106 protein-coding genes, 1 tRNA gene and 1 other annotated feature (1 of these 108 running past the window's edge) are annotated in these 115,343 nt (G+C 53.0%); of the genes, 62 read left to right on the top strand and 45 right to left on the bottom strand.

Going from position 1 to position 115,343, the window contains the following annotated elements:
- Positions 1-108: 108 nt before the first annotated feature.
- A tRNA-Leu gene (locus tag OGV80_RS04485) sits at positions 109-195 on the bottom strand.
- A gap of 222 nt (positions 196-417) precedes the next feature.
- Positions 418-1,449, bottom strand: a complete 1,032-nt coding sequence (gene rsmC, locus OGV80_RS04490) for a 16S rRNA (guanine(1207)-N(2))-methyltransferase RsmC (protein ID WP_286513827.1) — start codon at positions 1,447-1,449, stop codon at positions 418-420.
- A 102-nt stretch (positions 1,450-1,551) separates the two neighbouring features.
- Between rsmC and holD the strand changes: the two genes are divergently transcribed.
- The 8 genes from holD (at position 1,552) to OGV80_RS04530 (ending at position 7,939) form a co-directional block, all read left to right on the top strand.
- The gene (gene holD, locus OGV80_RS04495) at positions 1,552-1,965 is read left to right on the top strand and encodes a DNA polymerase III subunit psi (protein ID WP_047406371.1); all 414 of its coding nucleotides are present in this window, start codon (positions 1,552-1,554) and stop codon (positions 1,963-1,965) included.
- Positions 1,934-2,380, top strand: coding sequence for a ribosomal protein S18-alanine N-acetyltransferase (gene rimI / locus OGV80_RS04500; RefSeq protein ID WP_043018331.1), 447 nt, complete (start codon positions 1,934-1,936; stop codon positions 2,378-2,380). The genes holD and rimI overlap by 32 nt, the downstream gene beginning before the upstream one ends.
- 14 nt (positions 2,381-2,394) lie before the next feature.
- Positions 2,395-3,075: a pyrimidine 5'-nucleotidase gene (yjjG, locus tag OGV80_RS04505; RefSeq protein ID WP_043018332.1), complete on the top strand. Its 681-nt coding sequence runs from the start codon at positions 2,395-2,397 to the stop codon at positions 3,073-3,075.
- Between the two features lie 92 nt (positions 3,076-3,167).
- Positions 3,168-4,757 carry a peptide chain release factor 3 gene (gene prfC, locus OGV80_RS04510; RefSeq protein ID WP_016151601.1) on the top strand — a complete coding sequence of 530 codons (1,590 nt, stop codon included), beginning with the start codon at positions 3,168-3,170 and terminating at the stop codon, positions 4,755-4,757.
- A gap of 307 nt (positions 4,758-5,064) precedes the next feature.
- A complete protein-coding gene (gene osmY, locus OGV80_RS04515; protein WP_043018333.1) occupies positions 5,065-5,682 on the top strand; it encodes a molecular chaperone OsmY in 618 nt (205 codons plus the stop codon).
- A gap of 127 nt (positions 5,683-5,809) precedes the next feature.
- Positions 5,810-5,971: a DUF1328 domain-containing protein gene (locus tag OGV80_RS04520; protein WP_003019081.1), complete on the top strand. Its 162-nt coding sequence runs from the start codon at positions 5,810-5,812 to the stop codon at positions 5,969-5,971.
- Between the two features lie 121 nt (positions 5,972-6,092).
- Complete coding sequence (locus tag OGV80_RS04525) at positions 6,093-7,166, top strand: patatin-like phospholipase family protein (protein WP_043018334.1); 1,074 nt, start codon at positions 6,093-6,095, stop codon at positions 7,164-7,166.
- Positions 7,163-7,939, top strand: coding sequence for a metal-dependent hydrolase (locus OGV80_RS04530; RefSeq protein WP_075145241.1), 777 nt, complete (start codon positions 7,163-7,165; stop codon positions 7,937-7,939). Before OGV80_RS04525 ends, OGV80_RS04530 begins: the two co-directional genes overlap by 4 nt.
- Positions 7,940-8,034: 95 nt before the next feature.
- On the opposite strand, the gene OGV80_RS04535 is transcribed toward OGV80_RS04530, so the two are convergent.
- Complete coding sequence (locus OGV80_RS04535; RefSeq protein WP_075145240.1) at positions 8,035-8,898, bottom strand: YjjW family glycine radical enzyme activase; 864 nt, start codon at positions 8,896-8,898, stop codon at positions 8,035-8,037.
- Positions 8,870-10,420: a YjjI family glycine radical enzyme gene (locus OGV80_RS04540; RefSeq protein WP_047406362.1), complete on the bottom strand. Its 1,551-nt coding sequence runs from the start codon at positions 10,418-10,420 to the stop codon at positions 8,870-8,872. The genes OGV80_RS04535 and OGV80_RS04540 overlap by 29 nt, the downstream gene beginning before the upstream one ends.
- Before the next feature lie 261 nt (positions 10,421-10,681).
- On the opposite strand from OGV80_RS04540, the gene deoC reads away from it, so the two are divergent.
- The 4 genes from deoC (at position 10,682) to deoD (ending at position 15,143) form a co-directional block, all read left to right on the top strand.
- On the top strand, positions 10,682-11,461 hold the full coding sequence (gene deoC, locus OGV80_RS04545; RefSeq protein ID WP_042312514.1) for a deoxyribose-phosphate aldolase: 780 nt from the start codon (positions 10,682-10,684) through the stop codon (positions 11,459-11,461).
- A 168-nt stretch (positions 11,462-11,629) separates the two neighbouring features.
- Positions 11,630-12,952 carry a thymidine phosphorylase gene (gene deoA / locus OGV80_RS04550; RefSeq protein WP_043018339.1) on the top strand — a complete coding sequence of 441 codons (1,323 nt, stop codon included), beginning with the start codon at positions 11,630-11,632 and terminating at the stop codon, positions 12,950-12,952.
- A 52-nt stretch (positions 12,953-13,004) separates the two neighbouring features.
- On the top strand, positions 13,005-14,228 hold the full coding sequence (gene deoB / locus OGV80_RS04555; protein WP_043018340.1) for a phosphopentomutase: 1,224 nt from the start codon (positions 13,005-13,007) through the stop codon (positions 14,226-14,228).
- A gap of 195 nt (positions 14,229-14,423) precedes the next feature.
- Positions 14,424-15,143 carry a purine-nucleoside phosphorylase gene (gene deoD, locus OGV80_RS04560; protein WP_000224864.1) on the top strand — a complete coding sequence of 240 codons (720 nt, stop codon included), beginning with the start codon at positions 14,424-14,426 and terminating at the stop codon, positions 15,141-15,143.
- A gap of 97 nt (positions 15,144-15,240) precedes the next feature.
- Here deoD and lplA read toward each other — a convergent pair whose 3' ends face one another.
- Complete coding sequence (gene lplA, locus OGV80_RS04565) at positions 15,241-16,257, bottom strand: lipoate--protein ligase (protein ID WP_043018341.1); 1,017 nt, start codon at positions 16,255-16,257, stop codon at positions 15,241-15,243.
- A 27-nt stretch (positions 16,258-16,284) separates the two neighbouring features.
- Positions 16,285-16,926: a YtjB family periplasmic protein gene (locus tag OGV80_RS04570; protein ID WP_087052209.1), complete on the bottom strand. Its 642-nt coding sequence runs from the start codon at positions 16,924-16,926 to the stop codon at positions 16,285-16,287.
- Between the two features lie 115 nt (positions 16,927-17,041).
- Here OGV80_RS04570 and serB point away from each other — a divergent pair, with 115 nt between their 5' ends.
- The 3 genes from serB (at position 17,042) to nadR (ending at position 20,777) form a co-directional block, all read left to right on the top strand.
- On the top strand, positions 17,042-18,010 hold the full coding sequence (serB, locus tag OGV80_RS04575) for a phosphoserine phosphatase (RefSeq protein WP_043018343.1): 969 nt from the start codon (positions 17,042-17,044) through the stop codon (positions 18,008-18,010).
- Between the two features lie 11 nt (positions 18,011-18,021).
- On the top strand, positions 18,022-19,404 hold the full coding sequence (radA, locus tag OGV80_RS04580) for a DNA repair protein RadA (protein ID WP_003829944.1): 1,383 nt from the start codon (positions 18,022-18,024) through the stop codon (positions 19,402-19,404).
- Between the two features lie 140 nt (positions 19,405-19,544).
- Positions 19,545-20,777 (top strand): multifunctional transcriptional regulator/nicotinamide-nucleotide adenylyltransferase/ribosylnicotinamide kinase NadR, encoded by a 1,233-nt coding sequence (gene nadR / locus OGV80_RS04585; protein WP_043018345.1) that lies wholly within the window; start codon positions 19,545-19,547, stop codon positions 20,775-20,777.
- Positions 20,778-20,858: 81 nt separating this feature from the next.
- Here the strand turns inward: nadR and ettA are convergent, their stop codons facing one another.
- Positions 20,859-22,526, bottom strand: a complete 1,668-nt coding sequence (gene ettA / locus OGV80_RS04590; RefSeq protein WP_043018346.1) for an energy-dependent translational throttle protein EttA — start codon at positions 22,524-22,526, stop codon at positions 20,859-20,861.
- Between the two features lie 207 nt (positions 22,527-22,733).
- Here ettA and sltY point away from each other — a divergent pair, with 207 nt between their 5' ends.
- Both sltY and trpR read left to right on the top strand, forming a co-directional pair.
- Positions 22,734-24,671 (top strand): murein transglycosylase, encoded by a 1,938-nt coding sequence (gene sltY, locus OGV80_RS04595; protein ID WP_047406357.1) that lies wholly within the window; start codon positions 22,734-22,736, stop codon positions 24,669-24,671.
- 90 nt (positions 24,672-24,761) lie between these two features.
- The gene (gene trpR / locus OGV80_RS04600) at positions 24,762-25,088 is read left to right on the top strand and encodes a trp operon repressor (protein WP_087052207.1); all 327 of its coding nucleotides are present in this window, start codon (positions 24,762-24,764) and stop codon (positions 25,086-25,088) included.
- 100 nt (positions 25,089-25,188) lie between these two features.
- On the opposite strand, the gene yjjX is transcribed toward trpR, so the two are convergent.
- Entirely contained in the window at positions 25,189-25,704 is a 516-nt protein-coding gene (gene yjjX, locus OGV80_RS04605; RefSeq protein ID WP_087052206.1) for an inosine/xanthosine triphosphatase, read from the bottom strand.
- A 71-nt stretch (positions 25,705-25,775) separates the two neighbouring features.
- Here yjjX and gpmB point away from each other — a divergent pair, with 71 nt between their 5' ends.
- Complete coding sequence (gene gpmB, locus OGV80_RS04610) at positions 25,776-26,423, top strand: 2,3-diphosphoglycerate-dependent phosphoglycerate mutase GpmB (protein WP_005123948.1); 648 nt, start codon at positions 25,776-25,778, stop codon at positions 26,421-26,423.
- Here the strand turns inward: gpmB and robA are convergent.
- A complete protein-coding gene (gene robA, locus OGV80_RS04615) occupies positions 26,420-27,289 on the bottom strand; it encodes an MDR efflux pump AcrAB transcriptional activator RobA (RefSeq protein ID WP_043018349.1) in 870 nt (289 codons plus the stop codon). The two genes, gpmB and robA, sit on opposite strands and share 4 nt — an antisense overlap.
- A 211-nt stretch (positions 27,290-27,500) precedes the next feature.
- Between robA and creA the strand changes: the two genes are divergently transcribed.
- Genes creA through creD form a run of 4 tightly spaced genes read left to right on the top strand, consistent with a single transcriptional unit; the run spans position 27,501 to position 31,519 of the window.
- On the top strand, positions 27,501-27,974 hold the full coding sequence (gene creA / locus OGV80_RS04620) for a protein CreA (RefSeq protein ID WP_043018350.1): 474 nt from the start codon (positions 27,501-27,503) through the stop codon (positions 27,972-27,974).
- Between the two features lie 12 nt (positions 27,975-27,986).
- Complete coding sequence (gene creB, locus OGV80_RS04625; protein WP_043018351.1) at positions 27,987-28,676, top strand: two-component system response regulator CreB; 690 nt, start codon at positions 27,987-27,989, stop codon at positions 28,674-28,676.
- Positions 28,676-30,100 carry a two-component system sensor histidine kinase CreC gene (gene creC / locus OGV80_RS04630; RefSeq protein WP_286513837.1) on the top strand — a complete coding sequence of 475 codons (1,425 nt, stop codon included), beginning with the start codon at positions 28,676-28,678 and terminating at the stop codon, positions 30,098-30,100. The genes creB and creC overlap by 1 nt, the downstream gene beginning before the upstream one ends.
- A gap of 57 nt (positions 30,101-30,157) precedes the next feature.
- On the top strand, positions 30,158-31,519 hold the full coding sequence (gene creD / locus OGV80_RS04635; RefSeq protein WP_181634097.1) for a cell envelope integrity protein CreD: 1,362 nt from the start codon (positions 30,158-30,160) through the stop codon (positions 31,517-31,519).
- 61 nt (positions 31,520-31,580) lie between these two features.
- Here creD and arcA read toward each other — a convergent pair whose 3' ends face one another.
- The gene (gene arcA / locus OGV80_RS04640; protein ID WP_001194359.1) at positions 31,581-32,297 is read right to left on the bottom strand and encodes a two-component system response regulator ArcA; all 717 of its coding nucleotides are present in this window, start codon (positions 32,295-32,297) and stop codon (positions 31,581-31,583) included.
- A gap of 95 nt (positions 32,298-32,392) precedes the next feature.
- Here arcA and yjjY point away from each other — a divergent pair, with 95 nt between their 5' ends.
- The 6 genes from yjjY to thrC all read left to right on the top strand — a co-directional run bounded on the left by yjjY (position 32,393) and on the right by thrC (position 38,659).
- On the top strand, positions 32,393-32,533 hold the full coding sequence (gene yjjY, locus OGV80_RS04645; protein ID WP_042998021.1) for a YjjY family protein: 141 nt from the start codon (positions 32,393-32,395) through the stop codon (positions 32,531-32,533).
- A gap of 399 nt (positions 32,534-32,932) precedes the next feature.
- Complete coding sequence (locus OGV80_RS04650) at positions 32,933-33,619, top strand: tRNA/rRNA methyltransferase (protein ID WP_043018354.1); 687 nt, start codon at positions 32,933-32,935, stop codon at positions 33,617-33,619.
- A 206-nt stretch (positions 33,620-33,825) separates the two neighbouring features.
- Positions 33,826-33,952 (top strand) — a sequence feature (Thr leader region).
- Positions 33,831-33,896, top strand: coding sequence for a thr operon leader peptide (gene thrL / locus OGV80_RS04655; RefSeq protein WP_032337689.1), 66 nt, complete (start codon positions 33,831-33,833; stop codon positions 33,894-33,896). (Overlaps the previous feature by 66 nt.)
- Positions 33,953-33,975: 23 nt before the next feature.
- Positions 33,976-36,438 (top strand): bifunctional aspartate kinase/homoserine dehydrogenase I, encoded by a 2,463-nt coding sequence (thrA, locus tag OGV80_RS04660; RefSeq protein ID WP_043018355.1) that lies wholly within the window; start codon positions 33,976-33,978, stop codon positions 36,436-36,438.
- A gap of 1 nt (position 36,439) precedes the next feature.
- Positions 36,440-37,369, top strand: a complete 930-nt coding sequence (gene thrB / locus OGV80_RS04665) for a homoserine kinase (RefSeq protein WP_016155645.1) — start codon at positions 36,440-36,442, stop codon at positions 37,367-37,369.
- A gap of 3 nt (positions 37,370-37,372) precedes the next feature.
- Positions 37,373-38,659 carry a threonine synthase gene (thrC, locus tag OGV80_RS04670; RefSeq protein ID WP_047406341.1) on the top strand — a complete coding sequence of 429 codons (1,287 nt, stop codon included), beginning with the start codon at positions 37,373-37,375 and terminating at the stop codon, positions 38,657-38,659.
- A 53-nt stretch (positions 38,660-38,712) separates the two neighbouring features.
- Here the strand turns inward: thrC and yaaA are convergent, their stop codons facing one another.
- Positions 38,713-39,486 (bottom strand): peroxide stress protein YaaA, encoded by a 774-nt coding sequence (yaaA, locus tag OGV80_RS04675; RefSeq protein ID WP_043018357.1) that lies wholly within the window; start codon positions 39,484-39,486, stop codon positions 38,713-38,715.
- 77 nt (positions 39,487-39,563) lie between these two features.
- On the bottom strand, positions 39,564-40,994 hold the full coding sequence (locus OGV80_RS04680; protein ID WP_193145976.1) for an alanine/glycine:cation symporter family protein: 1,431 nt from the start codon (positions 40,992-40,994) through the stop codon (positions 39,564-39,566).
- Between the two features lie 273 nt (positions 40,995-41,267).
- Here OGV80_RS04680 and tal point away from each other — a divergent pair, with 273 nt between their 5' ends.
- From tal to OGV80_RS04695, 3 genes are all read left to right on the top strand, one after another.
- Positions 41,268-42,221 (top strand): transaldolase, encoded by a 954-nt coding sequence (gene tal, locus OGV80_RS04685; protein WP_016151631.1) that lies wholly within the window; start codon positions 41,268-41,270, stop codon positions 42,219-42,221.
- A gap of 110 nt (positions 42,222-42,331) precedes the next feature.
- A complete protein-coding gene (mog, locus tag OGV80_RS04690; protein WP_043018359.1) occupies positions 42,332-42,919 on the top strand; it encodes a molybdopterin adenylyltransferase in 588 nt (195 codons plus the stop codon).
- Between the two features lie 124 nt (positions 42,920-43,043).
- Entirely contained in the window at positions 43,044-44,351 is a 1,308-nt protein-coding gene (locus tag OGV80_RS04695; RefSeq protein WP_043018360.1) for an MFS transporter, read from the top strand.
- A gap of 34 nt (positions 44,352-44,385) precedes the next feature.
- Here OGV80_RS04695 and satP read toward each other — a convergent pair whose 3' ends face one another.
- The 3 genes from satP to OGV80_RS04710 all read right to left on the bottom strand — a co-directional run bounded on the left by satP (position 44,386) and on the right by OGV80_RS04710 (position 46,253).
- On the bottom strand, positions 44,386-44,952 hold the full coding sequence (satP, locus tag OGV80_RS04700) for an acetate uptake transporter (RefSeq protein WP_006686623.1): 567 nt from the start codon (positions 44,950-44,952) through the stop codon (positions 44,386-44,388).
- A 148-nt stretch (positions 44,953-45,100) separates the two neighbouring features.
- Complete coding sequence (gene msyB, locus OGV80_RS04705) at positions 45,101-45,814, bottom strand: acidic protein MsyB (RefSeq protein WP_043018361.1); 714 nt, start codon at positions 45,812-45,814, stop codon at positions 45,101-45,103.
- A gap of 34 nt (positions 45,815-45,848) precedes the next feature.
- Positions 45,849-46,253, bottom strand: coding sequence for a DUF2541 family protein (locus tag OGV80_RS04710; protein WP_043018362.1), 405 nt, complete (start codon positions 46,251-46,253; stop codon positions 45,849-45,851).
- A 381-nt stretch (positions 46,254-46,634) separates the two neighbouring features.
- Between OGV80_RS04710 and dnaK the strand changes: the two genes are divergently transcribed.
- The 3 genes from dnaK to OGV80_RS04725 all read left to right on the top strand — a co-directional run bounded on the left by dnaK (position 46,635) and on the right by OGV80_RS04725 (position 50,351).
- Positions 46,635-48,557 (top strand): molecular chaperone DnaK, encoded by a 1,923-nt coding sequence (dnaK, locus tag OGV80_RS04715; protein ID WP_003829739.1) that lies wholly within the window; start codon positions 46,635-46,637, stop codon positions 48,555-48,557.
- Positions 48,558-48,642: 85 nt separating this feature from the next.
- Positions 48,643-49,776: a molecular chaperone DnaJ gene (gene dnaJ / locus OGV80_RS04720; protein ID WP_008786151.1), complete on the top strand. Its 1,134-nt coding sequence runs from the start codon at positions 48,643-48,645 to the stop codon at positions 49,774-49,776.
- A 233-nt stretch (positions 49,777-50,009) separates the two neighbouring features.
- On the top strand, positions 50,010-50,351 hold the full coding sequence (locus OGV80_RS04725) for a phage holin family protein (RefSeq protein ID WP_043018363.1): 342 nt from the start codon (positions 50,010-50,012) through the stop codon (positions 50,349-50,351).
- 61 nt (positions 50,352-50,412) lie between these two features.
- Here OGV80_RS04725 and OGV80_RS04730 read toward each other — a convergent pair whose 3' ends face one another.
- A complete protein-coding gene (locus OGV80_RS04730; RefSeq protein ID WP_043018364.1) occupies positions 50,413-50,946 on the bottom strand; it encodes a glycoside hydrolase family 108 protein in 534 nt (177 codons plus the stop codon).
- A 21-nt stretch (positions 50,947-50,967) separates the two neighbouring features.
- Positions 50,968-51,411, bottom strand: coding sequence for a winged helix-turn-helix domain-containing protein (locus OGV80_RS04735; protein WP_043018365.1), 444 nt, complete (start codon positions 51,409-51,411; stop codon positions 50,968-50,970).
- Between the two features lie 379 nt (positions 51,412-51,790).
- Here OGV80_RS04735 and OGV80_RS04740 point away from each other — a divergent pair, with 379 nt between their 5' ends.
- On the top strand, positions 51,791-52,747 hold the full coding sequence (locus OGV80_RS04740; protein ID WP_052128027.1) for a LysR family transcriptional regulator: 957 nt from the start codon (positions 51,791-51,793) through the stop codon (positions 52,745-52,747).
- 58 nt (positions 52,748-52,805) lie between these two features.
- On the opposite strand, the gene OGV80_RS04745 is transcribed toward OGV80_RS04740, so the two are convergent.
- A complete protein-coding gene (locus tag OGV80_RS04745) occupies positions 52,806-53,252 on the bottom strand; it encodes a winged helix-turn-helix domain-containing protein (RefSeq protein WP_353654546.1) in 447 nt (148 codons plus the stop codon).
- Between the two features lie 498 nt (positions 53,253-53,750).
- On the opposite strand from OGV80_RS04745, the gene nhaA reads away from it, so the two are divergent.
- Together nhaA and nhaR are read left to right on the top strand one after the other, a co-directional pair.
- Positions 53,751-54,917 carry a Na+/H+ antiporter NhaA gene (gene nhaA, locus OGV80_RS04750; RefSeq protein WP_220771651.1) on the top strand — a complete coding sequence of 389 codons (1,167 nt, stop codon included), beginning with the start codon at positions 53,751-53,753 and terminating at the stop codon, positions 54,915-54,917.
- 38 nt (positions 54,918-54,955) lie between these two features.
- Positions 54,956-55,849: a transcriptional activator NhaR gene (nhaR, locus tag OGV80_RS04755; protein ID WP_043018367.1), complete on the top strand. Its 894-nt coding sequence runs from the start codon at positions 54,956-54,958 to the stop codon at positions 55,847-55,849.
- A gap of 54 nt (positions 55,850-55,903) precedes the next feature.
- On the opposite strand, the gene OGV80_RS04760 is transcribed toward nhaR, so the two are convergent.
- The 3 genes from OGV80_RS04760 to rpsT form a co-directional block, all read right to left on the bottom strand.
- The gene (locus OGV80_RS04760; RefSeq protein WP_286513854.1) at positions 55,904-57,943 is read right to left on the bottom strand and encodes a glycoside hydrolase family 31 protein; all 2,040 of its coding nucleotides are present in this window, start codon (positions 57,941-57,943) and stop codon (positions 55,904-55,906) included.
- Between the two features lie 35 nt (positions 57,944-57,978).
- Positions 57,979-59,352 carry an MFS transporter gene (locus tag OGV80_RS04765; RefSeq protein WP_100193940.1) on the bottom strand — a complete coding sequence of 458 codons (1,374 nt, stop codon included), beginning with the start codon at positions 59,350-59,352 and terminating at the stop codon, positions 57,979-57,981.
- A 448-nt stretch (positions 59,353-59,800) separates the two neighbouring features.
- A complete protein-coding gene (gene rpsT / locus OGV80_RS04770; RefSeq protein ID WP_003018940.1) occupies positions 59,801-60,064 on the bottom strand; it encodes a 30S ribosomal protein S20 in 264 nt (87 codons plus the stop codon).
- Positions 60,065-60,169: 105 nt separating this feature from the next.
- Here rpsT and OGV80_RS04775 point away from each other — a divergent pair, with 105 nt between their 5' ends.
- From OGV80_RS04775 to OGV80_RS04815, 9 genes are all read left to right on the top strand, one after another.
- Positions 60,170-60,385: a DUF2575 family protein gene (locus OGV80_RS04775; protein ID WP_072033398.1), complete on the top strand. Its 216-nt coding sequence runs from the start codon at positions 60,170-60,172 to the stop codon at positions 60,383-60,385.
- A 7-nt stretch (positions 60,386-60,392) separates the two neighbouring features.
- A complete protein-coding gene (gene ribF, locus OGV80_RS04780) occupies positions 60,393-61,331 on the top strand; it encodes a bifunctional riboflavin kinase/FAD synthetase (RefSeq protein ID WP_003829725.1) in 939 nt (312 codons plus the stop codon).
- Positions 61,332-61,368: 37 nt separating this feature from the next.
- Positions 61,369-64,185 carry an isoleucine--tRNA ligase gene (gene ileS, locus OGV80_RS04785; protein ID WP_043018371.1) on the top strand — a complete coding sequence of 939 codons (2,817 nt, stop codon included), beginning with the start codon at positions 61,369-61,371 and terminating at the stop codon, positions 64,183-64,185.
- Positions 64,185-64,682: a signal peptidase II gene (gene lspA / locus OGV80_RS04790; protein ID WP_003018932.1), complete on the top strand. Its 498-nt coding sequence runs from the start codon at positions 64,185-64,187 to the stop codon at positions 64,680-64,682. The genes ileS and lspA overlap by 1 nt, the downstream gene beginning before the upstream one ends.
- A 117-nt stretch (positions 64,683-64,799) precedes the next feature.
- Entirely contained in the window at positions 64,800-65,249 is a 450-nt protein-coding gene (gene fkpB / locus OGV80_RS04795) for an FKBP-type peptidyl-prolyl cis-trans isomerase (protein WP_003018929.1), read from the top strand.
- Position 65,250: 1 nt separating this feature from the next.
- Positions 65,251-66,201, top strand: a complete 951-nt coding sequence (gene ispH / locus OGV80_RS04800) for a 4-hydroxy-3-methylbut-2-enyl diphosphate reductase (protein ID WP_043018372.1) — start codon at positions 65,251-65,253, stop codon at positions 66,199-66,201.
- A gap of 66 nt (positions 66,202-66,267) precedes the next feature.
- Positions 66,268-67,182 carry a ribonucleoside hydrolase RihC gene (gene rihC / locus OGV80_RS04805; protein ID WP_043018373.1) on the top strand — a complete coding sequence of 305 codons (915 nt, stop codon included), beginning with the start codon at positions 66,268-66,270 and terminating at the stop codon, positions 67,180-67,182.
- Between the two features lie 97 nt (positions 67,183-67,279).
- On the top strand, positions 67,280-67,843 hold the full coding sequence (locus OGV80_RS04810; RefSeq protein WP_286513864.1) for a glucose-6-phosphate isomerase family protein: 564 nt from the start codon (positions 67,280-67,282) through the stop codon (positions 67,841-67,843).
- Positions 67,836-68,618 (top strand): glucose-6-phosphate isomerase family protein, encoded by a 783-nt coding sequence (locus OGV80_RS04815; RefSeq protein WP_286513867.1) that lies wholly within the window; start codon positions 67,836-67,838, stop codon positions 68,616-68,618. Before OGV80_RS04810 ends, OGV80_RS04815 begins: the two co-directional genes overlap by 8 nt.
- Positions 68,619-68,686: 68 nt before the next feature.
- Here the strand turns inward: OGV80_RS04815 and OGV80_RS04820 are convergent, their stop codons facing one another.
- The 5 genes from OGV80_RS04820 to OGV80_RS04840 are packed head-to-tail and all read right to left on the bottom strand — an operon-like array spanning position 68,687 to position 73,000.
- On the bottom strand, positions 68,687-69,505 hold the full coding sequence (locus OGV80_RS04820; protein WP_043018376.1) for a PTS system mannose/fructose/sorbose family transporter subunit IID: 819 nt from the start codon (positions 69,503-69,505) through the stop codon (positions 68,687-68,689).
- Entirely contained in the window at positions 69,505-70,305 is an 801-nt protein-coding gene (locus tag OGV80_RS04825; protein ID WP_286513870.1) for a PTS mannose/fructose/sorbose/N-acetylgalactosamine transporter subunit IIC, read from the bottom strand. Before OGV80_RS04825 ends, OGV80_RS04820 begins: the two co-directional genes overlap by 1 nt.
- Before the next feature lie 10 nt (positions 70,306-70,315).
- A complete protein-coding gene (locus OGV80_RS04830) occupies positions 70,316-70,810 on the bottom strand; it encodes a PTS sugar transporter subunit IIB (protein WP_003837349.1) in 495 nt (164 codons plus the stop codon).
- An 11-nt stretch (positions 70,811-70,821) separates the two neighbouring features.
- Complete coding sequence (locus tag OGV80_RS04835; protein WP_043018379.1) at positions 70,822-71,250, bottom strand: PTS sugar transporter subunit IIA; 429 nt, start codon at positions 71,248-71,250, stop codon at positions 70,822-70,824.
- Positions 71,251-71,254: 4 nt separating this feature from the next.
- Complete coding sequence (locus OGV80_RS04840; protein ID WP_193145986.1) at positions 71,255-73,000, bottom strand: class I mannose-6-phosphate isomerase; 1,746 nt, start codon at positions 72,998-73,000, stop codon at positions 71,255-71,257.
- 188 nt (positions 73,001-73,188) lie between these two features.
- On the opposite strand from OGV80_RS04840, the gene OGV80_RS04845 reads away from it, so the two are divergent.
- The 5 genes from OGV80_RS04845 to caiF all read left to right on the top strand — a co-directional run bounded on the left by OGV80_RS04845 (position 73,189) and on the right by caiF (position 80,669).
- On the top strand, positions 73,189-74,196 hold the full coding sequence (locus tag OGV80_RS04845) for a LacI family DNA-binding transcriptional regulator (protein ID WP_087052195.1): 1,008 nt from the start codon (positions 73,189-73,191) through the stop codon (positions 74,194-74,196).
- Positions 74,197-74,329: 133 nt separating this feature from the next.
- Positions 74,330-75,151 carry a 4-hydroxy-tetrahydrodipicolinate reductase gene (gene dapB / locus OGV80_RS04850; protein WP_043018382.1) on the top strand — a complete coding sequence of 274 codons (822 nt, stop codon included), beginning with the start codon at positions 74,330-74,332 and terminating at the stop codon, positions 75,149-75,151.
- 455 nt (positions 75,152-75,606) lie between these two features.
- Complete coding sequence (carA, locus tag OGV80_RS04855) at positions 75,607-76,755, top strand: glutamine-hydrolyzing carbamoyl-phosphate synthase small subunit (RefSeq protein WP_043018383.1); 1,149 nt, start codon at positions 75,607-75,609, stop codon at positions 76,753-76,755.
- 18 nt (positions 76,756-76,773) lie between these two features.
- Positions 76,774-80,001: a carbamoyl-phosphate synthase large subunit gene (gene carB, locus OGV80_RS04860; RefSeq protein ID WP_047406289.1), complete on the top strand. Its 3,228-nt coding sequence runs from the start codon at positions 76,774-76,776 to the stop codon at positions 79,999-80,001.
- A 272-nt stretch (positions 80,002-80,273) separates the two neighbouring features.
- On the top strand, positions 80,274-80,669 hold the full coding sequence (gene caiF / locus OGV80_RS04865) for a carnitine metabolism transcriptional regulator CaiF (protein ID WP_043018385.1): 396 nt from the start codon (positions 80,274-80,276) through the stop codon (positions 80,667-80,669).
- 76 nt (positions 80,670-80,745) lie between these two features.
- On the opposite strand, the gene caiE is transcribed toward caiF, so the two are convergent.
- The 6 genes from caiE to caiT all read right to left on the bottom strand — a co-directional run bounded on the left by caiE (position 80,746) and on the right by caiT (position 87,889).
- Positions 80,746-81,342, bottom strand: a complete 597-nt coding sequence (gene caiE / locus OGV80_RS04870) for a carnitine operon protein CaiE (RefSeq protein ID WP_047406286.1) — start codon at positions 81,340-81,342, stop codon at positions 80,746-80,748.
- A gap of 55 nt (positions 81,343-81,397) precedes the next feature.
- The gene (caiD, locus tag OGV80_RS04875; RefSeq protein ID WP_043018387.1) at positions 81,398-82,183 is read right to left on the bottom strand and encodes a crotonobetainyl-CoA hydratase; all 786 of its coding nucleotides are present in this window, start codon (positions 82,181-82,183) and stop codon (positions 81,398-81,400) included.
- Between the two features lie 54 nt (positions 82,184-82,237).
- Positions 82,238-83,791, bottom strand: coding sequence for a crotonobetaine/carnitine-CoA ligase (gene caiC, locus OGV80_RS04880; RefSeq protein ID WP_075145221.1), 1,554 nt, complete (start codon positions 83,789-83,791; stop codon positions 82,238-82,240).
- Between the two features lie 62 nt (positions 83,792-83,853).
- Positions 83,854-85,071, bottom strand: a complete 1,218-nt coding sequence (caiB, locus tag OGV80_RS04885) for an L-carnitine CoA-transferase (protein WP_199994977.1) — start codon at positions 85,069-85,071, stop codon at positions 83,854-83,856.
- A 123-nt stretch (positions 85,072-85,194) separates the two neighbouring features.
- Positions 85,195-86,337 carry a crotonobetainyl-CoA dehydrogenase gene (gene caiA / locus OGV80_RS04890; RefSeq protein WP_003018898.1) on the bottom strand — a complete coding sequence of 381 codons (1,143 nt, stop codon included), beginning with the start codon at positions 86,335-86,337 and terminating at the stop codon, positions 85,195-85,197.
- Between the two features lie 34 nt (positions 86,338-86,371).
- Positions 86,372-87,889, bottom strand: a complete 1,518-nt coding sequence (caiT, locus tag OGV80_RS04895) for an L-carnitine/gamma-butyrobetaine antiporter (protein WP_043018390.1) — start codon at positions 87,887-87,889, stop codon at positions 86,372-86,374.
- A 481-nt stretch (positions 87,890-88,370) separates the two neighbouring features.
- On the opposite strand from caiT, the gene OGV80_RS04900 reads away from it, so the two are divergent.
- The 9 genes from OGV80_RS04900 to folA all read left to right on the top strand — a co-directional run bounded on the left by OGV80_RS04900 (position 88,371) and on the right by folA (position 96,700).
- Positions 88,371-89,141, top strand: coding sequence for an electron transfer flavoprotein FixA (locus OGV80_RS04900; RefSeq protein ID WP_043018391.1), 771 nt, complete (start codon positions 88,371-88,373; stop codon positions 89,139-89,141).
- Positions 89,142-89,156: 15 nt separating this feature from the next.
- Positions 89,157-90,098, top strand: coding sequence for an electron transfer flavoprotein subunit alpha/FixB family protein (locus OGV80_RS04905; protein ID WP_043018392.1), 942 nt, complete (start codon positions 89,157-89,159; stop codon positions 90,096-90,098).
- 48 nt (positions 90,099-90,146) lie between these two features.
- Complete coding sequence (locus OGV80_RS04910) at positions 90,147-91,433, top strand: FAD-dependent oxidoreductase (RefSeq protein WP_043018393.1); 1,287 nt, start codon at positions 90,147-90,149, stop codon at positions 91,431-91,433.
- On the top strand, positions 91,430-91,717 hold the full coding sequence (fixX, locus tag OGV80_RS04915) for a ferredoxin-like protein FixX (RefSeq protein WP_047406270.1): 288 nt from the start codon (positions 91,430-91,432) through the stop codon (positions 91,715-91,717). Before OGV80_RS04910 ends, fixX begins: the two co-directional genes overlap by 4 nt.
- Before the next feature lie 147 nt (positions 91,718-91,864).
- Positions 91,865-93,208: an MFS transporter gene (locus OGV80_RS04920; RefSeq protein WP_043018394.1), complete on the top strand. Its 1,344-nt coding sequence runs from the start codon at positions 91,865-91,867 to the stop codon at positions 93,206-93,208.
- A gap of 91 nt (positions 93,209-93,299) precedes the next feature.
- Positions 93,300-93,533 carry a YgdI/YgdR family lipoprotein gene (locus OGV80_RS04925; RefSeq protein WP_003018880.1) on the top strand — a complete coding sequence of 78 codons (234 nt, stop codon included), beginning with the start codon at positions 93,300-93,302 and terminating at the stop codon, positions 93,531-93,533.
- A gap of 103 nt (positions 93,534-93,636) precedes the next feature.
- Positions 93,637-94,167 carry a glutathione-regulated potassium-efflux system oxidoreductase KefF gene (gene kefF / locus OGV80_RS04930; protein WP_043018395.1) on the top strand — a complete coding sequence of 177 codons (531 nt, stop codon included), beginning with the start codon at positions 93,637-93,639 and terminating at the stop codon, positions 94,165-94,167.
- Entirely contained in the window at positions 94,160-96,022 is a 1,863-nt protein-coding gene (kefC, locus tag OGV80_RS04935) for a glutathione-regulated potassium-efflux system protein KefC (protein ID WP_043018396.1), read from the top strand. Before kefF ends, kefC begins: the two co-directional genes overlap by 8 nt.
- A 198-nt stretch (positions 96,023-96,220) precedes the next feature.
- A complete protein-coding gene (gene folA / locus OGV80_RS04940; RefSeq protein ID WP_003018873.1) occupies positions 96,221-96,700 on the top strand; it encodes a type 3 dihydrofolate reductase in 480 nt (159 codons plus the stop codon).
- Between the two features lie 66 nt (positions 96,701-96,766).
- Here the strand turns inward: folA and apaH are convergent, their stop codons facing one another.
- The 6 genes from apaH to lptD are packed head-to-tail and all read right to left on the bottom strand — an operon-like array spanning position 96,767 to position 103,560.
- Entirely contained in the window at positions 96,767-97,615 is an 849-nt protein-coding gene (apaH, locus tag OGV80_RS04945) for a bis(5'-nucleosyl)-tetraphosphatase (symmetrical) ApaH (protein ID WP_043018397.1), read from the bottom strand.
- Between the two features lie 10 nt (positions 97,616-97,625).
- Positions 97,626-98,003: a Co2+/Mg2+ efflux facilitator ApaG/CorD gene (apaG, locus tag OGV80_RS04950; protein ID WP_003018867.1), complete on the bottom strand. Its 378-nt coding sequence runs from the start codon at positions 98,001-98,003 to the stop codon at positions 97,626-97,628.
- Positions 98,004-98,005: 2 nt separating this feature from the next.
- Positions 98,006-98,827: a 16S rRNA (adenine(1518)-N(6)/adenine(1519)-N(6))-dimethyltransferase RsmA gene (gene rsmA / locus OGV80_RS04955; RefSeq protein WP_005124503.1), complete on the bottom strand. Its 822-nt coding sequence runs from the start codon at positions 98,825-98,827 to the stop codon at positions 98,006-98,008.
- A complete protein-coding gene (gene pdxA / locus OGV80_RS04960; RefSeq protein WP_286513881.1) occupies positions 98,820-99,812 on the bottom strand; it encodes a 4-hydroxythreonine-4-phosphate dehydrogenase PdxA in 993 nt (330 codons plus the stop codon). The genes rsmA and pdxA overlap by 8 nt, the downstream gene beginning before the upstream one ends.
- Positions 99,812-101,098, bottom strand: a complete 1,287-nt coding sequence (gene surA, locus OGV80_RS04965; protein WP_003829603.1) for a peptidylprolyl isomerase SurA — start codon at positions 101,096-101,098, stop codon at positions 99,812-99,814. Before surA ends, pdxA begins: the two co-directional genes overlap by 1 nt.
- A 53-nt stretch (positions 101,099-101,151) precedes the next feature.
- Positions 101,152-103,560, bottom strand: coding sequence for an LPS assembly protein LptD (gene lptD, locus OGV80_RS04970; RefSeq protein ID WP_199994981.1), 2,409 nt, complete (start codon positions 103,558-103,560; stop codon positions 101,152-101,154).
- A gap of 379 nt (positions 103,561-103,939) precedes the next feature.
- Between lptD and djlA the strand changes: the two genes are divergently transcribed.
- A complete protein-coding gene (gene djlA, locus OGV80_RS04975) occupies positions 103,940-104,755 on the top strand; it encodes a co-chaperone DjlA (RefSeq protein WP_043018400.1) in 816 nt (271 codons plus the stop codon).
- A gap of 95 nt (positions 104,756-104,850) precedes the next feature.
- On the opposite strand, the gene rluA is transcribed toward djlA, so the two are convergent.
- The 4 genes from rluA to OGV80_RS04995 all read right to left on the bottom strand — a co-directional run bounded on the left by rluA (position 104,851) and on the right by OGV80_RS04995 (position 111,611).
- A complete protein-coding gene (rluA, locus tag OGV80_RS04980; RefSeq protein ID WP_042312382.1) occupies positions 104,851-105,510 on the bottom strand; it encodes a bifunctional tRNA pseudouridine(32) synthase/23S rRNA pseudouridine(746) synthase RluA in 660 nt (219 codons plus the stop codon).
- Between the two features lie 11 nt (positions 105,511-105,521).
- Positions 105,522-108,428 carry an RNA polymerase-associated protein RapA gene (gene rapA / locus OGV80_RS04985; RefSeq protein ID WP_043018402.1) on the bottom strand — a complete coding sequence of 969 codons (2,907 nt, stop codon included), beginning with the start codon at positions 108,426-108,428 and terminating at the stop codon, positions 105,522-105,524.
- 177 nt (positions 108,429-108,605) lie between these two features.
- Positions 108,606-110,957, bottom strand: coding sequence for a DNA polymerase II (gene polB / locus OGV80_RS04990; RefSeq protein WP_286513887.1), 2,352 nt, complete (start codon positions 110,955-110,957; stop codon positions 108,606-108,608).
- Between the two features lie 42 nt (positions 110,958-110,999).
- Positions 111,000-111,611: a YdcF family protein gene (locus tag OGV80_RS04995; protein ID WP_286513890.1), complete on the bottom strand. Its 612-nt coding sequence runs from the start codon at positions 111,609-111,611 to the stop codon at positions 111,000-111,002.
- Between the two features lie 525 nt (positions 111,612-112,136).
- Between OGV80_RS04995 and OGV80_RS05000 the strand changes: the two genes are divergently transcribed.
- The gene (locus OGV80_RS05000; RefSeq protein WP_286513893.1) at positions 112,137-112,520 is read left to right on the top strand and encodes a DUF4751 family protein; all 384 of its coding nucleotides are present in this window, start codon (positions 112,137-112,139) and stop codon (positions 112,518-112,520) included.
- 42 nt (positions 112,521-112,562) lie between these two features.
- Here OGV80_RS05000 and araD read toward each other — a convergent pair whose 3' ends face one another.
- The 3 genes from araD to araB all read right to left on the bottom strand — a co-directional run.
- The gene (gene araD, locus OGV80_RS05005; RefSeq protein WP_181634081.1) at positions 112,563-113,258 is read right to left on the bottom strand and encodes an L-ribulose-5-phosphate 4-epimerase; all 696 of its coding nucleotides are present in this window, start codon (positions 113,256-113,258) and stop codon (positions 112,563-112,565) included.
- A 105-nt stretch (positions 113,259-113,363) separates the two neighbouring features.
- Positions 113,364-114,866 carry an L-arabinose isomerase gene (gene araA / locus OGV80_RS05010; protein ID WP_181634080.1) on the bottom strand — a complete coding sequence of 501 codons (1,503 nt, stop codon included), beginning with the start codon at positions 114,864-114,866 and terminating at the stop codon, positions 113,364-113,366.
- 10 nt (positions 114,867-114,876) lie between these two features.
- Positions 114,877-115,343 carry the final stretch of a ribulokinase gene (araB, locus tag OGV80_RS05015; RefSeq protein WP_286513898.1) on the bottom strand. It continues 1,243 nt past the right edge of the window, so 467 of the gene's 1,710 nt are visible here — the last part of the coding sequence; its start codon lies off the right edge, out of view; the stop codon is at positions 114,877-114,879.

A 115,343-nucleotide genomic window follows, 5' to 3' on the forward strand; every position in this document is an offset into this window, starting at 1 on the left:
GAGGGGGGGGACTCGAACCCCCACATCCTAAGGACACTAACACCTGAAGCTAGCGCGTCTACCAATTCCGCCACCTTCGCCCAGTGCGAGCAATATCAACGTGGATTATGGTGCGAGGGGGGGGACTTGAACCCCCACGTCCGAAAGGACACTAACACCTGAAGCTAGCGCGTCTACCAATTCCGCCACCTTCGCATACCATCGACACTCAAAAAGTATCGTTACCACGGGGGCGAATTCTAGAGATTTTATGCAGGGCGTCAACAGTTAATTATCGAACTTAACGTGATTGCCGAAAAAAAAGGCGTTTCTTCGGGGTTTGGCGTTTTATCCAGGCCGGATAAGCGCTAGCGCTATCCGGCGTTGATCGGTGTCACGTCGGATGGCGGTGTAAACGCCTTATCCGGCCTGGATCGGTCAGGCTTTTTTCGCCTGGCGCGTCATAACGGTGCGATAGACCTTAAAGCGCCCGGTCTGCGCGATAACTTCGTGGAAGCCAAACACTTCATCCAGTACCTTCGGATAAGGCAGGAAGGCGTTCGCCACGATACGCAGCTCACCGCCGCTGTTGAGGTGGCGCACTGCGCCGCGAATCAGCGTCTGCGCGGCATCGAGGCTGGTCTGCATCCCATCGTGGAACGGTGGGTTGGAGATGATCATATCAAAGCGACCCGTCACGTCAGAAAAGACGTTACTGGCGATGACGTCACCTTCAATCCCGTTGGCGGCAAGCGTTGCGCGGCTGGCTTCAACCGCGACGGCGCTAACATCGCACAGGGTTAAGCGCACTTTTGGCGAGTGGCTGGCTAACGCGACGGAGAGTACGCCCGCGCCACAGCCGACATCCAGAACTTTGCCTTTGGTGTGTGGCGTCAGCGTGGAGAGCAGCAGTTGGCTGCCAACATCCAGGCCGTCGCGGCTGAATACGCCCGGCAGCGTTTTGATGGTCAGATTTTCGGTCTGGTATTCATCCCAGTATTTTTCGGCATCAAAGACCGGCTGTTTTTCCAGACGACCATGGTACAGGCCACAGCGACGCGCGCTGTCGACTTTGTTCAGCGGCGCGTATTCGGCCAGCATCTGCTCTGCGCTACGTACGCCGCTGCGGTTCTCACCCACCACAAAAATATCAGTACCTACCGGTAACAGCGAAAGAAGGTTCATCAACTGGAACTGGGCTTCCGGCTTATTCTTCGGCCAGTAGTAGATTAACGTATCGCTATCGCCGACGTCATCGGCCTGCGCGACGAGGCTGAAGCGAACGTTGTCGCCCATCTGGCGGTTAAGCACCTGCCAGTGGTGAAGCTGCTGAGTGTGCGCACGGCTGGCGGCGCTTTCAAAATGGGCAGGCAGGTCATCCTGCAAATCACCGGCAAACAGAATACGGCTTTGTTCGAAATCATCACTGTGGCGCAGCAAGACTTCACTTGCCGGGGTAAAAGCAGACATGGAGTGCTCCTTAAATTGTACAGCGGGGGATTATAGTTGTTTGATGGCGCGGATTCGACAAATTTGCTATATTTGCGCCCCTGATTACAGGAGTGTTTCGCTATGACATCCCGACGAGACTGGCAGTTACAGCAACTGGGCATTACGCAGTGGTCGTTGCGTCGTCCTGGCGCACTGCAGGGCGAGATCGCGATTTCAATTCCTGCGCATGTCCGTTTGGTGATGGTTGCTGCACAGTTACCCGCGCTAACCGAACCGTTGATGAGCGATATTTTACGCGCATTAACCGTCAGCCCGGATCAGGTTTTACAACTGACGCCTGACCGTGTCGCCATGCTGCCGCAGGGCAGCCGCTGTAATAGCTGGCGGCTGGGAACCGATGAGCCGCTGCTGCTGGAGGGCGCTCAGGTCGCGAGTCCTGCGTTTAATGAATTACGGGAAAACCCAGCGGCCCGCGCCGCGTTATGGCAACAAATCTGCGCATATGAACACGATTTCTTCCCTCGAGCCGACTGATTTACCTGCAGCATTTCAGATTGAAAAACGCGCCCACGCTTTTCCGTGGAGTGAAAAAACATTTGCCAGCAACCAGGGCGATCGCTACCTCAATTTTCAGTTGAGGGTTGGCGACGTGATGGCCGCCTTTGCGATTACGCAGGTCGTGCTGGATGAAGCTACGCTGTTCAATATCGCCGTTGATCCTGACTTTCAGCGCCGGGGCCTGGGGCGTGAGCTGCTGGAGCACCTGATCGATGAGCTGGAAAAGCGTGGCATTTTGACCCTGTGGCTTGAGGTGCGCGCCTCAAATGCTGCCGCTATCGCGCTATATGAAAGCCTGGGCTTTAATGAGGCAACGATCCGGCGCAATTACTATCCGACGGCCGATGGTCATGAAGATGCCATTATCATGGCATTACCAATCAGCATGTAAGACAAGGTGTAATGATGAAGAAGTGGGACTGGATTTTCTTTGATGCCGACGAAACGCTGTTTACGTTTGACTCGTTTACCGGCTTACAGCGGATGTTTCTCGACTATAGCATTACTTTTACCGCTGAAGATTTTCAGGACTACCAGGCTGTAAATAAACCGCTGTGGGTGGATTATCAAAACGGCGCGATTACCTCATTACAACTGCAGCATGCCCGTTTCCAGAGCTGGGCTGAACGCCTGAAGGTCGAGCCAGGCCAGCTTAACGACGCATTCATCAATGCGATGGCGGAAATCTGCTCGCCGTTGCCAGGGGCGGTTTCTCTGCTCAATGCGATTCGTGGTAAAGCGAAAATCGGCATCATTACTAACGGCTTTACGGCGTTGCAACAAATCCGCCTTGAGCGGACGGGGCTGCGCGACTATTTCGACCTGCTGGTGATTTCTGAGCAGGTTGGCGTGGCAAAACCCGATCCCCGTATTTTTGACCATGCGCTGGAGCAGGCGGGCAATCCTGACCGTTCCCGTGTGCTGATGGTGGGTGACACCGCAGAGTCCGATATTCTTGGCGGCATTAACGCTGGGCTATCCACCTGCTGGCTAAATACGCACCACCGCGAGCAGCCAGCGGGCATTCAGCCCACCTGGACCGTAGCGTCATTAAGCGAACTGGAGCAACTCCTGTGTAAACACTGATTGCCTCCCCCCCGTTGATGGGTAAAATAGCCGCAATTTTTCGTATTCAACTTGCACGGCCCGTTGCCGTGCTTACCTAAGAAGATTTGACTATGACGTTGTCTCCTTATTTGCAAGAGGTGGCCAAACGCCGCACTTTTGCCATTATTTCTCACCCGGATGCCGGTAAAACGACAATTACTGAAAAGGTACTGTTATTCGGACAGGCGATTCAGACCGCCGGTACGGTAAAAGGCCGTGGCTCCAGCCAGCATGCCAAATCTGACTGGATGGAAATGGAAAAGCAGCGTGGTATCTCGATTACCACCTCCGTAATGCAGTTCCCGTACCATGACTGCCTGGTCAACCTGCTGGATACCCCGGGGCACGAAGACTTCTCCGAAGATACTTACCGTACCCTGACGGCGGTGGACTGCTGCCTGATGGTTATTGACGCCGCAAAAGGCGTTGAGGACAGGACCCGTAAGCTGATGGAAGTTACCCGTCTGCGCGATACGCCAATCCTGACCTTTATGAACAAACTCGACCGTGACATCCGCGATCCGATGGAGCTGCTGGATGAAGTCGAGAACGAACTGAAAATCGGCTGTGCGCCGATCACCTGGCCGATTGGCTGCGGTAAGTTGTTCAAAGGCGTCTATCACTTATATAAAGACGAAACTTACCTGTACCAGACGGGTAAAGGCCATACCATTCAGGAAGTCCGCATTGTTAAAGGTCTGAACAACCCGGAACTTGATGCTGCCGTGGGCGAAGACCTGGCGCAGCAGTTGCGTGACGAACTGGAGCTGGTGCAGGGCGCGTCTAACGAATTCGACCATGAGCTGTTCCTCGCAGGCGAAATCACCCCGGTCTTCTTCGGTACCGCGCTGGGTAACTTCGGCGTTGACCATATGCTGGACGGTTTAGTGGAGTGGGCACCTGCGCCGATGCCGCGTAAAACCGACACCCGCGTCGTTGAGGCTTCCGAAGAGAAGTTCACCGGCTTCGTGTTTAAAATTCAGGCCAACATGGACCCGAAACACCGTGACCGCGTGGCGTTCATGCGCGTGGTGTCCGGTAAGTACGAGAAAGGCATGAAAATGCGCCAGGTGCGCATTGGTAAAGACGTGGTTATCTCCGATGCGCTGACCTTTATGGCCGGTGACCGTTCTCACGTGGAAGAAGCGTATCCGGGCGATATTCTTGGTCTGCACAACCACGGCACTATCCAGATTGGTGATACCTTCACCCAGGGCGAAATGATGAAGTTCACCGGTATTCCGAACTTCGCGCCGGAGCTGTTCCGTCGTATTCGCCTGAAGGATCCGCTGAAGCAGAAACAGCTGCTGAAAGGGCTGGTTCAGCTGTCAGAAGAGGGTGCAGTGCAGGTCTTCCGTCCGATCGCCAATAACGATTTGATCGTGGGCGCTGTCGGTGTGCTGCAGTTCGACGTGGTGGTTTCACGCCTGAAGAGCGAATACAACGTTGAAGCGATTTATGAGTCGGTCAACGTGGCGACTGCGCGCTGGGTAGAGTGTTCTGACGTGAAGAAATTCGAAGAATTCAAGCGTAAAAACGAAATTCAGCTGGCGCTGGATGGCGGCGATAACCTCACCTATATTGCGCCGACCATGGTTAACCTGAATCTCACCCAGGAACGTTACCCTGACGTTCAGTTCCGCAAAACGCGCGAACACTAATCGACCTTCCAGGGCACGGTATCCGCCGTGCCCTGCAACTTTCCCTGTCTTTTAAATCCCTTGCGGAATGTTCTTAAAACCTCTCATTTTTCTTTTGTTTGCCTGTTTTTTAGTCAATCTGGACTGCGATCACGAAATCCTGAACTATATTTAACAATGTGATGACATAAATGTCGGCGTTAAATGCTTTTTAGGCTGCCTGTTGCAGCTTCTATTGCTGATATTTATTCCACTTACAAGATTAGTTGCTGGCTCAAGCCCTATAACGGCAGAGCATAGCTTTTAGCAAACATACAGGAATACATCGATGACAATGACAGGACTTAAGATTTCTAAAACGCTGCTGGCCGTGATGCTGACTTCCGCTGTTGCAACGGGTTCTGCTTTTGCAGAAAACTCCACGACGGATAAAGCGCAATCCGGCGTCGAAAGTGCGGGGCAGAAAGTCGATAGCTCTATGAACAAAGTCGGTAATTTCATGGATGACAGCACCATCACCGCGAAAGTGAAAGCCGCGCTGGTGGACCACGATAGCATTAAGAGCACCGATATTTCCGTCAAAACCGATCAGAAGGTGGTGACGCTAAGCGGGTTTGTTGAAAGCCAGGCACAAGCCGAAGAGGCGGTGAAAGTGGCGAAAGGCGTAGAGGGTGTGACCTCCGTCAGCGACAAATTACACGTGCGTGATAGCAAAGATACTTCTGTAAAAGGCTATGCGGGCGATACGGCAATCACCAGTGAGGTAAAAGCCAAACTGTTGGCCGATGATATTGTCCCTTCCCGCAAAGTGAAGGTTGAAACCACCGATGGCGTGGTACAGCTTTCAGGAACCGTTGAATCACAGGCTCAAAGCGATCGCGCTGAGAGCATCGCCAAAGCAATTGATGGCGTGAAAAGCGTCAAAAACGATCTTAAAACTCACTAATTAGACTTAATTCGTCCTCCTGACGTTTGTCGGGAGGCGTGTTGTGCACCACACTGAAAATATCGCCGATGGGCAGCCTGAGTGCTCATATCAAGCGGTGACATTAACTATGGTAAAGGAGAAGCACATGTTTCGATGGGGCATCATATTTCTGGTTATCGCGTTAATTGCCGCTGCACTGGGTTTTGGTGGACTGGCGGGTACCGCTGCAGGCGCAGCGAAAATTGTTTTTGTGGTGGGGATCATTCTGTTTCTGGTCAGCCTGTTTACCGGGCGTAAACGACCCTAGTAAGTAAACCGTAAAGATATCTTGCTACTCAGCCAGTCCAGCGGACTGGCTTTTACGGTTTTAGCGGCAGGCATTTTGCGTTACTTTGTTCTCCTATTAAAAAAACAACAGGAAGGCAGAGGTGGGGCAGAGAATACCTGTCACGCTCGGTAATATCGCGCCGTTATCGTTACGTCCGTTTCAACCAGGCAGTATGGCGCTGGTGTGCGAAGGCGGGGGACAAAGAGGCATTTTCACCGCTGGCGTACTGGATGAATTCATGCGGGCGCAGTTCAATCCCTTTGATCTCTTCTACGGGACGTCCGCTGGCGCGCAAAACCTTTCAGCTTATCTCTGTAACCAGCCTGGTTACGGTCGTAAAGTCATCATGCGTTACACTACCCGACGTGAGTTTTTTGATCCGGTGCGCTTTGTGCGCGGGGGAAACTTAATCGATCTCGACTGGCTGGTGGATTCGACCGCCTCCCAGATGCCGCTGGCAATGGATAACGCCGAGCGCCTGTTTGCCGCAGGGAAAGCGTTTTATATGTGCGCCTGTCGGGGCGATGACTACACGCCGGGCTATTTTTCGCCGAATCGGCAAAATTGGCTCGATCTTATCCGTGCTTCCAGCGCGATTCCCGGATTCTACCGCACAGGAGTTGCGCTCGATGGCGTGAACTATCTTGATGGTGGCGTCAGCGACGCCATACCGGTGCAAGAGGCGGCGAAGCACGGAGCAAAAACGCTGGTGGTTATCCGCACAGTACCCTCGCAAATGTACTATACGCCACAGTGGTTCAAACGTATGGAACGCTGGCTGGGCGAAAGCAGTCTGCAACCGTTATTGAATCTGGTCCAGCACCATGAAGACAGCTATCGCGCGATCCAAAGTTTTATTGAGAAACCGCCGGGTAAACTGCGCATCTTTGAGATCTATCCACCCAAGCCGCTCCATAGTATGGCGTTGGGAAGCCGTATTCCGGCGCTGCGGGAAGATTACAAGACAGGACGCCTGTGTGGTCGTTACTTCCTGGCGACAGTCGGCAAACTGCTGGCGAAAAATGCACCGCTGCCTCGTCAGACGCCGAAGATTGTGGTGCCGGGGCCGGTGGTGGTTCCTCCCGCGCCGGTGGCCAACGACGCCCACGCGCCTGTGGTAGCCAATGCGCCTCAGGCGAACGACACGACGTTTGATAATGAGGATTTGGCGTGAGTTATCGTTTTATCGATACGCATTGTCATTTTGATTTCCCACCGTTTACCGGCGATGAATCTGCCAGCATTCAGCGCGCGGCTGACGTCGGCGTGCAAAGCATTATCGTTCCGGCTACCCAGGCGGCAAATTTTCCCCGCGTACTGGCGTTAGCGGAACATTATCCTTCATTGTTTGCTGCCCTGGGGCTGCACCCGATTGTCATTGAACAGCATGGTGATGATTGCCTGGAACAGTTGCAGCAGGCGCTGGATAAGCGTCCCAAAAAGCTGGTGGCAGTAGGCGAAATTGGGCTGGATCTGTATCGGGACGATCCGCAATTCGACAAGCAAGAGCGGCTGCTGGAAGCGCAGCTTAAGCTGGCGAAGCGTTACGAATTGCCGGTGATCCTGCATTCGCGGCGCACTCATGACAAGCTGGCGATGCACCTTAAACGCCATGCTTTGCCACGAACAGGCGTGGTGCATGGGTTTTCCGGAAGCGTGCAGCAGGCCGAACGCTTTGTGCAACTGGGGTACAAAATTGGCGTGGGCGGCACCATTACTTATCCGCGGGCCAGTAAAACCCGCGAGGTAATGGCGCAACTGCCGCTGGACTCGCTGCTGCTGGAAACCGACGCGCCGGATATGCCGCTCAACGGCTTTCAGGGACAGCCCAACCGCCCTGAGCAGGTAGTCAGAGTGTTTGACGTCTTATGCGAGCTGCGCCCGGAACCTGCAGATGTGATCGCTGACGCGCTGTATCGCAATACGACCGCGTTGTTTACTGTGTGATTGTTGCGTGCCGGATGCGACGCAAAAGCGTCTTATCCGGCCTACGGACTGACCTCATGTGTAGGCCGGATAAGGCATAGCCGCCATCCGGCATTTCACAGGTACAGCGCTGGGAAGATCATATTATTCACACCGCGTTCGCGTAGCCCTTGCGCCAGTTGCTCGACATCCTCCGGCGTTGCACTCGGCCAGTCTTTCGCTTCGCCATACACCCCGTGCGCATGAAAGGCATTCAGCCGTACCGGTACATCACCTGAACGCTTGATAAACGCCGCCAGCGCATCGATATGCTGCAGATAATCCACCTGACCAGGAATCACCAGCAGGCGCAGCTCCGCCAGTTTTCCCTGCCCGGACAAAAAGGTAATGCTCTGTTTAATCAGCGTGTTATCGCGGCCAGTTAGCTGTCGATGACACACGCTGTCCCAGGCTTTTAAATCAAGCATCACGCCGTCGCACACCGGCAACAATTTTTGCCAGCCGGTTTCGCTTAGCATGCCGTTGCTGTCTACCATGCAGGTCAGGTGTTGCAACAGTGGATCGGTTTTGATCGCGCTAAACAGCGCCACGATAAACGGTAGCTGGGTGGTTGCTTCGCCGCCGCTGACCGTAATTCCTTCAATAAACAGCACTGCCTTGCGAATATGCTCCAGCACCTCATCAACGCTCATGTTCTGCGCCATCGGCGTGGCCTGCTGGGGGCACAGGTGCAGGCAGGTATCGCACTGCTGACACACGTCGGACTGCCACCATACTTTCCCCGCGCTCAGGCTCAGCGCTTCATGCGGGCAATGCAGTACACACTCCCCGCAGTCGTTGCAGCGCCCCATCGTCCACGGGTTGTGGCAATTTTTACAGCGCAGATTACATCCTTGCAGAAACAGAGCCAGGCGACTGCCCGGCCCGTCGACGCAGGAGAAAGGAATCAGCCTACTTACTGAAGCGCATCTGCTGTTCATGGCTAATCACGCGAGGTTGTCGTTCCAGAATGCGCGTATTGCGCGCGGCTTCTTCACCAAGCCAGGTGGTGTTGGTGCGTGAACCTGCGGCACGATATTTTTCCAGATCCGACAGGCGGACCATATAGCCGGTGACGCGGACCAGATCGTTGCCGCTCACGTTGGCGGTAAACTCGCGCATTCCGGCTTTAAACGCCCCGAGGCACAGTTGCACCAGCGCCTGAGGATTACGTTTGATGGTTTCATCCAGCGTGAGAATGTCGCTGATCCCGGCGTGATAAAACGCGTGATGCGGCGCGACGGTTTGCAGATGGGTGATCGGGTCCGGCTCATCGCCGTAGGGCAGACGCGCGCCCGGCGTGGTGCCGATGTCAGAACTGATCCCTGACTGCGCATGCAGCATCGCACGCTGATTCCAGCCATATTTCACCGGGGTGCTTTCGACAAACTCCGCCAGTTGGGCGCTGATACGATAGCCGAGCTGATTGGCGAACGCATCTTTGCCGTAGCGCGCGTTCTCCCCCGCCTTATCGCACAGCAGGTTCACCGCCTCCGCCAGGCCATACATGCCGAACATAGGCACAAAACGTTCGGGATCAATCAACCCTTCCTGCACGAGGAAGCTATTCTCAAAGAAATGTGATTTTTCATAAAGGAATTCACATCGTGAATCAATGATGGCGATTTGCTGTTGGCAATAGTGCGGTAGGGTGCGCGTAAAGAAGTCATCGACAGAGGTACTGCGCTCTGCGATGGCTTTCAGATTAAGCCTGACCAGCGTGCTTCCGCCTCCGGCGAGCGGCAACGAGTTGTAACAGCTGACGACGCCATACTGACCTTTTGTGAAAATTTTATCATTTTCAGGGCCGTTGGAAATGTGCGGCTTACTGCACTCGCAGATATTTTGCGCCACGTTGAGCAGCAGATCGTCAGGGGTAATTTGCGGATCATAAATAAATGTCAGATTAGGTGAAACCTGCTTTAGCTCTGCATCTGCACGTAAAATCGCTCGGGTGACTGGCGTATCGGCGGGGCCGATGTTGGCATGCATAAACGCGTCTGGCAGGGTTCTGTCGAGATAACGCCAGAAACGTTTTATTCGAATATCGATCTCTTCTTGTGTTAGAATTCTAACATATGGTTGCAACAGGGCGTCGAGCTGACCGAGATAGACCGGCATTGAGGTCACTGACGGAACGTGGTGGTACAGGATGGTGAGCAAGGACAACGCATCATCAAGATCGCTGGCACCTTCCAGCTCCAGCCACGATGAACCGTTGGCCAGAAAACGCGCATAGTCGGGTAAGACATAGCGCGGTTTGAACGGGGCGTGACCTTCGTACATATCGCAGATCACCCCGTCATCCAGCGCCTGGCGTGCCTCAGCAGGCAGTTGCGGATAAGGCAGCGCGTTTTCAGCCTCCAGCGCCAGAAAATGGCGTTTCTGCTCAGGGCTGAGCACCGGACTGGTCACGATTTGTTGGCAACGCTGTTGCAGCGCGAGTTCGCTTGAAGTGGGCATCGTTGATTCCTTTTTATCCCGAAGGTGTAACGCCATTGTAGAAAGCAACGCCACCACAACCTTTGATCCGGATGCGCCTGATGCCACCGCATCCCCTCAGGAAAGGTTATTTATTTGAAGTAGATCTCATTAGAGTAATGCAAATCTGTATGTGGTTTTCATTAACTGTGATGTATATCGAAGTGTAATAGCGAGCGGATGTTAGAATACTAACAAACTCGCAAGGTGAAATTTTATACGGCGATGCCGTTGGAGAATGTTATGACCGATTTAACAGCAAGCAGCCTGCGTGCACTGAAACTGATGGACCTGACCACCCTGAATGATGACGACACCAATGAAAAAGTGATCGCGCTGTGTCATCAGGCGAAGACCCCGGTTGGCAACACGGCAGCAATTTGCATCTATCCACGTTTCATTCCTGTTGCGCGTAAGACTCTGAAAGAGCAGGGCACGCCGGACATCCGTATTGCCACCGTCACCAACTTCCCGCACGGCAACGACGACATCGAGATTGCGCTGGCTGAAACCCGCGCGGCGATAGCCTACGGTGCAGATGAAGTTGACGTGGTGTTCCCGTATCGTGCGCTGATCGCGGGTAACGAGCAGGTTGGTTTTGATCTGGTTAAAGCCTGTAAAGACGCGTGCGCGGCGGCAAACGTGCTGCTGAAAGTGATCATCGAAACCGGTGAACTGAAAGAAGAAGCCCTGATTCGCAAAGCGTCTGAAATCTCCATCAAAGCCGGTGCTGATTTCATCAAAACCTCTACCGGTAAAGTGCCGGTCAATGCGACCCCTGAAAGCGCTCGCATCATGATGGAAGTGATCCGCGACATGGGTGTTTCTAAAACCGTAGGTTTCAAACCGGCTGGCGGCGTGCGTACTGCAGAAGATGCACAGCAGTTCCTGGCGATTGCCGACGAACTGTTTGGCGCTGACTGGGCTGATTCTCGTCACTATCGTTTTGGCGCATCCAGCCTGCTGGCGAGCCTGCTGAAAGCGCTGGGTCATGGCGACGGTAAGAGCGCAAGCAGCTACTAAGTTTGAATTGCCCATCGTAGGCCGGATAAGGCGCAGCCGCCATCCGGCATCAGTACGACTGCCGGGTGCGCGTTGCTTACCCGGCCTACAACGGCTTGGATTATTAAGAGTAATCATTCATTGCAGTGGGTTTTCCGCAGCATTTAACCTGATTAATCGGGGGTTACCGTGTTTCTCGCACAAGAAATTATTCGTAAAAAACGTGATGGTCACGCGCTGAGCGATGAAGAAATTCGTTTCTTTATCAATGGTATTCGCGACAACACCATCTCTGAAGGACAAATCGCCGCCCTGGCGATGACCATTTTCTTCCACGATATGACAATGCCTGAGCGAGTTTCGCTGACCATGGCAATGCGTGATTCAGGAACCGTGCTGGACTGGAAAAGCCTGCAGCTGAACGGCCCGATTGTGGATAAACACTCTACCGGCGGCGTAGGTGACGTAACGTCACTGATGTTAGGCCCGATGGTTGCTGCCTGTGGCGGCTATATTCCGATGATCTCCGGGCGTGGCCTGGGGCACACCGGCGGTACGCTCGATAAACTGGAAGCGATTCCTGGGTTTGATATCTTCCCGGACGACGCGCGTTTCCGTGAAATTATTAAAGACGTGGGTGTGGCGATTATTGGGCAAACCAGCTCGCTCGCACCGGCGGATAAACGTTTTTATGCCACCCGCGATATTACCGCGACCGTGGATTCCATCCCGCTGATTACCGGCTCCATCCTGGCGAAAAAGCTGGCGGAAGGGCTGGATGCGTTGGTGATGGATGTGAAAGTAGGCAGCGGCGCCTTTATGCCGACCTACGAGCTTTCTGAAGCCCTTGCCGAAGCGATTGTCGGCGTGGCGAACGGGGCGGGTGTACGTACCACCGCGCTGTTAACCGATATGAACCAGGTACTGGCCTCGAGCGCTGGTAACGCGGTAGAAGTCCGCGAAGCGGTGCAGTTCCTGACCGGTGAATACCGCAATCCACGTCTGTTAGACGTCACCATGGCGCTGTGCGTGGAAATGCTGATCTCCGGCAAACTGGCGAAAGATGACGCCGAAGCCCGTGCGAAATTGCAGGCGGTGTTGGATAACGGTAAAGCGGCAGAGATTTTTGGTCGCATGGTTGCGGCGCAGAAAGGACCGACCGATTTCGTCGAAAATTATGCGAAGTACCTGCCGACGGCAATGCTCAGCAAAGCGGTATATGCTGATACCGAAGGCTTTGTTAGCGCCATGGATACTCGTGCGCTGGGAATGGCGGTCGTTTCCATGGGCGGCGGTCGTCGTCAGGCTTCGGACACCATTGATTACAGCGTTGGCTTTAGCGACATGGCGCGTTTGGGCGACAGCGTAGATGGACAGCGTCCGCTGGCGGTGATCCACGCGAAAGATGAAGCCAGCTGGCAGGAAGCGGCGAAAGCGGTCAAAGCGGCAATCAGCCTTGACGATAAAGCGCCAGAAATTACACCGACAGTCTATCGTCGTATAACCGAATAATTGTATACTGATCTGATCGCTTTTTTGCGGCGCAAAAGGTACGGAGATTAATATGAAACGTGCATTTATTATGGTGCTGGACTCCTTTGGTATTGGTGCGACTGAAGATGCGGATCGCTTTGGCGACGTAGGCTCAGACACTATGGGACACATTGCAGAAGCCTGTGCGAAAGGTGAAGCTGACAATGGTCGCAAAGGCCCACTGACTCTGCCTAACCTGACCCGTCTGGGCCTGGTGAAAGCTCACGAAGGTTCTACCGGTAAAATTGCTGCTGGCATGGACGGTAACGCGGAAGTCATTGGCGCCTATGCATGGGCGCATGAACTCTCTTCCGGGAAAGATACACCGTCTGGTCACTGGGAAATCGCCGGTGTTCCGGTTCTGTTTGACTGGGGTTATTTCTCCGATCATGAAAACAGCTTCCCGCAGGAACTGCTGGATAAGCTGGTAAAACGTGCCAACCTGCCGGGCTACCTCGGCAACTGCCACTCTTCCGGTACCGTGATCCTGGATCAACTGGGTGAAGAGCATATGAAAACCGGCAAGCCGATTTTCTATACCTCCGCTGACTCCGTGTTCCAGATTGCCTGCCACGAAGAGACTTTTGGCCTGGATAAACTCTACGAGCTGTGCGAAATCGCTCGTGAGGAACTGACCGAAGGTGGTTACAACATCGGTCGTGTTATCGCACGTCCGTTTATCGGTGATAAAGCCGGTAACTTCCAGCGTACCGGTAACCGTCACGATCTGGCCGTTGAGCCGCCAGCACCGACCGTGCTGCAGAAACTGGTCGACGAGAAAGACGGTCACGTGGTTTCCGTCGGTAAAATCGCGGATATCTACGCTAACTGCGGCATCACTAAAAAAGTGAAAGCCACCGGTCTGGACGCGCTGTTCGACGCCACCATCAAAGAGATGAAAGAAGCCGGTGATAAGACCATCGTCTTCACCAACTTCGTTGATTTCGACTCTTCATGGGGACATCGTCGCGATATCGCCGGTTACGCAGCGGGTCTGGAACTGTTTGACCGCCGTCTGCCAGAGCTGATGGAGCTGGTAGGTGAAGATGACATTCTGATCCTGACCGCCGACCACGGCTGCGACCCGAGCTGGACCGGCACTGACCACACCCGTGAGCACATTCCGGTACTGGTCTACGGCCCGAAAGTTAAACCTGGCTCTTTAGGTCACCGTGAAACCTTCGCGGATATCGGTCAGACGCTGGCGAGCTACTTTGGTACGTCGCCGATGGACTACGGTAAAAACATGCTGTAATACCCGTTGTCTTTCGCGCTGTAGATGCGTTGACTTCATTCGCTCACCCCGGTCACATAGTGAATCTATGCTCCCGGGGATACACGAATTCGTCGCCTTCCTACAACGCGAAATCCTTAGGGTATTTGGATACGTTTTGTAGGCCTGATAAGGCGTAGTCGCCATCAGGCAATAACAACGAAATAAGGATAAAAAATGGCAACTCCACATATTAATGCAGAAATGGGTGATTTCGCTGACGTCGTATTGATGCCGGGCGACCCGCTGCGTGCAAAGCATATTGCTGAAACTTTCCTCGAAGATGTTCGTGAAGTGAATAACGTGCGCGGCATGTTAGGTTTCACCGGTACTTATAAAGGCCGTAAGATCTCCGTAATGGGTCACGGTATGGGTATCCCGTCCTGCTCCATCTACACCAAAGAGTTGATCACCGATTTCGGCGTGAAGAAAATCATTCGCGTAGGTTCCTGCGGCGCTGTGCGTATGGACGTTAAACTGCGTGACGTGGTTATCGGTATGGGTGCCTGCACCGACTCCAAAGTTAACCGTATCCGTTTTAAAGATCATGACTTCGCCGCTATTGCTGATTTCGACATGGTGCGTAACGCGGTTGATGCGGCAAAAGCGCTGGGCGTAGACGCGCGCGTGGGCAACCTGTTCTCCGCTGACCTGTTCTACTCTCCGGACGGCGAAATGTTCGACGTGATGGAAAAATACGGCGTGCTGGGTGTGGAAATGGAAGCGGCGGGTATCTACGGCGTCGCGGCTGAGTTTGGTGCGAAAGCTCTGACCATCTGCACCGTATCCGACCATATCCGTACTCACGAGCAAACCACTGCGGCTGAACGTCAGACGACCTTCAACGACATGATCAAAATCGCACTGGAATCCGTTCTGCTGGGCGATAAAGAGTAAGCGTTGTTTGCCCGGTGGCTCTGAGCTGACCGGGCTTACCATTCTTCTCGTAGGCCGGATAAGGCGTCGCCGCCATCCGGCATTTTCAGGCCAGTGCTTAACGCACCGCTCCGGCAATCCATGCCGACAGCTCGCGTAACTCTTTTTCTTGCTCCGGGAAATCAACCAGCAGCGCCTCGCACTCCTGTTGCAGCATATCAGCACGGTACAAGCATCCTTGCAGACGACCCGCCAGCGCTTCTAACGGCGCGGGATTGAGGCTGTCGGTAAACACCTGCGTACGGGTGATATGACCTTTTTCGACGTCGAAATGTAGCTCGACGCCGCCCCAGGTGAAACGCTCGTCAAGCAGGTGCGAGAATGCAGGTGCCTGACCAAAATTCCACTCCCAACTGCTCTGGCGGGCAAAGGTGTCGGCAAAGTTCGGCAGATCCGGCGTTTTATCCGGCGAGATAATTTCCGCTTCGACACGTTCGCCGTAGTGGGTAAAAAAGGCTTCCGTAATGGCCTGACAGACCTGTTGATGGGTAATGCCCGGCAACAGCTCCGTTAAATTCGCCACCCGCGAGCGAACCGAGGTGATGCCTTTGGCGGCAAGTTTCTTTTTATCGGGATTGAGATAGTTTGCCAGGCGGCTTAAATCCGCGTTCAACAGCAGCGTGCCGTGGTGGAATCCGCGATCTTTCGTTTCCCGATAAGCAGAGCCGGAAACCTTGCGATCGCCGTCCGGCGTTTTGACCACCAGATCGTTACGCCCGGAGGCGTCGGCCTCTACGCCCAGCGCGTTCAGAGCATTAAGGACAATCGCGGTGGAGATGGTTTTGTCGTACTCTGGCTTACCGGCCATAAAGGTAAAGCAAGTATTGCCTAAGTCATGGAATACCGCGCCGCCGCCGCTACTGCGACGGGCGAGCCGCACGTTGTCTTCCTCCATACGCCGGGTATTACACTCTTTCCACGGGTTTTGCGCCCGGCCAATCACCACCGTATCGGCGTTACGCCATAAGAACAAGACGCGCTGCGTGGCGGGCATCTGGCGAAAAATGCACTCTTCGACCGCGAGGTTAAACCACGGATCGTAAGAGTCTGAGATAAGCAGGCGTAATGTGGTCATGGTTGATTTCCCTTTATTTTACTGTTTTTACTCTTTTTTCTCGTTTTCTTCTTCCTGCACCGGTTTGTTGGCGGTCAGCAGGAAAGGGGATTGCTGCCAGCGGGTACGCTTACCTTGCAATAAGGTACGGGTCAGCACCACGCCGATTGCCAGCGACAGAAGCAGCATCAGGCGTAAGATGTTGGTGGTGTTATCCACCTGCTTGGCTTCGGTCGCGAGCGTGTGGGTATCCAGCGTCAGGCGTAGATAGCCCAGCGGACCATTTTTCCCCTGGATGGGTTCGACAATCTGCTGGTTAAAATATCCCCCGGCTTTTTTGCCGTCGAGCGCCAGCCGGTCACGAACATTGACGCTCTCACCGGTGCGCGTAATCAGGTCTCCCTGTTCGTCGTACACGCCAGCGTCCAGAATACGGCTACTCTCCGTCAGTTGCGTGAGCACCGCCTTAATGCGCTTTTCATCCGGCGTTTCGGTACGCATCAATGGGGCGACGTTTAACGCGACCTGGCGAGCCAGCGTGCGCGCCAGCTCTTCGAGCTGAGGATTACGCTGCTGCTGGTGGCTTTGACTAAACCAGGAAGCCCCCTGCATCAGAGCGACGAGCAGCGCAAGGCAGGACAATACAATCACTGCACGATGAAGTCGGAATTTCAGTTTTGTGCGAGCCATATTCCACCTGCTGAAAATTTGAGACTTAATGTTGCCAGAAGCGCTGGTTACAGGGTAGCCTCATGCGTTATTTTCCCCTGATGATTCCGACCCGAACGATTTTACAGGAGCTTTAATGCCTAACATTACCTGGTGCGATCTACCTGAAGATGTCTCTCTGTGGCCAGGTCTGCCCCTCTCTTTAAGCGGTGATGAAGTGATGCCGCTGGATTACCACGCGGGCCGTAGTGGCTGGCTGCTGTACGGTCGTGGGCTGGATAAGCAACGGTTAACGCAATACCAGAGTAAACTGGGCGCAGCGATGGTGATCGTGGCGGCGTGGTGCGTTGAAGATTATCAGGTGATTCGTCTGGCGGGCTCATTAACGCCACGCGCGGCAAAACTGGCGCATGACGCCAGACTGGATGTTGCACCGCTGGGTAAAATTCCACATCTGCGCACGCCGGGTTTACTGGTGATGGACATGGACTCGACGGCAATCCAGATCGAGTGTATTGATGAAATTGCTAAACTGGCCGGAACCGGCGAAATGGTTGCCGAAGTCACCGAACGCGCGATGCGTGGCGAACTGGACTTTACCGCCAGCCTGCGCAGCCGCGTGGCGACGCTGAAGGGCGCTGATGCCAATATTTTGCACCAGGTGCGCGAAACACTTCCGCTGATGCCTGGCCTGACTCAACTGGTGTTAAAACTGGAAACGCTCGGCTGGAAAGTGGCAATCGCCTCCGGCGGCTTTACCTTCTTTGCCGATTATCTGCGTAACAAACTGCGTCTGACGGCGGCTGTGGCAAACGAGCTGGAGATCATGGACGGTAAATTCACCGGCAATGTGATCGGTGATATCGTCGATGCGCAGTACAAAGCCAATACATTGACCCGACTGGCGCAGGAGTATGAGATCCCGATCGCGCAGACGGTAGCGATCGGCGACGGCGCCAACGACCTGCCGATGATCAAAACGGCCGGATTGGGTATTGCGTATCATGCCAAACCGAAAGTGAATGAAAAGACGGAAATTACTATCCGTCATGCTGACCTGATGGGCGTGTTCTGCATTCTCTCCGGCAGCATGAACCAGAAATAACGAGGTAAAACGTGGCAAAAGCTCCAAAACGCGCCTTTGTTTGTAATGAATGCGGGGCCGATTACCCGCGCTGGCAGGGGCAATGCAGCGCCTGCCAGGCCTGGAACACCATTACCGAGGTACGCCTTGCCGCGTCGCCGACGGTGGCGCGTAACGAGCGGCTCAGTGGCTATGCCGGGAATGCGGGCGTCGCAAAAGTGCAGAAGCTGTCTGACATCAGCCTTGAGGAACTGCCGCGTTTTTCCACCGGATTTAAAGAGTTTGACCGCGTGCTGGGCGGCGGGGTGGTACCCGGCAGCGCCATTCTGATTGGCGGTAACCCCGGCGCGGGGAAATCAACGCTGCTGCTGCAAACGCTGTGCAAGCTTGCTGAGCAGATGAAAACCCTGTACGTCACCGGCGAAGAGTCGCTGCAACAGGTAGCGATGCGCGCGCACCGGCTTGGCCTGCCGACGGCGAATCTGAACATGCTGTCAGAAACCAGTATCGAACAAATTTGCCTGATTGCCGAAGAAGAACAACCGAAACTGATGGTGATCGACTCCATTCAGGTGATGCACATGGCGGATATTCAGTCTTCGCCGGGCAGCGTGGCGCAGGTGCGCGAAACGGCGGCCTACCTGACGCGTTTTGCCAAAACGCGCGGCGTGGCGATTGTGATGGTTGGTCATGTCACCAAAGACGGATCGCTGGCCGGGCCGAAGGTGCTGGAGCACTGTATCGACTGCTCGGTGCTGCTCGACGGTGATGCCGATTCCCGCTTCCGTACACTGCGTAGCCATAAAAACCGCTTTGGCGCGGTGAATGAGCTGGGCGTCTTCGCCATGACGGAACAGGGGTTGCGTGAAGTCAGTAACCCTTCCGCTATCTTCTTAAGCCGTGGCGATGAAGTCACCTCCGGCAGTTCAGTGATGGTGGTCTGGGAAGGCACGCGTCCGCTGCTGGTAGAGATTCAGGCATTGGTCGATCACTCAATGATGGCGAACCCACGTCGCGTGGCGGTCGGTCTGGAACAGAACCGCCTGGCGATTCTGCTGGCGGTGCTGCATCGTCACGGCGGCTTGCAGATGGCGGATCAGGACGTGTTCGTCAACGTGGTCGGCGGCGTAAAAGTCACCGAAACCAGCGCCGACCTGGCGCTGCTGCTGGCAATGGTTTCCAGCCTGCGCGACAGGCCGTTGCCGCAGGACTTAGTGGTCTTTGGCGAAGTAGGACTGGCAGGCGAAATCCGTCCGGTACCCAGCGGCCAGGAGCGTATTTCGGAAGCGGCAAAGCACGGCTTTCGTCGGGCGATAGTTCCCGCCGCCAACGTGCCGAAAAAAGTACCGGAAGGGATGCAGGTCTTTGGCGTTAAAAAGCTTGCGGATGCGTTAAGCGTGTTTGACGACTTATAATCCTCTGTATGCAGTGATGTTGTATAATTTGCCGGATGGCGACGCAATGCGTCTTATCCGGCCTACGGATTGATGTTGTAGGCCTGATAAGCGAAGCGCCATCAGGCAGTGTTACGCGATTTTTCCAGCAGGAGGCTCTTGTGTCATCGTTCGACTATCTCAAAACCGCCATAAAGCAAAAAGGCTGTACCCTGCAACAGGTGGCGGATGCCAGTGGCATGACCAAGGGATACCTAAGCCAACTGCTGAATGCCAAAATCAAAAGCCCCAGTGCGCAAAAGCTGGAGGCATTGCACCGCTTTCTTGGGCTGGAGTTTCCACGCCAGCAGAAAAATATTGGTGTGGTATTCGGTAAGTTTTATCCGCTGCACACCGGTCATATCTATCTTATCCAGCGTGCATGTAGTCAGGTTGATGAACTGCATATCATCATGGGCTATGACGACACGCGCGATCGCAGCCTGTTTGAAGACAGCGCCATGTCGCAACAGCCTACGGTACCCGATCGCCTGCGCTGGCTGCTGCAAACCTTTAAGTATCAGAAAAATATCCGTATTCATGCCTTCAACGAAGAGGGCATGGAGCCGTATCCGCACGGTTGGGACGTGTGGAGCAACGGGATCAAAACGTTTATGCAGGAGAAAGGGATCCAGCCAAACTGGATCTACACTTCTGAAGAATCAGATGCCCCGCAGTATCTGGAACATCTGGGGATCGAAACCGTGCTGGTGGATCCCAAGCGAACGTTTATGAGCATCAGTGGCGGGCAAATTCGTGAGAACCCGTTTCGCTACTGGGAGTATATACCGACCGAAGTGAAGCCGTTTTTCGTACGTACTGTGGCGATCCTCGGCGGGGAGTCGAGCGGCAAATCGACGCTGGTGAACAAGCTCGCCAACATCTTTAACACCACCAGTGCGTGGGAATATGGGCGTGATTACGTTTTCTCCCATTTGGGCGGCGATGAGATGGCGTTGCAGTATTCCGACTACGATAAGATCGCCCTGGGACAAGCGCAATACATTGATTTTGCTGTTAAGTATGCCAATAAAGTGGCGTTCATCGACACCGATTTCGTGACCACTCAGGCCTTCTGTAAAAAGTATGAAGGGCGTGAACACCCGTTTGTGCAGGCGCTGATTGACGAGTATCGCTTTGACCTGGTGATCCTACTGGAAAACAACACCCCGTGGGTGGCGGATGGTTTGCGCAGCCTTGGTAGTTCGGTTGACAGAAAAGCGTTTCAGACGCTGCTGGTTGAGATGCTGCAGGAAAACAATATCAATTTTGTGCACGTTCAGGAGCCGGACTACGACGGTCGATTCCTGCGCTGCGTGGAGTTGGTGAAAGAGCTCATGGGCGAGCAGAGATAGTTTAAATGCCGGATGGCGCTGCGCTTATCCGGCCTACAAGTCGCACTAACCTCGTAGACCGGATACGGCGCTTAACGGTAATTACTTCGAAATACGCTTGTACTTAATACGCTTCGGCTCCAGCGCATCCGCGCCAAGCGTGCGTTTCTTGTACTCTTCGTATTCGGTAAAGTTACCTTCGAAGAACTCAACCTTACCTTCATCCTGGTAATCCAGAATGTGAGTCGCGATACGGTCAAGGAACCAACGGTCGTGCGAGATAACCATCGCGCAGCCCGGGAATTCCAGCAGGGCGTTTTCCAGCGCGCGCAGGGTTTCAATATCCAGGTCGTTGGTTGGTTCATCGAGCAGCAGCATGTTGCCGCCAACCTGCAGCAGCTTCGCCAGATGCAGACGACCACGCTCACCGCCGGACAGCTCGCCGACGCGTTTGCCCTGATCCACACCTTTGAAGTTGAAGCGGCCCACGTAGGCGCGGCTTGGCATTTCGGTATTGCCGATACGCATGATATCCAGCCCGCCGGAAACTTCTTCCCATACGGTTTTGCTGTTGTCCATCGCATCACGGAACTGGTCAACGGAGGCCAGTTTGACGGTTTCACCCAGCGTGATGGTGCCGCTGTCAGGCTGTTCCTGACCGGACATCATACGGAACAGGGTTGATTTACCCGCGCCGTTCGGACCGATGATGCCGACAATGGCGCCTTTCGGTACCGAGAAGCTCAGGTCGTCAATCAGCACACGATCGCCGTAGGATTTACGCAGATTGGTGACTTCAACGACTTTATCGCCCAGACGAGCTCCAGGTGGGATAAACAGTTCGTTGGTTTCGTTACGCTTCTGATATTCGGTGTTGTTCAGCTCTTCAAAGCGCGCCAGACGGGCTTTGCCCTTAGACTGACGGCCTTTAGCGCCCTGACGTACCCACTCCAGCTCTTTCTCAATGGATTTACGGCGAGCCGCTTCCTGAGAGGCTTCCTGGGCCAGACGCTGATCTTTCTGCTCCAGCCAGGAGGAGTAGTTGCCTTCCCACGGAATACCTTCACCACGGTCAAGCTCCAGAATCCAACCCGCTACGTTGTCGAGGAAGTAACGGTCGTGGGTGATCGCCACTACGGTGCCTTCGAAATCGTGCAGGAAGCGTTCCAGCCATGCCACGGATTCCGCATCCAGGTGGTTGGTCGGTTCGTCGAGCAGCAGCATGTCTGGTTTTTCCAGCAGCAGGCGGCACAGCGCGACGCGGCGGCGTTCACCACCGGAGAGATTCTCAATTTTAGCGTCCCAGTCCGGCAGACGCAGGGCGTCGGCGGCACGCTCAAGCTGCACGTTCAGGTTATGACCGTCATGGGCCTGAATAATCTCTTCAAACTTGCCCTGTTGCGCGGCCAGTTTGTCGAAGTCAGCGTCCGGCTCAGCGTACTTCGCGTACACTTCATCCAGGCCTTTCAGCGCGTTAACCACTTCTGCAACCGCTTCTTCAACGGATTCGCGAACGGTATGTTCCGGGTTCAGTTTCGGCTCCTGCGGCAGGTAACCGATTTTAATGCCAGGCTGTGGGCGAGCTTCACCTTCGATATCGGTATCAATGCCGGCCATGATGCGCAGCAGGGTAGATTTACCCGCGCCGTTCAGACCGAGTACACCGATTTTGGCGCCAGGGAAGAAGCTCAGTGAGATGTTTTTAAGAATATGACGTTTCGGCGGAACGACTTTGCCGACACGATGCATGGTATAAACGAATTGAGCCACGTGGACTTCGCCTCTTTTATAGTGATGAATAGAGTTTTCAAAGGCGAAGTGTAGCCTTTTTCATTGCTCAATCCCAGCCAGCAGATCTCACTCGCAACAAAAGTAAAAAAGTGTCCGTGACGTGGCGCATTCTGCAATGTCTGGTTAGCATGAATGAATTAAGCGGCATGATGCTGCACAGACGTAACATGAGAAGAGGAAGAGCTTGTGGACAAAGCCAATCAATTTACCTGGCGCCTGCTGGCGGCCAGCGTATGTCTGCTGACGGTCAGTCAAGTGGCGCGAGCCGATTCCCTGGATGAGCAGCGCAATCGCTATGCGCAAATTAAGCAGGCCTGGGATAACCGACAGATGGATGTAGTCGAGCAGATGATGCCCGGCCTGAAGAGCTATCCTCTGTATCCTTATCTGGAATATCGTCAGATTACGGACGATCTGATGAATCAGCCGACCATTACCGTCACCAATTTTGTGCGCGCCAACCCGACGCTGCCCCCAGCGCGTACTCTGCAATCACGTTTCGTGAATGAACTGGCGCGACGGGAAGACTGGCGTGGACTGCTGGCATTCAGTCCGGAAAAACCGGGTACCACGGAAGCGCAATGTAACTATTACTTTGCGAAATGGAGCACCGGGCAAACCGAAGAAGCCTGGCAGGGCGCGAAAGAACTGTGGTTGACCGGGAAAAGCCAGCCGAACGCTTGTGACAAATTATTCGGCGTATGGCGCGCCTCAGGCACCCAGGATCCGCTGGCGTATCTGGAACGTATTCGTCTGGCGATGAAAGCCGGGAATACCGGACTGGTCACCGCGTTGGCCGGACAGATGCCCGCGCAATATCAAACTATCGCTTCGGCGATCATTGCGCTGGCCAACGATCCAAATTCGGTGATGACCTTTGCTCGCACTACTGGCGCCACGGATTTCACCCGACAGATGGCAGCGGTGGCCTTTGCCAGCGTGGCGCGTCAGGATGTGGAGAATGCCCGCCTGATGATCCCGTCTCTGACACAAGCACAGCAGTTGAATGACGAGCAAACTCAGGAGCTGCGCGACATTGTTGCCTGGCGTTTGATGGGCAACGACGTCACCGACGAGCAGGCCAAATGGCGCGATGACGCCATTATGCGTTCGAATTCCACCTCGCTTGTGGAGCGCCGCGTGCGCATGGCGCTGGGAACTGGCGATCGTCGTGGCCTGAATACCTGGCTGGCGCGTCTGCCAATGGAAGCAAAAGAAAAAGATGAGTGGCGCTACTGGCAGGCGGATCTGCTGCTGGAGCGCGGACGTGAAGCGGAAGCCAAAGAGATCCTGCATCAGCTCATGCAGCAGCGCGGATTCTATCCGATGGTGGCGGCACAGCGTCTGGGCGAAGAGTATGAGTTGAAAGTGGATAAAGCCCCAGCCAACGTTGACTCAGCGTTAACTCAGGGCCCGGAAATGGCGCGCGTACGCGAGCTGATGTACTGGAACATGGATAATACCGCGCGCAGTGAATGGGCGAATCTGGTCACCAGCCGCACTAAGTCTGAGCAGGCTCAACTGGCGCGTTACGCGTTCAATAATCACTGGTGGGATCTGAGCGTGCAGGCGACGATCGCCGGTAAGCTGTGGGATCATCTGGAAGAGCGCTTCCCGCTGGCCTACAAGGATCTGTTTACCCGTTACACCAGCGGCAAGGATATTCAGCCGAGCTATGCGATGGCGATAGCGCGTCAGGAAAGCGCCTGGAACCCGAAAGTGAAATCGCCGGTCGGCGCCAGCGGACTGATGCAGATTATGCCAGGCACGGCGACGCATACGGTGAAAATGTTCTCGATTCCGGGTTACAGCAGCCCGAGCCAGCTACTGGATCCTGATACCAACATCAACATTGGTACCAGCTATTTGCAGTATGTTTACCAGCAATTCGGTAATAACCGCATTTTTGCGTCGGCGGCCTATAACGCCGGACCGGGGCGCGTTCGCACCTGGCTTGGCAATAGCGCGGGCCGGATTGATGCCGTCGCGTTTGTCGAGAGCATTCCATTCTCAGAGACGCGTGGTTACGTGAAGAACGTGTTGGCTTACGATGCGTACTACCGCTATTTCCTCGGTGATAAACCGGAGTTGATGAGCGACGCAGAATGGCAACGTCGTTACTGATCGCGTCGGTTGTGTTATGCTATCGTACTCGTTAAAGAGTACAAAAGGGGGAAGCACGCACGCTTCCCCCCGCAACGATGGCGATAACTTATGACTCAGCAATCACCCTATTCAGCAGAGATGGCAGAACAGCGTCACCAGGAGTGGTTACGTTTTGTCGATCTGCTTAAACACGCCTATGAACAAGATTTACACCTGCCCCTGCTCAATTTGATGTTAACGCCGGATGAGCGCGAAGCGTTGGGCACGCGTGTGCGTATCATTGAAGAGCTGCTGCGTGGCGAGATGAGCCAGCGCGAGCTTAAAAACGAGCTTGGAGCGGGGATCGCCACCATTACGCGGGGGTCGAACAGCCTCAAATCCGCACCGGTGGATCTGCGTCACTGGCTGGAGCTGGTGTTACTCAAAAACGGCTGATTCGTCGTAGGCCGGATAAGGCGAAGCCGCCATCCGGCAACATCGCCGCGAAATGCCTGATGGCGCTGTGCTTATCAGGCCTACAACGTAGCGCAAATCATTACCGATACACCGCGTTATGAAATGGGCTGAGCGCCAGAATCACTGCCTGGTGGTAGACGCTCGAGCGCGTCAGCTTACCCGCGGTAAAGACGCCGATTGCGCCCTCTTTACGGCCAATCTCATCAATACCCGTATAGTCCGACATCACCGGGCCGAGCGCTTCACCCTGGCGGACTCTGTCGAGAATGACAGCTGGCAATGGCAGTGTGGCTGAACGGGCTTCTCCACGCTGGATGCCGTTATCAATCACCACCCAACTGAAGGTGGCGTCATCGTCAATACCCGCTTCAATAGCGACCCAGAAATCAGCCTGCGGGTGCAGGCGGCGCGCGTTATCAACGCGATTTCGTGCGCCAGTGCGCGTTTCCTGGCTTCCGAAAGGTTGTTCCGGCACGCCACTCTCGACGGCGACGGGTTCAATATGGCAGGATCCTTCCCCGAAAATCTCTTCAAATGCCCGCAGAATTGCCTGAATTTTGGCAGGATTGGTGGTCGCAGAGATAACCTTGTGCATAATTAAGCTCAGTTTGAAAATTCATCGCAGAGTCTACTCAAAGTATGACGAGTATATAACGGAAAAAAAGCATGTTACAGGTATACCTTGTTCGCCATGGCGAAACGCAGTGGAACGCCGAGCGACGTATTCAAGGCCAGTCAGACAGCCCACTGACCGCTAAAGGTGAACAGCAAGCCATGCAGGTGGGAGAACGCGCCCGCTCGTTTGGAATTACGCATGTCATCAGTAGCGATTTAGGTCGTACACGACGCACCGCAGAAATCATCGCCCAGGCCTGTGGCTGTGATATCACCTATGATTCTCGTCTGCGTGAGCTGAATATGGGCGTGCTGGAGCAGCGTCATATCGATACGCTGACGCCGGAGGAAGAGGGCTGGCGTCGCCAGTTGGTGAACGGTACGGTGGATGGTCGTATTCCGGAAGGGGAATCGATGCAGGAGCTGAGCGATCGCGTCAACGCGGCGCTGGCATCCTGTCTGGAGCTGCCGCCGGGAAGTCGTCCACTGCTGGTCAGCCACGGTATCGCGCTGGGTTGCCTGGTGAGTACGATTTTGGGGTTACCGGCCTGGGCTGAACGTCGCCTGCGTCTGCGCAACTGTTCTATTTCTCGCGTCGATTACCAGGAAAGCTTATGGCTGGCGCCGGGATGGGTGGTTGAAACGGCAGGGGACATTTCTCATCTGGATGCCCCTGCGTTGGATGAACTGCAGCGCTAGCGGCGAATCGGAATCAGGAATTCGCAGCGCAGGTTGATCGGGCGATCTCCCGCTTTGGCATCTTCTGCCGGGTAGTATCGCTCGATATCTTGCCCTTTACGGCGCGTCAGGTTCAGCATCGGCATGCATGTGCCGTAGACTGTCAGGATAAACTCCTGCACGCCGGTCCCCAGCCCTTCATAGGTAAACATCACGTACTCGCCGCCCTGTAACAGGATAGGCTGCGCCGACGGCACATAGCCATTGGCTTGTTCCGGCGTCAGTGCCGTGGTGTAAAACACTTCCTGCTCGTCATCTTTTTCAATGCTAGGACGCGTTTCGTTCAGCCCGTACAGCACCGGCGGGATTGAAGGGGCATGAGCAAGGAAGTCGCGCCAGAACTGAATACGCATTTCATGCCGGAAATCTGAAATCTGTTCCAGCGAGCAGGAATAGCTTTGCGTGGTGCCAAGCAGTTGCGTATCTTCCAGCGTAACGAACTCGTGCGCAGGCATCGTAAATTCACCCAGTCGCATTGGCGGGCGAATACCGAACGCGCTCCATTCCGGGGAACGGCGATACAGCGCAGGCGTCTGGGAAAACTGTTTCTTGAACGCGCGGGTAAAGGTTTGTTGAGAGTCAAAGCGATATTGCAGCGCAATATCCAAAATTGGGCGCGCAGTCAGGCGCAGCGCCACTGCAGATTTTGATAAACGACGGGCGCGGATGTAGGCGCCAATAGCATGGCCCGTCACGTCCTTAAACATTCTCTGCAGGTGCCACTTGGAATAGCCTGCTTTTGCCGCCACATTGTCAAGCGACAAAGGCTGATCCAGATGACCTTCCAGCCAGATTAATAGGTCGCGAATAATGCCAGCCTGATCCATAAAATATCCTCATCCTTTCAACAACGAGTACCTGACGTCAGGTATGTGGATAATAGCATTTTTTGCTGTTTTAGCATTCAGTGTTTTTTTTGCTCATAAATGCTTTTTTCGGACATACGAAAGCGTGATTATTGTAATCCTGTGATCTGTATACGTTTTATCTTAAAATGTCGAATAATTACACAGAGTAACTTTTAAGAATGGTAACAATATGAAATATAAGAGCTTAATCATTTCCTCAATTCTGCTGATGTTGGCGCAGGTCGCCCACGCGGAGCAGATTGGATCTGTCGATACGGTTTTCAAAATGTTTGGGCCGGATCATAAAATTGTGGTCGAAGCGTTTGACGATCCGGATGTGACCAACGTGACGTGCTACGTGAGCCGGGCGAAGACCGGCGGCATCAAAGGTGGACTGGGGCTGGCGGAAGATACCTCCGATGCCGCCATCTCCTGCCAGCAGGTAGGGCCGGTAGAACTGAGCGACAGAATCAAGAACGGCAAAGCGCAGGGCGAAGTGGTGTTTAAAAAACGTACCTCGCTGGTGTTTAAATCCTTACAGGTCGTGCGTTTTTACGACGCGAAACGTAATGCGCTGGCCTATCTGGCCTATTCAGATAAAGTGGTCGATGGATCGCCCAAAAATGCCATCAGCGCGGTGCCCATCATGCCGTGGCGGCAATAACAAGGAAGCAAAATGCAACAGCCGTTGATCTGGTTAGTTGAGGATGAGCAGGGCATCGCCGATACGCTTATCTACATGCTGTCGCAGGAAGGTTTTAGCGTGGAAGCGTTTGAGCGCGGGTTACCGGTGCTGGAAAAATCTCGCCAGCGCTGTCCTGATGCGATCGTTCTGGATGTCGGTCTACCCGATATCAGCGGCTTTGAACTATGCCGACGTCTGCTGGAGCGTCATCCGGCGTTGCCGATCCTGTTTTTGACCGCGCGCAGCGATGAAGTGGATCGCCTGCTGGGGCTGGAAATCGGCGCGGATGACTATGTTGCCAAGCCTTTCTCTCCGCGCGAGGTGTGCGCCCGCGTGCGTACGCTCCTGCGGCGGGTGCAGAAATTCTCCGCTCCTTCATCAATGACGCGCTGTGGGGAGTTTGAGCTTAATGAACTGGCCGCGCAGATAACCTGGTTTGGCAGGCCGTTAAACCTGACGCGCTATGAGTTTCTGTTGCTGAAAACGCTGCTGATGTCGCCGGGGCGTATTTACTCTCGCCAGCAGTTGATGGATTTAGTCTGGGCCGATGCGCAGGATACCTTCGACAGAACGGTCGATACCCACATCAAAACGCTGCGCGCCAAGCTGCGGGCTATCAACCCCGAGTTTTCCCCTATCAATACGCATCGCGGTATGGGATACAGCCTGAGGAGCGTCTGATGCGCATTGGCATGCGTTTGCTGCTCGGCTATTTTCTGATAGTTGCCGTCGCCGCCTGGTTCGTTTTGTCGATCTTTGTGCAGGAAATTAAGCCAGGTGTTCGCCGGGCGACCGAAGGCACCTTGATTGATACCGCCACGCTGCTGGCCGCGCTGGCTCACGATGACTTGCTCTCTGACTCTCCCGCCAACGGCAAGCTGGCGCAGGCATTTTCGCAGCTGCATAACCGTCCATTCAGCGCCAATATCAGCGGCATTAACAAAGTTCGTAACGAATACCATGTCTACATGACCGACGCGCAGGGCAAGGTATTGTTTGATTCCGCCAACCAGGCCGTCGGTCAGGACTATTCCCGCTGGAACGACGTGTGGTTAACCCTGCGTGGGCAATATGGCGCCCGCAGTACGCCGCAAAACCCGAACGATCCGGAAAGTTCGGTGATGTACGTTGCCGCGCCGATCGTTGACGGCGGGCGTATTATCGGCGTGCTTAGCGTCGGTAAACCGAATGCGGCGATGGCGCCGGTGATTAAACGCAGTGAACGGCGGATGCTGTGGGCCAGCGCCGTATTACTGGGCATTGCCTTAGTGATTGGCGTCGGGATGGTATGGTGGATAAACCGCTCTATTGCCCGGCTGGCGCGCTATGCCGACTCCGTTACTGAGAATCGCCCCGTCCCACTGCCTGATTTAGGCAGCAGCGAGCTACGTAAACTGGCGCAGGCGCTGGAAAGTATGCGTCTGAAGCTTGAGGGCAAAAACTACATTGAGCAATATGTCTACGCGTTAACGCACGAGCTGAAAAGTCCGCTGGCGGCCATCCGTGGCGCAGCTGAAATTTTGCGCGAAGGTCCGCCGCCGAACGTGGTTGCGCGCTTTACCGATAATATTCTGACGCAAAATGCGCGCATGCAGGCGTTGGTCGAAACTCTGCTACGTCAGGCGCGACTGGAGAATCGACAGGACATAACGTTGATGGCGGTGGCAGTAGACGCGCTGTTTGCTCAGCTTAAAGAGGCACGCAGCGTGCAACTGGCGGCAAAAAACATCACGCTGACCATTATACCTTCATCGCTTAGCGTCGCCGCCGACCCTGCGTTACTGGAGCAGGCATTGGGGAATTTGCTCGACAACGCGATCGACTTCACGCCGCAGGACGGGACGATTACGCTGAGTTCGCATCAGCAGGAGGAGCGGGTCACGTTGCAGGTCATCGACAGTGGCAGCGGGATCCCCGACTTTGCGTTACCGCGTATTTTTGAGCGCTTTTACTCGCTGCCCCGTGAGAATGGGCATAAGAGCAGCGGTTTGGGGCTGGCGTTTGTCAGCGAAGTTGCGCGACTTCACGCAGGTACGGTGACATTGTCTAACCGACCGGAAGGGGGCGTACAGGCTCTGTTTACGCTTCACCGTCACTTCACATAACTTCAAATTCTCCGCACATAGCTGTTCTACCTTGCTGATATTGCAAAGGAGAACGCTATGTTTAAATCCCCCCTGTTTTGGAAAATCGTCACCTTAGGTGGCGCAATACTGCTGCTGTTAATTCCGCTGACGATGGTCAGGCAGATAATCGTTGAGCGATCGGATTATCGTGATGACGTCGAAGATGCTATCCGTCAGAGCACCAGCGGGCCGCAAAAGATGGTAGGGCCGCTGATTGCCGTTCCGGTGACAGAACTTTATACCTCGCTGGAGGAGGGCAAAGAGGTCCAGCGTAAACGCAGCTATATCCATTTCTGGCTGCCGGAGTCGTTGGTCGTTGAGGGGAATCAGAACGTAGAAGCGCGTAAAATCGGTATTTATGAAGGCCAGGTCTGGCACAACGATGTTTCGGTGAAGGCCGAGTTTAACGCCGAGCGCTTGAGCGATTTAAACCATCCCAACGTCAGCGTCGGCAAACCGTTTATTGTAGTTGGTGTGGGTGATGCGCGCGGGATTGGCGTGGTAAAAGCGCCACAGGTCAATGGCACGTCGCTGGTCGTTGAGCCGGGGACGGGGTTGGATGGACGTGCGCAGGGAATTCACATTCCGCTACCTGACGCGAGCTGGGCGGAGCAAAATCTGAGCCTGGTGTTGTCGCTCAATTTGAGCGGTACCGGCGATTTCTCCGTCGTACCGGTTGGGCGTAACAGTGAAATGACCTTAACCAGCAACTGGCCGCATCCCAACTTTCTTGGGGACTTTCTTCCGGCTAAGCGCGAAATCAGTGAATCAGGATTCAAGGCCCAGTGGCAAAGCAGCTGGTTTGCCAATAACCTCGGCGAGCGCTTTGATGGCGAAAAAATTGGCTGGGAGGGCATGCCTGCGTTTAGCGTCGCCGTCGCCACGCCAGCAGATCAGTATCAGTTAACGGACAGGGCAACAAAATATGCCATCCTGCTGATTGTGCTGACCTTTATGTCTTTCTTCGTGCTTGAGAGCATGACCAGTCTGCGTCTGCACCCGATGCAGTATCTGCTGGTGGGGTTATCGCTGGTGATGTTTTATCTGCTTCTGCTGGCGCTGTCAGAACACATTGGTTTTACGGCGGCGTGGATAACGGCAAGCCTGGTTGGCGCGTTAATGAACGGGGTGTATCTGCAGGCGATATTGCAGGGCTGGCGGAACAGTATTTTGTTCACCGTGGCGCTGCTGGCGCTGGATGGCGTGATGTGGGTGCTGCTGCGTTCACAGGATAGCTCTTTACTGCTGGGTACCGGCGTGCTGTTGTTTGCGCTGTGTGGGGTGATGTTCCTGACGCGTCATCTTGACTGGCACTCGCTGGCGCAGCCAAAACCAAAACCGTCAGAACTTCCGGCATCTCAGCCTGAGCAGAGTGACGCGTTTCGCTTATGGAAATAGACCCGTAGAGAAATGAAAAACGGCGCATAAAGCGCCGTTTTTTTTACCCATCAGAATTGAATTAATCCTGCAGGTCGCCGCAGAAACGGTAGCCTTCACCGTGAATGGTGGCGATGATTTCTGGCGTATCCGGCGTTGATTCGAAATGTTTACGAATGCGGCGGATCGTCACGTCAACGGTACGGTCATGCGGCTTCAGTTCGCGACCGGTCATTTTTTTCAGCAGTTCTGCGCGAGACTGGATTTTGCCCGGATTCTCACAGAAGTGAAGCATGGCACGGAATTCGCTGCGCGGCAGTTTATACTGCTCGCCGTCAGGACCAATCAGAGAGCGGCTGTTGATGTCCAGCTCCCAGCCATTGAACTTGTAGCTTTCGACGCTACGGCGTTCTTCGCTGACAGTACCAAGGTTCATGGTACGGGACAGCAGGTTACGAGCACGGATAGTCAGTTCGCGCGGGTTAAACGGCTTGGTGATGTAATCGTCTGCGCCGATTTCGAGGCCGAGAATTTTATCGACTTCGTTATCACGGCCCGTCAGGAACATCAGCGCAACGTTAGCTTGTTCGCGGAGTTCGCGCGCTAACAGCAGGCCATTTTTCCCAGGCAGATTGATATCCATAATCACAAGGTTGATGTCATATTCAGAGAGAATCTGATGCATTTCCGCGCCATCTGTCGCTTCGAATACATCATAGCCTTCTGCTTCGAAAATGCTTTTCAACGTGTTGCGTGTTACTAACTCGTCTTCAACGATAAGAATGTGCGGGGTCTGCATGTTTGCTACCTAAATTGCCAACTAAATCGAAACAGGAAGTACAAAAGTCCCTGACCTGCCTGATGCATGCCGTAAATTAACATGATCGGCGTAACATGACTAAAGTACGTAATTGCGTTCTTGATGCACTTTCCATCAACGTCAACAACATCATTAGCTTGGTCGTGGGTAGTTTCCCTCTGGACCCGACAGTGTCAAAAACGGCTGTCATCCTAACCATTTTAACAGCAACATAACAGGCTAAGACATGCCGGACACCCAATAAAACTACGCTTCGTTGACATATATCAAGTTCAATTGTAGCACGTTAACAGTTTGATGAAATCAACGTATCCAAATGTTTGCTTTCATCACAAAATTGCAATATTACAACTAGTTGCACGAGCAAATTAATAAATGTAATGAATCCAACCAGTGCGATCCATTTTAAATTAAATTATCATGGATAAACAGAGGGATATGCAACTTTTGTTAACATAAAAAGCAATAGTACAGCCTGGAAATAGTTTAGCATTTTTTAACGTATGTGAAATGCTTTTTCAGTGATTTCTGTTAAAAATATGTAAATTCGCGCAGCGTAATATGTTGACCTACGTCACATAATCCCTTGCAGACTGGCCAAAAAGAGTATCGAAATGCGTTTAACAATTATTCTGGTTGCCCCCGCCAGAGCGGAAAATATCGGCGCGGCTGCCCGCGCTATGAAGACTATGGGGTTCACCCAATTACGGATCGTTGACAGCGAAGCCCACCTGGAACCCGCTACGCGATGGGTTGCGCATGGTTCGGGCGATATTATTGATAATATTAACGTTTTTCCAACGTTAGCGGAGGCGCTCCACGACGTGGATTTTACCGTCGCGACCACCGCGCGCAGCCGGGCGAAGTTTCATTATTACGCCACGCCGGTCGAACTGGTTCCCCTGTTGCAGGAAAAATCAACGTGGATGGAACACGCCGCACTGGTTTTTGGTCGCGAGGATTCGGGGCTGACCAACGAAGAATTGGCTCTGGCGGATGTGCTCACCGGTGTACCTATGGTGGCTGACTATCCCTCACTCAATTTGGGACAGGCGGTGATGGTGTATTGCTATCAATTAGCAGGTTTAATACAACAACCGGCTAAAAATAGTGAGGTGACGGATGAGCTTCAGCTACAGGCATTGCGTGCGCGCGTTTTACGTTTATTAGCCACGCTGAACGTTTCTGACGACATCAAGCTGACGGACTGGCTGCAACAGCGAATGGGTCTGTTAGGGCAGCGAGACACGGCAATGTTGCACCGTTTTTTACATGATATAGAAAAAAACATCACAAAATAAAATTTCGAGTAGTTTTTGTTATGTGGTTTTTTATTCTGGCTTCAAGTGGGGAAAACATGCTGTTTTGGTTGAAAGTAAAAGGGCAAGCAGTCGCTCGTGAACAAGTTTCGGAATGTGATCAATTTAAAAATTTATTGACTTAGGTCAGCAGATACTTTAACCCTAAAAGAATACAGCACAGACAGATAATAATTACAGAGCACACAACATCATGAAACGCATCAGCATCACTATTACCACAACCATCACCATTACCACAGGTAACGGTGCGGGCTGACGCGTACAGGAAACACAAGAAAAAGCCCGCACCTAAACAGTGCGGGCTTTTTTTTCGACCAAAGGCAATGAGGTAAACCATGCGAGTGTTGAAGTTCGGCGGTACATCAGTGGCAAATGCAGAGCGCTTTCTGCGGGTTGCCGATATTTTGGAAAGCAATGCCAGACAGGGGCAGGTCGCGACCGTACTCTCTGCCCCCGCAAAAATTACCAACCATCTGGTGGCGATGATTGAAAAGACCATCGGTGGTCAGGATGCTTTAGCCAACATCAGCGACGCCGAACGCATTTTCTCTGAACTGCTGGTGGGTCTGGCCGCCGCACAGCCGGGTTTCCCGCTGGCTCCGCTCAAAGCCTTTGTTGAACAAGAATTTGCCCAGATTAAGCACGTCCTGCACGGTATCAGCCTGCTGGGACAGTGCCCGGACAGTATCAATGCCGCGCTTATCTGCCGTGGTGAAAAAATGTCGATCGCCATCATGGCAGGCCTGCTGGAAGCGCGCGGGCACAACGTGACGGTCATTGACCCGGTGGAGAAATTGCTGGCAGTAGGCCATTACCTCGAATCTACCGTTGATATCGCCGAATCCACGCGCCGTATTGCCGCCAGCCGTATTCCTGCTGACCATATGATTCTGATGGCCGGATTTACTGCCGGGAATGAGAAAGGTGAATTAGTGGTGCTGGGGCGTAATGGCTCTGACTACTCTGCCGCCGTACTGGCCGCCTGTTTGCGCGCTGATTGTTGTGAGATCTGGACCGATGTTGACGGCGTATATACCTGCGATCCGCGTCAGGTACCCGACGCCCGGCTGCTGAAGTCGATGTCTTATCAGGAAGCGATGGAGCTTTCTTACTTCGGCGCCAAAGTTCTGCACCCGCGCACCATTACCCCTATTGCTCAGTTCCAGATCCCGTGCCTGATTAAAAATACCGGTAATCCGCAAGCGCCCGGTACGTTGATCGGTGCCAGCAGTGATGACGACGATTTGCCGGTAAAAGGCATTTCTAACCTCAATAATATGGCGATGTTTAGCGTCTCCGGCCCTGGGATGAAAGGCATGGTGGGTATGGCGGCGCGCGTTTTCGCCGCGATGTCGCGTGCGGGCATCTCGGTCGTGCTGATCACCCAATCCTCTTCTGAATACAGCATCAGTTTCTGCGTCCCACAGGGCGACTGCGCGCGTGCGCAGCGCGCCATGCAGGATGAATTCTATCTCGAACTGAAAGAAGGCCTGCTGGAGCCGCTGGCGGTGACTGAGCGACTGGCTATCATCTCCGTCGTTGGCGATGGTATGCGCACGCTGCGCGGCATCTCGGCGAAATTCTTTGCCGCGCTGGCTCGTGCGAACATCAACATCGTGGCGATCGCCCAGGGGTCTTCTGAGCGTTCTATTTCGGTGGTAGTGAACAACGATGACGCGACCACCGGCGTACGCGTTACCCATCAGATGCTGTTCAACACCGACCAGGTGATTGAAGTGTTTGTGATTGGCGTAGGCGGAGTGGGCGGTGCGCTGCTGGAACAGCTTAAACGTCAGCAGACCTGGCTCAAAAAGAAGCATATCGATCTGCGTGTGTGCGGGGTGGCGAATTCGAAGGCTCTGCTGACCAACGTCCACGGTTTGAATCTGGAAAACTGGCAGACGGAGCTGGAAAGCGCGAAAGAGCCATTCAACCTTGGGCGCCTCATTCGTCTGGTGAAAGAATATCATCTGCTCAACCCGGTGATTGTCGACTGTACCTCAAGTCAGGCAGTGGCGGATCAGTATGCTGACTTTCTGCGCGAAGGCTTCCATGTGGTCACGCCGAACAAGAAGGCCAACACGTCGTCGATGGATTACTACCATCAGTTGCGTTTTGCCGCGGCGAAGTCGCGTCGTAAATTCCTGTACGACACCAACGTGGGCGCGGGCTTGCCGGTTATTGAAAACTTGCAAAATCTGCTCAGCGCGGGCGATGAACTGCAACGATTCTCAGGCATTCTTTCCGGTTCGCTGTCGTTTATTTTCGGCAAGCTGGATGAAGGCATGAGCTTCTCCCAGGCCACCACAATGGCGCGTGAACTGGGCTATACCGAACCCGATCCGCGTGACGATCTTTCCGGTACGGACGTGGCGCGTAAGCTGCTGATCCTGGCCCGTGAAACCGGTCGTGAGCTGGAGCTTTCTGACATTGTCATTGAGCCGGTCCTGCCAAAAGAGTTTGATGATTCTGGTGATGTTTCCGCGTTTATGGCGAAATTGTCGCAACTGGACGACGCCTTTGCCGCGCGCGTGGCGAAAGCCCGTGATGAGGGGAAAGTATTGCGCTATGTTGGCAATATTGAAGAGGACGGCGTTTGTCGCGTGAAAATTGATGCAGTGGACGGCAACGATCCGCTGTTCAAAGTGAAAAACGGTGAAAACGCGCTGGCATTCTATAGCCACTACTATCAGCCGTTACCGTTGGTTCTGCGCGGATACGGCGCGGGTAACGATGTGACGGCGGCGGGCGTCTTTGCCGACCTGCTACGCACCCTTTCATGGAAGTTAGGAGTCTGACATGGTGAGAGTTTATGCCCCGGCTTCCAGTGCCAATATGAGCGTCGGGTTTGATGTGCTCGGCGCGGCGGTAACCCCGGTGGACGGTTCGCTGTTGGGAGATGTGGTGTCCGTTGAAGCGGCCGACCATTTCAGCCTGAACAACCTCGGGCGCTTTGCCAACAAACTGCCGCCTGAGCCGCGAGAAAATATTGTCTACCAGTGCTGGGAGCGATTCTGTCAGGAGCTAGGTAAAAGCGTTCCGGTGGCAATGACGCTGGAAAAAAATATGCCAATTGGCTCCGGGTTAGGCTCCAGCGCCTGTTCCGTCGTGGCGGCGTTAGTCGCTATGAACGAACACTGCGGTAAGCCGCTCAACGATACGCGCCTGTTAGCGATAATGGGCGAGCTGGAAGGGCGTATCTCCGGCAGTATTCATTACGATAACGTCGCCCCGTGCTTTTTGGGCGGCATGCAGTTAATGATCGAAGAAAACGGCATTATCAGCCAGCAGGTGCCAGGCTTTGATGAGTGGCTGTGGGTACTGGCGTATCCGGGGATTAAAGTGTCAACGGCAGAAGCACGGGCGATTTTACCTGCGCAGTATCGCCGTCAGGACTGTATCGCCCACGGGCGACATCTGGCTGGATTTATTCATGCCTGCTATTCCCGTCAGCCTGGGCTTGCTGCGAAGCTGATGAAAGATGTCATTGCTGAGCCGTACCGTACCCGCTTGCTGCCAGGCTTTAGCCAGGCGCGTCAGGCGGTAGCGGAAATCGGCGCGCTGGCCAGCGGTATCTCCGGGTCGGGGCCGACGCTGTTTGCCTTGTGCGATAAGCCGGATACAGCGCAGCGCGTAGCAGATTGGCTGGGGAAAAATTATCTGCAAAATCAGGAAGGCTTTGTTCATATTTGCCGGTTGGACACGGCGGGCGCACGGGTACTGGGATAATCAATGAAACTGTATAATCTGAAAGATCACAACGAACAGGTCAGCTTTGCGCAGGCCGTCACGCAAGGGCTTGGCAAGAATCAGGGATTGTTTTTTCCGCACGATTTGCCGGAATTCAATCTGACTGAAGTTGATGAGATGCTGGACCTGGATTTCGTTAGCCGCAGCGCGAAGATCCTTTCCGCATTTATCGGGGATGAGATCCCTCAGGAAATTCTGGAAGAGCGCGTGCGCGCGGCGTTTGCCTTCCCGGCGCCGGTTGCTCAGGTTGCCGCGGATGTCGGCTGTCTGGAACTGTTCCACGGCCCAACGCTTGCATTTAAAGACTTTGGCGGTCGCTTTATGGCGCAGATGCTGACGCATATCAGCGGCGACAAACCGGTCACCATTCTGACGGCGACCTCCGGAGACACTGGGGCGGCGGTCGCACATGCCTTTTATGGCCTGAAAAATGTGCGCGTGGTAATCCTCTACCCCAACGGCAAGATCAGCCCATTACAGGAAAAACTGTTCTGTACGCTGGGCGGCAATATTGAAACCGTAGCAATTGATGGCGATTTTGATGCCTGCCAGGCGCTGGTGAAACAGGCGTTTGATGACGAAGAACTGAAGACGGCTCTGGGGCTGAACTCGGCTAACTCGATCAACATCAGCCGTCTGCTGGCGCAAATCTGTTATTACTTTGAGGCCGTGGCCCAACTGCCGCAAGAGGCGCGTAATCAACTGGTAATCTCCGTTCCCAGCGGTAACTTTGGCGATTTAACCGCCGGGCTGTTGGCGAAATCGCTGGGCTTGCCGGTGAAACGTTTTATTGCGGCGACCAACGTCAACGATACGGTTCCGCGTTTCCTTGCACAAGGTGAGTGGGCACCGAAAGCGACTCAGGCGACGTTGTCGAATGCGATGGATGTCAGCCAGCCGAACAACTGGCCGCGCGTGGAAGAACTGTTCCGCCGTAAAATCTGGCGCCTGAATGAGCTGGGTTATGCTGCCGTTGATGATGCTACGACGCAGGATACGATGCGTGAGCTGCATGAGATGGGGTACACCTCAGAACCGCATGCGGCGGTGGCGTACCGTGCGCTGCGCGACCAGTTGAACCCTGGCGAGTACGGCCTGTTCCTCGGTACTGCGCATCCGGCGAAGTTTAAAGAAAGCGTTGAAGAGATTCTTGACCTGAAGCTGGCTCTGCCAAAAGAGCTGGCGGAGCGCGCGGACCTGCCGCTGCTTTCTCATCACCTGCCTGCTGATTTTGCTGCGCTGCGTAAGCTGATGATGACTCGCGGTTAACGGTGGTGCCCGCTGGCGCTTTGCTTAGCGGGCCCCGCTATCCGGCATGTACGCTACTGCTCGTGGCGTTTAAACACCAGTTCGCCATTCCCTGACGCTTCTTCATCAAAGAAATAACCTTCGCTGTTAAAAGCGGTCAGTTGTTCTGGCTGCGTTAAGCGATTCTCAATAATGTAGCGACTCATCAGGCCGCGCGCTTTTTTGGCATAGAAGCTGATGACTTTGAACTTGCCGTTCTTCTCATCAAGGAAGACCGGTTTGATAAGCTCTGCGTTGAGCTTTTTCGGCTTCACGGATTTAAAATACTCATCCGAGGCGAGGTTAATCACCACGCTGTCGCCTTGCGCTTCAAGTGCTTCATTAAGTTTATCGGTGATGATATCTCCCCAGAACTGGTAGAGATCTTTACCCTTCGCATTGGCCAGGCGAATGCCCATTTCCAGACGGTAAGGCTGCATCAAATCCAGCGGACGCAAAACGCCGTAAAGCCCGGACAACATGCGTAAATGCTGCTGAGCGAAGTCGAAATCCGCCTCACTGAAGGTTTCAGCCTGCAGCCCGGTATACACGTCGCCTTTAAACGCCAGAATGGCCTGGCGCGCGTTTTCCGGCGTGAAGTCAGGCTGCCAGTCATGGAAACGCGTGGCATTCAGATCCGCCAGCTTGTCGCTAATCCCCATCAGCTTGCCAATCTGCGGGGCAGAGAGCTGGCGCGCCACGTGAATCAGCTGCTGGGAGTGATCCAGCAGTTCGGGCAACGTATGACGTGTCGTTGCCAGCGGACTTTGGTAGTCGAGCGTTTTTGCAGGTGAAATCAGAATCAGCATATCCAGTCCTTGCAGGAAATTTACTGCGACTTTAGCAAAAAAAACGACTGAATTGATCGATGGTTGCGATTGCCGCGCTATTCGCGCGGCGTTTCATCCCAGCTTTCGGGCGCAAGCTGTTGTCTGATATCAGGATAACGGCGCGGATCGAATTGCGGGCGCACCCCGAGTTTACGCTGGCGCAGATAGTCGCTGGCGATGGTATGTACAACTGGAGAAAGCAGCAAAATCGCCGTCAGGTTAGTGATGGCCATACAGGCCATAATGATGTCGGCCAATTGCCAGACCAGCGGGACACTGATTAACGTTCCGCCGACCACGGTGCTAACGGTGGCGATCCGTAATAGCCAGATGACGCGCATGTTGTCCATCTTCAGGAAAACCAGGTTATTTTCCGCGTAGATGTAGTTGGCGACGATAGAGCTAAAGGCAAACAGAATCACAATGAAAGCCACAAATCCGGCTCCCCATTCCCCCGTGAGCGTTACCATCGCTTTCTGAAGCAGTTGGATGCCTTCCATTGGCACATAGCTGGTGCCATTGCCTGCCAACAGAACGATCATCGCGCTGGCGGTACAGAGAATCAGCGTATCAACTAATACTCCGATCATTTGCACAATGCCTTGTGCCGCCGGATGCGGGGGCCAGGACGCTGCCGAGGCGGCGGCATTCGGGGTTGATCCCATCCCGGCCTCATTAGAAAACATACCGCGTTGAAAGCCGCTGGCAATGGCCTGGCTTAGCGTATACCCGGCGGCACCGGCCGCGGCCTCCTGCCAGCCGAAAGCGCTTTTTATAATGGTCATGATAATGCCGGGAAGCTGCCCGAAATGCCAAAGGCAGATGATGATACTGCAACCGACCCACAGCAGAGCCATCATCGGAACGAACCATTGCATCAGGCGGGCAACGCCTTTAATGCCGCCGACGATTGCCAGCAATGACACGATTGCCAGGGTGATACCGGAGAAGAGGGGAGGGATATCAAACGCAAAGGTTAGCGCACGAGAGACTGAATTTGCCTGAACGCTGTTAAAAATCAGCCCGTAGGCAATGAGTAAAAAGATGGCAAAAAGCACGCCCATCCAGCGCATGCCCAGCCCACGCGCCATATACCACGCAGGACCGCCGCGAAACTGTCCCTTGTTGTCGCGTTCTTTGTACAGTTGGGCAAGCGAGCACTCGGCAAATGACGTTGCCATGCCAATAACCGCCGAAACCCACATCCAGAAAACGGCTCCCGCGCCGCCGGCGGCAATCGCCAACGCCACGCCTGCCAGATTGCCGCTACCGATTCGTGCGGCAAGACTGGTGCATAAAGCCTGAAAGGAAGTTAAACCGCCCGGCTGCGGGCTGATGCTATTTTTAAGACTTTTGCCAAACTGGCGAATGTAGCGAAACTGAACGAACCCTGTACGCCAGGTGAACCAACATCCTGCGCCAAGCAGGAGGTAGATCATCACCGAACCCCAGAGTATTTCATTAATAAATGAGAAAAAATCAGGCATTAACATCCCTCTTGTTGATGCCGGTTAGCGCGAGGATTTCCGTGTAAGCGCTACCAATAATCGACCAGTATATACCTTGAAAGGTGATTGATTGCGGGAGTTTATCATAACAATCGTTATATCCTTAATTGCGCATCTCGGGCTTTGAGATGCGTAATCAGGGCTGAGCGGCTGGTCGGAGAATCCAGGCGGTTGCGCTGAGAGTGCGTCGTGCTATCATCAGGGAAGATCGGTTACATCCCCCTAACAAGCTGTTTAAAGAGAATCGCTATCATGACGGACAAATTGACCTCCCTTCGTCAGTTCACCACAGTAGTGGCCGACACCGGAGACATCGCGGCAATGAAGCTGTATCAGCCTCAGGATGCCACAACTAACCCTTCTCTCATTCTTAACGCAGCGCAGATCCCGGAATACCGCAAGCTGATTGATGACGCTGTAGCCTGGGCTAAGCAGCAGAGCAACGACCGTGCGCAGCAGGTCGTCGACGCGACCGACAAACTGGCAGTAAATATCGGTCTGGAGATCCTGAAACTGGTCCCGGGTCGTATCTCCACTGAAGTTGACGCTCGTCTGTCCTACGACACCGACGCGTCTATCGCAAAAGCAAAACGCCTGATCAAAATGTACAACGATGCTGGCATCAGCAACGATCGCATTCTGATCAAACTGGCTTCAACCTGGCAGGGCATCCGTGCCGCTGAGCAGTTGGAAAAAGAAGGCATCAACTGTAACCTGACTCTGCTGTTCTCCTTCGCGCAGGCGCGTGCATGTGCAGAAGCTGGCGTATACCTGATTTCTCCGTTCGTTGGCCGTATTCTTGACTGGTACAAAGCCAACACCGACAAAAAAGAGTATGCACCGGCAGAAGATCCGGGTGTGGTTTCCGTAACGGAAATCTACGAGTACTACAAACAACACGGTTACGAAACTGTGGTGATGGGTGCGAGCTTCCGTAACATTGGCGAAATCATTGAGCTGGCAGGCTGCGATCGTCTGACGATTGCACCGGCACTGCTGAAAGAGCTGGCGGAAAGCGAAGGCGCTATCGAACGTAAACTGTCCTTCTCCGGCGAAGTGAAAGCGCGCCCTGCACGCATCACTGAAGCTGAGTTCCTGTGGCAGCACAACCAGGATCCGATGGCTGTAGACAAACTGGCGGACGGTATCCGTAAGTTTGCTGTAGACCAGGGTAAACTGGAAAAAATGATCGGCGATCTGCTGTAATCATTAGCGCGTGGCCCTGATATGGGTCACGCTACCTCTTCTGAAACCTGTCTGTCCTTCCCTTCGCAGTGTATCATTCTGTTTAACGAGACTGTTTAAACGGAATAATCATGAATACTTTACGCATTGGCCTGGTTTCCATTTCTGACCGTGCTTCCAGCGGCGTTTACCAGGATAAAGGTATCCCGGCCCTTGAAGAGTGGCTGGCGTCTGCCCTTACCACCCCTTTTGAGCTGCAAACGCGGTTGATCCCGGATGAACAGGCGATCATCGAACAGACCTTATGCGAGCTGGTGGATGAAATGAGCTGTCATCTGGTACTGACTACCGGCGGAACGGGTCCGGCCCGTCGCGACGTGACGCCTGATGCCACGCTGGCCGTAGCCGACCGCCAGATGCCGGGCTTTGGCGAGCAGATGCGCCAGATAAGCCTGCATTTTGTGCCAACGGCTATTCTCTCCCGCCAGGTTGGCGTGATTCGCAAGCAGGCGCTGATCCTGAATCTGCCTGGACAGCCGAAGTCGATCAAAGAAACGCTGGAAGGTGTGAAAGATGCCGACGGTAAAGTTATCGTACCGGGTATTTTTGCAAGTGTACCGTATTGTATACAGTTGTTGGATGGGCCGTATGTGGAAACCGCACCGGCTGTTGTAGCATCTTTTCGTCCTAAAAGCGCAATTCGCGATACAAATCCCTGAAGGTGGCGCGATCGTGACATAAATGACGATGATAGTGGAGTATTGAATTGTTTACGATATAGTAATTTTTGCTTTACATATATCGACAGACAGATTCAATTACTCCACTGACTCATGGTTTGCTATGTCACAACACACTCGACCGCTGAATCGCCAGGATTATAAAACCCTTACGCTTGCTGCCCTCGGCGGTGCGCTTGAGTTTTATGATTTCATTATCTTCGTCTTCTTTGCCGCTGTTGTTGGCGAACTCTTCTTTCCGGCAGACATCCCTGAATGGCTACGCCAGGTGCAAACCTTCGGCATTTTTGCCGCCGGATATCTGGCGCGTCCGCTGGGTGGCATTATCATGGCGCACTTTGGCGATCTGGTCGGGCGCAAGAAAATGTTTACCCTGAGCATTTTGCTGATGGCGATACCAACGCTGGCGATTGGGCTATTGCCTACTTACGCCTCAATGGGGATCCTCGCGCCGCTGCTGTTACTGCTGATGCGCATTTTGCAAGGCGCTGCCATCGGCGGAGAAGTGCCGGGCGCGTGGGTGTTCGTGGCCGAGCACGTACCGGAGCGCCGCATCGGCATTGCCTGTGGCACGCTAACCGCCGGGCTGACGGTGGGAATTCTGCTGGGGTCGGTAGTTGCGACGCTGGTGAACACCAGCCTGACGCAGCAGGCGGTGCATGACTACGGCTGGCGTATTCCATTCCTGCTGGGGGGCGTGTTTGGGCTGGTGGCAATGTACCTGCGCCGCTGGCTGCAGGAGACGCCTATATTCCTCGAAATGCAGCAACGTAAAGCGCTGGCGCAAGAGCTACCGGTGAAGTCGGTGGTGAGCAAACATAAAAAAGCGGTGGTCATTTCCATGCTGCTGACCTGGCTGTTGTCGGCCGGGATTGTGGTGGTGATCCTGATGTCGCCAGTGTGGTTGCAGAAACAGTATGGCTTTGCGCCAGCGTTGACGTTACAAGCCAACAGTGTCGCGACTATTATGCTGTGCGTGGGTTGTCTGCTGGCCGGGTTTATTGTCGACCGGGTCGGCGCCAGCAAAACCTTTATTGTCGGCAGCCTGCTGTTGGCCTGTTCAAGCTGGTTTTTCTATCACCTGACCGGCAGCCATCCTCAGCACTTGTTCCTGTTGTATGGGCTGGTGGGGTTGTGCGTTGGCGTGGTGGGGGCTGTGCCTTATGTCATGGTTCGAGCGTTTCCGGCGGAAGTCCGCTTTACCGGAATATCCTTCTCTTACAACGTGTCGTACGCCATTTTTGGTGGTCTGACGCCAATCGCCGTGACGATGTTAATGAGCGTGTCGCCAATGGCTCCGGCCTGGTATGTGCTGGCGCTATCGCTGGTGGGGTTAGGTCTGGGAATTTGGCTGCGACAGGATATTTATCATCGCGATTCGAACGTGCAGGCAGAGTTACAGCGCTTGTAAGGAATATCCCCCCGTCAGGGGGGATAACGTCAGATTAGTGCGCTTCACCAATCGGCAGGATGGTACGGCCAAACTGTTCGTTCAGCACTTCACCCATCGCCAGGTAAATGGCGCTTGCGCCACACACTAAGCCAACCCAGCCAGCAACGTGAATGATCGCTTCGTTACCAGCAATGTTGCCAACGGCCAGCAGCGCGAACAGCACCGTCAGGCTCAGGAAGACAAACTGCAACGCACGAGCCGCTTTCAGCGTGCCGAAGAACATGAACAGAGTGAAGACGCCCCACAGACCCAGATACACGCCCAGGAACTGACCATTGGTTGCATCCGCCAGGCCCATTTTCGGCATGATCAGGATCGCAACCAGCGTCAGCCAGAACGAACCGTAGGAGGTAAAGGCGGTTAAACCGAAGGTGTTGCCTTTTTTATATTCCAGCAGACCGGCAAAAATTTGCGCGATACCGCCGTAGAAAATGCCCATCGCCAGAATAATAACGTCAAAGGCGAAGAAACCCGCGTTGTGCAGGTTAAGCAGAATGGTGGTCATGCCAAAGCCCATCAGGCCCAGCGGTGCCGGATTAGCCAACTTAGTGTTGCCCATAATTCCTCAAAATCATCATTGATTGAATGGTGAAATAGTTTCCCCGAATAACGATCGCAGTCTTCGGGGCGCGGCATGATAATCAGGGGAGAGGGCACTGTCTATGATCTAACGAAGGGAAAATGAATTATTTTCCCTGTGATGGGCATCACGCTTGCGCGTGGGCGATCATTCTGCGCAGGCAGGCGATTTGAAGTACCGCCGGAATCGTCACGCGATAGGCGCTGCCGCTCACCGCTTTAACTCCGTTTAATGCGGCGCCGACCGGGCCGCCAAGTCCGGCTCCACGCAGTAATCCGTGTCCGATGACGCTGACGGCGGCGTGTGTTCTTAGGATCTTGCTAAGCTGGCTGGAGAGCAGGTGAGATACACCTGTCGCCAGATGACGATCCTTCATTAATAGTGGCAAAAGTTCTTCCAGTTCAGAGACTTTTGCATCAACGGCCTGTAAAAAGGTCCGCTTGTGTTCCGCATCCATTTTTTGCCAGGCATTACGTAAAAAGTGTTCCAGCAGATATTGTTCAATTTCGAATGTGGACATCTCTTTGTCGGTTTTCAGCTTCAGACGCTTCGAAACATCCAGCAAAATCGCCCGATACAGTTTTCCATGGCCGCGGAGTTTATTGGCAATGCTGTCGCCGCCATAATGCTGAAGCTCGCCGGCAATCAGCTGCCAGTTGCGGCGATGTTGTTCCGGGTGTCCTTCCATCGATTTAAATAAATCGTTGTGGTTTAGTACGCTCGACAGACGGGCTTTCCCTTTTTCATTATGCGTGAGCAGGCGGGTAATATTGGCGAGTTGCTCCTCACTACAATGCTGAAGAAAGTCGAGGTCGTCGTCATTCAAATACGTGACATTCATGTTTTCTATGGCCTCTGAATAAAAGTGTGCGGAATTAGTCGTCGCCGATGATTTTCAGCGTCGCCATATCAGAGGAGTTCACCGTATGGCCGGAGAAGGTGATTTTTTTGACGCAGCGCTTATTGTCGTTGTCACTATTAATGTTGATCCAGTTGGTCGTTTGCCCTTCTTTGATGGAGGAAGGCACATTCAGACTTTGGCTGGACATGCGGGCAGCCTTGAAATAAACAGATGCGCCACTGAGCTGTAAATCACCATGATCGGCCGTGAGTTGAATGCGTTTCACCACGCGACAAACGGGAAGTTTTAGGGTCAGATCGTTGGTTTCGTTACGGGGCATGGCAATCATACCCAAAACTTTATGATCGTTAGCGTGCGCGGCGCTGCTCAGCAGCAGGCCCATAAACAGGCTGGCGGAAAGGGTTAACGAGGATTTCATGGGATTTCTCTTTGACGGCTGCAAAAGTGCGTGACTTCAGACCATCTTACCGCCGTCGGAAAAATGATTCATGCTCGTAATCTTTTCTTTTTATTACAATTTTTATGTGAATGGCTTTATTTATTTAATTGCTGGTGTGAATTAATTCTGGTTGGCAACTATTCATTTTTTATCTTTTAGCCTTTTTTCTGTGATTTTATTGCCACAAGGCTAAAAAAAATTTTCATTCCCCCCTTGATGAAGTGGGTTACGACCCCATCTTGTAGACAACCGCAGTGGTGAGTCTGAAAAAAACGATTCAGGGTAGTTGAAACCGCACGTTTCGCCCTTATTACAGATTCACAACCACATGATGACCGAATTTTTAGTGGAGACGTTTAGATGGGTAAAATTATTGGTATCGACCTGGGTACTACCAACTCTTGTGTAGCGATTATGGATGGCACTACTGCACGTGTGCTGGAGAACGCCGAGGGCGATCGCACCACGCCTTCTATCATTGCTTATACCCAGGATGGTGAAACTCTGGTTGGTCAGCCGGCTAAACGTCAGGCAGTGACAAACCCGCAAAACACCCTGTTTGCGATTAAACGCCTGATTGGCCGCCGCTTCCAGGACGAAGAAGTACAGCGTGATGAAGCCATCATGCCGTACAAAATCATCGGTGCTGACAACGGTGATGCATGGATTGACGTAAAAGGTCAGAAAATGGCACCGCCGCAGATTTCTGCTGAAGTGCTGAAAAAAATGAAGAAAACGGCTGAAGATTACCTGGGTGAACCGGTAACTGAAGCGGTTATCACCGTACCTGCATACTTTAACGATGCTCAGCGTCAGGCAACCAAAGACGCCGGTCGTATCGCAGGTCTGGAAGTCAAACGTATCATCAACGAACCGACAGCAGCCGCGCTGGCTTACGGCCTGGATAAAGAAGTCGGCAACCGTACTATCGCGGTTTATGACCTCGGTGGTGGTACTTTCGATATCTCTATTATCGAAATCGACGAAGTTGACGGCGAAAAAACCTTCGAAGTTCTGGCAACCAACGGTGATACCCACCTGGGCGGTGAAGACTTCGACAGCCGTATGATCAACTACCTGGTTGACGAATTTAAGAAAGATCAGGGTATCGACCTGCGTAACGACCCGCTGGCGATGCAGCGTCTGAAAGAAGCCGCTGAGAAAGCGAAGATCGAACTGTCTTCCGCTCAGCAGACCGACGTGAACCTGCCGTACATCACTGCAGACGCGACCGGTCCGAAACACATGAACATCAAAGTGACCCGTGCGAAACTGGAAAGCCTGGTTGAAGACCTGGTTAACCGTTCTATCGAGCCGCTGAAAGTCGCTCTGCAGGACGCTGGTCTGTCTGTTTCCGACGTTCAGGACGTTATCCTGGTCGGTGGTCAGACTCGTATGCCGATGGTACAGAAGAAAGTTGCTGAGTTCTTCGGTAAAGAGCCGCGTAAAGACGTTAACCCGGACGAAGCAGTGGCAATCGGTGCTGCCGTTCAGGGTGGTGTATTGACCGGTGATGTGAAAGACGTGCTGCTGCTGGACGTTACCCCGCTGTCTCTGGGTATCGAAACCATGGGTGGCGTAATGACTCCACTGATCGCGAAAAACACCACTATCCCGACCAAGCACAGCCAGGTGTTCTCTACCGCTGAAGACAACCAGTCTGCGGTAACCATCCACGTGCTGCAGGGTGAACGTAAACGTGCCGCTGATAACAAAGATCTGGGTCAATTTAACCTGGATGGTATCAGCCCGGCTCCGCGCGGTATGCCGCAGATCGAAGTGACTTTTGACATCGATGCCGACGGTATCCTGCACGTTTCCGCGAAAGACAAAAACAGCGGTAAAGAGCAGAAGATCACCATCAAGGCTTCTTCTGGTCTGAACGAAGAAGAAATTCAGAAAATGGTTCGCGAAGCAGAAGCGAACGCAGAATCTGACCGTAAGTTTGAAGAGCTGGTTCAGACCCGTAACCAGGGTGACCATCTGCTGCACAGCACTCGTAAGCAGGTTGAAGAAGCAGGCGACAAACTGCCGGCTGATGACAAAACTGCCATCGAGTCTGCACTGACCGCGCTGGAAACTTCTCTGAAAGGCGAAGACAAAGCAGATATCGAAGCGAAAATGCAGGCGCTGGCACAGGTTTCCCAGAAACTGATGGAAATCGCTCAGCAGCAGCACGCACAGCAGCAGGCTGGCGCAGCAGGCGCTGATGCTTCTGCAAACAACGCGAAAGATGACGACGTTGTCGACGCCGAGTTTGAAGAAGTGAAAGATAAAAAATAATCGCCCTTTGAACGGGTAATTACTGGCACGGGCGAAGAGGTTTCCTCTCCGCCCGTGCACGCATGTTAGGGGCAGATAAAAAGAGATGGCTAAGCAAGACTATTACGAGATTTTAGGCGTTTCCAAATCAGCGGAAGAGCGTGAAATCAAAAAGGCCTACAAGCGCCTGGCCATGAAATATCACCCGGACCGCAACCAGGGTGATAAAGAGGCCGAAGCCAAGTTTAAAGAGATCAAAGAAGCGTACGAGATCCTGACCGATGCGCAAAAACGTGCGGCTTACGATCAGTACGGCCATGCAGCGTTTGAGCAAGGCGGCATGGGCGGCGGCGGCGGTTTTGGCGGCGGGGCTGACTTCAGCGATATCTTTGGTGACGTGTTTGGCGATATCTTTGGCGGCGGTCGTGGTCGTCAGCGCGCCTCACGTGGTGCTGATTTACGTTACAACATGGATCTCACTCTGGAAGAAGCCGTGCGTGGCGTCACCAAAGAGATCCGTATTCCGACGCTGGAAGAGTGTGATGTCTGCCACGGCAGCGGTGCGAAGGCAGGGACTCAGCCGCAGACCTGTCCAACCTGTCACGGTTCCGGTCAGGTACAGATGCGTCAGGGCTTTTTTGCCGTACAGCAGACCTGTCCACACTGTCAGGGTCGCGGTACGTTGATTAAAGATCCGTGCAACAAATGCCACGGTCATGGTCGCGTTGAGAAAAGCAAAACGCTGTCCGTTAAGATCCCGGCAGGGGTTGATACCGGCGACCGTATTCGTTTAGCGGGTGAAGGTGAAGCCGGTGAACATGGTGCGCCAGCGGGTGATTTGTACGTTCAGGTGCAGGTAAAACAGCACCCAATTTTCGAACGTGAAGGCAATAACCTGTACTGCGAAGTACCGATTAACTTTGCGATGGCAGCGCTGGGCGGCGAAATTGAAGTCCCGACGCTGGACGGTCGCGTGAAGTTAAAAATTCCGGGCGAAACGCAAACTGGCAAACTTTTCCGCATGCGTGGAAAGGGCGTCAAGTCTGTACGCGGTGGCGCTCAGGGCGATCTGCTGTGCCGCGTGGTGGTTGAAACCCCAGTGGGCCTGAACGACAAGCAGAAACAACTGCTCAAAGATCTGCAGGACAGCTTTGGCGGCCCGACCGGCGAGCAAAACAGTCCGCGCTCTAAAAGCTTCTTCGATGGTGTGAAGAAGTTCTTCGACGATCTGACGCGCTAAGCTTCAGTGTTGAACTCCTCTGAACCTGGGCAAATAGCCCAGGTTTTTTTATCCTCAACGTAATGCCTAATTCGCTATCGATTTTCATGCCTTAATGCCGTGCATGAGAAATATCATTTCTCTTCTTTGATACGCTGTGCTGACAGATGATGCACTGTGATTTTTCTCATCTTGTTAATGCGCATAAACTCCAGCTGTAAACACTATTTCACCTATAAACTGGAGCGTTAATCATGGCTATTTCAAATCATTTAGCTACGTCTGAAGTTGTGCTGCTGGAACTGGAAGTGTTATTGACGGTAATTGCAATTGGCGCCTGGGGAGGTGTAGTCAGCTTTCTGCTGAGAAAAGAAAATAGAGAAAAACGAAGTATTTTCGATAAAATCAGGTATTGCTTAACACAGATGGTTATTTCGTGTTTTACCAGCTTCCTGTTGAGTGCTCTGGCGATTGAAAAAGAGCTCAGCTTTAATATGGTGTTATTGGCCGCTGGCCTTGGTGGTGTCTTTGCTGGACCCATTCTGAAGGTTCTTGGAGATAAGATAAAACGTATGCTTGATAATGCGAAAGCTTAAATATTCTTTTATTCTTTAAGCAGGCTCCTCCATGAGCCGGGGGATAACATAATTGAGTATGTTATGAGACTCGATTTTTCATCCAGCCATAAATAAATTCTTCATTTTGTTGGTTTTTCTCGGCGAGACTCAGATACCAGGCCCCCTGGCTACAATTTAGCGCTTTCACCAATACCTCCTCACCTTCTTTGCCACGTACGGTCAGGTAATATTGCAGCGTTGCCATGGTGTATGGGCCGATTTTTCCGTCCACGACAATATCCTGATAGCTTCTCTCTTCTCGGTTGAGAACATTTAACCAGCGCTGTAACCATAAAACAGGATGATGTTGTCCAATGTTGACTGCCGCATCACATAGCTCAAATGCAATAGATTCGGATAGGTTTGCAACATCTTTAAACCCTGGTTTAATCCAGTAATCCTCTTCGAGGATAGCGTAGGCTTCGCTGCGAGTTAAATCTCGCATATCATTCAAGAACCCATGTTTACGGGCGGTTGCCTCAGTAATTCCCCAGTTGGTTGCACCACCTTTGTCTTTCGGGTTATCAACATAACCCCCTTCCAGTATCAAAATGTTCTCCAGAGTCTTATTCATGATGCGTTTTCCCCAATTGGCCTACATATATCTGACAAGTGCGAATGAAATTGTGAGCAATAAAGTGATTAGAAATATTGCCTGTAATGTTTTATTTTTTATTGCTGGTGAGGTATAGCTGGTTGGGGTATCATTGAAAGTGATATTAATATCATCATTAATTTTTAATCCTTGGCGTGGCAACGTCGTGAACAATTCGTCCAAACCAATTTGTTTTAAATCACGACGTAACAGATAAAGCAGTTGGGTCAGGCTGGCGTCACTGATAAATTTCCCTTTTTGCCCCCAGACGGCTTCTGTGACCATCTCGCGCGTAATCAGATCTCGCTTTGCATTGCGAAGCAAAAAGCTTAAGCATTGTGCCCGCATATGCGTCATTTTTATTATCGTTTTATCTTGTAATGATGTGATTTCTCGTAATGACTCATTATAAATAATCGTATCGTTGATTTTATACTGTTTCATTAATTTATTGCGCCTCACTAACATAATAAGAAAATACAGGTTATCAGTATTTAATATGCCGCCTGTAAATCCACTCGTTGGTTAATATCAGACTTTAGGCTAGATTAAGTCCTGAGTGTTGAGAAATCATTTATTGTTAATTTAGATAAACAACAATTGTGATAATGTTTTTATCTTTTTTTATTACGGTTGATGTGCGTTTTTTGTACATGCATTTACGCTATGAATCTTGATGGCGAGTCTGATACTTATAAAGTAGGTAATTACAACAGTATTGTTTATTTATAACTTGTTATCTGGTAATTTTATTGTAATAAATTATCCCCGAAGGTAATCTGTTGCCGCGATAAAATTTTCATATTGATACAGGGATACGTGAATGGTTGTTGGAAAGAAACATTACCAAAATCTTGATTTCAACCTGATTAAAGTATTTGATGCTGTTATCACGGAGGGAAATGCAACCCGGGCAGCCCAAAAATTGGAGGTGACGCCAGCTGCGGTTTCTCATGCTCTTGTCAGGCTGCACACCATCTATGAAGAAGATCTCTTTATCAGAACCCGAGATGGTCTGGTGCCAACTGTGGCAGGAAAAGATTTGCACCAGGTGTTTCGGCAAGTTATTTCTGCTATCGATGCAACCCTCAATAGCCAACATCACGCCAAAGAAGATAATGAGATCATTATTTTAGGGGGTGATATTATTGAGAGTTACTACTTTTCTGTATTTAATGATTGTGATTTATTCAGTAATTATATTATTAACCACTACTCAGCCAGGAAAAATGAAAAAAACGCGTTAAGTACGATGCTGATAAAGGGACGGATCGATATTTCTTTTGGTCTCACAGCCATTGAACATCATTTGGTAGATGTTCATCTTATTGATTATATTGAAGACTATGTGTGCATATGTGGTAGTCATAATTTACTGTATGAGCTAGATGCACTGTCGCTGCATAATTTCTATGCCAGTAAACATGCAATGTATCATACGGATATCTTTACCCCAGCAGCGGCGGACGTGGTTGATTTATATGAGAACACAGTTTTTTGCAAAGGACGCAGGAATGCGGGTTATCATAGTGATTCATTAGTTGGGGTTTTTAATGTTGTGGAACGAAGCGATATGATTGCGCTGGTACCTTTAAATTATGCTTTGTATTTTCGTGATGTCAGAAATTACAAAGTGAAAATTATGCGACCACCCAGTGAGTTTTCATTTAAAAAAATGCCTGTCTATGCCTGCATATCTTTTAAAAGTGAGCGTTATCAAGTAGCAAAAGATTTTATTCTATTACTGCAATCTATTCTTGATAAAAATAAAATGTCATGACATATCCCTATGTCCATTATGAGATGCCTGTTATAGGTTCTAATGATTAACCCAGTGATTAATGAATGAATATGAATGCCAGAACGGAGAAAATAATTAACACAGTAATAAATAGTATGTTTTTACACAACCGCTGATGAAGCCATAATTTTTTCACCGGTTTATTGATAATGATGTCAGCATTAACTTTTACACCTTGCCTAGGGATGGTAGAGAAAAAATCATGCAGACCACATTCTCTGAGATCTCTACGCAATAAATATAGTAGCTGAGTCAGGTTTGCGTCGTTCATAAACTGGCAGCGTTCTCCCCATAGAGCCTGCGCAAGCTGTTTCTTGTGAATAACTTCCTCGTGTGAATTTTGGATCATATATCTTAGACATCTTACCCTCATACTTGTCATTATTAATCTATCTGAGCTTTTCAGATTTTTGATTTCATGAGTTTTATCATCATAAGTACATTGATTGTTGATTGTATATATGGTCATGATTCTATTTACCATTGGTTTCCTGTGGGTTCTGCATCGTAGGCGGAGATTTTGTATTCTTCAATAGATGAGAATTGTCTGCACTATGAATTATTTTAATATAGAGCGTTTAATCACGGTTTATGGCGGGAGTTGAGCGTAGTTAATATTCTGTTTTTAGTGGAAGTTGTAATAAAAAGCAATTGCTGTGCTTTTAGTTGTCGTTATTGATTGTGCCAACTTGCCTATACTCTCTATGGCAAATGACCGATATGAAATATTTTTAATAAATAGTCGATATCAAGAATAGGTTGATGTTCTGTTGAAACGACGCAGAGCTTCACAAACTCATGGCCAAGGCCAGGTGAGATTTGAAGCATGAGCTCGCGCATTGTCCTGCCAGGCACGTTGCCTGAGCAATGAAGATATCATCGTAAAAACCGATCTATTCATCATGAATAATCTAATTTTAACGAGCTTTTTGAGGGTGTAAGATAGTATTTACGAAGTATTCACCCAATAGAGAGAATAAAAGTGAAACATCTGCATCGTTTTTTTAGTAGTGACGCCTCGGGGGGCATCATTCTGATCATCGCTGCCGTGGTCGCTATGCTGATGGCAAATATCGGGGTGACCAGTGGATGGTACCACGCCTTTCTGGAAACGCCCGTTCAACTAAGGGTTGGTGCGCTTGAGATCAACAAAAATATGCTGCTGTGGATTAACGATGCGTTGATGGCAGTGTTTTTCCTGTTGATTGGTCTGGAAGTGAAGCGCGAGTTGATGCAAGGTTCACTGGCCAGCCTGCGTCAGGCGGCGTTTCCGATCATTGCCGCGATCGGGGGCATGATTGTCCCGGCGCTGCTGTATCTGGCATTCAACTATGCCGACCCTGTCACCCGTGAGGGGTGGGCTATCCCGGCGGCAACGGATATCGCTTTTGCATTAGGCGTGCTGGCGCTGTTGGGCAGTCGTGTTCCACTGGCGTTGAAAATTTTCCTGATGGCGCTGGCGATTATCGATGACCTCGGCGCTATCGTCATCATCGCGCTGTTCTATACCAGCGATCTCTCGCTGTTGTCGCTGGGCGTAGCCGCGTGCGCGATCCTCGTTCTGGCGGCATTGAATCTGTGCGGTGTAAGACGCACCGGTATTTATATTCTGGTTGGCGTAGTGTTGTGGACGGCCGTACTGAAGTCAGGCGTGCATGCGACGCTGGCGGGCGTGATCGTCGGCTTCTTCATTCCGTTGAAGGAAAAACACGGGCGTTCACCGGCGAAGCGACTGGAGCATGTTCTGCACCCGTGGGTGGCATACCTGATCCTGCCGCTGTTTGCCTTCGCTAACGCGGGCGTTTCACTGCAGGGCGTTACTGTTGATGGACTGACCTCGGTATTACCGCTGGGGATCATTGCCGGCCTGTTGATCGGCAAACCGCTGGGTATCAGCCTGTTTTGCTGGCTGGCGTTACGCCTTAAGGTGGCGCAATTGCCGGAGGGAACGAACTTCCAGCAAATTATGGCGGTCGGCATTCTGTGCGGCATTGGCTTTACGATGTCAATTTTCATCGCCAGCCTGGCGTTTGGGAACGTCGATCCTGAGCTGATTAACTGGGCGAAACTGGGGATCCTGATCGGTTCCTTGCTGTCGGCGGTAATAGGTTACTGCTGGTTACGCACCCGGTTGAACGCGTCAGCCTGACGGGATAATCCTTTTGTGACAATTTTCAGGGAGTGAGTATGTCTCATATAAACTACAACCACCTGTACTACTTTTGGCATGTCTATAAAGAAGGTTCGGTGGTTGGCGCTGCAGAAGCGCTTTATCTGACGCCGCAGACCATTACCGGACAGATTAAAGCGCTTGAGGAACGTTTGCAGGGAAAGCTGTTCAAGCGCAAGGGGCGTGGGCTGGAGCCAAGCGAGTTAGGCGAATTAGTTTTTCGGTATGCGGATAAGATGTTCACGTTAAGCCAGGAAATGCTGGATATCGTGAACTACCGCAAAGAGTCGAATTTACTGTTCGATGTCGGTGTGGCAGATGCGTTGTCCAAACAGCTGGTCAGCAGCGTGCTGGATGCCGCAGTTGTTGAAGATGAACAAATCCATTTGCGCTGTTTTGAATCAACGCACGAGATGCTGCTTGATCAGCTCAGCCAACATAAGCTGGATATGATCATCTCCGACTGCCCGATCGATTCAACGCAGCAGGAAGGGTTATTCTCTGTGCGGATTGGCGAATGCAGCGTGAGTTTTTGGTGCACCCAGCCGCTGCCTGAGAAACCATTCCCAGCTTGTCTGGAAGAGCGTCGATTGTTAATCCCCGGGCGTCGTTCGATGCTCGGGCGTAAGCTGCTGAACTGGATTAACTCACAAGGACTGAACGTTGAAATCCTCGGCGAGTTTGACGACGCCGCGCTGATGAAAGCGTTTGGCGCAACGCACAACGCTATATTTGTTGCGCCTACGCTCTATTCGCACAATTTCTATGCCGATGATTCTATTGTTGAAATTGGACGCGTAGAGAATGTGATGGAGGAGTATCACGCCATATTTGCGGAAAGAATGATCCAGCATCCGGCGGTGCAGCGTATTTGCAATGCGGACTACTCGGCATTATTTAAGCTGCAGTAAGCCAGAACGTCATAATCCTTCCGGCTGCGGTGGTTGCCCGCAGCCGGAATCAATCTACAGCCTTAACAAACCCCGGTACTGACCATCTTCGCGGATAAATACCGGTATTCTGTTCAGTGGTGCGGCATAGCGCAGCGTTTGCCCTCCAGAATAACTTTCGCCGGTCGCAAGATCCGTCCATGTTTCCCCTTCTGGTAGCCAAACGTCACGCTCGCGCATACCTTCATGCATGACCGGCGCAATCAGCAGGTCGGGGCCAAAACAGTATTGATCGGTAATCTCCCAACTTGTTGTCTGTTCTGGGAATTCAAAAAACAGGGTGCGCATTACCGGCGCATTGCGTTCGTGCGTTTCCGCCATTACCGCTTTGATGTACGGCTTTAACTTTTCACGCAACGTCAGACAGCCGGTCAACACTTCGCACACCTCTTCACCATAGCTCCACACTTCGTTCGCCGCACCGGTCGGACACTGGGCAATACCATCACGGTAAGGATGTTCTGGTAAAATCTGCGGATCGCGGTTGCCGTGCAGGCGCATCACCGGGCTAAAGACGCCCCACTGGAACCAGCGAATCAGCAACTCATGGAATTTGGGGTCGTGAATATTACCGCCATGAAAACCACCGATATCCGTTGTCCACCACGGTATCCCCGCGATCCCCATATTGAGTCCGGCGGCAAACTGATTGCGTAGCGATCGAAACGAAGAGTGAATATCACCGGACCAGACCAGCGCGCCATATTTCTGGCTGCCGGCCCAGGCGCAGCGCAGCAGGTTTATAACCTGGTCTTCGCCATCGGCTTTCATACCATCAAAAAAAGTTTTGGCGTACATTCGTGGGTAGATATTACCCACTTCCAGTACCGGCCCGGCGTAATAGCGATAGTTGTCGTAATCGTAAACGCTGAATTCAGGTTCGGCTTCATCTAGCCAGAAGAGCGTTACGCCTTTATCGTAATAGTTGCGCTTAGCTTTACCCCAGACGTAATCGCGCGCACCAGGATGGGTGGCGTCAAAAAACGTCGTGTTGCCGAGGAAATCCATATTGATCGGCAATCCGCGTTCCGTTTGCACCAGCCAGCCGTTTTCGCGCATCTCCCGATAGCTCTCGGTGCGATTATCCACCGTCGGCCAGACGGAGACCATCAGCTCAATACCCAGTGATTTTAGTTCGGCGATCATGGCGTCGGGATCGGGCCAGTCGCGCGGGTCAAACATCCAGTCACCCTGGTTAGGCCAGTGGAAGAAATCAATAACGATAACCGAGATGGGCAGGTTGCGTTGTTTATATTCGCGGGCGACCGCCAGCAGCTCTTCCTGGGTTCGATAGCGGAGTTTACACTGCCAGAAGCCCATGGCGTAATCCGGCATCATCGGCGGTGTGCCGGTAGCGAGCGCGTAAGCCTGGCTGATTTCCGCAGGGGTATCGCCAGCGGTGATCCAGTAGTCCAGTTGTTCGCTGACCTGAGCTTCCCATTCGGTTACGTTGTGAGCGAACGTTACGCGACCCACTGCCGGGTTGTTCCATAAAAATCCGTAGCCCAGGCTTGAGAGCATAAACGGTACAGAGGCCTGGGAGTTACGCTGTGCCAGTTCCAGAACGCATCCTTTGAGATCCAGATTGGCCTGCTGATACTGGCCCATGCCATAGATTTTTTCCCCTTCGGCGGCTTCGAAGCGGGCTTTAATCGAATATTTTCCTCCCGGAATAGGGCGGAACTCGCGCCCCTCCAGGTTTAGCGCGCTGACGTACTGCCCGTGTGAAGACTCGTCCTCGCCGATTTCACCCCGCAGACGCCAGAACTCCTGTAACAGAGGCTTATGCGGATGGCGGTAAAAGGAGACCTGTCCTTTTTGATTGACGATAGCGGTGATTTTACCGTTGGTCAGCGTCGCCTGGTGGTGCTCATAAACTATGTGGCAGAGGCTTTCTGCGACGGGCTCATTCAATGCCCAGTCTTCATTTCTCATTACCGCGAGATGACGACCGCTGCGTACGCGCAGACTGTTCTCGCCCCAGGGTTCAATCCACAAATAGCGATCGTTTTGCTGCCAGACCAGACGACGCAGATCATGTTGCACAAATGGCATGGTGGTGACTCCCGTATTTCGAGGGTGAAGGTAAGTTATTGGTTGATAGTTTCCAGATCGTGGCGAATCTTCTCTTCCATCGCTTCGTATTTACGGAAGAAAAGCAGGGGGATCGCCGCGAGAGCGAAGAGCAGGGCGGGCGCCCAGATAAAGGCCCAGGTAATTCCCTCCAGACCTGCAGCATTCTGGGCGTGGTTCGGAACATAGCCAAAACTGTTCATGATCCAAGCGGCGAATGCAGTACCCAAACCACTGCCCATCTTGATGCAAAAAGTACTGCCGAAGGCGATAAGAATGCCGGTAGCCTTGATACCCGTCTTCCATGCGCCGAAGTCGACGGCGAAGCCCAGCATGGCAAACGGCATTGAACAGGCGATACCGCTGCCTATATTGCCAAGAACCCAGGCGGCGATGAGGAAAGGAATGTTGTCCGCAGCCAGCCACATCATGACGCCGCCAAGCGTGGCGACCAGCAGACCACCTACCCATATCCAGGTTTTAGCGAGGTATTTGCTAATGAAAGGAATGGCGATGATAAACAGGATCTGAATTGTCGCCAGGCTGTTAATCAGCGGAACCAGATCTTTGCGGTCGAGGTTGTAGGTCAGATAGTAGACAATGGTCGTGGAGCGCTGTTGTAGGGCAATCCAGAAGATCAAATTTGCCAGCACCATTAAGATCCATGGCCAGTTACCTTTCATCGCCGCGAAGCTTTTTTTCATCGGCAATCTGGGTTCTTGCTGAATTTTATCCGCATCCATTTCGCGGATATTTTTAAAGGCGAAAAGCGTTAACGAACAGGATATGACGGCAAACAAAATTGCCGTATAAATAAAACCTGCATGGTCGTTTCCATTACCTAAAAATGCAACCAGGGGCAACGCAGTGGCATTCATTAATAACACCCCAATTTGCCCGCCGGTCATTCTCCAGGAATTTAATACCAGACGCTCCTTAGGGGACAGGGTCATCAAGGGTAATATTGCGCTGAGAGGTGTATTAAGTCCGGTAAATAGAATACTGGCGATCATGTAGGATATTGCTGCATAGATGGCTTTTCCTGTCATACTGATATCAGGAGACCAAAATGACAGCGCGCTAAATACACCAAAAGGCAGCGGTAACCATAAAAACCAGGGGCGGCATTTACCGTAACGCGAACGCGTTTTATCGATGATGATCCCCCAGATGGGGGCGTCTATGCCGTCTACAATACGCGCCAGCAGTAGGATAACCCCGGCTACGGCGAGGCTGATACCCGCAACATCGGTGTAGAAATATAAGATGTAGGTTGAACCGAAACAGTACAGCAGATTACCCGCCACATCCAAAGAGCCGTAGCTAATACGCTGCAGTAAAGATAATGATGCTGACCCGCAAGACTGGGTATCCTCAATAACAGAACTCATAATGATAACTCCGATATTGGTGCGATACGCCCAGAAAAACAGCTTTTACTTTCTAAGCAGTAGGGTGTTTTTTATTTTTTGTTGCCAGGAAACGTTCACCTTTGGATTGAAATAGTGGTTAATTGGTTTTGTGAAAAATAGTTAACCCAGGCATCGCGATCAATTATCAAATCTTACTTCAGGATTGCGTTTATTCGTTTTTGGCTAAGTTATTATGTCATTTGTTATGGTGGTCACAATTTCCCCTACAATGAAATTAAAAAAGTTAAACAGTGAAAGAAAATAACTTTCATGTCTCTGGTGGGACGGCTGGCTGACAGGAGAAACGGGCAGGAGTGGGAATGAACAAGTTCAGCAAATGAGGGGGCTGTCGAAGCGGGCTGCAAACGACAGACATAAAAAAACCCGCTTGCGCGGGTTTTTTCACAAAGCGACAACAAGCAGGCGATTAAGCCAGTTTGTTGATCTGTGCAGTCAGGTTTGCTTTATGACGTGCAGCTTTGTTTTTGTGGATCAGACCTTTAGCAGCCTGACGGTCCACGATTGGTTGCATTTCGTTAAATGCTTTCAGTGCAGTAGCTTTGTCGCCAGCTTCGATAGCTGCGTATACTTTCTTGATGAAAGTACGCATCATAGAGCGACGGCTAGCGTTGTGCTTGCGGGCCTTTTCAGACTGAACGGCGCGCTTCTTAGCTGATTTGATATTAGCCAAGGTCCAACTCCCAAATGTGTTCTATATGGACAATTCAAAGGCCGAGGAATATGCCCTTTTAGCCTTCTTTTGTCAATGGATTTGTGCAAATAAGCGCCGTTTAAATTGCAGCACTCGTTGCGTAGTGATGGCGCAGGATTCTACCAGCTTGCGTGGCGTGAATACAGCTTTTCCACGAGAAAAATTGCATTAGCGTGCCGTAGAAGGTCTGCAATTTGTTTCATAACAATGAAAACAATCCTCTTTCTGTTTCGTAGAAACAATCGCCGGTTAACGTTGACCGCGGTACAGGGTATACTTTCACGATTTTCACTGTTTTGAGCCAGACATGAAGCTGATACGAGGCATACATAATCTCAGTCAGGCCCCGCATGGGTGTGTGCTGACTATTGGTAATTTCGACGGCGTGCACCGTGGCCACCGCGCGTTGCTGCAGGGCTTACGGGAAGAAGGACGCAAACGCAATTTACCGGTGATGGTGATGATTTTCGAGCCGCAGCCGCTTGAGCTGTTTGCGACGGACAAGTCACCTGCGCGCCTCACCCGCCTGCGGGAAAAACTGCGTTATCTGGCAGAGTGCGGCGTTGATTACGTGCTGTGCGTGCGTTTTGACAGGCGCTTTGCGGCATTAACGGCGCAGACCTTCATCAGCGATCTGCTGGTTAAGCGCCTTGGTGTACAATTTCTTGCCGTTGGCGATGATTTCCGCTTTGGCGCTAGCCGTGCGGGCGATTTCTTGTTATTACAGGAAGCGGGCGCTGAGTATGGTTTTGATATCACCAGCACCCAAACCTTCTGTGAAGGCGGTGTGCGCATTAGCAGCACCGCGGTACGTCAGGCGCTGGCAGAAGATAACCTGCAACTGGCCGAAAGCCTGCTTGGGCATCCATTTACTATCTCAGGACGCGTCGTTCACGGTGATGAGTTAGGGCGCACCATTGGTTTTCCGACGGCAAATTTACCGCTTCGTCGCCAGGTTTCTCCGGTGAAAGGGGTTTATGCGGTTGAAGTTATGGGACTGGGTGACAAACCGTTGCCCGGCGTCGCCAATATCGGTACCCGCCCGACGGTAGCAGGGGTACGCCAACAGTTGGAAGTGCATCTATTGGACGTTGTAATGGACCTGTATGGTCGCCATATAGATGTAGTGCTGCGTAAAAAAATACGCAGCGAACAGCGATTTGCCTCGCTGGATGAACTAAAAGCGCAGATTGCGCGTGATGAGTTGACTGCCCGCGAATTTTTTGGGCTTACAAAACCGGCTTAATGCCTATACGAGTTTTAAATACGGAACCGAGAATCTGATGAGTGACTATAAATCAACCCTGAATTTGCCGGAAACAGGGTTCCCGATGCGCGGCGATCTCGCCAAGCGTGAACCGGGAATGCTGGCGCGTTGGACTGATGATGACCTGTACGGCATCATTCGTGCGGCCAAAAAAGGCAAAAAAACCTTCATTCTGCATGATGGCCCTCCTTATGCGAATGGCAGCATTCATATTGGTCACTCGGTTAACAAGATTCTGAAAGACATTATCGTGAAGTCCAAAGGACTCACGGGCTATGACTCGCCCTACGTTCCGGGCTGGGACTGCCACGGTCTGCCAATCGAGCTGAAAGTAGAGCAGGAATACGGCAAGCCGGGCGAGAAGTTCACCGCCGCGGAGTTCCGCGCCAAATGCCGTGAATACGCTGCTACGCAGGTTGACGGTCAGCGTAAAGACTTTATCCGTCTTGGCGTGCTGGGCGACTGGTCACATCCGTACCTGACCATGGACTTCAAAACTGAAGCCAACATCATTCGCGCGCTGGGTAAAATCATCGGCAACGGTCACCTGCACAAAGGTGCGAAGCCGGTGCACTGGTGCGTTGACTGCCGTTCCGCGCTGGCGGAAGCGGAAGTTGAGTATTATGACAAAACCTCCCCGTCCATCGACGTGGCGTTCCACGCTGCCGATCAGGACGCGGTGAAAGCGAAATTTGGTGTTTCTGACGTCAACGGCCCGATCTCGCTGGTTATCTGGACCACCACCCCGTGGACGTTACCCGCGAACCGCGCAATTTCTCTGGCGCCTGATTTTGACTATGCGCTGGTGCAGATTGACGGGCAGGCCGTGATTCTGGCGAAGGATCTGGTTGAAAGCGTCATGCAGCGTATTGGCGCGGCTGAATACACTGTTCTTGGCACGGTGAAAGGCGCTGAACTGGAACTGCTGCGCTTTACCCATCCGTTTATGGGCTTTGACGTGCCGGCAATTCTTGGCGATCACGTTACGCTGGATGCGGGTACCGGTGCGGTCCATACCGCTGGCGGTCACGGTCCGGATGACTACGTCATCAGCCAGAAATACGGTCTGGAAATCGCTAACCCGGTTGGCCCGGACGGCGCATACCTGGCGGGTACCTATCCGGAACTTGACGGTGTGAACGTCTTTAAAGCTAACGACAAAATTGTTGCGCTGCTGAGCGAAAAAGGCGCGCTACTGCACGTTGAGAAGATGCAGCATAGCTATCCGTGCTGCTGGCGCCACAAGTCGCCGATCATCTTCCGCGCGACGCCGCAGTGGTTCGTCAGCATGGATCAGAAAGGTCTGCGTGCGCAGTCGCTGAAAGAGATCAAAGGCGTGCAGTGGATCCCTGACTGGGGTCAGGCGCGTATTGAATCGATGGTTGCCAACCGTCCTGACTGGTGTATCTCCCGTCAGCGTACGTGGGGTGTGCCGATGTCTCTGTTTGTTCACAAAGACACTGAAGAGCTGCATCCGCGCGCTGTCGAACTGATGGAAGAAGTCGCCAAACGCGTTGAAGTTGACGGCATTCAGGCGTGGTGGGATCTCGATCCGAAAGATATCCTCGGCGACGAAGCTGACCAGTATGTCAAAGTCCCGGATACGCTGGACGTGTGGTTCGACTCTGGTTCAACCCACTCATCCGTCGTGGACGTGCGCCCTGAGTTTGCAGGCCATGCGGCCGATATGTATCTGGAAGGCTCTGACCAGCACCGCGGCTGGTTCATGTCCTCTCTGATGATCTCCACCGCCATGAAAGGCAAAGCACCTTATCGCCAGGTACTGACCCACGGTTTCACCGTTGATGGTCAGGGCCGTAAGATGTCCAAGTCTATCGGTAACACCGTTTCTCCGCAGGATGTGATGAACAAACTGGGCGCGGATATTTTGCGTCTGTGGGTCGCTTCAACCGACTATACCGGTGAAATGGCCGTTTCTGACGAAATCCTGAAACGTGCTGCCGACAGCTATCGTCGTATCCGTAACACCGCGCGCTTCCTGCTGGCGAACCTGAACGGGTTCGATCCGGTAAAAGATATGGTGAAACCGGAAGAGATGGTGGTACTGGACAGGTGGGCGGTAGGCTGTGCGCAAGCGGCGCAGGAAGAAATCCTGAAAGCTTACGAAGCCTATGACTTCCACGAAGTGGTACAGCGTCTGATGCGCTTCTGCTCTGTAGAAATGGGTTCGTTCTACCTCGACATCATCAAAGACCGTCAGTACACCGCGAAAGCGGACAGTGTGGCGCGTCGTAGCTGCCAGACTGCGCTGTTCCATATTGCAGAAGCGCTGGTTCGCTGGATGGCGCCGATCATGTCCTTCACCGCCGATGAAATCTGGGGCTACCTGCCGGGCGATCGTGAGAAGTACGTCTTTACCGGGGAATGGTACGAAGGTCTGTTTGGTTTAGGTGAAACCGAAGCGATGAATGACGCCTACTGGGACGAGCTGCTGAAAGTGCGCGGCGAAGTGAACAAGGTCATCGAGCAGGCGCGTGCGGATAAGAAAGTCGGTGGTTCTCTGGAGGCGGCAGTGACCCTGTACGCTGAACCAGAACTGGCGGCGAAACTGACCGCGCTGGGCGAAGAGTTGCGTTTTGTTCTGCTGACCTCCGGTGCGACGGTTGCGGATTATGCAGCGGCTCCTGCTGATGCTCAGCAGAGCGAACTGCTCAAAGGTCTGAAAATCGTTCTCGGCAAAGCCGAAGGTGAGAAATGCCCGCGCTGCTGGCATTACACTACCGACGTCGGCCAGGTGGCGGAACACGCAGAAATCTGCGGACGCTGTGTCAGCAACATCGCCGGTGATGGCGAACAACGTAAGTTTGCCTGATGAGTAAGCCTCTTTGTTCAACAGGACTACGCTGGCTGTGGCTGGTGGTAGTCGTGCTGATTATCGATTTAGGCAGCAAATACCTGATCCTCCAGAACTTTGCTCTGGGGGATACGGTGTCGCTGTTTCCGTCGCTTAATCTGCACTACGCGCGTAACTATGGTGCGGCGTTTAGCTTCTTAGCTGACAGCGGCGGCTGGCAACGTTGGTTCTTTGCCGGTATCGCTATTGGTATCTGCGTTATCCTGATGGTGATGATGTATCGCTCGAAGGCAACGCAGAAGCTAAACAACATCGCGTATGCATTAATCATTGGCGGTGCGCTGGGCAACCTGTTCGACCGCCTGTGGCACGGCTTCGTGGTTGATATGATTGACTTTTACGTCGGCGACTGGCATTTCGCGACATTCAATCTGGCCGATACAGCTATCTGTATCGGGGCGGCATTGATTGTTCTCGAAGGCTTCCTGCCGTCGAAAGAGAAAAAAGCCGCATAAAAAAATGCCGGATGGCGCTATGCTAATCCGGCTTACAATATACTGCGATCCTTGTAGGCCCGGTAAGCGTAGCGCCACCGGGCAAACAGGCGGCAGCAATTTTAAAGAGCAACCTGCATGTCTAAATCAGTACAGAGTAACAGTGCGGTGCTGGTGCACTTCACCCTTAAGCTCGACGATGGCTCCACCGCAGAGTCAACCCGCAATAACGGCAAGCCTGCGCTGTTTCGCCTGGGCGACGGTTCTCTGTCTGAAGGACTGGAACAACACCTGCTGGGGTTAAAAGAAGGTGATAAAACCACTTTTGCTCTGGAACCGGATGCCGCCTTTGGCGTGTCAAGCCCGGACTTAATTCAGTATTTCTCGCGTCGGGAATTTATGGACGCGGGTGAGCCAGAAATTGGCGCTATCATGCTCTTTACCGCAATGGACGGCAGTGAGATGCCTGGCGTGATCCGCGAAATTAACGGTGACTCGATCACGGTTGATTTCAACCATCCGCTGGCCGGGCATACCGTTCATTTTGATATTGAAGTGCTGGAAGTCGAACCGGCACTGGAGGCGTAAAATGCAGATCCTGTTGGCCAACCCGCGCGGTTTTTGCGCTGGTGTAGACCGCGCTATCAGCATTGTGGAAAACGCGCTGGCTATTTACGGCGCGCCGATTTATGTCCGTCATGAAGTGGTGCATAACCGCTATGTGGTGGATAGCCTGCGCGAGCGCGGTGCTATTTTTATCGAGCAAATCAGCGAAGTGCCGGATGGCGCGATCCTGATTTTCTCCGCTCATGGCGTATCTCAGGCGGTACGTAACGAGGCCAAAGGCCGTGACCTCACGGTTTTTGATGCGACCTGCCCGCTGGTAACGAAAGTGCATATGGAAGTTGCCCGCGCCAGCCGTCGCGGTGAAGAGTCGATTCTTATCGGCCACGCTGGTCACCCGGAAGTCGAAGGCACAATGGGCCAGTACAGCAACCCGCAAGGGGGAATGTATCTGGTTGAATCACCGGAAGATGTGCTGAAACTGGACGTCAAAAATGAAGGCAAATTATCCTTCATGACGCAGACCACGCTCTCCGTTGACGACACCTCTGACGTCATTGACGCGCTGCGCCAACGCTTCCCGAAAATTGTCGGGCCGCGCAAAGACGATATCTGTTATGCCACCACCAACCGTCAGGAAGCGGTTCGCGCGCTGGCGGAACAGGCTGATGTTGTGCTGGTGGTCGGCTCGAAAAACTCCTCTAACTCCAACCGTCTGGCTGAACTGGCCCAGCGAATGGGGAAAGCAGCGTATTTGATTGACGATGCGACCGACATCCAGGAAGCGTGGGTGAAAGAAGCTACGTGCGTAGGCGTGACGGCCGGAGCCTCGGCGCCGGATATCCTGGTGCAAAACGTGATTGCTCGCCTGCAAGAGCTTGGCGGTGGAGAAGCTATTCCGCTGGAAGGCCGTGAAGAAAACATTGTTTTCGAAGTACCGAAAGAGCTGCGTGTGGATGTTCGTGAAGTAGAGTAAGTCTTTCCGGTTACGATTATGAGAAGATGCCAGACTTAACGTCTGGCATTTTTTTATGGAGAAACCATGCGCTTACCGATCATTCTTGATACCGATCCCGGCATTGATGATGCCGCCGCTATTGCCGCCGCGCTGTTTGCCCCTGAGCTGGATCTGCAACTAATGACCACGGTAGCAGGCAATGTGTCGGTGGAAAAAACCACCCGTAATGCGTTGCAACTGCTGCACTTCTGGAATGCGGATGTTCCGCTGGCGCAGGGAGCATCGATGCCGCTGGTGCGACCGCTGCGTGATGCCGCTTCCGTACACGGCGAGTCCGGTATGGAAGGGTATGAGTTTGTCGAGCACGATCGCCAGGTGATGGCAAAACCCGCCTTCCAGGCGATTCGCGATGCGCTGATGCATGCCCCGCAGCCCGTGACGCTGGTGGCGATTGGCCCGCTGACCAACATTGCGTTGCTGCTGACCCATTATCCTGAATGCGTATTCAACATTCAGCGTCTGGTGATTATGGGGGGGTCAGCCGGGCGCGGGAACTTCACGCCAAACGCCGAGTTTAATATTGCTATCGATCCCGAGGCTGCCGCGAAAGTTTTCCAGAGCGGGCTGGAGATTGTGATGTGTGGGCTGGATGTCACTAATCAGGCCATGCTCGCCCCAGACTATCTGGCGACGTTGCCTCAGCTTAACCAGACGGGAAAAATGCTGCACGCGCTGTTTAGCCATTACCGTAGCGGCAGCATGAATACGGGGCTGCGAATGCACGACCTGTGCGCTATTGCCTGGCTGGTGCGCCCAGAACTGTTTACCCTGCAGCCGTGCTTCGTGGCGGTTGAAACCCAGGGCGAATATACCTCGGGTACGACGGTGGTGGATATTGAAGGGCGTTTGGGTCATCCGGCAAATGCCCAGGTCGCGCTGGGCCTTGACGTTGAGGGGTTCCAGCAGTGGGTGGCAGAGGTGCTGGCGCTGGCGCCATGAGGCTGTGATCCGGCCCGCAATATGCAAACAGAATTAGCAGGTTAATCGATTAATCTGCTAATCTTACCCTGTTGTTCTCCTCGGGCCGGAGACACATATGAACCTTTCTTTTATCCAGCCACCGCAGGTGGCGTGGGCAAGCGGCGCTTTGGCCGATGGCCCGTTATTGCGCAAATCCACCCGTATTCAGGATCTTACTCACGTTTTTGTCGATGAACGCGCCCGTCAGCAACTGGCTGGCGAGCAGGTCGTGTATGACGTTGAGATGCTGGATACATCTCCCGCAGATGGTGAACTCTACACCGGCGTTACTCATCTTTATCCTGGCCGGGTCGGCTGCGAATATTTTATGACCCGCGGGCATTTCCATGCGCGCCGCGAACAGGGGGAAGTCTATTTTGGCTTGCGTGGCACCGGTTTGCTGCTGTTGCAAACCGAACAGGGCGACGCGAGGCTGGAAAAGGTATTCGCCGGATCCGTCCATATTATCCCTGGCTTTACCGCACATCGGTTAATCAACACCGGGGAGGAGGTGCTGTCGGCGCTCGCCGTATGGCCGGGGATTGCGGGACATGATTATGCGGCGCTTGCCAGGGGCTTCAGAATAAGAGTCTTTGAAGAAAATAAGAGGGTTCAGGCGAAGGAGGTACAGAATGGCTGACTTAGCGCATTCTTACGGCCTCGATATGACGGTTCATCATTGCCCGCTTGGTTTTAGCTATGGGGATGAGGTTACCGGGCCGATGCCGGAAATTCGTCAACTCGATGACATCCGCGCCTCGCTGCGCGATCCATACTGTGAAGGGCCGCAAGAGGTGTATGCCATTGCGATGGATGTGGCGCGAATGCAGGATCGCGAAGAGTTGAAAAAGCGGATGCTGTTGTTTGGCGTGGTGACCTATGCGGCGGGACGGCTGGGGGAGGAGCCGGTGCGTAGTCAGGGACATATTCATCGTATCAGTCAGCACAGCGGCTGGTCCCCGCCGGAGCTTTACGAAATCTGGCAGGGAAAAGCGATAATCTATATGCAGGAGTATGTTGAGGACGACCCGGGCCGCTGTTTCGCTGTGATCGCTGAACCCGGTGAGAAAGTGCTGGTACCACCCGGTTGGGGACATGCGACCATATCCGCAGACCCGAATGTACCGTTAACTTTTGGCGCGTGGTGCGATCGTGAATATGGTTTTGAGTACGAGGCCGTTCGTGCGCATAAAGGGTTGGCGTGGTATCCGTTACTGCAGGGAAACAACGTTATCTGGCAGCATAATCCGCGTTACACTCCTGGACGACTGCAGGCCGTAACGCCCCGACAATATACCGAGCTTTCGATTACTTCCGCACCTGTTTACCAGCAATTCATCGAGGACCCGGCGCGTTTTCGATTTATCTCGCGCCCGGATAAGCACTCTGAGTTGTGGCAAAACTTTCATCCATAAAGAGCCGGGGCATAGCCCCGGTACTGATATTGCCGGATAAGCGGATGCGCCATCCGGCAAATGACAGGCTACCCTGCAAACAGGCCCGTGGCGACGCCGATGGCGGCCAGTATCAACAGTAAAATCATCGCCTTCACTGGCGACACACCACGTTTGGCCATCAGATACCAGGTGCCAAGCACAACAATCAGCGGCAGTAACTGTGGGAAGATACCGTCCAGCATTTGTTGAACGTGGATATTCACTCCATCTTTGGTAATAAATTCCAGCCCGGTACCCAGCTTAACGTAGCTTGCCGCCACGCCTCCCATAACAAACACGCCCAGCAGCGATAACGCTTCACGCAGACGGGCAGACTTGCTACTCACCAGCATTTCCACCGAGCCGGAACCCATCTTGTAGCCTTTCAGGAACAGGAACCACGAACCGGGAATGATGATAGCCAGCCAGGCAACAGTATAAAACAGCGGCCCCAGAATGTTCCCGCCGGCCGCCAGGGCCATACCGATGCTGAGCAAGATAGGGATCAACATGCCAGGGATCATTGAATCGCCGATCCCGGCAATAGGGCCCATCAGACCAACCTTCAGGGTATTGATGGTCTCCCCATCGATCGGCTCACCGTTCGCTTTTTTCTCTTCCAGCCCCAGCACCATGCCATTTACGATCGCGCCTATCTGGGGTTCCGTATTATAGAACGAGGCGTGGCGGCGCAGCATCTCAGTGCGCTGGGCTGCGTCGGGATAGAGCTTTTTCGCCACCGGGAGCATACTCAGGCAAAAGCCAAAAGATTCCAGACGTTCAAAGCTCATCGATGACAAGTTGTGCATCATCCATGCGCGCCAGCAGCGGCGAAGATCTTTACGTGTAAGTGTACGTTCTTCCATCAGAATTCATCCTCATCATCATCGGCTACCGACTTTGCATTCGAGGCCTGCGGCGGTTCCGGTTTGTAGTTGTAATGGATCAACGCCAGCAGCGAACCGACGATCACCAGCGCGACCATGTTGAGTTTTAAAAAGACGATGCAGACAAAACCGACGAGGAAGTAGATCAGCATGGTGTAGTTTTTGATGATCTGCTTGAGCAAAATCGCGATCCCGACGGCGGGTAAAATGCCGCCCAGTACGTTCATCGTCGACAGAACAATTTTCGGTAAACTGTCCATAAAACCGCTGATGTATTGTGCCCCGAAGTAGACTGCAATAAAGGTCGGTACAAAGCGCAGGACAAAGTTTGTCACCTGTGGCCAGATGGCGCTGTTCAGGTAAATGCCGCGTTCGTCGCCCCGTTCAAGCGCCACATCTGCCCGGTGATTCCAGAAGGAGTTCAGTACCATCATCGCGTTAAACAAAATGGTTCCGGCGATACCGATGGTGGCTGCCAGCGCGACCGCGACCTCAGGGCCTTTTCCGGAAAGGATCCCTAAAGCAATTGCCGGATAAGCCACAAAGTTGAGGTCGGCGGGCATCGAACCGCCGGGTGTAACCATCGCGATATACACCGCCTGAACCGCAACGCCAATCATGATCCCGGTTTTAATGTCGCCGAGGATAATCCCGACCAGCATTCCGGAAATCAGCGGGCGGGTGATCAGGTACCAGCCGCCGGTCAGTCCCAGCAGCCAGGGGCTGCTGAGGGCGCCGAGATAGCAAAGTATGCCAATCAACGTAGCTTCGATAATCATCGTGCGCTCCTTATTTCAGCTTCTGACGTGCGTCCTGCCAGCTGTAGCAACTGGCATCAGGAACCAGGCGAAACTCAACCAGGTGCCCATGCTGCGTCAGCCAGTCAAAGGCGGCAATTTCATCCCCGTTGACCGACTGATTCGGGCCGATGGTGGTGGTATCAGCACGGGCACTCATTGGACCCACATTAATCTTGCCGTTGGCATTTTTCAGGCTGATACCGGCTTCTTCAATGCGTTTGAGCGTCACGGGGGATTTGCCAATGACGAAATAACGCTTCTCGCTGGCAATGACTTTCGGCAGTTTTTCAATCGCGGTGGCCGTATCAAACAACCAGACTTTGGTGTCCTGCACTGCGCCTTTCATCACCGAAGAGAGCAGAGGGTCGGCCGCGACGGCGTCGTCTATCGCGACAATTCCGTCACAGGGCAGCTCTTTGGCCCAACGTGTCACGAGCTGCCCATGGATTACGCGGTCATCGATACGTACAAAAGAAATACTCATAGTGGTTTCCTTTAAAAATCGTCGGACTGAACGGATAAAACCGGGGCGGCTTTAATCAGCGTGGGTACCGTCAACGCCAACAGCTCGACGGCTGCGGTGTGAACGTCCGTTAAATGGCGGATCTCCTCGCTTTGTAACAGCATCGGGAAATTAACTCCCGCTACCACGGCAACGGGAGGAACCGTTTGTGCAGAAAACGCATGATGGCAGGCGACATTCCACGGCGTACCGCTTTGCATGTCACACAGCACCAGAACGCCGTCAGCGTCTTTCCCGGCACTTGCGAGGACCTGAGAGAACGTCTGTTTAAACCCTTCGATACCTGCCTGTTCGCTCAGCGTGACGGGATAAACATGTGGTAATTCTCCGTAAACCATACGACCGCTGGCGAGAAGCGCGTCCGCCAGGGGACCATGGGTGGCAACAATAACGTTAATCATGCGCTTATCCTCTGACCCAGGCCTTAATCGTGGCGAGCTGTTGTCCGATGCCTTTGCCAAACGGCGAAATGCGATACTCTCCAACGGCGGCTGGGATGATAAAGGTCTCTGCATAGTTGACGACAAACGGGGCAAACGCGCCGCTCGGGCTTTCGACAACGGCCTGCGCGCCTTCGACCAGGTTCAGGACGTTTACGCCGCCATGGGTATGGTGAGTGACCGGTGCCGTAAACCAGTGGCGACGCGTTTCGATAAATTCGCGTTCGTGCATTCCGGTTCTTTCTTCTCGCCAACCTTCTCCTTCAGCGAGGGGTTCAATACGGTTGACCAGGTTGTCGTGCACCCATTGCGTGTCACGCTGCCAGTCAATAACCTGCTGACCGTGATCCAGATGTACCGGGCGCGGTAAGCCGTCTAACCCTAAGCGACCCCAGTCCCACAGTTTGAAGGTGAAAATATACGGCGTTGCGCTGATCTCCAGCACCATGGTGCCTGCTCCCGAACAGTGAACGGTTCCGGCGGGGATCAGGAAGTGATCGTGTTTATGCGCAGGGATCTGATTCACGAATCGTTCATCATCAAACGTTTTTTCACCACGACCCGCGGCACGCAGATCGTCGAGCATATCCTGCGGCGCGATCCCGGTTTTGGTGCCGAGATACACCATGGCGTCCGGCTCGGCTTCGAGAATGTAATAGCTCTCATCCTGGGTATAGTGCATGCCAAACTGCTGCTGAATGTATTCGGTGAGCGGATGAACCTGAAAGCTCAAATTCTGACCGCCAATGGTGTCAAGAAAGTCAAAACGGATCGGGAATTCCGCGCCAAAGCGCGCATGGACTTTTTCGCCTAACAGGGGGCGGGGACAGGTCAACACCAGATCCTGAGAGGGGATCTCGATCCGCACGTTGCCAAAACGCAGTAACAGGCTGTTTTCCTCGGGCACGCAATCAAAACACCACGCGTAATTGGGGGCTGAGGGATCGAGATCGAAGCGTTGTTTCATCCATTGCCCGCCCCAGACGCCGGGGTCAAAGAAAGGGGCAACGCGAAACGGTTGTTGGGTGGTTTGTTGCAGACCGGCGCGTAGCGCGTCGCCGCTGACCATCGCAGGACTATTTTCTACCGTGGTATCGAGCAAATAATCGGCGCGTTTGAGTAACGGCGTTTTGTGTTTGTCGAAGACCCGCCATTCAATGAAAAAAGCACGTTTGTAACGACGAAGAATATCTTCATCCTGGTTTTCTGCCCCCCAGTTACCCAGCCCGTTATGGCGCATGCGTTGCTGAATTTCCCAGCGCGGAAGGTCAGCATAAACCAGCACGTCACCCGGGTGCGCCAATGCAGCGCCAGAGCCGTATACCACGACCAGTCCTTCACTAACGGCATCAATCTGTTGGCGGAGCTGGCTGAGTTTGTCGCTATCAAAAAATTCATCCAGGTGATGACAGGAAAGCACGCCGAATACGCGATCGTCGGTCAGGTTACGTGCCAGTAAATCATGCAGGGCCTGCTCATCGCGACGAGCGGATTCAATATTCAGTACCAGAGCGGTATCAAACGTCCTGATAAGCTGTTGCTCCAGCTCGTCAAGCCGCACGCCCGGATAGCAATCCACGATCAATACGGTTTTGGCTGCGCCAGAAACCCTGGTGTTAAGCACAGAATGGATTGACGACCAACCCTGCCAGGCGTGGTTGTCATAGCCCTGAACGTTAACCTCAGGGTATTTATTATAGGTTGTACGCATTTTCTTTCTCCGTGTTGGCTTATTTAAGATTAATCGATTAACCTTGTTTTCATAGTGTGGTTAACGCGATTAACCCGCCATAATCAGAATCCAGTGCGGTGAAATACGCGTTAGCGTGATGTGAATCACAGGTAAAAAGACAAGATTTCGGTTATTCGATTAACCTTCGTAATAAATCAGGAGAAGTCATGACAACAGTCACGTTGGCGCAGGTAGCTGAACGCGCGGGAGTCTCCACGGCAACCGTTTCAATGGTGTTGCGTAACCGGGGGCGCATTTCTCAGGCCACGCGTGACCGGGTGCTCAAAGCGCTGGATGATGCTGGGTACGTTTATAACCAAACTGCCGCCAACCTGCGTAACCGGAGCAGTAATCAGGTCGGATTGTTGTTACACGATATCACTAACCCTTTTTACGGTGAGATGACGGCAGGGCTAAGCCACGAGATGGAACGGCATGACCTGCTGTTGTTTCTGGCAAACAGCGAAGAGTCAGGAGAGCGGCAGCAAAAATTTGTTGATTCGCTGATGCGCAATAATGCCTGCGGCATGGTGCTCTGCGCGGCGCGCGAAACGCCGACATCCTTCTTTGAAGCGCTGAAAAGGCGCAATATTCCCGCCATCATGGTGGTCCGTCCCCTTAGCGATCCTGATTTTGATTTTGTGGGCACCGATAACTTTCTCGGTACGCAAATGGCGACCACCCATTTAGTCAAAATGGGGCACAAGAATATTGCGTTTATTGGCGGGAGCCCAAGTTCCGGCAGCCGGGCGCAGCGTATCGGCGGATTCACCAGCACATTGCTGGAGCATGGAATATCGCCGAACCCGCAATGGATAGTGGCGACGCAGGCCAGCCAAATTGACGGCGCAAAAGCGGCGGAGTCTCTTCTTCTGCGTTTCCCGCAAATTACCGCCGCCGTTTGCTATCAGGATATCGTGGCGCTTGGGGTCATGCAGGCATTGCGTAAGATGGGGCGTGAACCAGGACGCGATTTTGCGCTGGTGGGGTTCGATGACATCACCGAAGCGGCGCTGGTACAACCTGCGCTCACCACCGTGTCGGTGGCGGCAAAAGAGATAGGTCGTAAGGCTGGAGAGCTACTTTACAGTCGCATTCAGGGAAATGACGAACCACCGAAACGTATTATTCTGCCGCCTGCGCTGGTGGTCAGAGAATCATGTGGTTTTAGCTGATCGTCATGCCTTTTACTGATATCTCTGCCTGTTTATCATTAAATTCTAATTATCGACGTTTTCGGCTGGCGGCGCAGCGTTGCGCTGGTTAATCTGAAAACGATTTACGTAAAATTAACAAAAGAGAATAGCTATGCATGATGCACAAATCCGCGTTGCCATCGCGGGAGCCGGAGGACGCATGGGGCGTCAGTTGATTCAGGCCACTCTCGGCATGGATGGCGTACAACTCGGCGCGGCGCTGGAGCGCGAAGGTTCTTCCTTACTGGGAAGCGATGCTGGAGAGTTAGCGGGAGCCGGGAAAACGGGCGTTACCGTACAAAGTAGCCTTGAAGCGGTGAAAGATGATTTCGATGTTTTCATCGATTTTACCCGCCCGGAAGGCACGCTGGCGCATCTGGCGTTTTGCCGCCAGCACGGTAAAGGGATGGTGATTGGCACCACCGGCTTTGATGACGCAGGTAAACAGGCTATTCGCGATGCCGCGCAGGAGATTGCTATCGTTTTCGCCGCGAACTTTAGCGTTGGCGTCAATGTCATGCTTAAGCTGCTGGAGAAGGCGGCGAAAGTGATGGGTGATTACACCGATATTGAGATTATTGAAGCCCACCACCGCCATAAAGTGGATGCGCCGTCAGGCACTGCGCTGGCGATGGGCGAGGCGATTGCCGGGGCGCTGGATAAAGATTTAAAAGAGTGCGCGGTCTATTCGCGTGAAGGTTACACCGGCGAGCGCGTACCGGGCACGATCGGTTTTGCCACGGTGCGGGCGGGGGATATCGTCGGTGAGCATACCGCGATGTTTGCCGATATTGGCGAGCGTATAGAGATCACGCATAAAGCGTCCAGCCGTATGACCTTTGCCAATGGCGCAGTGCGATCGGCGATTTGGCTGAAATCAAAGTCAAATGGTCTTTTTGATATGAAAGATGTGCTTGATTTACGCAATTTATAGCTTTTATTACCCTTCGTGATGTGGTTATTGTAATCATAATTACTTGATTACATAGGGCAATATTTTATTGCCCTTTTATTTTTTGCTTTTGAGTGTGTTTTTTCTTTTAATCTAGCATTTGTCTGTATTTTGTTGGGTGATTCTGTTATCTCAATGTAAATTTTGACCAAATGGTCCACTTTTTTCTATCATACTTCATGTTTTTACACTCTTTGCCTGCCGCAAGCGTTTTCCACCCCGAGTTAGCTGATCTTTTTGCCTGTTAAATCGTGTGATTTATCCCAGTGGCGTAAAATAATAATAAAAAATGCCCTTTTGGGTAGACTTTTACGTGGGCTATCTCTAGAATGCCGCCGTTTGCCAGAAATCCATAGGTAAGCAAATTTGCATTGATTCACGAGGTGTTAATGAATTAATATGCAAATAAAGTGAGTGAATATTCTCTGGAGGGTGTTTTGATTAAGTCAGCGCTATTGGTTCTGGAAGACGGAACCCAGTTTCACGGTCGGGCCATAGGGGCAACAGGTTCGGCGGTTGGGGAAGTCGTTTTCAATACTTCAATGACCGGTTATCAAGAAATCCTCACTGATCCTTCCTATTCCCGCCAAATCGTCACTCTTACTTATCCTCATATCGGTAATGTCGGCACCAACGAAGCCGATGCAGAATCTTCTCAGGTACATGCGCAAGGCCTGGTCATCCGCGACCTGCCGCTGATTGCCAGCAACTTCCGCGATACTGAAGACCTCTCTTCTTACCTCAAACGCCATAACATTGTGGCGATTGCCGATATCGATACCCGTAAGCTGACGCGTTTGCTGCGTGAAAAGGGCGCACAAAACGGCTGCATCATCGCGGGCGATAACCCGGATGCGGCGCTGGCACTGGAAAAAGCGAAAGCCTTCCCGGGTCTGAACGGTATGGATCTGGCGAAAGAAGTGACCACCGCGGAGCCTTATAGCTGGACGCAGGGGAGCTGGACGCTGGCCGGTGACCTGCCGGAAGCTAAATCCGCCGATGAACTGCCGTTCCACGTTGTGGCTTACGATTTCGGCGCCAAACGTAACATTCTGCGTATGTTAGCGGACCGCGGCTGCCGCCTGACGGTGGTTCCGGCGAAGACCTCCGCAGAAGACGTGCTGGCGATGAATCCAGACGGCATTTTCCTGTCCAACGGCCCTGGCGACCCGGCGCCGTGCGACTACGCGATTACCGCGATTCAGAAATTCCTCGAAACCGATATTCCGGTATTTGGCATCTGCCTCGGCCATCAGCTGCTGGCGCTGGCGAGCGGTGCGAAGACCATTAAGATGAAGTTTGGCCACCACGGCGGCAACCATCCGGTAAAAGATATTGATAACAACACCGTGATGATCACCGCGCAGAACCACGGTTTTGCGGTCGATGAGGCTTCCATGCCTGCCAACCTGCGCGTGACCCACAAGTCACTGTTCGACGGCACCCTGCAGGGGATTCATCGTACCGACAAACCGGCGTTCAGCTTCCAGGGTCACCCTGAAGCGAGCCCTGGCCCGCACGATGCCGCACCGCTGTTCGATCACTTCATCGAACTTGTAGAGCAATACCGTAAGACCGCTAAATAATCAGGAGCTGAGAAGACAATGCCAAAACGTACAGACATAAAAAGCATCCTGATCCTCGGCGCGGGTCCGATTGTTATCGGTCAGGCGTGTGAGTTTGACTACTCCGGCGCGCAGGCGTGTAAAGCGCTGCGTGAAGAGGGTTACCGCGTTATTCTGGTGAACTCCAACCCGGCAACCATCATGACCGACCCGGAAATGGCCGATGCCACCTACATCGAGCCGATTCACTGGGAAGTGGTGCGTAAAATCATCGAAAAAGAGCGCCCGGACGCGGTGCTGCCAACTATGGGCGGTCAGACGGCGCTTAACTGCGCGCTGGAACTGGAACGTCAGGGCGTACTGGCTGAGTTCGGCGTGACCATGATTGGCGCGACGGCGGATGCCATTGATAAAGCGGAAGACCGTCGTCGCTTCGACATCGCGATGAAAAAAATTGGTCTTGATACCGCGCGTTCAGGCATCGCCCACACCATGGAAGAAGCGCTGGCGGTTGCCGCTGACGTTGGCTTCCCGTGCATTATCCGCCCTAGCTTCACCATGGGCGGCACCGGCGGCGGTATCGCCTACAACCGCGAAGAGTTCGAAGAAATCTGCGAACGTGGTCTGGATCTTTCCCCAACCAACGAGCTGCTGATTGATGAATCGCTGATTGGCTGGAAAGAGTACGAGATGGAAGTGGTGCGTGATAAAAACGACAACTGCATCATCGTCTGCTCCATCGAAAACTTTGACGCAATGGGTATCCATACCGGTGACTCCATCACCGTAGCACCTGCCCAGACGCTGACCGACAAAGAATATCAAATCATGCGTAACGCCTCGATGGCGGTACTGCGTGAAATCGGCGTGGAAACCGGCGGTTCTAACGTCCAGTTTGCGGTAAACCCGAAAAACGGTCGCCTGATTGTCATCGAGATGAACCCGCGTGTATCCCGTTCTTCTGCGCTGGCATCTAAAGCCACCGGTTTCCCGATTGCGAAAGTCGCCGCCAAGCTGGCGGTGGGCTATACCCTCGACGAACTGATGAACGACATCACCGGCGGCCGTACTCCGGCTTCATTTGAGCCGTCCATCGACTACGTTGTGACCAAAATTCCACGCTTCAACTTCGAGAAATTCGTTGGCGCTAACGACCGTCTGACCACGCAGATGAAATCTGTCGGTGAAGTGATGGCGATTGGCCGCACCCAGCAGGAATCGCTGCAGAAAGCGCTGCGCGGTCTGGAAGTGGGCGCGACCGGCTTCGACCCGAAAGTAAGCCTCGACGATCCGGAAGCATTGACCAAAATCCGCCGCGAGCTGAAAGACGCGGGCGCTGAGCGTATCTGGTACATCGCCGATGCCTTCCGTGCGGGCCTGTCCATCGATGGCGTGTTCAACCTGACCAACATCGACCGCTGGTTCCTGGTGCAGATTGAAGAGCTGGTGCGTCTGGAAGAAAAAGTCACCGACCTTGGCATTAACGGCCTCGACGCTGACTTCCTGCGCGTACTGAAGCGTAAAGGCTTCGCTGATGCGCGTCTGGCGAAACTGGCCGGCGTACGCGAAGCGGAAATCCGCAAGCTGCGTGACCAATTTAATCTGCACCCGGTCTACAAGCGTGTGGATACCTGTGCGGCAGAATTTGCCACCGATACCGCCTACATGTACTCCACTTATGAAGATGAGTGTGAAGCGAATCCGTCCGTCGACCGCGACAAGATTATGGTGCTGGGCGGCGGTCCAAACCGTATCGGCCAGGGTATTGAGTTTGACTACTGCTGCGTACACGCCTCGCTGGCGCTGCGTGAAGACGGTTACGAGACCATTATGGTCAACTGTAACCCGGAAACGGTTTCTACCGACTACGACACTTCTGACCGCCTGTACTTCGAGCCGGTCACACTTGAAGACGTACTGGAAATCGTGCGCATCGAGAAGCCAAAAGGCGTCATCGTGCAATACGGCGGCCAGACCCCGCTGAAGCTGGCGCGCGCGCTGGAAGCGGCAGGCGTACCGGTTATCGGCACCAGTCCGGATGCTATCGACCGTGCGGAAGACCGCGAGCGTTTCCAGCAGGCGGTTGACCGTCTGAAGCTGAAACAACCGGCTAACGCTACCGTAACCGCCATTGAGATGGCCGTTGAGAAGGCGAAAGAGATTGGTTACCCGCTGGTGGTGCGCCCGTCCTACGTACTTGGCGGCCGCGCGATGGAAATCGTCTATGACGAAGCCGACCTGCGTCGCTACTTCCAGACTGCGGTCAGCGTTTCTAACGATGCGCCAGTGCTGCTGGACCGTTTCCTTGATGATGCAGTTGAAGTGGACGTGGATGCTATCTGCGACGGCGAAATGGTGCTGATTGGCGGCATCATGGAGCACATCGAACAGGCGGGCGTGCACTCTGGCGACTCCGCATGTTCTCTGCCAGCGTACACCCTGAGCCAGGAAATTCAGGATGTGATGCGCCAGCAGGTGCAGAAACTGGCCTTCGAGCTGCAGGTTCGCGGTCTGATGAACGTCCAGTTTGCCGTGAAGAATAACGAAGTTTATCTGATTGAAGTGAACCCGCGTGCGGCGCGTACCGTTCCGTTCGTCTCCAAGGCAACTGGCGTACCGCTGGCAAAAGTCGCGGCGCGCGTGATGGCCGGGAAAACGCTGGCACAGCAGGGCGTAACTAAAGAAGTTATCCCGCCTTACTACTCGGTGAAAGAAGTGGTGCTGCCGTTCAACAAATTCCCAGGCGTTGACCCGCTGTTAGGGCCAGAAATGCGCTCTACCGGGGAAGTGATGGGCGTGGGCCGCACCTTCGCGGAAGCGTTCGCCAAGGCACAACTGGGCAGTAGCTCCACCATGAAAAAGCAGGGTCGTGCGCTGCTCTCGGTTCGCGAAGGCGATAAAGAGCGCGTGGTTGACCTGGCGGCGAAGCTGCTGAAGTTTGGCTTCGAGCTTGATGCGACGCACGGGACCGCGATTGTGTTGGGCGAAGCGGGTATCAATCCACGTCTGGTGAACAAGGTGCATGAAGGCCGTCCGCACATTCAGGACCGTATCAAGAATGGCGAATATACTTACATCATCAACACCACCGAAGGTCGTCAGGCGATTGAAGACTCCAAGCTGATTCGCCGTAGCGCACTGCAGTATAAGGTGCATTATGACACTACCCTGAACGGTGGTTTCGCGACGGCGATGGCGCTAAATGCTGACGCTACCGAGAAGGTGACCTCGGTTCAGGAAATGCACGCGCAGATCAAAAAGGCATAAAAAAAGGGTCCGGTGATAATTGCGTTAACCGGACCAGCAATATAATTTTGAAAGGGTTTCTGTAAAGAAACCCTTTTTTATCTCGTGTAAGGTCATTCCTGGCCAAATGCGCTTTCATAACCACATTTTCAATGTAATAAGCACGATGTTGCTCACACTAATCAACATTCAAGTCGCATACTATCTTTTATATCCACAATTTTAATATGGCTTAGTTTTTATTAATTTGGACAGGCCGTAGCCAGATTTTTAATTTGTGAAATGGTGTGCTTATGTGTGAAAAATATGTTGAAAGACCGCTTTATTTGTTAATCGCTGACTGGATGATGGCTGAGGATCGTTGGATCACCGCAAAGGAAATTTCCCGCCATTTTGATATTGAACACTGCAAAGCAATTAATACGCTCTCTTATATTCTGTCGGAAGTGGGAGAAATTGTTTGTGAAGTTAAGATGATCCCTAATCAGATTGCGGGCCGTGGTTGCCAGTGCCAGCGTCTGGTGAAAGTCATCAGTATTGATTCTCACCTCTACAGACGATTGAATCACAATTTGCAGGAAAAAAAGGTGAGCATGGCGAAAACGCCGCGCCTGTCAGCGGTTCCTCCAACAGAGCTCAACCGTGAGCAGAAATGGCAGATGATGCTCTCCAAGAGTATGCGTCGCTAATTGTCAGTTTGCCTGATGGCGGCATAAACGGTGATTGACTCACAGGCCGGATAAGCGTGAGCGCATCCGGCATCAATTACTGTGCTGATTTTGGTTTCACGTCTGTCGTGCCTTTCAGGCGCGGCCGGTTTTCTTCGACCCGCGTTAAAGGCTGCGTTTCGTGTAGGCCTGTCTGGCAGCGGATAGCAAGGTCCTGATACTCTTTCGTGTTCAGCCGTTTCCAGTGAAGTTCCTGGTCCGTTACTTCGCGTAGAACGCGAACCGGTGAGCCAACCAGCATCTGCCTTGCCTCCCCCTGAAATCCGGCTTTGACAAAGCTCATGGCGGCGACAATGCTCTCTTCGCCAATCACCGCGCCGTCCATAATGACGCTGTTCATACCGATCAGCGCATCTCTGCCCACCACGCAACCGTGCAGGATCGCGCCATGGCCGATGTGTCCATTTTCATGCACGACGGTATCTGTGTCGCAGTAGCCATGCATGATGCAGCCATCCTGCAGATTAGCGCCTGCCTCCAGGATCAAGCGTCCATAGTCTCCGCGCAATGACGCGTGCGGACCAATATAAACTCCAGCCCCCACAATGACATCGCCAATCAGCACGGCGCTGGGATGGACAAAAGCATCCGGATGTACCACCGGAATCAAACCCTCAAAGGCGTAGTAGCTCATCGTTTTATCTCGGTTTTATGGCCGGATAAGCGAAGCGCTATCCGGCATTGGCACATTAACGACCTTTCCATACCGGATCGCGTTTTTCGGCAAACGCCTGCGGTCCTTCGAGCGCATCTTCCGAGTGCAGCACCGACGGATAGTGCTTTAGCACGCCGCTGCGGATGTAACGGTAGCCTTCTTCCACCGGCATTTCGCTGGTCGCACGGTAAATCTCTTTCAGTGCGGCAATAGCGAGCGGGGCGCTATTTACCAGCTGCTGCGCCAGTTCGCGTGCGCTATCCATCAGTTCGCTCTGGCTGACAACGCGGTTGACGATACCCCAGCGCAGCGCTTCTTCGGCGCTCATTCGCCTGCCGGTCATCACCATTTCGTTGACAATAGCCGGTGGCAACAGTTTAGGCAGACGCAGTACGCCGCCGCTGTCAGGCACGATCCCGAGCTTGGCTTCCGGCAGCGCGAAGCTGGCATTTTCCGCGCAGACGATAAAATCCGCCGCCAGCGCCAGCTCAAAACCACCGCCAAACGCATAACCGTTTACCGCGGCGATGACTGGTTTATCGAGGTCGAAAATTTCGGTTAAACCGGCGAAGCCGCCTGGGCCAAAATCGGCATCCGGCGCTTCACCTTCAGCCGCCGCTTTTAAATCCCAGCCCGCAGAAAAGAATTTCTCACCACCGCCGGTGATAATCGCTACGCGTAATTCCGGGTCGTCACGAAAATTAAGAAAAGCTTCCCCCATGGCAAAGCTGGTTTTCGCGTCGATGGCATTGGCTTTAGGCCGGTCGAGGGTAATTTCCAGGATCGAGCCGTTACGGGTCAGATGTAATGATTCACTCATAGTTCATCTCCAGATAAATAGGTTTCCCGGCAGGAGGAATTCCGGCCGGAAGGCTTATTTCAGATTTTTTTTGATTATTTTTCCTGAACAATTACGCGGCAGGTCGGCTCTTATCTCCATAAAAGAGGGAACCTTGAATTTCGCCATATTGTTTTCACAGAAGCTGAAGAACTCGGCTTCGCTTAATGTTTCACCTTCATTAAGGACGATAAACGCTTTGATGGCTTCATCACGGATCGAGTCTTTAATACCAACCACCACAATGTCCTGAATTTTCGGATGCGCAGAAATAATATTTTCCAGTTCGACGCAGGAGACATTTTCCCCGCCGCGTTTAATCATGTTGCAGCGCCTGTCGACGAAATAAAAAAAGCCGTCTGCATCCTGGTAACCTGAATCTCCGGTATGTAACCAGCCCTCAGGTTCCAGCGCTTTGGCGGTAGCCTCCGGCTGGGCGTAGTACTCTTTGAAGATTGTTTTGCCCGGCACGCCTTTAATGCAGATTTCGCCAATTTCTCCGGCGGGCAGGGGACGGTTGTGATCGTCACGGATTTCGGCTTCATAGCTAAAACCTACGCGACCAATAGAGGGCCAGCGCCGCTTGTCTCCGGGACGGTCGCCAATAATACCGACGATGGTTTCAGTCATGCCGTAGGAGGTCAGCAGCCTGACGCCAAAGCGTTCGGTAAAGGCGTCTTTTTCCTGCGCAGATAAATTGAGATAGAACATGACTTCGCGCAGGTGATGCTGTCTGTCGGTTGGTGCGGCAGGTTGTACCATCAGCGTTCTGATCATCATCGGAATGCATTCGGTGACCGTCGCCTGATATCTACGCACCTGATCCCAGAACGCTCTGGCGCTGTACTTCTCCAACAGCACAAAGGTGCTGCCTGCGGAGAATGCCGCCATAGCCGCCGTACACTGGCAGTCGATATGAAAAGCGGGCATCACCGTCATATAGACGTCATCATCGCGCAGAGCGATTTGCCAGGAAGTGTAGTAGCCTGCAAAACGCAGGTTGTAGTGGGTAATCACCACCCCTTTAGGCCGCGAGGTGGTGCCTGAGGTAAACAGAATTTCCGCCGTATCGTCAGTGGATAACGCGGGCGTATAGCACAGCGTGGTCGACTGGCTGGCCTGCAGTTGGGTAAAGTGGCTCACGCCGTCGTCAACCGGAAGCTGCTCGCCAATCAGACAGATATGATTCAGCGGAGTGGTATTTTCCAGCCGTATCTGGCGGTACATAGGATAAAACTGGGCGCTGGTGACCAGCATGCTCACCTGGCTGTTTTGCAGGATCCAGGCGCTTTCTTCGCCCAGTAAGCGGGCATTAATCGGCACCATAATGGCGCCAATTTTTGCCAGCCCAAACCAGCAAAAGATGAATTCCGGACAGTTATCCAGATGCAATGCGACCTTATCGCCCTTGCGGATCCCTAAGGAATGGAAAAGGTTTGCCGTGCGGTTAATCTCTTCATTGAGCGAGGCATAGCTAAACTGCCGAACGATTCCTTCGCAGGATTCGAAAATTAACGCCGTTTTATTTCCGTACACCCCGGCCAGGTCGTCCCACATCTGACGTAAGTTTTGTCCGCCAACGATATCCATATTGCTTTATCCACTGAAATCAGGCGTGAGCGCCAACCAACGAGCGGGTCAGCGCGTCGCGTTTATTCCTCAACTCTGGCCAGGCCTTTGCCGACCAGCTCATTTATGTCTGCTTCGCTATAACCGATGTTTTTCAGAATGGCGGCGGTATCCATGCCGTGTGATGGCATGCCACGCCAAATTTTCCCCGGGTTGTTTTTAAATTTCGGCATGATGTTCGGCCCTTTGCAGGTGCGACCGTCCATCGTCTGCCACTGAGTAATGGATTCACGGGCAACGTACTGCGGGTTGCCTTCCAGTTCCGGAATGGTCAGCACTTTCGCGCAGGCGATGTTCAGCTCAGCAAAGCGCGCCTGGACTTCGGCGATGGTGTGCGCTGCCAGCCAGACGTCCAGTTTCTCTTCCACGAGCGGGCCGTATGGGCATTCCACACGATGAATAAGCTGGGTGCCTTCCGGGACTTCCGGTGTGCCAAGAATGTGGGCGAGGCCAATATCCTTGAAGCACTCGTTGATTTGCGTGATGCCGACCAGTTCCATGACGATATAGCCATCGGCGCATTTATACAGGCCGCAGCCAGCGTAATACGGGTCTTTGCCTTTGGTCATGCGTGGGCAAATTTCGCCGCCGTTGAAGTAGTCCATCATGAAGTATTGCCCCATGCGCAGCATTACTTCGTACATGGCGATATCAATGCTTTCGCCTTTACCCGTTTCGCGTACTTTGTGCAGGGCCGCCAGCGCAGCCGTCGTTGCGGTCATCCCGGAGAAGTAATCGGCGGTGTACGGGAAGGCGGGCATTGGCTGATCAACGTCGCCGTTTTGAATCAGATAGCCGCTAAACGCCTGCGCGATGGTGTTATACGCCGGAAGATTGGTGTACTCCTCGGTACCATACTGGCCAAAGCCGGAAAGGTGGGCGATAACCAGCTTCGGGTTATGTTCCCACAGCACTTCATCGGTAATACCGCGGCGGGCAAAGGCCGGGCCTTTACTGGCTTCAATGAAAATATCGGTGGTTTCCATGAGCTTCAGAAACGCTTCCCGGCCTTCATCTTTGAAAATATTCAGCGACAGGGCGTGCAGGTTACGGCGTGAGAGCTGCGGATAGTTAGGCTGTACGCGGATAGTATCTGCCCATGCGACGTTTTCAATCCAGATAACCTCAGCGCCCCATTCGGCGAACATTTGTCCGGCGAACGGACCGGCAATTTCGATCCCTGAAAAAACGACGCGTACTCCGGCAAGTGGGCCAAAGGCTGGCATGGGTAAATGATGCATAATTTTTCTCCTGGCATTTATGGGTGTCCATGTAGGCCGGATAAGGCGCTCGCGCCGCCATCCGGCATTGATTGCCTGATGGCGACGCTAAAGCGTCTTATCAGGCCTACAGGTTGCGTCGTTCTAGCGGTATTGCTTGAGTACCGCACGACCCAACGTCAGGATCTGCATTTCGTCAGAACCACCAGAAACACGGTCAACGCGCAGGTCGCGCCAGAAGCGCGTGATGCGATGGTTGCCCGCGATACCTACTCCGCCCAACACCTGCATGGCGGTATCGACCACTTCAAACGCGGCATTGGCGCAGAAGTATTTGCACATTGCCGCGTCGCCTGAAGTAATGGTGCCGTTATCCGCTTTCCATGCGGCTTCCAGCAGCATGTTTTTCATGGAATTCAGTTTGATCGCCATGTGCGCGAACTTCTCCTGAATCAGCTGGAAACGGCCGATAGTTTCGCCAAACTGTACGCGCTGATTGGCGTAGCGCGCCGCATCTTCAAAAGCGCACATTGCCGTACCGTAGTTGGTCAGCGCGACGAGGAAGCGTTCATGGTCAAACTCTTCTTTCACGCGGTTGAAGCCATTACCTTCCCGACCGAACATGTCTTTCTCGTCCAGTTCAACGTCGTCAAAGGTGATTTCACAGCAGCTGTCCATGCGCAGACCGAGTTTCTCCAGCTTGTTGACCTTGATACCCGCTTTGCTCATGTCAACGAACCACTCGGTGTAAACAGGTTTATCCGGCGATGCGCCATCCCTCGCCATCACCACGATGTACGGGGTATAGGCGCTGCTGGTGATAAAGCACTTACTGCCATTAAGATAAACCTTACCATTTTTACGTGTATAAGTGGTTTTCAGGCTACCAACATCCGATCCCGCTCCCGGTTCGGTGATGGCAGAGTTCCACATCTGCTTACCCGTTCCCTGGAACGCCATGATTTTATCGATTTGCTCCTGAGTCCCTTCACGCAGGAACGTGTTAAAACCGCCCGGCAACTGGTACAGCACATAGGTTGGCGCGCCCAGGCGTCCGAGCTCCATCCAGACGGCGGCGACGGTGACAAAACCCGCTTCCAGTCCACCGTGTTCTTCCGGAATCAACAGGCTATCAATGCCCATATCCGCCAGCGCTTTTACAAAACGCTCAGGGTAGACGCTGTCGCGATCGCACTCGGCAAAATAAGCTTCCCAGTTCTCACTGGCCATCAGTTCACGAATACCAGCGACAAACAGTTCCTGCTCGTCATTTAAGTTGAAATCCATCTTTCAGCCTCTTGATCAATTGGGTTAATAAGAATTACTTGTCTTTCCAGTGCACTTTGGCGTCTTTAATAAAGGACAGCGTCACCATGATGTTGACGAAGAACAGCGGACATCCTCCGGCGATAATCGCGGTCTGTATCGGCTTCAGCCCGCCCAGCGCCAACAGAACGATACCGATGATGCCGACCAGAATGGACCAGCCGATACGCACTAACAGCGGCGGTTCTTCGCCGTCGCGAACTTCGCGACAGGTGGACATCGCCAGGGTGTAAGAGCAGGCGTTAATCAGCGTTACGGTGGCAATGAAGCAGAGGATGAAGAAGCCCCACATGGTGGCGGTGCTAAGCGGTAAAGCTGCCCAGGTTTCGATAATGGCGCGCGCCACGCCGTGTTGTTCAATCAGCTGCGGGATGTTGAGAATGTTTTTATCCATCAGCAGCAGCGTGTTGCTGCCAAGGACAGTCCACAGGATCCAGGTCGAAGCAGTCAGGCCCAGTACCATCCCGAAGCACAGTTCACGTACGGTACGACCGCGAGAAATACGCGCCAGGAAGATACTCATCTGGATGGCGTAGATGACCCACCACGCCCAGTAGAAGACGGTCCAGCCCTGCGGGAAACCGCCTTTGCCGATGGCATCGGTGTAGAACAGCATGCGTGGCAGATACATCAGCAGCATGCCGACCGAGTCGGTGAAGTAGTTCATGATGAAGCTGGCGCCGCTGACGATAAACACCCAGCCCAGCATCAGGAAGCTCAGGTAGCTACGCACGTCGCTGGCGATTTTGACTCCCTTTTGCAGCCCACAGGCCACGCAAATAGCGTTCAATATGATCCAGCAGGTAATGATGATGGCGTCGAGTTGCAGCGTATGCGGAATACCGAACAGCCATTGCATACACTCGGTGACCAGCGGCGTCGCCAGACCGAGGCTGGTACCCATCGCAAAGATCAGCGCCACCAGGTAGAAGTTATCGACGATCGTACCGAACAGCCCTTTCGCATGCTTTTCGCCCACCAGCGGCACCAGCGTGGAGCTGGGGCGGATGACGTCCATCTTGCGCACAAAGAAGAAGTAGGCGAAGGCTACGGAGAGGAAGCTATAGGTTGCCCACGGCAGAGGTCCCCAGTGGAACAGGCTGTACGCCAGGCCCAGTTCCTTTGCGCCCGTGGAGTTAGGGGCGAGGGCAAACGGCGGGGTGGAGATGTAGTAGTAGATCTCGATGGAACCCCAGAACAGCACCGCGGCGGATGTACAGGAAGCGAACATCATAAAAATCCAGCTGGCGGTACTAAACTCGGGTTTTTCGTCGCCTAATTTCTTTTTCGAATACGGGCCAAAGACCAACCAGAACCAGCCGAAGAGCATGACGACCATATACCATTCAAATGCCCAACCCCAGACGTTGGTGACATAACTGAATACCGCATTAATAACGACGTTAGCCGCGTCCAGATCTCTTACTGTTAGCCAACAAAGTATTCCGACTATTATTAATGGCGGAAAAAAAACCTTCGGTTCAATTCCCGATTTTCTCTTTTCATTTTTCATAAGTGAATTCCAGTGTGAAAACGAAATTTATTTAGCGTGCCCGTGCATGATCGTTTGTTTATTTATTATTAATGATTTGTTGATAACTTTTTAACCTCTGGGAGCGCCTCAGTGAGTAACTCATAATGGGTATTCATTTCCGGCTATTCCGTTATCACGGTCACACTTTTTTATGCTGGCTATTTTGTTGGTTTTTTCTTGTTTTTTCTTTATTAATTATATAGTTAGTGTTGATTTTTTAACTTTTTTAAGTGACTGGCGTTCAATATTGTTGAACCAGTAAACAATATTGAAAATTTTCGTGTTTGACATGATTCTTTCAATATTGGTGAGGCATGTAACACTATTGAAAGTTACGAATTTCAATGTGTGACATTTTCAATATTGGTGATTAATGTTTTATTTCCGAATTAAAGAGCGTGATATCTGTATTTAACACCGCCGATATAAATACGTTTCCTTCATGATTTCTGGAGATGCAATGAAGATAATTACTTGCTACAAATGCGTACCTGATGAACAGGATATTGTGATTAATAATGCTGATGGTTCTCTCGATTTCAGCAAAGCAGATGGCAAAATCAGCCAATACGATCTGAATGCGATCGAAACGGCCTGTCAGTTGAAACAACTGGCAGGAGAGGCCCAGGTTGTCGCCATGAGCGTTGGCGGCAAAGCGCTGACTAATGCAAAAGGGCGCAAAGATGTGCTCTCCCGTGGCCCGGATGAACTGATTGTTGTTATCGACGATCAATTCGAGCAGGCGCTGCCGCAACAAACGGCCAGCGCGCTGGCTGCCGCGGCGCAAAAGTCAGGTTTCGATCTGCTTATTTGCGGTGACGGTTCTTCCGATCTTTATGCTCAGCAGGTTGGTCTGCTGGTGGGCGAAGCGCTGAACGTTCCGGCGATTAACGGCGTGAGTAAAATCCTCTCGCTTACCGACAGCACGTTGACGGTAGAGCGTGAACTGGAAGATGAAGTTGAAACGCTAAGCATCCCGCTCCCGGCGGTGATCGCAGTTTCTACGGATATCAACACCCCACAAATCCCTTCTATGAAAGCCATCCTTGGCGCAGCGAAAAAACCGGTTCAGGTCTGGTCGCCTGCAGACATTGGGTTGAACAGCGCGCAGGCGTATTCCGAACAACAGGTTGCTGCGCCGAAGCAGCGCGAGCGTCAGCGCGTTGTCATTGAAGGCGACGGTGAAGAACAGATTGCCGCGTTTGTCGAGAATCTTCGCAAAATCATTTAATTATCAGGGGATGTTATGAACAAATTTTCCAGTATCTGGGTATTCAGCGATACCCCTTCTCGTCTGCCGGAACTGATGAATGGTGCGCAGGCTTTAGGTGAAAAAGTTAACACGTTTGTGCTCAGCGATGAGGACGGCGCGACGGCATGCCATTTAGGCGCGGAACATGTCTGGCTGCTCAGCGGCAAACCCGAAGACCGTATGGTTGAAGACTACGCCGATGTGATGGCCGAGACCATTCGTCAGCACAGCGAGGACGGCGCGGTGCTGCTGCCGAATACGCGTCGGGGCAAGCTGCTAGCGGCAAAGCTGGGCTTTCGCTTGTCGGCTGCGGTCTCAAATGACGCCAGCGCAGTTGCAGTGCAGGACGGAAAAGCGGCGGTCAAACATATGGTCTACGGCGGCCTGGCGATGGGAGCAGAAACAATCGCCTCACCGTTTGCCGTGATCACGCTCAGCAGCGGAACATTTGATGCGCAGCAACCGGATACCGCCCGCAGCGGCGAGGTGCACACCGTGCAGTGGCAGGCTCCGGCCATTGCCGTGACGCGTACAGCCACTCAGGCGCGTCAGAGCAACAGCGTCGATCTCGACAAAGCCCGTCTGGTGGTCAGCGTGGGGCGCGGTATCGGCAGTAAAGAAAATATCTCGCTGGCAGAAGCGCTGTGCCAGACGATTGGCGCTGAGCTGGCATGTTCCCGCCCGGTGGCGGAAAACGAGAAGTGGATGGAGCATGAACGCTACGTCGGCATCTCCAACCTGATGCTTAAGCCTGAACTGTATCTGGCCGTGGGGATCTCCGGGCAGATCCAACATATGGTCGGCGCCAACGGCGCACAGACGATTTTCGCCATCAACAAAGACAAAAATGCACCGATTTTCCAGTATGCAGATTATGGCATCGTTGGCGATGCGCTGAAGATCCTGCCTGCGCTGACGGCTGCCTTAGCGCGTTAAACCATTCGGGCAGGATGCGAAGGTATCCTGCCGCTGACAGGAGTACGTATGTCCGAAGATATCTTTGATGCCATCATCGTGGGTGCAGGTCTGGCGGGTTCGGTTGCGGCGCTGGTGCTGGCTCGGGAAGGCGCACAGGTGCTGGTTATCGAGCGCGGCAATTCTGCTGGCGCGAAGAATGTCACCGGTGGGCGCATGTATGCGCATAGCCTGGAGCGCATCATTCCCGGTTTTGCTGAGCAAGCTCCCATTGAACGCATCATCACCCACGAAAAACTCGCCTTTATGACCGACAAAGGGGCGATGACCATCGATTACTGCAATGGTGAAGAGGCCGCATCGTCGCAGGTTTCTTATTCCGTCTTACGCAGTAAATTTGACGCCTGGCTGATGGAGCAGGCCGAAGAGGCGGGCGCTCAGCTCATCACCGGTATTCGCGTGGATAACGTTGTGCAGCGCGAGGGTAAAGTCGTGGGCGTGGAAGCCGACGGCGATATTCTGGAAGCTAAAGTGGTGATCCTCGCCGACGGGGTGAATTCTCTGCTGGCTGAAAAGCTGGGTATGGCAAAGCGCGTGGAGGCATCGCATGTTGCCGTCGGCGTAAAAGAGCTGATCGAACTGCCAAAATCGGTAATTGAAGATCGTTTCCAGTTACAGGGGAATGAAGGCGCAGCCTGCCTGTTTGCCGGTTCGCCAACCGATGGATTGATGGGCGGTGGCTTTCTTTATACGAATGAAACGACCCTTTCTCTGGGACTGGTCTGCGGCCTTCATCATCTGAAAGACGCGAAAAAATCGGTCCCGCAAATGCTGGAAGATTTCAAACAGCATCCGGCAGTAGCCCCGCTGATCGCCGGTGGCAAGCTGGTGGAATATGCCGCGCATGTTGTTCCGGAAGCCGGTATCAATATGCAGCCAGAACTGGTGGGTGACGGCGTCCTGATTGCCGGTGATGCTGCCGGAATGTGTATGAACCTCGGCTTTACCATCCGCGGTATGGATCTCGCCATATCCGCAGGCGAAGCGGCGGCGAAAACGGTGCTCTCCGCAATGAAGCGCGATGATTTTAGCAAGCAGTCGTTGGGCGAATATCGTCAGCATCTCGACGAGGGTCCGATGCGCGATATGCGCATGTATCAGAAGCTTCCCGCTTTCCTTGATAACCCACGCATGTTTACCGCCTATCCTGAAATGGCGGTCAGTATCGCGCGCGACCTGTTCACCGTGGATGGTTCCGCTCCGGTGCCAATGCGCAAAAAAATCCTGCGCCATGCGAAGAAAGTGGGCTTCATCAACCTGATGAAAGATGGCCTGAAAGGAGTGACCGTATTATGACATCTCCCGTCAATGTGGACGTCAAACTGGGCGTCAATAAGTTCAATGTGGATGAAGACAGCCCGCATATCATTCTCAAAACCGAACCTGATAAACAGGCGCTGGAAGTGCTGATTAAGGCCTGTCCGGCTGGACTGTATAAAAAGCAGGACGACGGCAGTGTGCGTTTTGATTACGCCGGGTGCCTGGAGTGCGGAACGTGCCGCATTCTCGGACTTGATACCGCGCTGGAAAAGTGGGAATACCCGCGCGGAACCTTTGGCGTGGAATTTCGCTACGGCTAATAAGTACGAGGTTGTGCCCCCGTAGGCCGGATAAGATGCGGTAGCATCGCCATCCGGCAATCATGTGGCGCCAATGCCGGATGGCGGCGTAAACGCCTTATCCGGCCTACAGATGACGCTTTGCCCGTGTTGAAACAGGAAGTCGCTATGCAGCAGCCCAGGAACTTTGATGACATCAAATTTACCTCTATTCACCGCCGGATAATGCTGTGGGGAAGCGGTGGGCCGTTTCTGGATGGTTATGTGCTGGTGATGATTGGCGTGGCGCTGGAACAGCTCACGCCAGCATTGAAACTGGACGCACAGTGGATTGGTCTGCTGGGCGCTGGCACGCTCGCCGGTCTGTTTGTGGGGACGTCGCTGTTTGGCTACATTTCCGATAAGGTCGGGCGGCGCAAAATGTTCATCATCGATATTATCGCCATTGGCGTGATATCGGCGGCAACCATGTTTGTCTCCTCGCCCGTTGAGCTGTTGGTGATGCGCGTGCTAATCGGCATTGTGATTGGTGCTGATTACCCGATCGCTACCTCGATGATTACCGAGTTCTCTAATACTCGCCAGCGCGCTTTTTCCATCGGTTTTATCGCTGCGATGTGGTATGTCGGCGCCACCTGTGCCGACCTGGTCGGTTACTGTTTGTATGATGTTGAGGGTGGATGGCGCTGGATGTTGGGCAGCGCGGTGATCCCTTGCATTTTGATCCTGATTGGACGTTTCGATCTTCCTGAATCCCCGCGCTGGCTGCTGCGTAAAGGGCGGGTGAAAGAGTGCGAGGAGATGATGATCAAACTGTTCGGCGAACCGGTGGTGTTCGACGAAGAAGCGCCGCAGGAGACGCGCTTCTTACAGCTGTTTAATCGCCGTCATTTCCCGTTTGTTCTGTTTGTCGCCGTTATCTGGACCTGTCAGGTGATCCCGATGTTCGCCATCTATACCTTCGGTCCGCAGATTGTTGGGCTGCTGGGGCTTGGTGCCGGGAAAAGCGCCGCGTTGGGCAATGTGGTGATAAGCCTGTGCTTTATGCTGGGGTGCATTCCTCCCATGTTCTGGCTCAATAGCGCGGGCCGCCGACCGCTGTTGATTGGCAGCTTTATTATGATGACGCTGGCGCTGGCCGTGCTGGGGTTAATCCCTGATATGGGGGCGTGGCTGGTGGTGCTGGCGTTTGCCGTATACGCGTTTTTCTCGGGGGGACCAGGAAACCTGCAGTGGCTATACCCGAACGAACTGTTTCCTACCGATATTCGCGCGTCTGCCGTCGGGGTGATAATGTCGTTAAGCCGCATCGGCACTATTGTTTCAACCTGGGCCCTGCCGGTATTCATTAGCAAATACGGCATCAGTAATGTCATGCTGATGGGGGCGGGAATTTCGCTGATTGGCCTGCTGGTGTCGATTGCTTTCGCGCCGGAAACGCGGGGGCTGACGCTGGCGCAAACCAGTCAAATGACGATTCGCAGTAAGCCCGTGACCAGGACAGGCTATTAGGAGTGTTCTGTATTTTTCCTGCAACTCAGTCAGTTAGCCTACAGTTAATTGGGTATTTTACTGAAAACAACTGAAAAGCAGGGAGAACACCATGCAAAAACATATCCTGATCACGTCTATTTTTACCGCAGCAGCACTGTTTACCGTAGCCGGTTGTTCCTCAAACCAGGCGGTTAAAACCACCGATGGCAAAACAATCGTCACTGACGGCAAACCGCAAGTCGATGATGATACCGGCCTGGTATCGTACAAAAATGCGCAAACGGGTAAGACGGAGCAGATTAACCGCGACCAGGTTAAAGATATGAGCGAGCTGGACAACTAACTCAGATTTTTCCATTTATCTACTCAATAATATTGACTGTTAGCCTGTGGATTAACTGACTAAACTCACTGTTATTACAATAATGCAGTGAAACAGGCTAATCATGATCCTCATCATTTATGCGCATCCCTATCCGCAGCACTCGCATGCGAATAAGCGGATGCTTGAACAGGCAAGGACGCTGGAGGGCGTGGAGATCCGCTCGCTCTACCAGCTCTACCCCGACTTCAATATCGATATTGCCGCTGAACAGGATGCGCTGTCGCGCGCTGATTTGATAATCTGGCAGCATCCGATGCAGTGGTATAGCACACCTCCGTTACTCAAGCTTTGGATGGATAAGGTCCTTTCGCACGGTTGGGCGTACGGTCACGGTGGAACTGCGCTCCACGGCAAGCATTTGCTATGGGCAGTGACCACCGGCGGCGGTGAAAACCACTTTGATATTGGCTCCCATCCTGGATTTGATGTGCTCTCCCAGCCCTTACAGGCAACGGCGCTTTATTGTGGCCTCAAATGGCTGCCGCCGTTTGCGATGCACTGTACGTTTATCTGCGATGATGAAACCCTGCAGGCGCAGGCGCGTCATTACAAACAACGTCTGCTGGAGTGGCAGGAGGTTCATCATGGATAGCCATACGCTGATACAGGCGCTGATTTATCTCGGCTCGGCGGCACTGATTGTCCCCATCGCCGTGCGGCTGGGGCTGGGGTCGGTGCTGGGGTATCTTATCGCCGGATGTATTATCGGACCCTGGGGTCTGAGGCTGGTGACGGACGCCGAATCAATCCTGCATTTTGCGGAGATCGGCGTGGTGCTGATGCTGTTTGTTATCGGCCTGGAGCTGGATCCGCAACGTTTGTGGAAACTGAGAGCCTCGGTGTTCGGCGGCGGCGCGCTGCAGATGGTGGTTTGCGGTGGTCTGATTGGTTTGTTCTGTATGTTCCTTGGCCTGCGCTGGCAGGTAGCGGAACTGATCGGCATGACGCTGGCGCTTTCCTCCACGGCCATCGCTATGCAGGCGATGAATGAACGTAACCTGATGGTGTCGCAACTGGGGCGTAGCGCATTTGCCGTGCTGCTGTTCCAGGATATCGCCGCTATTCCACTGGTCGCGATGATCCCATTACTGGCGGCGAGCGGCGCATCAACAACGCTTGGGGCGTTTGCATTGTCTGCCCTTAAGGTGGCGGGCGCGCTGGTATTGGTGGTGGTGTTGGGGCGTTATGTGACACGTCCGGCCTTACGTTTTGTCGCCCGCTCGGGCCTGCGGGAAGTGTTCAGTGCCGTTGCGCTGTTCCTCGTGTTTGGCTTCGGTCTGCTGTTGGAAGAGGTTGGACTGTCGATGGCGATGGGGGCATTCCTGGCCGGTGTGCTGCTGGCGAGCTCTGAGTATCGCCACGCGCTGGAAAGCGATATTGAGCCGTTTAAAGGGTTGTTGCTGGGACTGTTCTTTATCGGCGTGGGGATGTCTATCGACTTTGGTACGCTGATTGATAATCCCTTGCGTATTATCATCCTGCTGGTCGGTTTCCTGGTTATCAAAACCGTCATGCTGTGGCTGATAGCGAAACCGTTGCAGGTGCCGAATAAGCAACGTCGCTGGTTTGCCGTATTATTAGGGCAGGGCAGTGAATTTGCCTTCGTGGTGTTTGGCGCGGCGCAAATGGCAAACGTGCTTGACCCTGACTGGGCGAAATCTCTGACGCTGGCGGTGGCGCTGTCGATGGCGGCCACGCCGATTTTACTGGTGATTTTGACGCGTCTGGAAAAATCGGCGACCGGTGAAGAGCGGGAGGCCGATGAAATTGACGAGGAACAGCCGCGGGTGATCATCGCCGGGTTCGGGCGTTTTGGCCAGATAACCGGTCGTCTGTTGCTGTCGAGTGGGGTCAAAATGGTGGTTCTTGACCATGACCCGGACCATATCGAAACGCTGCGTAAATTCGGCATGAAGGTATTCTATGGCGATGCGACCCGGATGGATCTGCTCGAGTCTGCCGGGGCGGCTAAAGCCGAAGTCATTATTAACGCTATTGACGATCCGCAAACCAGCCTGCAACTGACCGAAATGGTGAAGGAGCATTTCCCGCATCTGCAAATTATTGCCCGTGCGCGCGACGTGGATCATTACATCCGGCTGCGCCAGGCGGGCGTGGATATGCCGGAACGTGAAACCTTTGAAGGCGCACTGAAGACCGGACGCCTGGCACTGGAAGGGCTCGGGCTTGGCCGCTATGAAGCGCGAGAGCGGGCCGACGTATTCCGCCGCTTCAATACGCTGATGGTTGAGGAGATGGTGAAAGGGGAAAATGACGCGACTTCCCGCGCGGCGGTTTATAAACGCACCAGCGCAATGCTGAGTGAAATTATTGCGGAAGATCGTCAGCACTTATCGTTGATTCAACGCCATGGCTGGCAAGGCACGGATGAAGGTAAGCATACGGGCGACGTCGCCGATGAGCCGGAAGTGAAACCGTCAGCATAGGGTAAAAAATGTGATGTTCTGCAAACTTTACTGCTAATTGGCTGTTTTTGAACTACTGTAATGCTGGCGTACCACCTTAAATAGGTCGGTTCGCCAGCAGAACGGAAAATTTTCATGCTCATCCTCTTTCCGCCAGTCGACGAAAGATTGCGCTTTCCGTATAGTGGCGACAATTTTTTTGTATCCGGGAAACATTCAATGATCAGTCTGATTGCGGCGTTAGCGGTAGATCGCGTCATCGGTATGGAAAACGCCATGCCGTGGAACCTACCTGCCGATCTCGCCTGGTTTAAACGTAATACCTTAAATAAGCCGGTTGTCATGGGACGCCACACCTGGGAATCCATCGGGCGACCGTTGCCAGGGCGTAAAAATATCGTCATCAGCAGCAAGCCAGGCACCGACGATCGCGTGCAGTGGGTGAAGTCTGTTGATGAAGCGATTGCGGCCTGCGGCGATGAACCTGAAATTATGGTGATTGGCGGTGGACGTGTGTATGAGCAGTTCCTGCCGAAAGCGCAGAAACTGTATCTGACGCACATCGATGCGGAAGTTGAAGGGGATACGCATTTCCCGGACTACGAACCGGATGACTGGGAATCGGTGTTCAGTGAATTCCACGATGCCGACGCGCAAAACTCCCACAGCTACTGCTTCGAGATTCTGGAGCGTCGTTAATTTGGGTGCCTGATGGCAGATTCGTAGGCCGGATAAGGTGCGAGCACCGCATCCGGCAGACGACTATCAGGCGTTGACCGCCTCGCCGGGATCCAGATTCAAATGGCGATTTGATGGCTGCACGAAGTACTGTTTGTCTTCCCAACGCAGACAGGTGAGATCGCCTCCCCAGCAACACCCCGTATCCAGCGCGTAAATACCTTCTGGCGTGCCTTTGCCCTCCAGCGATGCCCAGTGCCCGAAAGCAATGCTATAGGCTTCACTGACAGGGCCTGGAATGGCAAACCACGGCTTCAGCGGGGCTGGCGCATCTTCTGGCGACTCTTTGCTGTACATATCCAACTGACCATTGGGAAAGCAGTAACGCATGCGGGTAAACGCATTGGTAATAAAACGCAGGCGGGCCAGACCGGTCAGTTCCGGGGTCCAGTTGTTTGGCATGTCGCCATACATCGCATCCAGGAAGAAGGGATACGAATCGCTCGACAATACGGCTTCAACATCGCGAGCACAGTCCTTCGCCGTCTGCAGGTCCCACTGTGGGGTAATCCCTGCGTGCGCCATCACCAGTTTCTTCTCTTCATCTACCTGCAACAGCGGCTGGCGGCGGAGCCAGTTAAGCAATGCATCAGCATCCGGTGCTTCAAGCAGCGGCGTAAGCCGATCTTTTGGTTTATTCCGACTGATGCCGGCAAACACGGCCAGCAGGTGTAAATCGTGATTGCCGAGGACTAACCGTACGCTGTCGCCCAGCGATTTAACGTAGCGTAAAACGTCTAACGACCCTGGCCCACGGGCGACCAGATCGCCGGTGAGCCATAAGGTGTCTTGTTCTGGATTAAAGTCTACCTGGTGCAGCAAGGCTACCAGTTCATCGTAACAACCGTGAACGTCGCCAATGAGGTATGTTGCCATAGCTATTGTTTTAATGAATGAGTGTAGGAACGGCGAGTCGGAACACGGGAATGTCGATGGTAAAGGCGATTCCTTGCTCATCAATCATTTCGTAATGACCCTGCATGGTGCCCAGCGGCGTTTCAATCACTGCACCGCTGGTGTACTGGTACTCTTCGCCAGGTTCGATGTGGGGCTGAACGCCAACCACACCTTCGCCCTGAACTTCGGTTTCGCGACCATGACCATTGGTGATCAGCCAATAACGCCCCAACAGCTGCACAGGCGCTCGCCCCAAATTGCGGATAGTCACGGTATAAGCAAAAACGTAACGTTCATCATCAGGTGAGGATTGCGCCTCAATGTAGACGCTTTGTACCTGAATGCACACTCGGGGCGAATTGATCATGTTTAACTCTCCTTCGATGGCGCGTTTTCTGACAGATAGTTAGCCATCCGGCAGTATTGCGCGACAGAGATATTTTCCGCTCGCATCGCCGGATCAATGCCCAGCTCTGTCAGTACTTCAACGCTAAACAGGTTACCGAGGCTGTTACGCACCGTTTTACGGCGCTGATTAAACGCTTCGGTGGTAATACGGCTCAGCACACGGACATCTTTAACCGGGTACGGCATTGTCGCGTGAGGGACCAGACGCACGACGGCGGAATCGACTTTAGGCGCAGGCGTAAATGCAGATGGCGGCACTTCAAGTACCGGGATCACATTGCAGTAATACTGCGCCATGACGCTTAATCGACCATACGCTTTACTGTTTGGCCCTGCAACCAGACGATTGACCACCTCTTTTTGCAACATGAAATGCATGTCGGCAATGGCATCAGTATAGGTAAAAAGATGGAACATCAGCGGCGTGGAGATGTTGTACGGCAGGTTGCCGAATACGCGCAGCGGCTGACCCATCGTTTGTGCCAGTTCGCCAAAGTTCATAGTCATGGCATCTTGCTGATAAATCGTCAGCTTTGGCCCTAAAAACGGGTGTGTTTGCAAGCGCGCGGCGAGATCGCGGTCCAGCTCAATGACCGTGAGCTTGTCCAGACGTTCGCCAACGGGTTCGGTCAATGCTGCCAGGCCCGGGCCGATTTCGACCATAGCCTGACCTTTCTGCGGGTTGATAGCAGAGACAATACTTTCGATCACAAATTGATCGTTGAGGAAGTTTTGCCCGAAACGTTTACGGGCTAAGTGGCCCTGATGGACTCGATTATTCATTAGTATTAACAATCATTTTGATGGCGAGATTAAGCGCCGTAATAAAACTGCCGACATCTGCTTGCCCACGACCCGCAAGTTCAAGTGCAGTGCCGTGATCGACGGATGTGCGAATAAAGGGCAGTCCCAGCGTGATATTCACACCGCGACCAAATCCCTGGTATTTTAGCACGGGGAGACCCTGATCGTGGTACATTGCCAGCACGGCATCCGCGTGGTCGAGATATTTGGGCTGAAACAGCGTATCTGCGGGCAGCGGACCGTTTAATTTCATCCCTTGCGCACGCAGTTCATCGAGTACCGGAATGAGGGTGTCTATCTCTTCCGTTCCCATATGACCGCCTTCACCGGCATGCGGGTTTAGACCGCACACCAGGATATGCGGATCGGCAATGCCGAATTTGGTGCGCAAATCATGATGCAAAATGCCGATCACTTCCTGAAGCAGGGCGGGCGTAATGGCGTCGGCAACGGCTCTGAGCGGCAAATGCGTGGTTGCCAGGGCAACGCGCAGCTCTTCCGTCGCCAGCATCATGACGACTTTCTTTGCCTGTGAGCGCTCTTCAAAAAACTCGGTATGCCCGGTAAACGGGACGCCTGCGTCATTGATTACACCCTTGTGAACCGGACCGGTGATCAGCGCCGCAAACTCACCTTGCAGACAGCCATCGCAGGCGCGAGCCAGCGTATCCACTACATATTGCCCGTTCTCTACCGCCAACTGACCCGCGACAACAGGTGCCCGCAGCGCAATCGGTAACAGCGTCAATGTGCCTGCTGATTGCGGTTTGGCTGGGATATCTGGAGAGTATGGGAGGAGTGAAAGCGGTAAACCGAGCATCGCTGCCCGGTCACTGAGGAGTGCTGCATCCGCACAGACAACGAGTTCTACAGGCCACTCGCGCTGGGCGAGCTGAACCACCAGGTCCGGGCCAATCCCGGCGGGTTCGCCGGGAGTGATAACAACGCGTTGAGTACGAGTCATTAGTTGCTCAGAACTTTAACGTAGGCGCTGGCGCGCTGTTCCTGCATCCAGGTTGCTGCTTCTTCCGAGAATTTACGGTTCATCAGCATACGGTAAGCTCTGTCTTTCTGCGCCGCGTCAGTTTTATCAACGTTACGCGTGTCCAGCAGTTCGATCAAATGCCAACCGAAAGAGGAGTGCACCGGGGCGCTCATCTGGCCTTTATTAAGTTTGGTCAGCGCATCGCGGAAAGCAGGGTCGAAAATGTCCGCTGCAGCCCAGCCCAGATCGCCGCCCTGGTTAGCAGAACCGGGATCCTGAGAAAACTCTTTAGCCGCTGCCGCGAAGGTAGTTTTACCGCTCTTAATATCTGCCGCGATTTGTTCCAGCTTCAGACGCGCCTGTTGATCGGTCATGATCGGCGACGGCTTAAGCAGAATGTGGCGGGCGTGAACTTCAGTCACGGAGATGCTCTGGCTTTGGCCACGCATGTCGTTCACTTTCAGGATGTGGAAGCCGACACCTGAACGAATTGGGCCGATGATATCGCCTTTTTTCGCGGTACTTAACGCCTGGGCGAAGATACCCGGCAGCTCCTGAATACGTCCCCAACCCATCTGGCCGCCTTTCAGCGCCTGTTGGTCGGCTGAATAAGTGATGGCCAGTTTGCCGAAATCGCTACCGTTACGCGCTTCATCAACAACCGAGCGCGCCTGGCTTTCAGCCGCGTTGACCTGGTCGGAAGTTGGGTTTTCCGGTAATGGGATCAGAATGTGGCTCAGGTTCAGCTCGGTGCTGGCATCGTTCTGGTTGCCGACCTGCTGTGCCAGGGCATCCACTTCCTGAGGCAGGATAGTGACGCGACGGCGAACTTCGTTATTACGCACTTCAGAGATGGTCATCTCTTTGCGGATCTGGCTACGATAGGTCGAATAACTTAAGCCATCTTGTGCCAGACGGCTGCGCATCTGATCCAGCGTCATGTTGTTCTGCTTGGCGATATTGGCGATAGCCTGATCCAACTGCTCGTCAGAGATTTTCACACCCATCTTCTGACCCATCTGCAGGAGGATTTGATCCATGATCAAACGTTCCAGGATCTGATGACGCAGCGTGGCATCGTCCGGTAACTGCTGACCAGCCTGACCTGCATTAAGTTTTACTGACTGCATTAAGCCATCGACGTCGCTTTCCAGAACGACGCCGTTATTGACGACGGCTGCGACTTTATCGACTACCTGTGGGGCAGCGAAACTGGTATTCGCGATCATGGCGATACCGAGAAGCAGCGTTTTCCAGTTCTTCATACTTTTTCCATTTCAATTAACCGCAATGCGGATTACGTTGTAAATCAATCAGATCATAAAGAGCTTTGATACGGCAAAATGTTCGAACGCAACATTTGGTTGGTGCCGAGACCGTAGTTGGAGCTCAGGCCGCGCAGTTCGATATTAAAGCCGATCGTGTTGTCATAAACTGCATGTTTCTGAGTGTCATCCCAACCGTTCAGCTTACGTTCGTAGCCGAAGCGAATGGCGTAACAGCAGGAGTTGTACTGTAGGCCCAGCATGGAGTCCGCTTCTTTGTTCACGTTGGTATCGAAGTAGTAAGCTCCGACAATCGACCAGCGATCGGCGATCGGGAAGCTTGCCACTGCGCCCACCTGCGAAATCCCGTTTTTATACTGCTCTGCCGTGGAGTAGTAAGACGGCAGAGTGGCCTGGATATACTCCGAACTGGCGTAACGGTAGTTCAGCTGCAGCATACGGTTTTCGTCGCGACGGTATTCGATACTGCTGCTGCTGGTTGCGACGCTGTCCAGACGCGTGTCGTACTGGATCCCACTGCGTAAACCCCAACGATCGGAGATGCGCCAGTAGGTGTCGCCCGCCCATACCAGTGAACCTGTTTTGTCGTCATTCTCCCATTTAATGTTGTCATCGCCGGTGCGAGACTCGGTGAAATAGTAGATTTGACCCACAGAAATATTAAAACGTTCAACGGCTGCGTCATCATAAACGCGAGATGTGACCCCGGTCGTCACCTGGTTGGCGGAAGCGATACGGTCAAGGCCTCCATAGGTACGATCACGGAACAGGCCGCTATAGTCAGCTTGCAGCAGGGACGAGTCATAGTTAAAAATATTACTTTGATCGCGATACGGGACGTACAGATACTGCGCGCGCGGCTCCAGCGTCTGGGTATAACCCGGCGCCAGCATCTGCATGTCACGCTCGAACACCATTTTGCCGTCAACTTTAAACTGCGGCATTACGCGGTTCACGGACTCTTCCAGAGAATTAGCCGCGTTAAGGGCGTTTAAATTATCGTTGGTAGGACTGTAACGATAATTGTTTCTTGTAAATGATTGATATTCGTTAATGTTACTTTGCTGATAGTGCGTTGCCAGCAGTTTCGCTTCGGTATTGATACTTCCCCAGTTATTCGACAGCGGTAAACTGATAGTTGGTTCAAGGTGTAAACGGGTAGCTTCCGGTCTGTTGTCATTGGTGTTAACAAAATGCACCGCCTGGCCATAAATGCGGGTATCAAACGGACCGACGTCATTGTGGTAATAGTTGACGTCTAACTGCGGCTGCGCAGAGTAGCTGTTACTGTTCTGTGCGTCGAAGACCTGGAACTGCTTGGTCGAAACCGTGGCGTCAAAGTTCTGTACCGCGTAGCCGACGCTGAATTTTTGCGTGGCGTAGCCGTCGGTACTGGAACCGTATTTGTTATCGAAATCATTAAAGTAGCTGGTGTCGCTGACCTTGGTATAGTCGACGTTGAATCGCCACACCTGGTCCATCACCCCAGCGTGTTGCCAGTAAAACAGCCAGCGACGTGAATTGTCATCTTTCGGATGTTCATCCTCGTACACTTTATCGGAGTTCAGATAGTCGAACTCCATCAGGCCAGTACCCGCCTGGGTGAGGTAACGGAATTCGTTCTCCCACATGATCCCGCCACGACGGTGCATATAATGCGGCGTGATGGTGGCGTCCATGTTGGGCGCAATGTTCCAGTAGTACGGCAGGTAGAACTCAAAATAGTTATTGGTAGAGTATTTTGCGTTCGGGATCAGGAAACCGGAACGGCGCTTATCACCAACGGGCAACTGTAAATAAGGACTGTAAAAGATCGGAACCGGACCCAGTTTAAAGCGGGCGTTCCAGATCTCCGCGACCTGTTCTTCACGGTCATGAATGACTTCGCTACCGACAACGCTCCAGGTATCGGAACCTGGCAGACAGGAGGTGAAGCTACCGTTTTCCAGAATGGTATAGCGGTTTTCCCCACGCTGCTTCATCAGGTCGGCTTTTCCGCGCCCCTGACGGCCTACCATCTGGTAATCACCTTCCCAGATGTTGGTATCTTTGGTATTCAGGTTAGACCAACCCTTCGGCCCCTTCAGAATAACCTGATTATCATCATAATGGACATTGCCCAGCGCATCGACGGTACGTACTGGCTCCGGTTGGCCATCGGCTTGCTTCTGATGAAGCTGCACTTCGTCTGCCTGCAGGCGGCTATTACCCTGTGCGATGTCCACGTTGCCGGTAAACACCGCGTCATCCGGGTAATTCCCTTTGGCGTTGTCGGCATTGATGGTGACGGGTAATTCATTGGTCTCGCCCTGTACCAGAGGACGGTCATAGCTTGGCACGCCCAGCATACACTGTGAGGCGAGATCGGCTGCCAGGCCCTGATGGCTATAGAGGGCGCTGGCAATCATGGTGGCCAGAAGAGTGGGAATACGTTTTTTCATACGTTGTATTTATTGTTCCATCATCAGTAGCGTCGCGCGTGACAAACGGTCACAGCCTAACTTATCTCATCTTCACTTCGCTAGTATTAATCCTGCCCATTTTATACCCGCCACCTTTCAAGCTGCATCGTCGTTGTCTTCCTCGTTCACCCCAGTCACTTACATGAGTAAGCTACAGGGGACTCACTACGTTGCCGCCTTGCTGCAACTCGAAATCCAACGGGTATAGCGTTTGTGGTGTTAGGCACGGCATTGAATGACAGGTATGATAATGCAAATTATAGGCGATGTCCCACAATTGACCGCAGCCGCAAATCGGTAAAAGCACCTTATATTGTGGGACATAGCCTGGCTGAGAGCATAAAGGTTTGGGGAGTCTATGCAGTATTGGGGAAAGATAATTGGTGTAGCCGTGGCCTTAATGATGGGCGGCGGCTTCTGGGGTGTGGTTCTGGGCCTGTTAGTTGGCCACATGTTCGACAAAGCCCGCATGCGCAAAATGGCGTGGTTTGCCAACCAACGTGAACGCCAGGCGCTGTTTTTTGCCACCACCTTTGAGGTGATGGGGCATCTGACCAAATCCAAAGGTCGCGTCACGGAAGCCGATATTCATATCGCCAGCCAATTGATGGATCGGATGAATTTGCACGGAGATTCGCGCACCGCCGCGCAACACGCCTTCCGGGTGGGAAAATCAGACAATTACCCATTACGTGAAAAGATGCGTCAGTTTCGCAGCGTCTGTTTTGGTCGATTCGATCTGATCCGCATGTTTCTGGAGATTCAGATCCAGGCGGCATTTGCCGATGGGTCGTTGCATCCTAACGAGCGTGAAGTGCTGTATGTGATTGCTGAAGAGTTGGGGATCTCACGTACCCAATTTGATCAGTTCCTGCGCATGATGCAGGGCGGCGCGCAGTTTGGCGGCGGGTATCAACAGCAGTCCGGTGGCGGCGGTTGGCAGCAAGCGCAACGCGGCCCGACGCTGGAAGATGCCTGTAATGTACTGGGAGTGAAAGCGACCGATGATGCGACCACCATTAAGCGCGCATACCGTAAGCTGATGAGCGAGCACCATCCGGACAAACTGGTTGCGAAAGGCCTGCCGCCAGAAATGATGGAAATGGCGAAGCAAAAAGCGCAGGAAATTCAGAAGGCGTACGAGCTGATTAAGGATCAAAAAGGATTCAAGTGATTGAATTGCCGGATGCGGCTAGCGCCTTATCCGACCTACGTTAATGAATGTAGGCCGGGCAAGCGAAGCGCCCCCGGCATAAATTGGCTCAGAATTTAAAAATCCGCCGGGACTTTAAACGTCATACTGTTGCCGTATTCGGGATGCGTGATGGTTAACATCTCTGCGTGCAGCAGCAGGCGCGGTGCTAACGCCAGGGCTTGTGGCGGGGCGTAGAAGCGGTCGCCCAGGATCGGATGCCCTAATGCCAGCATATGCACACGCAGCTGGTGGGAGCGTCCGGTAATGGGTTTGAGCACAACCCGGGCGGTATTATCCGCCGCGAACTCCACCACCTCATACTCGGTCTGCGCCGATTTTCCGGTCTCATAACACACTTTCTGCTTTGGCCGGTTCGGCCAGTCGCAAATCAGCGGTAAATCAACCAGTCCCTCGGCAGGAGCGGGATGCCCCCACACGCGCGCAACATACTGTTTCTTCGGCTCACGTTCGCGAAACTGGCGCTTTAGTTCGCGCTCTGCCGCTTTCGTTAGCGCCACTACAATCACGCCGCTGGTGGCCATATCCAGACGATGTACGGATTCAGCCTGCGGATAATCGCGCTGAATGCGCGTCATCACGCTGTCTTTGTGCTCATCCAGACGGCCCGGCACGGACAACAAGCCGCTCGGTTTGTTGACCACCATAATGTGCTCATCCTGATACAGGATAACCAGCCAGGGTTCCTGCGGCGGATTATAGTTTTCCATCCCCATGTATGGCTCCGTTACTGATGCGTCACGACGATCAGGCGCAGGGCATCCAGACGCCAGCCTGCCTGATCCAGGCTTTCCATCACCTGTTGACGGTTGCTTTCAATTGCGCTGAGTTCGTCATCACGGATATTCGGGTTAACGGCGCGCAGCGCTTCCAGACGTGAGAGTTCTGCCGTCAGCTTCTCGTCCGCTTCTTTACGCGCCGCGTCGATCAACGCGCGGGCCGATTTTTCCACCTGCGCTTCGCCGAGTTGCAGAATGGCATGAACATCCTGCTGGACGGCGTTGACCAGTTTACTGCCGGTATGGCGGTTAACGGCGCTGAGCTGACGGTTAAAGGTTTCGAATTCAACCTGCGCGGCAAGGTTATTGCCGTTTTTGTCCAGCAGCATACGTACCGGCGTTGGCGGCAGGAAACGGTTTAACTGCAGCTGTTTCGGCGCTTGCGCTTCCACAACGTAGACCAGTTCAACCAGCAGAGTACCGACCGGTAACGCTTTGTTTTTCAACAACGAAATGGTGCTGCTACCGGTGTCGCCGGAGAGGATCAGATCCAGACCATTACGGATCAACGGATGTTCCCAGGTAATAAACTGCGCGTCTTCACGCGACAGAGCGACATCGCGCTCAAACGTAATGGTGCAACCATCTTCCGGCAGCCCAGGGAAATCTGGCACCAGCATATGATCGGACGGTGTGAGCACGATCAAATTGTCGCCACGGTCATCCTGATTAATACCAACGATATCAAACAGGTTCATCGCGAAGGCGATCAGACTGGTATCGTCGTCCTGCTCTTCAATACTTTCAGCAAGCCGCTGAGCTTTTTCGCCGCCGTTCGAATGGATCTCCAGCAGGCGATCGCGCCCTTGCTCCAGCTGTGCTTTCAGCGCGTCATGCTGTTCGCGGCAGGTCTTGATCAGATCGTCAAAGCCATCGGTGTTTTCTGGCTCAGCCAGGTAGCCGATCAGATTGTTATAGACTGTGTCATAGATGGTGCGTCCGGTCGGACAGGTGTGTTCGAACGCATCCAGACCTTCGTGGTACCAGCGCACCAGCACGGATTGCGCGGTTTTTTCCAGGTATGGAACGTGGATCTGGATATCATGCGCCTGACCAATACGGTCCAGACGACCAATACGCTGTTCCAGCAGGTCCGGGTTGAACGGCAGATCAAACATCACCAGATTGCTGGCGAACTGGAAGTTACGCCCCTCGGAGCCGATTTCAGAGCACAGCATCACCTGGGCGCCACTATCTTCTTCGCTAAACCAGGCCGCCGCGCGGTCACGTTCAATGATCGACATCCCTTCATGGAACACGGCGGCGCGGATACCTTCACGCTCGCGCAGTACCTGCTCCAGTTGAAGCGCGGTGGTGGCTTTCGCGCAGATGACCAGTACTTTTTGCGAGCGGTGGCTGGTCAGGTAGCCCATCAGCCATTCCACGCGTGGGTCAAAGTTCCACCAGGTGCCAGTGTCGCCTTCGAACTCCTGATAAATCTGTTCCGGGTAGAGCATGTCGCGCGCCCGGTCTTCCGCACTCTTACGCGCGCCCATAATGCCGGAGACCTTAATCGCCGTCTGGTATTGGGTTGGCAACGGTAATTTGATGGTATGCAGTTCGCGTTTCGGAAAGCCTTTCACACCGTTACGGGTATTACGGAACAGCACGCGGCTGGTACCGTGGCGGTCCATTAGCATCGAAACCAGTTCCTGGCGTGCGCTCTGGGCGTCTTCGCTGTCGCTGTTTGCCGCCTGCAATAACGGCTCAATGTCCTGTTCGCCAATCATGTCGCCTAACATGTTCAGCTCATTGTTGCTCAGCTTGTTGCCAGCCAGCAGCATGGCGACGGCGTCGGCGACCGGACGGTAGTTTTTCTGTTCTTCAACAAACTGGGCGAAATCGTGGAAACGGTTTGGATCCAGCAGGCGCAGGCGTGCAAAGTGGCTTTCCAGGCCCAGCTGTTCAGGCGTTGCGGTCAGCAACAGGATACCCGGCACGCGCTCTGCCAGTTGTTCAACGGCCATATATTCACGGCTGGGCGCGTCTTCGCTCCACACCAGGTGGTGGGCTTCATCGACGATCAGCAGATCCCATTCGGCGTCACACAGGTGCTCCAGACGCTGTTTACTGCGACGGGCAAAGTCCAGCGAACAGATAACCAACTGTTCGGTTTCAAACGGGTTGTAGGCGTCGTGCTGCGCCTCTGCATAACGCTCATCATCGAACAGCGCAAAGCGCAGGTTGAAACGGCGCAGCATTTCGACCAGCCACTGGTGCTGTAGCGTCTCCGGGACGATGATTAGCACGCGTTCTGCAGCGCCGGAAAGTAGCTGTTGATGCAATATCATCCCGGCTTCAATGGTTTTACCTAAACCAACTTCATCAGCCAGCAGAACGCGAGGAGCATGGCGGCGGCCAACATCATGGGCAATGTTGAGCTGGTGGGGGATAAGGCTGGTACGTTGACCACGCAAACCACTCCATGGCATACGGTACTGCTCGCTCTGAAATTTACGCGCGCGATAGCGCAGCGCAAAGCGATCCATACGGTCAATCTGACCGGCAAACAGGCGATCCTGCGGTTTGCTGAATACCAGTTTGCTGTCGAGCAGCACTTCACGCAGCGTTACACCGGTTTCTTCTGTATCAAGGCGGGTTCCGATATAGGCAAGCAGGCCGTTTTCTTCTTTTACTTCATCGACATGCAGTTGCCAGCCTTCATGGCTCGTTATCGTATCACCAGGATTGAACATCACGCGGGTCACGGGGGAATCACTGCGCGCATACAGACGGTTTTCGCCCGTCGATGAGAAAAGTAAAGTGACGGTTCGCGCATCCATGGCGACAACAGTACCAAGTCCCAATTCGCTTTCTGTATCGCTGATCCAGCGTTGACCAAGTGTAAAAGGCATATATGTTCGGCTCTATATCTTTAATTGCAGGCAATACTCGTCATTTTCCGGGCTAATCCCCGTTATTGAGAGCATACGACCCCGCTACCAGGCTAATAAATCAGTGGTAGTGGTGTTAAATGGGTCCAGGAATGGAAAGGGCGCTATGGTACTGGATGGCGGCGGTTTCGTCACGCGTCAAAATAACCCCAGTTGTCCTGTGAGTAGTGTAGCAAAATTATCGTCAATAAAGGGAAGAATTCCCTCGGCGACCGGCTGGATCTGACGGGTCAGATAATGCTCATAATCGAGAGCAGACTGCTGATAATCAACAGGTTCTGGACCATTAATCGTCCAGACATATTTAATCGTACCGCGATTCTGATACTGCGGTGGACGCCCCAGTTTGACATTCTGCTCATCGGCTAGCCGCGCAGCGCGCACGTGTGGCGGAACATTGCGCTGGTATTCGCTCAACGGGCGGCGCAGACGCTTACGGTACACCAGTTGTTCATCCAGTTCACCCGCCATCAGACGGTCGATAGTCTCGCGAACGAACTCCTGATAGGGCTGGTTACGAAAAATTCGCAGGTACAACTCCTGCTGAAACTGCTGGGCCAGCGGTGTCCAGTCGGTTCGTACCGTTTCCAGCCCCTTAAACACCATGCGCTGCTCAGCGCCCGCCTGAATCATCCCGGCGTAGCGTTTTTTGCTGCCGGTATCTGCACCGCGAATGGTTGGCATCAGAAAGCGACAAAAGTGGGTTTCAAATTCCAGTTCCAGCGCGCTGGTCAGGTTTTGTTGCTTTAGCGACTGCGCCCACCAGTCGTTGACATAGCTCACCAGCTCACAGCCAATCCGGGCGGCATCCTTTTCTGAGTGCGCCTTTTTAAGCCAGACAAAGGTCGAGTCGGTATCGCCATAGATAACGTCGTAACCCTGAGCTTCAATCAGCGCTTTGGTCTGGCGCATGATCGCGTGACCGCGCATGGTGATAGACGAGGCCAGCCTCGGGTCGAAAAAACGGCAGGCGGTGGTGCCAAGCACGCCGTAAAATGCGTTCATGATGATTTTCAGCGCCTGCGAGAGCGGTTTATTGCCATGGCGTTTGGCTTCATCGCGCCCATGCCAGATCTGGGTAACGATTTCCGGCAGGCAATGTTTTTCGCGTGAGAACCAGGCGTCAAGGAATCCTTCGGTGCTGTGCTCCGGATCCGGATGCGCCATCCCTTCAATAAGTCCCACCGGATCGATCAAAAATGTACGGATAATTGACGGATACAGACTTTTGTAATCCAGCACCAGTACGGAGTCGTACAAACCCGGGCGTGAGTCCATTACGTAGCCGCCGGGGCTGGCGTGCGCGGGAACCTCCCCCAGATTTGGCGCCACGTAACCCGCCCGATGCATTCGTGGCAGGTAGAGATGGCCGAAGGCGGCAACGGAGCCGCCGTGCCGGTCGACCGGCAGGCCATTGACCGTCGATCGTTCCAGTAGGAATGGCATGATCTCGGTTTTATGAAAAATACGCGTGACCAGTTCACAGTCTTTGAGATTATAGGTAGCGAGCGCGGGCTTATCCTGGGCAAACCGGCGATCGATTTCGTCCATCCTGTCCCAGGGATTATCAATTGACTTCCCTTCGCCCAGCAGCTCCTGCGATACCGTCTCCAGCGAAAATGACGAGAAATTCCAGAATGCGGATTTGAGCGCCTCGATGCCGTCGATAATCAGGCGGCCTTTAGCCTGTGCGAAAAACACGCCGTTTTTGAAGCCATGCTCGCGCCACTCCAGCTCGCTATGATCACGACCAAAACGCAGAGGAATACGGTAACGTTCGGCATGCTTTTGCAGGACGCGTAAATCGAATTGCACGACGTTCCAGCCGATTATCACATCGGGATCGTGACGGGCAATCCAGTCGTTAAGTTTTTCCAGCAACAGCGGGCGGCTTGCGACGTACTCGAGTTCAAAATCCAGCGCTGAGGCGTCGCCGTTTTCCGGGCCGAGCATGTAGACAATACGCTGCCCACAGCCTTCAAGACCGATACAGTAGAGTTCGCCGTGGCGCGTGGTTTCGATATCCAGCGATACCCATTTCAGCGGCGGTCGATAATCCGGGTTCGGCTTCAGCCGGGCATTAACCAGCGTGCCATTATGTCTGTCGCCTTCAACCCAAACAGGGGACGTGATAAAGCGCTCCATCAGATACCGCTCCGGCGGGCGCACGTCAGCCTCATAGACAGTAACCGCGTTTTCGCGCAGCAGTTTTTCCAGGCGCATAAGCTGGCGATGTGAGCGGCAATACAGGCCGGAAACGGACTGGCGGTGGAAGTCTTGCAACTGAAGCGGCGTCAGGCGATAGCCGTTTTCAGTGCGTAATAATGATGTTACGCGAGGAACCTGACTGCCAGGAATAAACGCCACCGACTCCTGAGGCGCGAGCGTGACTTGCAGTGGCCCGTCGTCTGTAGCCAGCCAGAATGAGACCTCAGTTCCCTGCGGGGTGTCCCGCCAGTGCCGGGTTAAAATAAAGCCTGCCTGCGCCACGCTACGTATCCATTAAAAAACCAGGCATTATTATAGCCTGGTTTACATGATTGTACTGTTATTTTGTACAGGTATGAGGCGTATAAGATGGTATCCGCTGTAGTAAACTGATTCCCTAAGTAAAAAGCGCGTTTGCAACCACCAGGATTGATAACGGGTTGAAGGCGTGGGCGATGACCAACTGTTAATTCCGTTATCTCTTGCAATTGTTTGTAATCGCAACATATGCAACGGATCGCTGACTAGCAATGCCGTTTGCCAGTGTTGATGCTTCAGTATTTTTTGCGCATAGCGGATGTTTTCGCGAGTTACCGTAGAACGTTCTTCAAGAAAAATGACGTTTGCAGGGATGCCTTGTGCCATTACATATTGACGGGCTATCGAGGCATCGGAAGTGGAAACCCCAGCGCTGTAACCGCCGGTGAGTACCAGTGCATTAACTAATTTATGTTGGTAAAGCCAGACAGCATGATCCAGTCTTGCCTGAAAGACCAGGGAAGGGCGGTCCCCGTTAACACCAGCACCTGCTACGATTGCGCAATCCGCCTTTCGCGTGTGATCTTCATGGCTGAACTGGTAAATGGAGAATGCGTTGTGAGCTATCACTGCGGTAAACATAGTGAAGGACAACGCGATTATGCGTTGAAATTTCATGGGTAATACCCGCGCACCGTTAAAAAAACGAACACTATTTTACCAGCATAACGGTCAATTGCGTAAAAGCTGTAGTTATATTTTATTTGTGAATATGGTTAATTAAAGTAACGCTGGAAAGTTATTCTATTCACATGATTGAGACGTTTTTTTATGTTATTGTGATTCGGTTATGTATTTTTCATAAGTTGGAAGTCCGTATCAGGATTTTTGTGTCATTTTCGGAATTGTGCTCATCCGGTTTTGTTACATATCCCTCGGTTCAGAGAAAATTGTCCCTATTTTTATTTGTTTTTATTCATGGTTAGTGTAACTATTTTAATCGAAACATTCGGGTTGTCAGGTTGAATATAATATATTTATATGGCTTGCTATTGTCTGGATAAAAACGGATTTTCAGTTCGATTTCGTCGGGAATATCTCTCTGTATAATTTGATTTTTATCGCTTAATATAATTTTATTCATCTGATAGCTCGAGTGTTTTATATCAATAGCTTGGGTGTGTTGTATGATGGAGAGGTATTATGAATGTTTATACTCAGGCGTTACAGGTAGGATATGATCACTATCTCTTCGTGAATACTCAGTTATCTAATCCTACAATTAAGTCGGTAAGTCGATACATTGAGTATAGAACGTGGTCAGGGCAAATCTGGCGTACTGAGGTTATTGAACGAGGGAATGCTTTTTTTCACTGGCAAGGACATGACAGAATAAATGGGCATCGTGATACGGTTATTAATTATTTATTGAACGGACAACGCTGGCAATCAACAATTGCAGATTATATTTTCTTTCATTCACTGGATGGGGAGGATACTCTGGGACATTATGATAACGTGATTAAATACGTTTGTGCTAGTAATTGTATGTATCGCAGTTCGTTTGCAGAATATATAACGGAATAAAAAGAAAGCGCGCCACTCTTTCCGGGCGCGCTTGTATTAATTTCACTGCCCATAGTAGGCTTTTGCGCCGTGTTTGCGCAGGTAGTGTTTATCCAGCAGGGTTTGTTGCATATCCGGCAACTGTGGCGCGAGTTGACGGCAGAAGATCCCCATATAGGCGACTTCTTCCAGCACAATGGCGTTATGCACCGCATCCTCGGCATTTTTTCCCCAGGCAAACGGACCGTGAGAATGCACCAGCACGCCAGGCATCTGCGAAGCGTCAATGCCTTGTTTCTCAAAGGTTTCAACGATCACGTTACCGGTTTCCCACTCATATTCGCCGTTGATTTCGTCCTCGGTCATTTTCCGCGTACAGGGAATGGCGCCATAGAAATAGTCCGCATGGGTGGTGCCCGTGGCCGGAATCGACTGACCCGCCTGAGCCCAGATGGTTGCATGGCGTGAATGAGTATGAACAATACCGCCAATGGTTGGGAATGCCTGATACAGCAGACGGTGCGTCGGGGTATCGGAAGAGGGTTTCTTCGTACCTTCTACAACTTCACCGGTAGCGATACTGACGACGACCATATCTTCTGCGGTCATTACGCTGTAATCGACCCCGGAAGGTTTGATCACAAACACGCCGCGCTCGCGATCGACAGCGCTGACGTTCCCCCAGGTCAGGGTGACCAGATTGTGCTTAGGTAACGCCAGATTGGCTTCCAGTACCTGACGTTTGAGATCTTCTAACATGATGCTCTCCGATGAATCTTGCCGGATGACGCTACGCTTATCCGGCCTACAAATCGCACATTCCTGTAGGCCGGATAAGGTGTCTACGCCGCCAACCGGCAGTTGTTAACGTTTGAAGCCGTAATACACTTCGTTCCAGCGCAGCGCGTCCTTAAAGGCCGGCAGACGGGTATCGTTATCGATCACTGCGATCTCGATATCGTGCATTTCAGCGAACTGGCGCATATCGTTCAGATCCAGCGCGTGGCTGAAGACGGTGTGGTGCGCGCCACCGGCGAGGATCCAGGCTTCAGATGCGGTTGGCAGATCCGGCTGGGCCTTCCACAATGCGTTAGCCACCGGCAGTTTCGGCAGGGAGTGCGGCGTTTGCACCGTGTCGATGCAGTTAACCAGCAGGCGATAACGATCGCCGAGATCGATCAGGCTGGCAACCACTGCCGGGCCAGTTTTAGTGTTGAAGATCAGACGGGCAGGATCGTCTTTACCACCAATGCCGAGATGCTGTACGTCGAGGATCGGTTTCTCTTCCACCGCGATGGTCGGGCACACTTCCAGCATGTGCGAGCCGAGCACCAGATCGTTGCCTTTCTCGAAGTGGTAGGTGTAATCCTCCATAAATGAGGTGCCGCCCTGCAGACCGGTTGACATCACCTTCATGATGCGAAGCAGAGCGGCGGTTTTCCAGTCGCCTTCGCCCGCAAAGCCGTAGCCTTGTTGCATCAGACGCTGTACGGCCAGACCCGGGAGTTGTTTCAGGCCGTGCAAATCTTCAAATGTCGTCGTAAAGGCGTGGAATCCGCCCTGTTCCAGGAAGCGCTTCATCCCCAGCTCAATACGGGCCGCTTCCAGTACGTTTTGACGCTTTTCACCGTGGACTTGCGTCGCCGCCGTCATGGTGTAGGTGCTTTCATACTCATCGATTAGCGCGTTGATTTCGCCATCGCTAATTGCGTTCACTACCTGCACCAGATCGCCTACGGCCCAGGTATTTACCGAGAAGCCGAACTTGATCTGCGCAGCGACTTTATCGCCATCGGTGACCGCAACTTCGCGCATATTGTCGCCAAAACGGCAGACTTTCAGATGGCGGGTATCCTGTTTGGACACGGCCTGGCGCATCCAGGAGCCAATACGCTCGTGCGCTTGTTTATCCTGCCAGTGACCAGTGACCACGGCATGCTGCTGACGCATACGTGCGCCGATGAAACCGAACTCACGGCCGCCGTGCGCGGTCTGGTTCAGGTTCATAAAGTCCATATCAATGCTGTCCCACGGCAGGGCGGCGTTGAACTGGGTGTGGAACTGCATCAGCGGTTTGTTGAGGATAGTCAGACCATTAATCCACATTTTTGCCGGGGAGAAGGTATGCAGCCAGACCACCAGGCCTGCGCAGCGATCGTCATAGTTGGCATCACGACAGATAGCGGTAATTTCGTCAGGTGAAGTACCCAGCGGTTTTAATACCAGTTTGCAGGGCAGTTTAGCTTCAGTATTCAGTGCGTTAACAACGTGCTCGGCATGTTGGGTTACCTGACGCAGGGTTTCAGGGCCATACAGATGCTGGCTACCAATCACAAACCACACTTCATAGTTATCAAAAATCGTCATTGTCGTGTCCTTAATGTGTCAGGGTTGCCAGGTCAACCGGGGCTTGTTGCGCCGGAGCGGCAGTCGGAAGGTATTGTTGTTCAGCGCTTACTGCCCATTGCTGATAGCGGCGGTAAAGCTGTTCAAAACGTTGAGCCTGCTCTGGGCGAGGTTGCAGCGTGTTTTCCACGGCGCTCGCCATTTGTTGCTGCGCGGCTGGGATATCGGCGTGTACTTTCGCGGCAACGGCGGCGAAGATTGCCGCACCGAGCGCACAGCACTGGTCTGAAGCGACAATCTGCAGCGGACGGTTTAGCACGTCACAGCAGGCCTGCATGATGACCGGGTTCTTACGGGCGATACCGCCAAGCGCCATGACGTTGTTAACCGCAATGCCTTGTTCGGTGAAGCATTCCATGATGGCGCGTGCGCCAAAGGCTGTGGCGGCAATCAGACCACCGAACAGCGCCGGCGCGTCGGTTGCCAGATTCAGATCGG

This window comes from Citrobacter sp. Ce119 (assembly GCF_030334525.1).
Taxonomy (GTDB): domain Bacteria; phylum Pseudomonadota; class Gammaproteobacteria; order Enterobacterales; family Enterobacteriaceae; genus Citrobacter; species Citrobacter europaeus.

Coding starts and splice junctions, on each gene's coding strand:
- OGV80_RS04680 (WP_193145976.1), bottom strand. CDS start 40,994: ATGCCTGATTTTTTCTCATTTATTAATGAAATACTCTGGGGTTCGGTG.
- OGV80_RS04695 (WP_043018360.1), top strand. CDS start 43,044: ATGTCACAACACACTCGACCGCTGAATCGCCAGGATTATAAAACCCTT.
- OGV80_RS04540 (WP_047406362.1), bottom strand. CDS start 10,420: ATGCCCACTTCAAGCGAACTCGCGCTGCAACAGCGTTGCCAACAAATC.
- msyB (WP_043018361.1), bottom strand. CDS start 45,814: ATGAATGTCACGTATTTGAATGACGACGACCTCGACTTTCTTCAGCAT.
- OGV80_RS04520 (WP_003019081.1), top strand. CDS start 5,810: ATGTTTCGATGGGGCATCATATTTCTGGTTATCGCGTTAATTGCCGCT.
- deoB (WP_043018340.1), top strand. CDS start 13,005: ATGAAACGTGCATTTATTATGGTGCTGGACTCCTTTGGTATTGGTGCG.
- creB (WP_043018351.1), top strand. CDS start 27,987: ATGCAACAGCCGTTGATCTGGTTAGTTGAGGATGAGCAGGGCATCGCC.
- OGV80_RS04835 (WP_043018379.1), bottom strand. CDS start 71,250: ATGATTAACGTTATTGTTGCCACCCATGGTCCCCTGGCGGACGCGCTT.
- OGV80_RS04760 (WP_286513854.1), bottom strand. CDS start 57,943: ATGCCATTTGTGCAACATGATCTGCGTCGTCTGGTCTGGCAGCAAAAC.
- nhaR (WP_043018367.1), top strand. CDS start 54,956: ATGTCTCATATAAACTACAACCACCTGTACTACTTTTGGCATGTCTAT.
- yjjG (WP_043018332.1), top strand. CDS start 2,395: ATGAAGAAGTGGGACTGGATTTTCTTTGATGCCGACGAAACGCTGTTT.
- ispH (WP_043018372.1), top strand. CDS start 65,251: ATGCAGATCCTGTTGGCCAACCCGCGCGGTTTTTGCGCTGGTGTAGAC.
- osmY (WP_043018333.1), top strand. CDS start 5,065: ATGACAATGACAGGACTTAAGATTTCTAAAACGCTGCTGGCCGTGATG.
- OGV80_RS04820 (WP_043018376.1), bottom strand. CDS start 69,505: ATGGAAGAACGTACACTTACACGTAAAGATCTTCGCCGCTGCTGGCGC.
- OGV80_RS04730 (WP_043018364.1), bottom strand. CDS start 50,946: ATGAATAAGACTCTGGAGAACATTTTGATACTGGAAGGGGGTTATGTT.
- apaG (WP_003018867.1), bottom strand. CDS start 98,003: ATGATCAATTCGCCCCGAGTGTGCATTCAGGTACAAAGCGTCTACATT.
- yjjY (WP_042998021.1), top strand. CDS start 32,393: ATGACTAAAGTACGTAATTGCGTTCTTGATGCACTTTCCATCAACGTC.
- rapA (WP_043018402.1), bottom strand. CDS start 108,428: ATGCCTTTTACACTTGGTCAACGCTGGATCAGCGATACAGAAAGCGAA.
- trpR (WP_087052207.1), top strand. CDS start 24,762: ATGACTCAGCAATCACCCTATTCAGCAGAGATGGCAGAACAGCGTCAC.
- OGV80_RS04995 (WP_286513890.1), bottom strand. CDS start 111,611: ATGAAATTTCAACGCATAATCGCGTTGTCCTTCACTATGTTTACCGCA.
- OGV80_RS04925 (WP_003018880.1), top strand. CDS start 93,300: ATGCAAAAACATATCCTGATCACGTCTATTTTTACCGCAGCAGCACTG.
- rihC (WP_043018373.1), top strand. CDS start 66,268: ATGCGCTTACCGATCATTCTTGATACCGATCCCGGCATTGATGATGCC.
- thrA (WP_043018355.1), top strand. CDS start 33,976: ATGCGAGTGTTGAAGTTCGGCGGTACATCAGTGGCAAATGCAGAGCGC.
- OGV80_RS04710 (WP_043018362.1), bottom strand. CDS start 46,253: ATGAAATCCTCGTTAACCCTTTCCGCCAGCCTGTTTATGGGCCTGCTG.
- OGV80_RS04910 (WP_043018393.1), top strand. CDS start 90,147: ATGTCCGAAGATATCTTTGATGCCATCATCGTGGGTGCAGGTCTGGCG.
- ribF (WP_003829725.1), top strand. CDS start 60,393: ATGAAGCTGATACGAGGCATACATAATCTCAGTCAGGCCCCGCATGGG.
- OGV80_RS04725 (WP_043018363.1), top strand. CDS start 50,010: ATGGCTATTTCAAATCATTTAGCTACGTCTGAAGTTGTGCTGCTGGAA.
- OGV80_RS04535 (WP_075145240.1), bottom strand. CDS start 8,898: ATGAACAGCAGATGCGCTTCAGTAAGTAGGCTGATTCCTTTCTCCTGC.
- OGV80_RS04740 (WP_052128027.1), top strand. CDS start 51,791: ATGGTTGTTGGAAAGAAACATTACCAAAATCTTGATTTCAACCTGATT.
- pdxA (WP_286513881.1), bottom strand. CDS start 99,812: ATGACTCGTACTCAACGCGTTGTTATCACTCCCGGCGAACCCGCCGGG.
- folA (WP_003018873.1), top strand. CDS start 96,221: ATGATCAGTCTGATTGCGGCGTTAGCGGTAGATCGCGTCATCGGTATG.
- robA (WP_043018349.1), bottom strand. CDS start 27,289: ATGGATCAGGCTGGCATTATTCGCGACCTATTAATCTGGCTGGAAGGT.
- yaaA (WP_043018357.1), bottom strand. CDS start 39,486: ATGCTGATTCTGATTTCACCTGCAAAAACGCTCGACTACCAAAGTCCG.
- caiE (WP_047406286.1), bottom strand. CDS start 81,342: ATGAGCTACTACGCCTTTGAGGGTTTGATTCCGGTGGTACATCCGGAT.
- caiC (WP_075145221.1), bottom strand. CDS start 83,791: ATGGATATCGTTGGCGGACAAAACTTACGTCAGATGTGGGACGACCTG.
- creA (WP_043018350.1), top strand. CDS start 27,501: ATGAAATATAAGAGCTTAATCATTTCCTCAATTCTGCTGATGTTGGCG.
- fkpB (WP_003018929.1), top strand. CDS start 64,800: ATGTCTAAATCAGTACAGAGTAACAGTGCGGTGCTGGTGCACTTCACC.
- satP (WP_006686623.1), bottom strand. CDS start 44,952: ATGGGCAACACTAAGTTGGCTAATCCGGCACCGCTGGGCCTGATGGGC.
- prfC (WP_016151601.1), top strand. CDS start 3,168: ATGACGTTGTCTCCTTATTTGCAAGAGGTGGCCAAACGCCGCACTTTT.
- djlA (WP_043018400.1), top strand. CDS start 103,940: ATGCAGTATTGGGGAAAGATAATTGGTGTAGCCGTGGCCTTAATGATG.
- tal (WP_016151631.1), top strand. CDS start 41,268: ATGACGGACAAATTGACCTCCCTTCGTCAGTTCACCACAGTAGTGGCC.
- caiF (WP_043018385.1), top strand. CDS start 80,274: ATGTGTGAAAAATATGTTGAAAGACCGCTTTATTTGTTAATCGCTGAC.
- lspA (WP_003018932.1), top strand. CDS start 64,185: ATGAGTAAGCCTCTTTGTTCAACAGGACTACGCTGGCTGTGGCTGGTG.
- lptD (WP_199994981.1), bottom strand. CDS start 103,560: ATGAAAAAACGTATTCCCACTCTTCTGGCCACCATGATTGCCAGCGCC.
- OGV80_RS05000 (WP_286513893.1), top strand. CDS start 112,137: ATGAATGTTTATACTCAGGCGTTACAGGTAGGATATGATCACTATCTC.
- araA (WP_181634080.1), bottom strand. CDS start 114,866: ATGACGATTTTTGATAACTATGAAGTGTGGTTTGTGATTGGTAGCCAG.
- surA (WP_003829603.1), bottom strand. CDS start 101,098: ATGAAGAACTGGAAAACGCTGCTTCTCGGTATCGCCATGATCGCGAAT.
- OGV80_RS04905 (WP_043018392.1), top strand. CDS start 89,157: ATGAACAAATTTTCCAGTATCTGGGTATTCAGCGATACCCCTTCTCGT.
- gpmB (WP_005123948.1), top strand. CDS start 25,776: ATGTTACAGGTATACCTTGTTCGCCATGGCGAAACGCAGTGGAACGCC.
- dnaJ (WP_008786151.1), top strand. CDS start 48,643: ATGGCTAAGCAAGACTATTACGAGATTTTAGGCGTTTCCAAATCAGCG.
- deoD (WP_000224864.1), top strand. CDS start 14,424: ATGGCAACTCCACATATTAATGCAGAAATGGGTGATTTCGCTGACGTC.
- OGV80_RS04830 (WP_003837349.1), bottom strand. CDS start 70,810: ATGAGTATTTCTTTTGTACGTATCGATGACCGCGTAATCCATGGGCAG.
- holD (WP_047406371.1), top strand. CDS start 1,552: ATGACATCCCGACGAGACTGGCAGTTACAGCAACTGGGCATTACGCAG.
- kefC (WP_043018396.1), top strand. CDS start 94,160: ATGGATAGCCATACGCTGATACAGGCGCTGATTTATCTCGGCTCGGCG.
- OGV80_RS04765 (WP_100193940.1), bottom strand. CDS start 59,352: ATGAGTTCTGTTATTGAGGATACCCAGTCTTGCGGGTCAGCATCATTA.
- carB (WP_047406289.1), top strand. CDS start 76,774: ATGCCAAAACGTACAGACATAAAAAGCATCCTGATCCTCGGCGCGGGT.
- rsmA (WP_005124503.1), bottom strand. CDS start 98,827: ATGAATAATCGAGTCCATCAGGGCCACTTAGCCCGTAAACGTTTCGGG.
- rimI (WP_043018331.1), top strand. CDS start 1,934: ATGAACACGATTTCTTCCCTCGAGCCGACTGATTTACCTGCAGCATTT.
- OGV80_RS04815 (WP_286513867.1), top strand. CDS start 67,836: ATGGCTGACTTAGCGCATTCTTACGGCCTCGATATGACGGTTCATCAT.
- OGV80_RS04900 (WP_043018391.1), top strand. CDS start 88,371: ATGAAGATAATTACTTGCTACAAATGCGTACCTGATGAACAGGATATT.
- mog (WP_043018359.1), top strand. CDS start 42,332: ATGAATACTTTACGCATTGGCCTGGTTTCCATTTCTGACCGTGCTTCC.
- OGV80_RS04845 (WP_087052195.1), top strand. CDS start 73,189: ATGACAACAGTCACGTTGGCGCAGGTAGCTGAACGCGCGGGAGTCTCC.
- arcA (WP_001194359.1), bottom strand. CDS start 32,297: ATGCAGACCCCGCACATTCTTATCGTTGAAGACGAGTTAGTAACACGC.
- kefF (WP_043018395.1), top strand. CDS start 93,637: ATGATCCTCATCATTTATGCGCATCCCTATCCGCAGCACTCGCATGCG.
- OGV80_RS04920 (WP_043018394.1), top strand. CDS start 91,865: ATGCAGCAGCCCAGGAACTTTGATGACATCAAATTTACCTCTATTCAC.
- apaH (WP_043018397.1), bottom strand. CDS start 97,615: ATGGCAACATACCTCATTGGCGACGTTCACGGTTGTTACGATGAACTG.
- OGV80_RS04570 (WP_087052209.1), bottom strand. CDS start 16,926: ATGGCTCGCACAAAACTGAAATTCCGACTTCATCGTGCAGTGATTGTA.
- dapB (WP_043018382.1), top strand. CDS start 74,330: ATGCATGATGCACAAATCCGCGTTGCCATCGCGGGAGCCGGAGGACGC.
- lplA (WP_043018341.1), bottom strand. CDS start 16,257: ATGACCACATTACGCCTGCTTATCTCAGACTCTTACGATCCGTGGTTT.
- serB (WP_043018343.1), top strand. CDS start 17,042: ATGCCTAACATTACCTGGTGCGATCTACCTGAAGATGTCTCTCTGTGG.
- OGV80_RS04825 (WP_286513870.1), bottom strand. CDS start 70,305: ATGATTATCGAAGCTACGTTGATTGGCATACTTTGCTATCTCGGCGCC.
- caiB (WP_199994977.1), bottom strand. CDS start 85,071: ATGCATCATTTACCCATGCCAGCCTTTGGCCCACTTGCCGGAGTACGC.
- OGV80_RS04735 (WP_043018365.1), bottom strand. CDS start 51,411: ATGAAACAGTATAAAATCAACGATACGATTATTTATAATGAGTCATTA.
- fixX (WP_047406270.1), top strand. CDS start 91,430: ATGACATCTCCCGTCAATGTGGACGTCAAACTGGGCGTCAATAAGTTC.
- dnaK (WP_003829739.1), top strand. CDS start 46,635: ATGGGTAAAATTATTGGTATCGACCTGGGTACTACCAACTCTTGTGTA.
- caiA (WP_003018898.1), bottom strand. CDS start 86,337: ATGGATTTCAACTTAAATGACGAGCAGGAACTGTTTGTCGCTGGTATT.
- OGV80_RS04650 (WP_043018354.1), top strand. CDS start 32,933: ATGCGTTTAACAATTATTCTGGTTGCCCCCGCCAGAGCGGAAAATATC.
- rsmC (WP_286513827.1), bottom strand. CDS start 1,449: ATGTCTGCTTTTACCCCGGCAAGTGAAGTCTTGCTGCGCCACAGTGAT.
- rluA (WP_042312382.1), bottom strand. CDS start 105,510: ATGGGGATGGAAAACTATAATCCGCCGCAGGAACCCTGGCTGGTTATC.
- thrC (WP_047406341.1), top strand. CDS start 37,373: ATGAAACTGTATAATCTGAAAGATCACAACGAACAGGTCAGCTTTGCG.
- caiT (WP_043018390.1), bottom strand. CDS start 87,889: ATGAAAAATGAAAAGAGAAAATCGGGAATTGAACCGAAGGTTTTTTTT.
- deoC (WP_042312514.1), top strand. CDS start 10,682: ATGACCGATTTAACAGCAAGCAGCCTGCGTGCACTGAAACTGATGGAC.
- OGV80_RS04840 (WP_193145986.1), bottom strand. CDS start 73,000: ATGCGTACAACCTATAATAAATACCCTGAGGTTAACGTTCAGGGCTAT.
- araD (WP_181634081.1), bottom strand. CDS start 113,258: ATGTTAGAAGATCTCAAACGTCAGGTACTGGAAGCCAATCTGGCGTTA.
- yjjX (WP_087052206.1), bottom strand. CDS start 25,704: ATGCACAAGGTTATCTCTGCGACCACCAATCCTGCCAAAATTCAGGCA.
- OGV80_RS04810 (WP_286513864.1), top strand. CDS start 67,280: ATGAACCTTTCTTTTATCCAGCCACCGCAGGTGGCGTGGGCAAGCGGC.
- OGV80_RS04745 (WP_353654546.1), bottom strand. CDS start 53,252: ATGGTAAATAGAATCATGACCATATATACAATCAACAATCAATGTACT.
- creC (WP_286513837.1), top strand. CDS start 28,676: ATGCGCATTGGCATGCGTTTGCTGCTCGGCTATTTTCTGATAGTTGCC.
- ileS (WP_043018371.1), top strand. CDS start 61,369: ATGAGTGACTATAAATCAACCCTGAATTTGCCGGAAACAGGGTTCCCG.
- thrB (WP_016155645.1), top strand. CDS start 36,440: ATGGTGAGAGTTTATGCCCCGGCTTCCAGTGCCAATATGAGCGTCGGG.
- caiD (WP_043018387.1), bottom strand. CDS start 82,183: ATGAGTGAATCATTACATCTGACCCGTAACGGCTCGATCCTGGAAATT.
- creD (WP_181634097.1), top strand. CDS start 30,158: ATGTTTAAATCCCCCCTGTTTTGGAAAATCGTCACCTTAGGTGGCGCA.